This window comes from Roseateles sp. PN1, assembly GCF_038419725.1.
GTDB lineage: Bacteria > Pseudomonadota > Gammaproteobacteria > Burkholderiales > Burkholderiaceae_C > Paucibacter_A.
The window spans coordinates 1-112,139 of record NZ_JBCARA010000003.1; the positions used below are offsets into that span (position 1 = coordinate 1).

The 112,139-nt window shown below is 62.5% G+C and carries 105 protein-coding genes, 1 tRNA gene, 1 other RNA gene and 2 pseudogenes; 59 read left to right on the forward strand and 50 right to left on the reverse strand.

Features of this window, described 5'->3' with window-relative positions:
* Positions 1-102: pseudogene (locus AABB87_RS05070) on the forward strand (ABC transporter ATP-binding protein); the annotation flags it as partial.
* A 97-nt stretch (positions 103-199) separates the two neighbouring features.
* On the opposite strand, the gene AABB87_RS05075 reads toward AABB87_RS05070, so the two are convergent.
* Both AABB87_RS05075 and AABB87_RS05080 read right to left on the reverse strand, forming a co-directional pair.
* Entirely contained in the window at positions 200-769 is a 570-nt protein-coding gene (locus AABB87_RS05075; RefSeq protein WP_341970278.1) for a lipid-binding SYLF domain-containing protein, read from the reverse strand.
* A 31-nt stretch (positions 770-800) separates the two neighbouring features.
* Positions 801-3,164: a mechanosensitive ion channel domain-containing protein gene (locus AABB87_RS05080; protein WP_341970279.1), complete on the reverse strand. Its 2,364-nt coding sequence runs from the start codon at positions 3,162-3,164 to the stop codon at positions 801-803.
* Between the two features lie 252 nt (positions 3,165-3,416).
* Here AABB87_RS05080 and edd point away from each other — a divergent pair, with 252 nt between their 5' ends.
* A complete protein-coding gene (gene edd / locus AABB87_RS05085; protein ID WP_341970280.1) occupies positions 3,417-5,231 on the forward strand; it encodes a phosphogluconate dehydratase in 1,815 nt (604 codons plus the stop codon).
* A gap of 50 nt (positions 5,232-5,281) precedes the next feature.
* Positions 5,282-5,914 carry a bifunctional 4-hydroxy-2-oxoglutarate aldolase/2-dehydro-3-deoxy-phosphogluconate aldolase gene (locus tag AABB87_RS05090; RefSeq protein WP_341970281.1) on the forward strand — a complete coding sequence of 211 codons (633 nt, stop codon included), beginning with the start codon at positions 5,282-5,284 and terminating at the stop codon, positions 5,912-5,914.
* A gap of 33 nt (positions 5,915-5,947) precedes the next feature.
* Here AABB87_RS05090 and AABB87_RS05095 read toward each other — a convergent pair whose 3' ends face one another.
* The 5 genes from AABB87_RS05095 to AABB87_RS05115 all read right to left on the reverse strand — a co-directional run bounded on the left by AABB87_RS05095 (position 5,948) and on the right by AABB87_RS05115 (position 9,644).
* Entirely contained in the window at positions 5,948-6,493 is a 546-nt protein-coding gene (locus AABB87_RS05095; RefSeq protein ID WP_341970282.1) for a PaaI family thioesterase, read from the reverse strand.
* Between the two features lie 58 nt (positions 6,494-6,551).
* On the reverse strand, positions 6,552-6,953 hold the full coding sequence (locus AABB87_RS05100; RefSeq protein ID WP_341970283.1) for a hypothetical protein: 402 nt from the start codon (positions 6,951-6,953) through the stop codon (positions 6,552-6,554).
* A gap of 85 nt (positions 6,954-7,038) precedes the next feature.
* Positions 7,039-7,680, reverse strand: a complete 642-nt coding sequence (locus tag AABB87_RS05105; RefSeq protein ID WP_341970284.1) for a DsbA family oxidoreductase — start codon at positions 7,678-7,680, stop codon at positions 7,039-7,041.
* Complete coding sequence (locus tag AABB87_RS05110) at positions 7,677-8,663, reverse strand: succinylglutamate desuccinylase/aspartoacylase domain-containing protein (protein ID WP_341970285.1); 987 nt, start codon at positions 8,661-8,663, stop codon at positions 7,677-7,679. The genes AABB87_RS05105 and AABB87_RS05110 overlap by 4 nt, the downstream gene beginning before the upstream one ends.
* A gap of 57 nt (positions 8,664-8,720) precedes the next feature.
* The gene (locus tag AABB87_RS05115; RefSeq protein ID WP_341970286.1) at positions 8,721-9,644 is read right to left on the reverse strand and encodes a DMT family transporter; all 924 of its coding nucleotides are present in this window, start codon (positions 9,642-9,644) and stop codon (positions 8,721-8,723) included.
* Positions 9,645-9,820: 176 nt separating this feature from the next.
* On the opposite strand from AABB87_RS05115, the gene AABB87_RS05120 reads away from it, so the two are divergent.
* From AABB87_RS05120 to AABB87_RS05140, 5 genes are all read left to right on the forward strand, one after another.
* Positions 9,821-10,264 carry a YeeE/YedE family protein gene (locus tag AABB87_RS05120; RefSeq protein ID WP_341970287.1) on the forward strand — a complete coding sequence of 148 codons (444 nt, stop codon included), beginning with the start codon at positions 9,821-9,823 and terminating at the stop codon, positions 10,262-10,264.
* 13 nt (positions 10,265-10,277) lie between these two features.
* Positions 10,278-10,697 (forward strand): DUF6691 family protein, encoded by a 420-nt coding sequence (locus AABB87_RS05125; protein WP_341970288.1) that lies wholly within the window; start codon positions 10,278-10,280, stop codon positions 10,695-10,697.
* A gap of 8 nt (positions 10,698-10,705) precedes the next feature.
* Complete coding sequence (locus AABB87_RS05130; RefSeq protein WP_341970610.1) at positions 10,706-11,791, forward strand: MBL fold metallo-hydrolase; 1,086 nt, start codon at positions 10,706-10,708, stop codon at positions 11,789-11,791.
* Between the two features lie 174 nt (positions 11,792-11,965).
* Positions 11,966-13,402, forward strand: coding sequence for a toll/interleukin-1 receptor domain-containing protein (locus AABB87_RS05135; protein WP_341970289.1), 1,437 nt, complete (start codon positions 11,966-11,968; stop codon positions 13,400-13,402).
* Positions 13,399-17,598, forward strand: coding sequence for an NACHT and WD repeat domain-containing protein (locus AABB87_RS05140; protein ID WP_341970290.1), 4,200 nt, complete (start codon positions 13,399-13,401; stop codon positions 17,596-17,598). Before AABB87_RS05135 ends, AABB87_RS05140 begins: the two co-directional genes overlap by 4 nt.
* Before the next feature lie 62 nt (positions 17,599-17,660).
* Here the strand turns inward: AABB87_RS05140 and AABB87_RS05145 are convergent, their stop codons facing one another.
* From AABB87_RS05145 to AABB87_RS05195, 11 genes are all read right to left on the reverse strand, one after another.
* Positions 17,661-19,163 (reverse strand): aldehyde dehydrogenase, encoded by a 1,503-nt coding sequence (locus tag AABB87_RS05145; RefSeq protein ID WP_341970291.1) that lies wholly within the window; start codon positions 19,161-19,163, stop codon positions 17,661-17,663.
* A gap of 28 nt (positions 19,164-19,191) precedes the next feature.
* Positions 19,192-20,607, reverse strand: a complete 1,416-nt coding sequence (locus AABB87_RS05150) for a DUF3138 family protein (RefSeq protein ID WP_341970292.1) — start codon at positions 20,605-20,607, stop codon at positions 19,192-19,194.
* A gap of 80 nt (positions 20,608-20,687) precedes the next feature.
* Positions 20,688-21,581, reverse strand: coding sequence for an ABC transporter permease subunit (locus AABB87_RS05155; RefSeq protein ID WP_341970293.1), 894 nt, complete (start codon positions 21,579-21,581; stop codon positions 20,688-20,690).
* The gene (locus AABB87_RS05160) at positions 21,578-22,525 is read right to left on the reverse strand and encodes an ABC transporter permease subunit (RefSeq protein WP_341970294.1); all 948 of its coding nucleotides are present in this window, start codon (positions 22,523-22,525) and stop codon (positions 21,578-21,580) included. Before AABB87_RS05160 ends, AABB87_RS05155 begins: the two co-directional genes overlap by 4 nt.
* Positions 22,522-23,625, reverse strand: a complete 1,104-nt coding sequence (locus AABB87_RS05165; protein ID WP_341970295.1) for an ABC transporter ATP-binding protein — start codon at positions 23,623-23,625, stop codon at positions 22,522-22,524. Before AABB87_RS05165 ends, AABB87_RS05160 begins: the two co-directional genes overlap by 4 nt.
* Positions 23,626-23,668: 43 nt before the next feature.
* Entirely contained in the window at positions 23,669-24,784 is a 1,116-nt protein-coding gene (locus tag AABB87_RS05170) for a polyamine ABC transporter substrate-binding protein (RefSeq protein WP_341970296.1), read from the reverse strand.
* A 168-nt stretch (positions 24,785-24,952) separates the two neighbouring features.
* A complete protein-coding gene (locus AABB87_RS05175; protein ID WP_341970297.1) occupies positions 24,953-26,359 on the reverse strand; it encodes an aspartate aminotransferase family protein in 1,407 nt (468 codons plus the stop codon).
* A 37-nt stretch (positions 26,360-26,396) separates the two neighbouring features.
* Positions 26,397-27,764 (reverse strand): glutamine synthetase family protein, encoded by a 1,368-nt coding sequence (locus AABB87_RS05180; RefSeq protein ID WP_058719539.1) that lies wholly within the window; start codon positions 27,762-27,764, stop codon positions 26,397-26,399.
* A 71-nt stretch (positions 27,765-27,835) separates the two neighbouring features.
* A complete protein-coding gene (locus tag AABB87_RS05185) occupies positions 27,836-28,624 on the reverse strand; it encodes a gamma-glutamyl-gamma-aminobutyrate hydrolase family protein (RefSeq protein WP_058722155.1) in 789 nt (262 codons plus the stop codon).
* A gap of 11 nt (positions 28,625-28,635) precedes the next feature.
* Positions 28,636-29,949, reverse strand: a complete 1,314-nt coding sequence (locus AABB87_RS05190) for an NAD(P)/FAD-dependent oxidoreductase (RefSeq protein WP_341970298.1) — start codon at positions 29,947-29,949, stop codon at positions 28,636-28,638.
* 40 nt (positions 29,950-29,989) lie between these two features.
* The gene (locus AABB87_RS05195; protein WP_341970299.1) at positions 29,990-31,297 is read right to left on the reverse strand and encodes an aspartate aminotransferase family protein; all 1,308 of its coding nucleotides are present in this window, start codon (positions 31,295-31,297) and stop codon (positions 29,990-29,992) included.
* Between the two features lie 138 nt (positions 31,298-31,435).
* Between AABB87_RS05195 and AABB87_RS05200 the strand changes: the two genes are divergently transcribed.
* Positions 31,436-31,906, forward strand: a complete 471-nt coding sequence (locus AABB87_RS05200) for an Lrp/AsnC family transcriptional regulator (RefSeq protein WP_058719542.1) — start codon at positions 31,436-31,438, stop codon at positions 31,904-31,906.
* 57 nt (positions 31,907-31,963) lie between these two features.
* Here the strand turns inward: AABB87_RS05200 and AABB87_RS05205 are convergent, their stop codons facing one another.
* Positions 31,964-32,875, reverse strand: coding sequence for a DMT family transporter (locus tag AABB87_RS05205; protein WP_341970300.1), 912 nt, complete (start codon positions 32,873-32,875; stop codon positions 31,964-31,966).
* Between the two features lie 62 nt (positions 32,876-32,937).
* Positions 32,938-33,741 carry a ferritin-like domain-containing protein gene (locus AABB87_RS05210; protein ID WP_341970301.1) on the reverse strand — a complete coding sequence of 268 codons (804 nt, stop codon included), beginning with the start codon at positions 33,739-33,741 and terminating at the stop codon, positions 32,938-32,940.
* Positions 33,742-33,851: 110 nt separating this feature from the next.
* Here AABB87_RS05210 and AABB87_RS05215 point away from each other — a divergent pair, with 110 nt between their 5' ends.
* Both AABB87_RS05215 and hslO read left to right on the forward strand, forming a co-directional pair.
* Positions 33,852-34,376: a gamma carbonic anhydrase family protein gene (locus AABB87_RS05215; RefSeq protein ID WP_341970302.1), complete on the forward strand. Its 525-nt coding sequence runs from the start codon at positions 33,852-33,854 to the stop codon at positions 34,374-34,376.
* A 68-nt stretch (positions 34,377-34,444) separates the two neighbouring features.
* Positions 34,445-35,401, forward strand: a complete 957-nt coding sequence (gene hslO / locus AABB87_RS05220; protein ID WP_341970303.1) for an Hsp33 family molecular chaperone HslO — start codon at positions 34,445-34,447, stop codon at positions 35,399-35,401.
* Between the two features lie 51 nt (positions 35,402-35,452).
* Here the strand turns inward: hslO and AABB87_RS05225 are convergent, their stop codons facing one another.
* From AABB87_RS05225 to AABB87_RS05265, 9 genes are all read right to left on the reverse strand, one after another.
* Complete coding sequence (locus tag AABB87_RS05225) at positions 35,453-36,178, reverse strand: ATP-binding protein (RefSeq protein WP_341970304.1); 726 nt, start codon at positions 36,176-36,178, stop codon at positions 35,453-35,455.
* Positions 36,175-36,819: a nicotinamide riboside transporter PnuC gene (gene pnuC / locus AABB87_RS05230; protein WP_341970305.1), complete on the reverse strand. Its 645-nt coding sequence runs from the start codon at positions 36,817-36,819 to the stop codon at positions 36,175-36,177. Before pnuC ends, AABB87_RS05225 begins: the two co-directional genes overlap by 4 nt.
* A 30-nt stretch (positions 36,820-36,849) precedes the next feature.
* The gene (locus AABB87_RS05235) at positions 36,850-37,119 is read right to left on the reverse strand and encodes a septum formation initiator family protein (protein ID WP_341970306.1); all 270 of its coding nucleotides are present in this window, start codon (positions 37,117-37,119) and stop codon (positions 36,850-36,852) included.
* A gap of 117 nt (positions 37,120-37,236) precedes the next feature.
* Positions 37,237-38,523: a phosphopyruvate hydratase gene (gene eno / locus AABB87_RS05240; RefSeq protein ID WP_058719549.1), complete on the reverse strand. Its 1,287-nt coding sequence runs from the start codon at positions 38,521-38,523 to the stop codon at positions 37,237-37,239.
* A 111-nt stretch (positions 38,524-38,634) separates the two neighbouring features.
* On the reverse strand, positions 38,635-38,925 hold the full coding sequence (locus tag AABB87_RS05245; protein WP_341970307.1) for a DUF1330 domain-containing protein: 291 nt from the start codon (positions 38,923-38,925) through the stop codon (positions 38,635-38,637).
* A 15-nt stretch (positions 38,926-38,940) separates the two neighbouring features.
* Positions 38,941-40,587, reverse strand: coding sequence for a CTP synthase (locus tag AABB87_RS05250; protein ID WP_341970308.1), 1,647 nt, complete (start codon positions 40,585-40,587; stop codon positions 38,941-38,943).
* Positions 40,588-40,676: 89 nt separating this feature from the next.
* Positions 40,677-41,516, reverse strand: a complete 840-nt coding sequence (locus tag AABB87_RS05255) for an alpha/beta fold hydrolase (protein ID WP_341970309.1) — start codon at positions 41,514-41,516, stop codon at positions 40,677-40,679.
* Positions 41,513-44,098 (reverse strand): DNA mismatch repair protein MutS, encoded by a 2,586-nt coding sequence (mutS, locus tag AABB87_RS05260; RefSeq protein WP_341970310.1) that lies wholly within the window; start codon positions 44,096-44,098, stop codon positions 41,513-41,515. Before mutS ends, AABB87_RS05255 begins: the two co-directional genes overlap by 4 nt.
* 109 nt (positions 44,099-44,207) lie before the next feature.
* A complete protein-coding gene (locus tag AABB87_RS05265; RefSeq protein ID WP_058719554.1) occupies positions 44,208-45,173 on the reverse strand; it encodes an inositol monophosphatase family protein in 966 nt (321 codons plus the stop codon).
* 174 nt (positions 45,174-45,347) lie between these two features.
* Between AABB87_RS05265 and AABB87_RS05270 the strand changes: the two genes are divergently transcribed.
* Positions 45,348-46,094 (forward strand): RNA methyltransferase, encoded by a 747-nt coding sequence (locus AABB87_RS05270; protein ID WP_341970311.1) that lies wholly within the window; start codon positions 45,348-45,350, stop codon positions 46,092-46,094.
* A 166-nt stretch (positions 46,095-46,260) separates the two neighbouring features.
* Positions 46,261-47,037: a serine O-acetyltransferase gene (cysE, locus tag AABB87_RS05275; protein WP_058719556.1), complete on the forward strand. Its 777-nt coding sequence runs from the start codon at positions 46,261-46,263 to the stop codon at positions 47,035-47,037.
* 73 nt (positions 47,038-47,110) lie between these two features.
* Here cysE and mog read toward each other — a convergent pair whose 3' ends face one another.
* A complete protein-coding gene (mog, locus tag AABB87_RS05280) occupies positions 47,111-47,725 on the reverse strand; it encodes a molybdopterin adenylyltransferase (protein WP_341970312.1) in 615 nt (204 codons plus the stop codon).
* A complete protein-coding gene (gene yjgA / locus AABB87_RS05285) occupies positions 47,718-48,293 on the reverse strand; it encodes a ribosome biogenesis factor YjgA (protein WP_341970313.1) in 576 nt (191 codons plus the stop codon). The genes mog and yjgA overlap by 8 nt, the downstream gene beginning before the upstream one ends.
* Before the next feature lie 167 nt (positions 48,294-48,460).
* On the opposite strand from yjgA, the gene pmbA reads away from it, so the two are divergent.
* Both pmbA and AABB87_RS05295 read left to right on the forward strand, forming a co-directional pair.
* A complete protein-coding gene (gene pmbA, locus AABB87_RS05290; RefSeq protein ID WP_341970314.1) occupies positions 48,461-49,882 on the forward strand; it encodes a metalloprotease PmbA in 1,422 nt (473 codons plus the stop codon).
* A gap of 107 nt (positions 49,883-49,989) precedes the next feature.
* Positions 49,990-51,072, forward strand: coding sequence for a TRAP transporter substrate-binding protein (locus AABB87_RS05295; protein ID WP_341970315.1), 1,083 nt, complete (start codon positions 49,990-49,992; stop codon positions 51,070-51,072).
* 73 nt (positions 51,073-51,145) lie between these two features.
* Here the strand turns inward: AABB87_RS05295 and AABB87_RS05300 are convergent, their stop codons facing one another.
* From AABB87_RS05300 to AABB87_RS05325, 6 genes are all read right to left on the reverse strand, one after another.
* A complete protein-coding gene (locus AABB87_RS05300) occupies positions 51,146-52,681 on the reverse strand; it encodes a TRAP transporter large permease (protein WP_341970611.1) in 1,536 nt (511 codons plus the stop codon).
* Positions 52,682-52,683: 2 nt separating this feature from the next.
* Complete coding sequence (locus AABB87_RS05305) at positions 52,684-53,292, reverse strand: TRAP transporter small permease subunit (protein WP_341970316.1); 609 nt, start codon at positions 53,290-53,292, stop codon at positions 52,684-52,686.
* A 134-nt stretch (positions 53,293-53,426) separates the two neighbouring features.
* Complete coding sequence (locus AABB87_RS05310) at positions 53,427-53,768, reverse strand: TIGR01244 family sulfur transferase (protein ID WP_341970317.1); 342 nt, start codon at positions 53,766-53,768, stop codon at positions 53,427-53,429.
* Between the two features lie 25 nt (positions 53,769-53,793).
* Positions 53,794-54,240, reverse strand: a complete 447-nt coding sequence (locus AABB87_RS05315; RefSeq protein ID WP_058719562.1) for a GatB/YqeY domain-containing protein — start codon at positions 54,238-54,240, stop codon at positions 53,794-53,796.
* A gap of 147 nt (positions 54,241-54,387) precedes the next feature.
* Complete coding sequence (rpsU, locus tag AABB87_RS05320) at positions 54,388-54,600, reverse strand: 30S ribosomal protein S21 (RefSeq protein ID WP_007833691.1); 213 nt, start codon at positions 54,598-54,600, stop codon at positions 54,388-54,390.
* Between the two features lie 194 nt (positions 54,601-54,794).
* A complete protein-coding gene (locus AABB87_RS05325; RefSeq protein WP_341970318.1) occupies positions 54,795-56,006 on the reverse strand; it encodes an NAD(P)/FAD-dependent oxidoreductase in 1,212 nt (403 codons plus the stop codon).
* A 366-nt stretch (positions 56,007-56,372) separates the two neighbouring features.
* Here AABB87_RS05325 and AABB87_RS05330 point away from each other — a divergent pair, with 366 nt between their 5' ends.
* Positions 56,373-57,398, forward strand: coding sequence for a GGDEF domain-containing protein (locus tag AABB87_RS05330; protein ID WP_341970319.1), 1,026 nt, complete (start codon positions 56,373-56,375; stop codon positions 57,396-57,398).
* Positions 57,399-57,405: 7 nt separating this feature from the next.
* On the opposite strand, the gene AABB87_RS05335 is transcribed toward AABB87_RS05330, so the two are convergent.
* The 6 genes from AABB87_RS05335 to nth all read right to left on the reverse strand — a co-directional run bounded on the left by AABB87_RS05335 (position 57,406) and on the right by nth (position 60,119).
* Positions 57,406-58,218: a sulfite exporter TauE/SafE family protein gene (locus AABB87_RS05335; RefSeq protein ID WP_341970320.1), complete on the reverse strand. Its 813-nt coding sequence runs from the start codon at positions 58,216-58,218 to the stop codon at positions 57,406-57,408.
* Complete coding sequence (locus AABB87_RS05340; protein WP_341970612.1) at positions 58,215-58,670, reverse strand: EVE domain-containing protein; 456 nt, start codon at positions 58,668-58,670, stop codon at positions 58,215-58,217. The genes AABB87_RS05335 and AABB87_RS05340 overlap by 4 nt, the downstream gene beginning before the upstream one ends.
* 41 nt (positions 58,671-58,711) lie before the next feature.
* Positions 58,712-58,888: non-coding RNA, 6S RNA (gene ssrS, locus AABB87_RS23040), on the reverse strand.
* A gap of 40 nt (positions 58,889-58,928) precedes the next feature.
* Complete coding sequence (locus AABB87_RS05345; protein WP_341970321.1) at positions 58,929-59,243, reverse strand: cell division protein ZapA; 315 nt, start codon at positions 59,241-59,243, stop codon at positions 58,929-58,931.
* Positions 59,240-59,458: a cell division protein ZapB gene (zapB, locus tag AABB87_RS05350; protein WP_058719566.1), complete on the reverse strand. Its 219-nt coding sequence runs from the start codon at positions 59,456-59,458 to the stop codon at positions 59,240-59,242. Before zapB ends, AABB87_RS05345 begins: the two co-directional genes overlap by 4 nt.
* 16 nt (positions 59,459-59,474) lie before the next feature.
* Positions 59,475-60,119 (reverse strand): endonuclease III, encoded by a 645-nt coding sequence (nth, locus tag AABB87_RS05355; protein WP_341970322.1) that lies wholly within the window; start codon positions 60,117-60,119, stop codon positions 59,475-59,477.
* Between the two features lie 96 nt (positions 60,120-60,215).
* On the opposite strand from nth, the gene AABB87_RS05360 reads away from it, so the two are divergent.
* From AABB87_RS05360 to AABB87_RS05375, 4 genes are read left to right on the forward strand one after another with little or no spacing between them, the layout of a single operon-like run.
* Complete coding sequence (locus tag AABB87_RS05360) at positions 60,216-61,661, forward strand: ArnT family glycosyltransferase (protein WP_341970323.1); 1,446 nt, start codon at positions 60,216-60,218, stop codon at positions 61,659-61,661.
* Complete coding sequence (locus AABB87_RS05365) at positions 61,661-62,695, forward strand: glycosyltransferase family 2 protein (RefSeq protein WP_341970324.1); 1,035 nt, start codon at positions 61,661-61,663, stop codon at positions 62,693-62,695. Before AABB87_RS05360 ends, AABB87_RS05365 begins: the two co-directional genes overlap by 1 nt.
* A complete protein-coding gene (locus AABB87_RS05370; RefSeq protein ID WP_341970325.1) occupies positions 62,692-63,075 on the forward strand; it encodes a GtrA family protein in 384 nt (127 codons plus the stop codon). Before AABB87_RS05365 ends, AABB87_RS05370 begins: the two co-directional genes overlap by 4 nt.
* A complete protein-coding gene (locus AABB87_RS05375) occupies positions 63,072-63,878 on the forward strand; it encodes a ChbG/HpnK family deacetylase (protein WP_341970326.1) in 807 nt (268 codons plus the stop codon). Before AABB87_RS05370 ends, AABB87_RS05375 begins: the two co-directional genes overlap by 4 nt.
* A 30-nt stretch (positions 63,879-63,908) precedes the next feature.
* Here the strand turns inward: AABB87_RS05375 and rsxB are convergent, their stop codons facing one another.
* From rsxB to AABB87_RS05390, 3 genes are all read right to left on the reverse strand, one after another.
* Entirely contained in the window at positions 63,909-64,568 is a 660-nt protein-coding gene (rsxB, locus tag AABB87_RS05380; RefSeq protein WP_341970613.1) for an electron transport complex subunit RsxB, read from the reverse strand.
* Between the two features lie 59 nt (positions 64,569-64,627).
* Complete coding sequence (locus AABB87_RS05385; RefSeq protein ID WP_341970327.1) at positions 64,628-65,941, reverse strand: polyhydroxyalkanoate depolymerase; 1,314 nt, start codon at positions 65,939-65,941, stop codon at positions 64,628-64,630.
* Between the two features lie 245 nt (positions 65,942-66,186).
* A complete protein-coding gene (locus AABB87_RS05390; RefSeq protein ID WP_341970328.1) occupies positions 66,187-67,389 on the reverse strand; it encodes an amino acid aminotransferase in 1,203 nt (400 codons plus the stop codon).
* A gap of 215 nt (positions 67,390-67,604) precedes the next feature.
* Here AABB87_RS05390 and uvrB point away from each other — a divergent pair, with 215 nt between their 5' ends.
* The 9 genes from uvrB to tsaD all read left to right on the forward strand — a co-directional run bounded on the left by uvrB (position 67,605) and on the right by tsaD (position 76,427).
* On the forward strand, positions 67,605-69,680 hold the full coding sequence (gene uvrB, locus AABB87_RS05395; protein WP_058719573.1) for an excinuclease ABC subunit UvrB: 2,076 nt from the start codon (positions 67,605-67,607) through the stop codon (positions 69,678-69,680).
* Positions 69,681-69,913: 233 nt separating this feature from the next.
* Positions 69,914-70,447, forward strand: coding sequence for a Fe-S cluster assembly transcription factor (locus AABB87_RS05400; protein ID WP_058719574.1), 534 nt, complete (start codon positions 69,914-69,916; stop codon positions 70,445-70,447).
* Between the two features lie 29 nt (positions 70,448-70,476).
* On the forward strand, positions 70,477-71,691 hold the full coding sequence (locus AABB87_RS05405; protein ID WP_058719575.1) for an IscS subfamily cysteine desulfurase: 1,215 nt from the start codon (positions 70,477-70,479) through the stop codon (positions 71,689-71,691).
* An 89-nt stretch (positions 71,692-71,780) separates the two neighbouring features.
* Entirely contained in the window at positions 71,781-72,176 is a 396-nt protein-coding gene (gene iscU / locus AABB87_RS05410) for a Fe-S cluster assembly scaffold IscU (protein ID WP_058719576.1), read from the forward strand.
* 42 nt (positions 72,177-72,218) lie between these two features.
* A complete protein-coding gene (iscA, locus tag AABB87_RS05415) occupies positions 72,219-72,542 on the forward strand; it encodes an iron-sulfur cluster assembly protein IscA (protein ID WP_058719577.1) in 324 nt (107 codons plus the stop codon).
* An 81-nt stretch (positions 72,543-72,623) separates the two neighbouring features.
* Positions 72,624-73,142, forward strand: coding sequence for a Fe-S protein assembly co-chaperone HscB (gene hscB / locus AABB87_RS05420; RefSeq protein ID WP_341970329.1), 519 nt, complete (start codon positions 72,624-72,626; stop codon positions 73,140-73,142).
* 4 nt (positions 73,143-73,146) lie between these two features.
* Positions 73,147-75,003, forward strand: a complete 1,857-nt coding sequence (hscA, locus tag AABB87_RS05425; protein WP_341970330.1) for a Fe-S protein assembly chaperone HscA — start codon at positions 73,147-73,149, stop codon at positions 75,001-75,003.
* 17 nt (positions 75,004-75,020) lie between these two features.
* The gene (gene fdx, locus AABB87_RS05430; protein WP_058719580.1) at positions 75,021-75,359 is read left to right on the forward strand and encodes an ISC system 2Fe-2S type ferredoxin; all 339 of its coding nucleotides are present in this window, start codon (positions 75,021-75,023) and stop codon (positions 75,357-75,359) included.
* 12 nt (positions 75,360-75,371) lie between these two features.
* Positions 75,372-76,427 (forward strand): tRNA (adenosine(37)-N6)-threonylcarbamoyltransferase complex transferase subunit TsaD, encoded by a 1,056-nt coding sequence (tsaD, locus tag AABB87_RS05435; RefSeq protein WP_341970331.1) that lies wholly within the window; start codon positions 75,372-75,374, stop codon positions 76,425-76,427.
* On the opposite strand, the gene AABB87_RS05440 is transcribed toward tsaD, so the two are convergent.
* Complete coding sequence (locus tag AABB87_RS05440) at positions 76,420-76,899, reverse strand: Hsp20/alpha crystallin family protein (RefSeq protein ID WP_341970332.1); 480 nt, start codon at positions 76,897-76,899, stop codon at positions 76,420-76,422. The two genes, tsaD and AABB87_RS05440, sit on opposite strands and share 8 nt — an antisense overlap.
* 423 nt (positions 76,900-77,322) lie before the next feature.
* Here AABB87_RS05440 and rpsO point away from each other — a divergent pair, with 423 nt between their 5' ends.
* From rpsO to AABB87_RS05565, 25 genes and pseudogenes are all read left to right on the forward strand, one after another.
* The gene (gene rpsO, locus AABB87_RS05445) at positions 77,323-77,592 is read left to right on the forward strand and encodes a 30S ribosomal protein S15 (RefSeq protein WP_058719583.1); all 270 of its coding nucleotides are present in this window, start codon (positions 77,323-77,325) and stop codon (positions 77,590-77,592) included.
* Positions 77,593-77,875: 283 nt separating this feature from the next.
* On the forward strand, positions 77,876-80,014 hold the full coding sequence (gene pnp / locus AABB87_RS05450) for a polyribonucleotide nucleotidyltransferase (RefSeq protein ID WP_341970333.1): 2,139 nt from the start codon (positions 77,876-77,878) through the stop codon (positions 80,012-80,014).
* A gap of 21 nt (positions 80,015-80,035) precedes the next feature.
* Entirely contained in the window at positions 80,036-81,031 is a 996-nt protein-coding gene (locus AABB87_RS05455; RefSeq protein WP_341970334.1) for an NAD(P)H-quinone oxidoreductase, read from the forward strand.
* A 9-nt stretch (positions 81,032-81,040) separates the two neighbouring features.
* A complete protein-coding gene (gene tpiA / locus AABB87_RS05460) occupies positions 81,041-81,781 on the forward strand; it encodes a triose-phosphate isomerase (protein WP_341970335.1) in 741 nt (246 codons plus the stop codon).
* 45 nt (positions 81,782-81,826) lie between these two features.
* Positions 81,827-82,198 carry a preprotein translocase subunit SecG gene (gene secG / locus AABB87_RS05465; RefSeq protein WP_341970336.1) on the forward strand — a complete coding sequence of 124 codons (372 nt, stop codon included), beginning with the start codon at positions 81,827-81,829 and terminating at the stop codon, positions 82,196-82,198.
* Positions 82,199-82,398: 200 nt separating this feature from the next.
* Positions 82,399-82,483: transfer RNA gene (locus AABB87_RS05470), tRNA-Leu, on the forward strand.
* 216 nt (positions 82,484-82,699) lie between these two features.
* Positions 82,700-83,059 (forward strand): NADH-quinone oxidoreductase subunit A, encoded by a 360-nt coding sequence (locus tag AABB87_RS05475; protein WP_341970337.1) that lies wholly within the window; start codon positions 82,700-82,702, stop codon positions 83,057-83,059.
* 110 nt (positions 83,060-83,169) lie between these two features.
* Positions 83,170-83,646: a NuoB/complex I 20 kDa subunit family protein gene (locus AABB87_RS05480; protein ID WP_058719589.1), complete on the forward strand. Its 477-nt coding sequence runs from the start codon at positions 83,170-83,172 to the stop codon at positions 83,644-83,646.
* Between the two features lie 18 nt (positions 83,647-83,664).
* Complete coding sequence (locus AABB87_RS05485; RefSeq protein WP_341970338.1) at positions 83,665-84,258, forward strand: NADH-quinone oxidoreductase subunit C; 594 nt, start codon at positions 83,665-83,667, stop codon at positions 84,256-84,258.
* Positions 84,259-84,261: 3 nt separating this feature from the next.
* Entirely contained in the window at positions 84,262-85,515 is a 1,254-nt protein-coding gene (locus tag AABB87_RS05490) for an NADH-quinone oxidoreductase subunit D (protein ID WP_341970339.1), read from the forward strand.
* A gap of 21 nt (positions 85,516-85,536) precedes the next feature.
* Complete coding sequence (locus AABB87_RS05495) at positions 85,537-86,046, forward strand: NADH-quinone oxidoreductase subunit NuoE family protein (protein ID WP_058722162.1); 510 nt, start codon at positions 85,537-85,539, stop codon at positions 86,044-86,046.
* Positions 86,047-86,064: 18 nt separating this feature from the next.
* Positions 86,065-87,417 (forward strand): NADH-quinone oxidoreductase subunit NuoF, encoded by a 1,353-nt coding sequence (gene nuoF / locus AABB87_RS05500; RefSeq protein WP_341970340.1) that lies wholly within the window; start codon positions 86,065-86,067, stop codon positions 87,415-87,417.
* A gap of 25 nt (positions 87,418-87,442) precedes the next feature.
* Positions 87,443-89,776 (forward strand): NADH-quinone oxidoreductase subunit NuoG, encoded by a 2,334-nt coding sequence (gene nuoG / locus AABB87_RS05505; RefSeq protein WP_341970341.1) that lies wholly within the window; start codon positions 87,443-87,445, stop codon positions 89,774-89,776.
* A 13-nt stretch (positions 89,777-89,789) separates the two neighbouring features.
* Complete coding sequence (nuoH, locus tag AABB87_RS05510; protein ID WP_058719594.1) at positions 89,790-90,848, forward strand: NADH-quinone oxidoreductase subunit NuoH; 1,059 nt, start codon at positions 89,790-89,792, stop codon at positions 90,846-90,848.
* Between the two features lie 13 nt (positions 90,849-90,861).
* A complete protein-coding gene (nuoI, locus tag AABB87_RS05515) occupies positions 90,862-91,359 on the forward strand; it encodes an NADH-quinone oxidoreductase subunit NuoI (RefSeq protein ID WP_058719595.1) in 498 nt (165 codons plus the stop codon).
* Positions 91,360-91,418: 59 nt separating this feature from the next.
* Positions 91,419-92,075 carry an NADH-quinone oxidoreductase subunit J gene (locus AABB87_RS05520; RefSeq protein WP_341970342.1) on the forward strand — a complete coding sequence of 219 codons (657 nt, stop codon included), beginning with the start codon at positions 91,419-91,421 and terminating at the stop codon, positions 92,073-92,075.
* On the forward strand, positions 92,075-92,389 hold the full coding sequence (nuoK, locus tag AABB87_RS05525) for an NADH-quinone oxidoreductase subunit NuoK (protein WP_156421931.1): 315 nt from the start codon (positions 92,075-92,077) through the stop codon (positions 92,387-92,389). Before AABB87_RS05520 ends, nuoK begins: the two co-directional genes overlap by 1 nt.
* Positions 92,390-92,396: 7 nt before the next feature.
* Positions 92,397-94,454 (forward strand): NADH-quinone oxidoreductase subunit L, encoded by a 2,058-nt coding sequence (gene nuoL / locus AABB87_RS05530; protein WP_341970343.1) that lies wholly within the window; start codon positions 92,397-92,399, stop codon positions 94,452-94,454.
* Between the two features lie 21 nt (positions 94,455-94,475).
* Positions 94,476-95,942: pseudogene (locus AABB87_RS05535) on the forward strand (NADH-quinone oxidoreductase subunit M); the annotation flags it as partial.
* Positions 95,943-96,049: 107 nt separating this feature from the next.
* Positions 96,050-97,531 (forward strand): NADH-quinone oxidoreductase subunit NuoN, encoded by a 1,482-nt coding sequence (gene nuoN, locus AABB87_RS05540; protein WP_058719599.1) that lies wholly within the window; start codon positions 96,050-96,052, stop codon positions 97,529-97,531.
* A gap of 10 nt (positions 97,532-97,541) precedes the next feature.
* Positions 97,542-97,853 (forward strand): DUF2818 family protein, encoded by a 312-nt coding sequence (locus AABB87_RS05545; RefSeq protein WP_058719600.1) that lies wholly within the window; start codon positions 97,542-97,544, stop codon positions 97,851-97,853.
* Positions 97,843-98,463, forward strand: a complete 621-nt coding sequence (locus AABB87_RS05550; RefSeq protein ID WP_341970344.1) for an NUDIX hydrolase — start codon at positions 97,843-97,845, stop codon at positions 98,461-98,463. The genes AABB87_RS05545 and AABB87_RS05550 overlap by 11 nt, the downstream gene beginning before the upstream one ends.
* A 27-nt stretch (positions 98,464-98,490) precedes the next feature.
* A complete protein-coding gene (locus tag AABB87_RS05555; RefSeq protein ID WP_341970345.1) occupies positions 98,491-99,054 on the forward strand; it encodes a DUF1178 family protein in 564 nt (187 codons plus the stop codon).
* 188 nt (positions 99,055-99,242) lie between these two features.
* A complete protein-coding gene (locus tag AABB87_RS05560; protein WP_341970346.1) occupies positions 99,243-100,388 on the forward strand; it encodes an efflux RND transporter periplasmic adaptor subunit in 1,146 nt (381 codons plus the stop codon).
* A 4-nt stretch (positions 100,389-100,392) separates the two neighbouring features.
* On the forward strand, positions 100,393-103,596 hold the full coding sequence (locus AABB87_RS05565) for an efflux RND transporter permease subunit (protein ID WP_341970347.1): 3,204 nt from the start codon (positions 100,393-100,395) through the stop codon (positions 103,594-103,596).
* A 61-nt stretch (positions 103,597-103,657) separates the two neighbouring features.
* Here AABB87_RS05565 and AABB87_RS05570 read toward each other — a convergent pair whose 3' ends face one another.
* The gene (locus AABB87_RS05570) at positions 103,658-105,088 is read right to left on the reverse strand and encodes an FAD-binding oxidoreductase (protein ID WP_341970348.1); all 1,431 of its coding nucleotides are present in this window, start codon (positions 105,086-105,088) and stop codon (positions 103,658-103,660) included.
* On the reverse strand, positions 105,085-105,519 hold the full coding sequence (locus AABB87_RS05575) for a DUF2069 domain-containing protein (protein ID WP_341970349.1): 435 nt from the start codon (positions 105,517-105,519) through the stop codon (positions 105,085-105,087). The genes AABB87_RS05570 and AABB87_RS05575 overlap by 4 nt, the downstream gene beginning before the upstream one ends.
* Positions 105,520-105,537: 18 nt before the next feature.
* Here AABB87_RS05575 and AABB87_RS05580 point away from each other — a divergent pair, with 18 nt between their 5' ends.
* The gene (locus tag AABB87_RS05580; RefSeq protein ID WP_341970350.1) at positions 105,538-106,830 is read left to right on the forward strand and encodes a YihY family inner membrane protein; all 1,293 of its coding nucleotides are present in this window, start codon (positions 105,538-105,540) and stop codon (positions 106,828-106,830) included.
* Here the strand turns inward: AABB87_RS05580 and AABB87_RS05585 are convergent.
* Positions 106,821-107,399: a helix-turn-helix domain-containing protein gene (locus tag AABB87_RS05585; RefSeq protein ID WP_341970351.1), complete on the reverse strand. Its 579-nt coding sequence runs from the start codon at positions 107,397-107,399 to the stop codon at positions 106,821-106,823. The two genes, AABB87_RS05580 and AABB87_RS05585, sit on opposite strands and share 10 nt — an antisense overlap.
* 105 nt (positions 107,400-107,504) lie before the next feature.
* Here AABB87_RS05585 and kbl point away from each other — a divergent pair, with 105 nt between their 5' ends.
* The 4 genes from kbl to AABB87_RS05605 all read left to right on the forward strand — a co-directional run bounded on the left by kbl (position 107,505) and on the right by AABB87_RS05605 (position 112,138).
* Positions 107,505-108,710, forward strand: a complete 1,206-nt coding sequence (gene kbl / locus AABB87_RS05590; protein WP_341970352.1) for a glycine C-acetyltransferase — start codon at positions 107,505-107,507, stop codon at positions 108,708-108,710.
* 44 nt (positions 108,711-108,754) lie between these two features.
* Positions 108,755-109,699, forward strand: coding sequence for an NAD-dependent epimerase/dehydratase family protein (locus AABB87_RS05595; RefSeq protein WP_341970353.1), 945 nt, complete (start codon positions 108,755-108,757; stop codon positions 109,697-109,699).
* A 56-nt stretch (positions 109,700-109,755) separates the two neighbouring features.
* Positions 109,756-110,754, forward strand: coding sequence for a MipA/OmpV family protein (locus AABB87_RS05600; RefSeq protein WP_341970354.1), 999 nt, complete (start codon positions 109,756-109,758; stop codon positions 110,752-110,754).
* An 82-nt stretch (positions 110,755-110,836) separates the two neighbouring features.
* Entirely contained in the window at positions 110,837-112,138 is a 1,302-nt protein-coding gene (locus AABB87_RS05605) for a glycerate kinase type-2 family protein (protein ID WP_341970355.1), read from the forward strand.
* The last annotated feature ends 1 nt before the right edge of the window (position 112,139 follow it).

The following is a 112,139-nucleotide window of genomic DNA, read 5'->3' on the forward strand; positions in this document are numbered from 1 at the left end:
AACCGCGGCTATGTGATGGAGTCCGGCGAAGTCACCATGAGCGGGGAGGGCATGAGCTTGCTCAATGACCCGAAGGTAAGGGCGGCTTATCTGGGTGAGTAAATCGCGTCAGTGAAGCGTGTGAGTGGAACGGGCGAACACGCCCGTTCTAGGCCTTGATCGAACAGCTCGGCTTGTGAGAAGCCGAGCTGTTCCGTCCTCACTTCTTCTTGTAGCTGAACTTCTGCCCACTGACGGTGGCTTCATACATCAGCCCGCCCTGAGGCAGGGTGAAGATGGCCATGCCGTGGTTGTAAGCGCCGACCGATTTGGCGTTCTCGCGGTCGCCGCTGATCTGTGCCGATGAGCCGGTGGTGCTGGTCTTGGCGCCCGCGCCTGCGGTGATGGCCACGGCAGAGGCCTCGGCGCCGAATTCGAACTCACCCTTGGTGAAGGTCTTCAAGGCCGCCTGGTCTTCGAAGTAAATGATCTGGCTGAAGCCTTGGCCGCCGAGTTGGAAGCCCACGCTGAGCTGAGTCATCGAGGTGTTGCCGATGTGCTTGCCCTTTTCGTAGACACGGCCTTGGCCGTAGGCGCCGCCGATGCCAAAGCCAGCCTTGCCGATGGTCGGGAAGACCGCATAGCCATAGGCCGTCTCAGCGATCTTGCCGCTCTGCTCGGCCTTGGCAAAGGCTTTGATGGTGTTCTGGTACTGATCCGCCCAGGCGGGCGTGGCGGCCAGGCTCAGGACGGAGAGCCCAAGCGCAGAGAAGAAAAGTCGTTTGTTCATGAACATTCCTTGCGGTTGAAAGAACGGGAGGTCAGCGTGGTGTCGCTGGCTGGTCGTTGCTGGGTGCTGTTTCGAGCGCCACTTTGATCGGGCCGACCAGGTCCAGATGCACATCGCGCTGCGGGAAGGCGATCGAAATGCCGGCGGCAGCCAAGGCGTCGTTGATGGCAAAGCGCAAATCGCTGTCGACACCTGCGCCGCTGCGCGGGCCGTTGAGGCGGAACCAAAACTGCAGACGCAGGCTCAGCGCATCGGCAGCGAAGTCATCGAAGAAAACCTCGGGCGGTGGGTCTTGTAAAACGCTGGGGTGATTGGCGGCGCAGTCGGTGATCAATTGCGTGGCCCGGCGCACATCGGAGCCATAGGCCACGCCGACCAGAATCACGCGGCGAATGTCCGGGCTGCTGCCGTTCCAGTTGCTGACCTGATTTTCAAGCAGGGTGGAGTTGGGCACGATGGCATCAATGCCGTCAAAGCCGCGCAAGGTGGTGGCGCGCAAATCTACGGTTTGTACCGTGCCCGAGATGCCGCCGACCGAGACAATATCGCCGACCCGGATCTTGCGCTCGAACAAGATGATGATGCCGCTGATCAGGTTCTTGATGACGTTTTGCGCGCCAAAGCCAACGCCAATTGCCAAGGCGCCACCCAGGAAGGCAAAGGCGGTAATCGGGATGCGTGCCAGCTTCAGCACGATCATCAAGACGACCAGCAGCAAGATGGTGTTCAACCAGCGCCGCAGCACGCGCGCCAGGGCCGCCGAGAGGTGCAGGCGCCGCGCCATCTGATTGATCAGCACGCTAGACAACCAGCGCGAGAGGCCGTAGCCCGCGCCCAGCATGATCAGGATGCCCAGGCTCTTTCCCACGGTCACGCCGTAGTCGACGGTGACGATATTGCCGTCGATCTGGGTGTTCTCGGTGGCGCTGAAGAGCTCGTAGTTCCAGAGGGTTGCGGCAAAACTGGCCGACCAACTGGCCAACTGCCTGAGCCAGCTTCTGGCATCGTCGGGCTGCAGGCCCAGGCCCATATCGGCGCGGCTGCGGGTCAACAAGAGATGGGCGCGATTGAGCTCCGCAATCAAGCGCTCCTGCACACTCAGCTGGGTCTGCAAGGCCGTCAAGATGCGCTGCTGTTCCGCCCGGTGAATGTCATCAAGAGGCATGTCCTGCACCCGCGCCTCCTGGCTGCGCAACTCGGCGCGCACGAAGTCGCCTTGCTTGGTCGCACCTTGCAGCCGCCCCAGCACCAATTCCTCGCCCCGCGTGAGGCTTGCGGCTGCAGCTTGCTTCTTTTCGGGACTATCGCCTGCTGCCCAGGCGGCTTGGCGGGTTTGCCAAAGACGGGTCTTCTCCCGGGCCAGGGACTCCAGTTCCCGCAAACCGCTCAGCGCCATGCGCATGGCTTCAAGCTCCAGACGAAGGCTCTCGGCGCCCGAGCTAGGAAGCTCGGCGCTTTGCAGTCGCCCCATCTGGGCTTCGAGCTTGATGCGCTCGGCCGTCGCGCGGTCTTTGTCCTTGGCGAACTCTTTGGTCAAGCGGCGCAATTCGGTGTCAGAGAGTTCCTGATGCGGACTGACGCGGTCCACTTCGGCTTGCAGCCATGCGATGGGCTGCGACAGGTTCTCCAAGGCATCGCGCGCCTTGCTGCGGGTTTGATCGGCCTGCAGCAACTCCAGGTCGGCCACTTCGGCTTGAATCTGACTCAGTTCCAGCTGTGCCGCGGCATTCTTCTGCCCGTCGCCGAGGCGGAGTTGAGCGGCTTGGTCTTTGCGCCGGCGCAAAGTGGCATCGGCGTTGTTGCGCGCTTCCACTGCGGCGGCCACCTCGGCGTCCAGCGCCTTGCCTTGCAGCTTCAGCGCCGATTGGCGAGTCAGCAGGGCATCGAGCTGATCACGCAGCGCATCGACGTCGATCATGCTGTAGGGCGGCAGACCTGGCAGTGGTGTGCGCGAGGCGGCTGCAGGCCCGCTTGCGGCGTTGGCATTGGCGCTCGGCTCCATGCTGGTCTGCAGCTGAGCGGACAGCAGCATCAAGCGGCGTGCGGCGGCCAAGGTGCGCTCAGGCAGCAAGGGTTCGCTGTCGCTGCTTTTCAGCTGCAGTTGTTGGTGCTGGGCTCGCGCGGCGTCCAATCGAGCCGCCCAGTCGGTGCCCGATGGGGCCGCTGAACTGGCAGGCTTGCCGCTGCTCGCAGCCGGCGCCCCAATGCTGTTGATTTGCGTGCGCACCGTTTCCGGCACAAGGCCTTTGGGCAACTCGATGGCCAGCGCCGTGCCGGCGTGCAGACCCAGATGCAAAAGCCCGAGTAGTGCGCCAATCTCAATCAGCCGGCGCAGCCCCGGGGCAAGGGTTGGTGGCTTGAGATTGGCGTTGGCGCTGAGCGGTTTGCTGAACATGGGCGGGGCAGGCGTGGGGGCTTTTGGGTGCAATCCGCAGGGCGGTGGCTAGAAAATGCAAGCCGCGATCCTCGCACGCCTGTGGTCCCCTTCGCCGCAAGCGAGTGGCAAGATTTGAGCTTGCCGGCGTCTTGGGCGGTGCGTGCTGCGCCCGAATTACCCAGGTTCGTACCTCTGATGTAACCCGGAGGTGGGGTGAATCTTGTAATATGGTTACTAATTTTCACTAAGCCGAGTTACACGGCCCTGCGTATGAACAAGACCCTGCTTGCCGTCACCGATCGCATTCGCCAGCGCAGCGCCTCGACGCGTGCAGAGTATTTGCAGCAGATTGACCGCATGGCGGGGCGCAAGCGCGGCGTGGAGCGCATGGGTTGCGCCAATGTGGCCCATGCGGTGGCGGCGATGCCGGCCAATGACAAGTTCCGCATCGTGGCCGAGAAGGGGCCGCATCTGGCCATCGTCACCGCCTACAACGATATGTTGTCGGCCCATCAGCCCTATGAAGCCTACCCGGCGCTGATCCGCGACGAGGCGCACAAGCAAGGCGCCACCGTGCAAGTGGCCGGCGGCGTGCCCGCCATGTGTGACGGCGTCACCCAAGGCCTGCCGGGTATGGAGCTGAGCTTGTTCTCGCGCGACAACATTGCGATGAGCGCGGCCATCGGCCTCAGCCACGATGTCTTCGACGCGGCGCTGCTGCTGGGCATTTGCGACAAGATCGTGCCGGGCCTCTTGATCGGCGCCTTGCACTTCGGCCATTTGCCCTGCGTGTTCGTGCCGGCCGGGCCGATGAGCAGCGGCTTGCCGAACAACGAAAAAGCCAAGGTGCGCGAGCTTTATGCCCAAGGCAAGGTCGGCCGCGAGGAATTGCTCAAGGCCGAATCGGCGGCTTATCACGGCGCGGGCACCTGCACCTTCTACGGCACGGCCAATAGCAATCAGATGCTGCTCGAAGCCATGGGCTTGCATGTGCCGGGTGCCGCTTTTGTTCACCCGCACGACCCGCTGCGCGAAGCGCTGACGCGTGAGGCCGTGCGCAACGCCTTGGCGATCACGGCCAGGGCGCGTTACACCCCCATCGGCCGCCTGGTGGATGAGCGTTGCATCGTGAACGCCATGGTGGCCTTGCTGGCGACCGGCGGCTCCACCAATCACCTGATTCACTGGGTGGCGGTGGCGCGCTCGGCCGGCATCTTGATCGACTGGAGCGATTTCTCTGAGTTGTCCGGTGTGGTGCCCTTGCTGTCCCGCGTCTATCCGAATGGCGCTGCCGATGTGAACCAGTTCCAAGCGGCCGGCGGCCCGGGCTTTGTGATCCGTGAACTGCTGAACAGCGGCCTGATGCATGAGGATGTGCTGAGCGTGGCCGGCGATTCGCTGCGCCCCTTTGCCCGTGTGCCGCATTTGGCCGATGGCCAAGTGGCCTGGCAAGACCTGGCCCCGGCCAGTGGTGACGATTCCGTGGTGCGCCGCGCCGATGCGCCTTTCAGCGCCACCGGTGGCCTCAAGCTGCTGGATGGCAATCTGGGGCGCGCTGTCATCAAGGTCTCGGCCGTGCCGGATGACCGCCACATCATCGAAGCCCCGGCCCGCATCTTCACCACCCAAGAAGCCATGCTGGCGGCGTTCAACGCCGGTGAGCTGGAGCGTGATGTGATCGTGGTTGTGCGCTTCCAAGGCCCGCAGGCCAATGGCATGCCTGAGTTGCACAAGCTGACCCCGCCGCTGGCCGTGCTGCAAGGCCGCGGCTTCAAGGTCGCTTTGGTGACCGATGGCCGCATGAGTGGCGCCTCGGGCAAGGTGCCCGCTGCCATTCATGTCAGCCCCGAGGCCTTGGCCGGTGGGCCGCTGGGCAAGCTGCGTGATGGCGACATCGTGCGCATGGACGCCGTTTCGGGCGACTTGCAGGCCCTGGTGACGGCGCAAGAGTGGGCCGCCCGTGAACACGCGCGGATCACGCCCGAGCAAGTGCTGGAAAACGGCCATGGCCTGGGCCGGGATTTGTTTGCCGGCATGCGCCGCAATGTGCGCACGGCCGAAGAGGGTGCGGTCAGCTGGCTCTAAGCGAGTTCGCATCACCGCGCCTGAAACCCATTCACTAGACAAGAACAAACATGAGCATCAATACCCTCAGCCTGGCCAATTACGGCCCCGTCATTCCCGTCATCGTCATTCAGCGCCTGGAAGACGCGGTGCCGCTGGCCCAAGCCCTGGTGGCCGGTGGCGTGCGTGTGCTGGAAGTGACGCTGCGCACGCCGGTGGCTTTGCAGGCCATGGAAGCGATGGCGCGTGCGGTGCCCGAGGCCATTGTTGGCGCCGGCACCTTGCGTTCGGTTGCGGATGTGAAAGCGGCGCGTGACGCCGGCTGCCAATTCGGCGTCAGCCCCGGTTACACCGACGCCATCGGCGCGGCCTGCCATGAGTTGGACTTGCCTTTGCTGCCCGGCGTGTCCACGGCCAGCGAAGTGATGCAGGCCAATGCTGCGGGCTACAACTTCCTCAAGCTCTTCCCGGCCGTGGCGGTGGGTGGCATCAATCTGCTCAAGGCCTTGGGCGGCCCGTTCCCGGATGTGGCTTTTTGCCCCACCGGCGGCATCACGCTGGAAACGGCGCCGCAGTTTCTGAAGCTGGCCAACGTCAAGGTGTGCGGCGGCTCTTGGTTGACGCCGCAAGACGCGATTGATTCGGGCGATTGGGCCCGCATCACCCGCCTGGCGGCCGAGGCCGCGGCGATTCCGCGCGGCTAAATACCGAGTGCCGGCCGCAAGACCGGCGCCGGCTCAGGTCTGGTCCGGCATCTCGAACACCAGGCAGGTGGTGCTGGCGTGGGCGTACAAGCGCCCGTCATGGCCGACCAAGCTGGCTTCAGCCGTGGCGACCTGGCGGCCTGAATGCACCACCTTGCCGATGGCGCGCACCAGCGGCACCCGCTCGGTCAAAGCGCGCACCAGATTCACCTTGAATTCCAGCGTGGTGTAGGAGCGACCCACCGGCATGGTGGTGTGCACCGCGCATCCCAGAGCCGAGTCCAGCAAGGTGGCAAACCAGCCGCCGTGCACGGTGCCCAGCGGGTTGTAGTGGCGCCGCAGCGGGCGGCCCTGAAAGACGGCCTCGCCAGGTGCGACCGATATCAGCATGAAGTCCAGCGTTTCGGCGATGGGCGGCGGCGGTAGCTCGCCGTCCAGCATGGCTTGCATGGCCTCCAGCCCGCTCAGGTCGCGAACCTGATCCAGGCGGGCAACGCCCACGGCTTGCTGCAGCTTGGCCCGGATGGCGGCCTCTTCTTCCTGCCATTGCTGCAAGATTTGGGCATGGGTGTCGTTCATTTCAGTCGCCTCCCTAGCGGCCCCTTGGCCGGATTGAATTTGTTGGCAAGCCAGCGCATCAGTCGCTGTTGAATCCTTGGGCGCTCAACCAGCGCAAGCCTTCTTCTATGCTGTCGCTGCGCTGATAGAGGGCCAAGCGCTCGGCGCGCTCTTTGAGGGCGCGCACCATCAGTGCGTGAAAACTGGTGGGCAGGATATCGGTCGCGGCCCGCAGGCCGTGGCGCACGCCGTCTTCGAAGAAGCCCCACCACAATTCCAGGGCCTCGGGCGTGCCGCCTTCCCATTGCCTGCCGTCGCTGAGCAGGCCCCAGGGGCGGCCATCACGCATCTGCCAAAGTAGCTTGGCTTTTTTGTGCAGTTGGCGGGCGGCTTCTTCGTTCCACGTGCTGCTGTAATTGGCCATCAAAACATCACCCTGCCAGTGCAAGGTGAACTCGCCATGCTGTGCCCAGTCGCTCATCGCTTTTTCTGTCGTCTCGGGGTTGGGATTTCTTGTTGCCCGAGTGTAGAGCGCCAGACTTGCAGAAGTCTGGCGGCAATGCCGTTCAGGGCATTTGCTGCGCGATTTGACGCAAAGCCTGTTCGAACACCTCGGGCGTCTGTCCGCCCGAGATCAGATGGCGTTCGTTGATGATGATGGCCGGCACCGAGTTGATGCCCTGGCTTTGCCAGAAGGCCTCGGCCTGGCGCACTTCATCGGCGTAGCGGCCCGATGACAGCACCTCGCCGGCCTCGGTCGCGTCGAGCCCGGCGGCCGTGGCGGCCTCCAGCAGCACGGCCGTGTCGCCCGGGTTCTTGCCTTCGGTGAAGTAGGCCTTCAGCAAGGCGTGCTTGAGGGTTTTTTGCGCCTCGCCGCCTGTGATGCCAGCCCAGTGCAGCAGGCGGTGGGCGTCGAAGGTGTTGTAGATGCGGTCGCGTGCGCCCTTGGTGAAGGTAAATCCCAGGGCCGCGCCGCGCTCGCGAATCATCTCGCGGGTTTGCGCCATCTGCTCTGGCGACGCGCCGTATTTACGCGCCAGATGGGCGTTGATCTCTTCGCCTTCCGGCGCCATTTGCGGGTTCAGCTCGAAGGGCTGGAAGTGCAAGTCCACCTGCAGCTCGGGCACGCGAGCCAGGGCCTGTTCGAGGGACTTCAGGCCGATGGCGCACCAGGGGCAAGAAACATCAGAGACAAAATCGATTTTCATAATTTGCGCTCACTGGGCCGCGCCAGGTAGAACCATTCCTGGCCTGGCTGGGCCTTGTTATTGGGGAAAACAATGCGGCCCGCCGCTGGCGCCAGCACCGGGCTGCCGTCGTGGCGGGTGCCGATGCGCTGGCCTTGTTCCACGGCATCAAAGCTGGCCCATTCGCGCTCGAAGCTGTCATCGGCATGTTCCCGGTCGATGACTTCGTAGAGCTGCAGCAACTCGGGCGCGCTGGCCGGCCGGTGGGGTTCAACTGCCGCTGGATCAATCATGCCCAGCAAAACCAAGGTGCGCAGAATCGCCAGGCGGGCCACTTCAGGCGCGCCGGGATCTTGGTGCTGGCCGCATTCCAGGGTGAGGCCATAGCCGCCTTGCGAGCGCATGTACTCGGTCGTGCCAACGCCGTAATGCGGGTCTTGCACCTGGGCCTGGGCGCGCGAGCCGTCGCTGCCTTTGGCGGCACGCCGTTGCAGACCCAGCGCATAGGTGGACAACCAGCCCTCCACAATGCGCGCCGGCCCCAGGCAGGCGGCCATGGCTGCTTCTTGGGCAGCCCAGGCAAAGGGCTCCAACTCGCCTTGGTTGTCGCGCGGGCCCAGCATCACAAAGGGCTGGCCCTGGCCTTGGAAGGAATGCAGGTCCAGCAGCACATCGTGGCTGGCGAGCAAGGGGCATAGGCGCGCGGCGATGCGGTCCTCAAAATCTTGGGCGATCACGGGCGGGCGCAAATTGCGGTTCAGATTGCGCTCACCTTCGCGCCGACCCAGGGCATGCGCCAGCGGGTTGACGATGGGTACCAGGGTGAGTGTGCCGCGCAGCAGCGTCAGGCGGCCACTGTCAAGTTCGGCCATCACGGCCTCAATCGCCTGCACGCCGCAGACTTCATTGCCGTGCACGGCGGCGCTGACCAGCAGGCGAGGGCCGGCTTTGAGGCCCGCAAATTGGTGGCTACGCAGATGGGTGGGCGTTGGAACAGAACTCATGGGTGCGGGTGAATGAGGGTCAGGTCTTGCCTGGAATTGGTTTGAAGTGCAAGTTTCTCATGCACGCCGGGACGGTGCTGTCGCCAGCAGAACACCGGCAAGCGCCATCGCGTAGGCCAGGGCTTGTACGGGGCTCAAGCGCTCACCGAGTGCCAGGCCCACCAAGCCGGTCGCCACCGGCAGGAAGACCATGAACACGCCCGCCTTGGCGGCCGGCACTTGGCGCAAGCCCGTCATCCACAGCCACACCGTCACCATGCTGGCGGCTCCTGCGTAGAACAGTAGCAAGCCCCAGATGGTCAGGCTGGGCAGGCTGAAATCAAAGCTCAGCGCCTGCCACAGGCCCAGCGGTGTCACCAGCACCAGGCCCCACAGGTTGATCAGCGCGCTGATGCGTTTGGGCGAGACCTGGGCGGTGAGCTTTTTGCCGATCACCACATAAGCCGCTTCGCAGAATACCGCGCCGATCAACAGCAGGGCGCCCAGCGCTGATGTTGGCGCGTTGGCTTGCGGAGTGAGCTGTCCGCCGCTCTGGCCGCGCTCCAGCGCCACCAAGGCGATGCCGGCCACGCCCAGGGCAATGCCCCAGCCGACGCGAGCAGCAATGCGCTCACCCAGCAATATTCGGCTCAGCAAGGCCACCGCCGCTGGGATGGCCGCCAAAATCACCCCGGCCACCACGGCTGAGCTGTGCTGCAGCCCGAACAGCAGACAGATCGAAAACAGGAAGTTGCCGATGAAGGACTCCCAGAACAGCAAAACCTTGCTTCGCCGGTCCAGCGCCGCTTCGCCACTGGCTGGCTTGAGCCATGCCGCCATCAACACCGCCGCCATGCCAAAGCGCAGCCAAGCCAGCAAGAACACGGGGAACACGGCTACCAAGAGCTTAGACAAGCCGACATAGCTGCCGACCAAGCTGGTGCTGAGGGCCAGGCAGGCGTAGGCGGCCCAGGGGGTGTGAAGGTTTGGACTACGAGTCATGGCCGGCATCATGCCTTGTGCGGCCAAAGCCCGGGCTAGCGCAGGCTTGTTTTGCGCCATTCGGCGCTGGCCTGAAGGCTAAACTGACAGATCGCCGCCCCGGGCCGCGCCGCTGGCGCAGCGCCACTTCAACTTTTTCGAACTCTTCAACAAGCCTTGAGCTTCCTTTTTCCCTCATGAGCATCGCCTGGACATCTTTCACCCCCTGGACTGCCCTGGCCGGCGGTCTGCTGATCGGCCTTGCCAGCGCCTTGTTTTTGCTCGGCAATGGGCGCATCGCCGGCATTTCCGGCATCGTGGCCAGCCCAATTCGGGCCTTGTTCACCCGCAGCGACTGGCGGCCTGAGCTGACACGCTTGGCCTTTTTGTTGGGGCTGCTGCTGGCCCCCTGGCTGTGGCGCTTGGCTGCGCCATTGCCAAGCGCGCAGGTGGATGTGGGAACCTGGGGCTTGGTCTTCGCTGGACTGGCGGTGGGTGTTGGCGTGCGCCTATCCAATGGCTGCACCAGCGGCCATGGTGTTTGCGGGCTGAGCCGCTTGTCCCTGCGCTCGCTGGTCAATGTGCTGTGCTTCATGGGCGCGGGTTTTGTGACCGTGCTGGTGCTGCGGCATGTTGGGTGAGAGGGCAGGCGTGATGCGATTCGTTTTGGCTTTATTGAGTGGACTTTTGTTTGGCCTTGGCCTGCTGCTCAGCGGCATGACCGATCCGGCCAAGGTCAAGGGCTTTTTGGATTTGTTCGGCGCTTGGGACCCGAGCCTGGCCTTGGTGATGGGCGGGGCGATTGCCATTGGCCTGCTGGCCTTTGCGCGCGCCAAGCGGCGTGAGCGCTCCTGGAGCGGTGATCGCATCGAAATTCCGCAGGACCGGCGCATTGACTGGCGCTTGATCGGCGGCGGCGTTTTGTTTGGTGTTGGCTGGGGTGTTGCCGGCTTTTGCCCGGGCCCGGCCTTGGTGGCCTTGAGCAGCGGTTTGCCTGAGGCTTGGATCTTTGTACCCGCCATGCTGCTGGGCATGGGCTTGGTTGATTTTTTCTCGGCTCGGAATCAGGAGTAGCGCAGATGTTGATCTTTCGCCAATTGTTTGACCCCACATCGTCCACCTACACCTATGTGCTGGGCGATTCGATCTCGGGCGAGGCCTTGATCATTGATCCCGTGTTTGAGAACGAACGCCGAGATATCGCCTTGTTGCGTGAACTGGGCCTGCGCCTGGTGGCCAGCCTGGACACCCATGTGCATGCCGATCATGTGACCGGCGCCTGGCTGCTCAAACAAGCCTGCGGCAGCCAGATCCTGCAGGCCGAGCAAGCGGGTGCTGCCAATGTGGACCGGGCGCTGCGGCATGGGGACCGCGTCACTTTCGGCCAGCGTTTTGTCGAAGTGCGGGCCACACCGGGCCACACCAGCGGCTGCCTGAGCTATGTGCTGGACGATCAAAGCAAGGCCTTCACAGGCGACAGCTTGTTGATCCGCGGCTGCGGCCGCACCGATTTCCAGCAAGGCAGCCCCAGCCAGTTGTACCGCTCGGTGCGCGAGCAATTGCTGAGCCTGCCTGCGAGTTGCTTGCTGTACCCCGGCCATGACTACCGGGGTTTGACGGTGACCAGTGTGGAGGAAGAGCGGCGCTTCAACCCCCGCCTGGGCGGCGACATCAACGAGGCCGACTTCGCCGGTTATATGAACCACCTGGGCCTGCCTCACCCCAAGCTGATGGACATCGCCGTGCCGGCCAATTTGCGCTGCGGTCAACCGCAGGCGCAAGACCTGACCCCGGACGAGATGACCTGGGCGCCGCTCACCTGCAACTTCAGCGGCATCTGGGAGATTCAGGCCAATGCCTTGTATGAACGCCTGGCCGCCAGTGACGGCGCCAGCATCCAGATTGTGGATGTGCGTGAAGCGCCGGAGTTCAGCGATGTGCTGGGCCATTTGCGCGGCGCGCGTTTGCTGCCGCTGTCCGAGTTGGCCCAGCGCGCGACAGAACTCGACGCCAGCCGGCCGGTGGTGGCGGTGTGCCGCTCGGGCGCCCGTTCGGCCCAGGCCACCGTGCTTTTGCGCAAGGCGGGTTTCGGCCTGGTGGCCAATTTGAGCGGCGGCATGTTGCGCTGGCGTGCCGAGGGCCTGCCGGTGGAGGCGGGCGGGCAGTAAACGCGCCGCCGGTGGCGCCAATCCCCAAGCATGTGGAGGGGCGTCGTCGCATCACCGCCACTGTTCACACTTGGGCTTGAAATGCTGGGCCCAAGGGTGATACTCGCGCTCAGCAGGGCCAGCCGCAAGTAGTGTCGCGAGCTTGGGCGTCGCTCCCTGCACGGGGGTGAGCGCATGAGTTTTCTGCCGCAATACCAAAACGATCTCTTCATCAGCTATCGCCGCGCGGCGAATGATTCGCCCGATCGCTGGGTGGACAGCTTTTGCAACCATTTGCGCTCGGAGCTGCGCGACCGCGTGGGCGAGGTGGCGATCTGGCGTGACACGGCCGAGTTGCGCGCCGGCGATTACTGGCGGCCCGAGATTGCGGCGGCGCTGGAGTCGACCGGTATTTTTCTGGCACTGATCTCCCGCACCTATTTCGACAGCGATGAATGTCGCAAGGAACTCGATCGCTTTCTGGGCCGCTTGAAAGCTGCTGGCGGCGCCGAGCGTTGCAAGCTGGTGCCCATCTTCAAGCACCCCAGTCGCAGCCCGGATGAATTGCCGGCCGAATTGCGTGAGATCGGCCATTACGAATTTTTCAAGCAAGACGCGCAAGCCTGGCGCGAACTGGACCCCAACCGCGACAAAGACGACTACTGGGAGCGCATGAGCCGGATGGTGCAAGACCTCAGCGTGGCGCTGGAGGAATTGCTGGGGCGGCAAAAAAAGCAGGCCCTGGGCACGGTGTTCATCGCCCGCGTGGGGCCGGAACTGCTGCAGGAGCGCGAGCGCCTGCGCGCCGATTTGCGCCAGCGCGGCTACTTGGTCGTGCCGGAAACCGAGTATTTGTGGAATGCGGATGACTGCGCCGCGCGCATGGATGCCGATCTGGACAAGGCCTTGCTGAGCATTCATTTGGTCGCCCGCAGCGCGTCCATTGAGCCATTGACCGCCCAGCGCGACCGCCTGCAACTCGAACGCGCCCATGCCCGCATGCGGCAACGCGGCATGCCAGCACCCTTGGTCTGGATTCAGGCTGGTTCGGGAACGGGCAGCGGTACCGGCTCAGACACCGATCCGAGCAAGCAGGACTTGCTCAAGTTCATCGAGCAAGAGCTTGCTAACGAAGGTGTCGACTATTTGCGAGGCAGCCTCGAGGAGCTGAAAACGCAGATGCTGGACATGCTGCCCAAGCCGATTGCCGCGGCGCCAAGCAAACCCTTGGAGTTGGCCTTGTTGGTGGAGGAGGGCGATGTGGCGGCGCTGGGTGAGTTGAAGGGCCGCTTGGTTGATCAAATGGGTGCCGAGCCGCGCCCGATCAAGTTCAGCGGCAGCAAGGCCAAGGACGCCGAGCGCTTGCAACGCACCTTGGCCGGCTGTGAGCAGGCTTTGATCTTCTGGGGCCAGCAAGAGGAGGAATGGGTCTACGACATGCTGGACCTGCCCGATCTTGAGCGCCTGTGCAGCAAGAACCGGCTGGCGGTTTATATCTGCGGCGCGCCCAGCGCGGAGAAAGCAGCCTTCGTTAGCAGCAAGGCCACGGTCTTGCGGGCGCAGGCGGCGGGTGAGGATGGGCTGGCCGCCTTCTTGGCCCAGGCGCAAACACTGGGGCGGACCCGGCAATGACGGCCAACTTGGAGGCGCTGCTGGCGGCCAATCCCTTTCCGGGCCTGCGCTCGTTCGAGCCTAACGAAGCAGATCGATTTTTTGGGCGCGAAAGCCAGATCGAGGCCTTGCTGCTGCGTCTGAGCCAGGTGCCGCTGGTGGCGGTGTCGGGGGCCTCGGGCTGCGGCAAGTCATCCCTGGTGAAGGCCGGCTTGCTGAACGAACTCAAGCGCCGCCACGAGCAGGATGATGAGGCTGAGTGGCGGGCGGTGGTGATGCGGCCTGGCATTCAGCCCTTGCAAAATCTAGCTGCCGTGCTGGCCGAATGTTTGCCAGCGGCTGAAGCGGCGACGCCCGAACCCGCTGCTGCCGCAGCCGCATCGGCTGATAGCGCTGAGCCCGAGGAGCTGAGCCCCGCCGCGCGCCGCGTGGCCTCCATCTGCGGCCAGCTGCGCATGGGCGGCATGGCGCTGGTGGAGCTGGTGCGCCGATCGCATCTGCCTCCGGGCGTGCGTTTGCTGGTGGTGGTGGATCAGTTCGAGGAGCTGTTTCGATTCAAGCGCATGGCCAATACCGAGGAGGCCAGCGCTTTTGTGAAACTGCTTTTGCAGGCGGCGGCTGACCCCGCCTCGCGCATCCGCGTGGTCTTGACCATGCGCTCCGACACCTTGGGCGGCTGCGCCGATTTCCCCGGCTTGCCCGAGGCGGTCAGTGCCGGTGGCTATTTGGTGCCGCGGCTGACGCGGCAGCAGCGCAAAGATGCCATCGTCAAGCCGATCGAATGGCGTGGCGCGCAGATTGCGCCGCGCCTGGTGCAACGCCTGCTCAACGATGTGAGCTCGGACTTTGACGACCTGCCGGTGATGCAGCACGCTTTGTCGCGCACCTGGCGGCATTGGGCCCAAGCTTGCCAGGGCAGCCGTCCCATCGATCTGGACGACTACGAAAAGATCGGAGCAGCGGTGGATGCCCTGTCGCGCCACGCTGATGAAGCGCGGCTGAGCCTGGGGCCGCTGGGCGAGCCCGGCGGTGCGGTCGAGCGGGTGTTTCGTGCCCTGACCGAGCGCATGGCCGAAGGCACCGAAGTGCGCCGCCCCATCGAGCTGGGTCAGCTGTGCGCCATCTGCAAACGCGGGCCGGCCGGTGAGGCCGAGGTGCTGGCGGTGGTGGAACGCTACCGGCAAAGCGATACTGCCTTTCTGGTGCCGGGCGGCAGCCAGGCGCTGGACAGGCACGCCATCATCGACATCTCGCATGAGAGCTTGATTCGGCAGTGGCAGCGCCTGCGGGCCTGGGTGGTGGCAGAAGCCGAGGCCAAGGCCACCTTGCTGCGCCTGGTGGGTGATGCCCGGGCGCATGCGCAGTCCAATGGTGAGCTGTGGCATGGCCGCAGCCTGGAGCGCGCCCGCGACTGGCAGCAGCGCAACCATCCCAATGCAGCTTGGGTCAAGCTGTGCCTGGGTGGCACCGATGAAGAAGCCAGTGCCGCTTTCCATCTTGTGCAGAGCTTTTTGGACAAGAGCGCAGCTGTACAAGAGAAGGCGCGGCGCCAGTCCAAGCACATGCTGTGGGGTTTGCGCGGCTTGGCGGCGCTGGTGACAGGCGTGTCTGTGCTGGCCGCCTTGTATGGCCAGGTCCTGCACGGCCAGGCGCTATCGCGTGAATGGGGTGCCAAAGCTATTTTGCAAATCGTCCAGGATCCAGCCCGCAGCGCCGCGCTGGCCTTGGCGGCCCTGGAGAAGGATGGCAACAACGAGCGCGCCGAGTTCGCATTTCGGCGCGCCATGGCGGCGCTGGAGTTGGCCAGGGCCGAGCAGATTGTCGATTTCGATGCGCCGGTGATTGAGACCCGCTACAGCCCGGATCGCAAGCGCCTGCTGGTTGCCAGCGCGAACACGGTTTGGATTCTTGATGACCAGCGGCTGATGGCCTCGGCAGAGCAAGCCGGCTCCGATGTGCTGCGAGCCGAGCAACTGGGCGCGCTCAAGTTCAAACTGCCCGAACAGTTCGATAAGCTGGCCAAGGCCTGGTTGTTGGATGACGGGCGCGTGCTGGTGCTGAGCAGCAAGGGCCTGTTGCGTTTGCTGGAGGCCGATGGCCGACCGAATGCCCAGCAGTTCTGCGCCAGCGATGCGGTCAGCTGGGTGGTGGCGCTCAACCCCGTCAAAGCGGAGATGGCGGCCAGTTGCGTGGGGGGCGATTGGTCTGCTCAGCTGACACGCTGGACCTTGGGTGCGCCGGGCAGCGTGCCCCAGCAGCAAGGCTTGCTCAGCCCGATTCGCAGCTCCCCCATCACGGCGCTGGCCTATTCGCCCGATGGCGAGTTGCTGGCCGCAGGCGATAGTGTCGGCCAGGTGCAACTGTGGCGGCACGGGCCGGGCAGCGAGCAGGCCTGGATTCATGGTGATGACGCCAGGCCTGGCACGGTCGGTCTGCTGCGCCATGGCGCGGCCATCAATGACCTGAGCTTCAGCAAGTCGCGGCCGGGCTTGTTGGCCTCTGCGGGCGACGATGGCTTTGCGCGCGTCTGGCCCCTGGATTTGCGGGCCGGCAAGCTGATGGGGCCAGGTGCGGCCCACCATATGAAGCATGAGCGCAGCGTCAGCCAGGTGCAGTTCCTGGACCGGGCCGACGACAAGAATCTGCTGCTCACGGTGTCGGACTGGCGGGTCAATTTGTGGAGCAATGAAAAGCAACACGAGGAGCGCCGCCACGATGACTGGGTCACTTTGTTAGACGCGTCGGACCTTGACGGCGAATTGCTGGTTTCTGCCAGTGCAGATGGCACGGCACGGCTTTGGTCCAGCCGATCCATCGTGCCACTGACCACCTTGCGTGGCCACACCAGCTCGATCAGCCATGCCATGCTGCATGAGCAGGGCAAGCCGGATGGGCAGGGCGGGGCGGAAAGGACAGATAGGCATGAAGTGCGCCGCGTCATCACCAGCAGCCTTGACGGCACTTTGCGCATCTGGCGGCTCAAGCCTCCCACCTTGCTCTTGGCCAGCAAGCGGCCGCAGAGTGTGTTTGCGCTGTCGCCCGCGGGTAGTCTGGAAATGGGGGCGGATCGTTTGTTGATGATTTGCGGCGAATCGGGTAGTCGTGCAGATAGCGCAGGTGCCGGGGATCAATACGCCTGCGCGTTCAGGCCTTTGTCCGGCAGCGCAGCCCAAACAGCGATTGCAACTTCAGCGGACAACGCCGTCGCTTCGGAACACTTCCAAGTGCACGCGACCAAGCCCGGTGATGCGGGCGCGCGGACTTCGCTCAATACCAGCCACACCACCTATGCCGCGCGCTTCTCGGCCGATGGCAAATTGGCGATGGTGTACTCCCAGGAATACAACCTCTATGCCGATCGCAAACTGTGGCTGCTTGACCTGGACAAGGATGGCGCGGCGATCGACACCCCTGCCTGGCTGAGCCGCAGCGTCACCGCCTACTTTGACTCGAAAAGGCCTGAGTTCGGCTTGCTGGACCCAAGCGGTGCGATCAGCCTGTGGCCCAACAAGGTGCTGACCGAGAGTGCAGACGAAGCGCCTGTCGAAGCCAAGCTGCAGGAGGTCAGTTGCGGCGCGACAGCTTGCACCAACCTGGCCCTGAGCCCTGACGGCAAGATGATTGCCGCTGCGGCGGGCAATGGGGTCATGCTGTGGTCGCGCGCTGCGGGTAAGGCGCAATTGTTGGCCACCTTGGACAGGCATCAAGGGGATCTGCGGGATCTCAACTTCAGCCCCGACAGCCAGCGCTTGGTCACCGCCAGCGTTGACCGAACCGCGCGTGTTTGGGATTTGAGTGATTTGCAGGCAGACAATTCACCGGCTTCGCGTGAACTGGCCGGCGGGCACAGCAGCTCAGTCAGCTCGGCGGACTTCAGCCCGGACGGTCAATTTGTGGTGACCGCTGGCGCCGATGGCAGCATCCGCGTTTGGGATGCCAACTCCGGCCAGGAGAAAGCCGCCTTGCTGGGGCGCCACCGCGGCAAGATCAATTTGGCCGCCTTCCATCCGGACGGACAGAAAATCATCTCGGTGGGTGACGACGGCAATGCCTTGCTGACGCCCTGCAGTGCTTGCGTACAGTCGTTGCCTGATCTGAAGCAGCGGGCCAAGCAGCAGCTGCATTTGACGACAGATGACCAAGCCTGGCTTAAAGAAAACACCAGCAGCAGACTGCGTGACTCACTGCAGTCTGGCTGGTGGGGTCTGAACAAATAGGGGCGGGGAATAGTTGCGCGGCGGCGGAGTGCGCCGCTCGCCCGCCCGACTGATCGCCAGCCTTACTTGTTGATGCGCAACCAGGTCGTCTTCAGCTCGGTGTACTTGTCGAAAGCATGCAGGGACTTGTCGCGCCCATTGCCGCTTTGCTTGTAGCCACCGAAGGGCACGGTCATATCGTCTTCGTCATACTGGTTGACGTGCACGGTACCAGCGCGCAGGGCGCGGGCCACGCGGTGGGCGCGGTCGATATGGCTGCTCCACACACTGGCTTGCAAGCCGTAGGGGCTGTTGTTGGCTATTGATACGGCCTCGGCTTCGTCTTTGAAGCGCAGCACGCTCATCACCGGGCCGAAGATCTCTTCGCGGGCAATCTTCATCTCCGGCGTCACACCGTCAAAAATGGTGGGTTGCACAAAGTAGCCGCCGGTGTCGATGCGTGCTTGTTCGGCGCCGGCCACCACGCGCGCGCCTTCGTTGCGGCCGCTGTCGATATAGCCCATCACGGTGCGCAGCTGGCCTTCGTCCACCAGGGCGCCCATGACGGTTTTGGCGTTCAGTGGATCGCCGGCTTGGTATTGCGGGGCTTCGGCGGCGAGCAGGGCGACGAACTCGTCCGCAATGCTTTCATGCACCAGCACGCGTGAGGGCGCGTTGCAGCTCTCGCCCTGGTTGAAGAACATGCTGCCGGCCACGGTGGCGGCGGCGCGCTTCAAATCGTCGAAATCGGGGAAGACCAAAAAGGCCGACTTACCGCCCAACTCGTTGTAGACCCGTTTCAGATTGCTGCGGCCCGCGTAGTCCAGCATCTTGCGGCCGACACGAGTCGAGCCGGTGAAGCCAATCGCATCCACGTCCATGTGCAAGGCCAGGGCCTCGCCGGCTTCGTGGCCAAAGCCGGGCACGACGTTGAACACGCCTTCGGGCAGGCCGGCCTCCAGCGCCAGTTCGGCAAGGCGCAGCGCGGTCAGCGGTGACTTTTCGCTCGGCTTCAAGACCACCGAATTGCCTGCGGCCAGGGCCGGGCCCAGCTTCCAGGCCGACATGATCATCGGGTAGTTCCAGGGCACGATGGCGCCGATCACACCCATGGGCTCGCGCTGAATCAGGGCCAGGGCGTTCGGGCCGGTGGGCGCAATTTCGTCGTAGATCTTGTCCACGGCTTCGGCATACCAGGCGATGCAGCGTGCCGTGGATGCCACGTCAACGCCCAGGGAATACTGGATGGGCTTGCCCATGTCCAGCGTCTCCAGCAAGGCCAGCTCCTCCTTGGCGGCCAGAATTTTTTCCGCAAAGTTGAGCAAGACGCGCTTGCGGGCGGCTGGCGCGCGTTGCGACCAGCGCCCGTCCTCAAAGGCTGCGCGGGCAGAACGCACGGCGGCGTCGATGTCGGTTGCTTGGCCGCGCGCGACGCTGCCAATCACCCGGCCATCGATCGGGGAAATGCAGTCAAAGCTCTGACCCTCAACACTGTCGACGCGGCGGCCGCCGATGAAAGGCCGGCCGTCGATCGTCAGCGCACGGGCGCGAGCATGCCAGTCGATGGCAGTGGGGGAGGCGCTCATGGTCTTCCTTCTGTATTCGCTTGTCGTCTTAGAAATTGACCACCATCGAGGTGCCCAGCAGATGGTTGTTCTTGCGCCAGTTGCCACCGTTCTGGTCCATGAAGACGGCGCGGTCGGAGCCGTCAAAGCGGTACTCGAACTTGAAGGTGGTGTTGGCGTTGAACAGGTAGCTCAGGCCAAGGCTCAGCTCGTAGCGGTTGGCGCCCTTGCTGGCCACGTCCGGGTCGGGGTTGGCATCATCCCAGGCAAAGCCATAGCCGCGGCCCAGGCCGTTGCGGCCGTCGTCGCTGCTGTAGCCGAACAAGCCGCCGCCGTTCTTGCTATTGCTGAGGTAGTCGGCCCGCGCCACCATTTCCCAGCGCGGCATGAATTTGTAGGCGGCCAGGGCGGACACGCCGGTCCACGTGGCATCGCGCATCTGTCCGTCTTCGTTGAAGATGGCGCTCTTGCGCTGCTGGCCCCAGCTGAGTTGACCCTGCAGGGTCCAGTCGCCACGGATGAAATAGGCGTCAAGTTCGAGCAGATCAACGCGGGTGTCGCGGCCGTTGTCGCCGGCAAAGCGCAGGTCGCCGTTGGCATCAACGGCATCGGCGGCGTAGTTGTAAGCCTTGCCGTGCAGGCCGCTGAAGCCAAAGCCCTGGAACTCGCCCTTGGCGTAGTCCACCCGGTAGATCAGGGCCGGGGTCTTGTTGCCGCTGGACTTGCGTGCGTTGTTGACGTTAGCAAGGCCGACCTTGACCAACCATTTGTTGATGGTCAGGTCCATCACGGCGCCGGTGTAGGCGGTGGGTGCGGTGAAGTCAAACAGCAGGTTGTGGGTGATCAGCTTGTTGCCGGTCGGCAAGGTGATCTCATAGCCCGTCCAATCGGGAATCTGGCCCAGCCACAGGCGAGTCTGCAGGTCGCCCAGCGGAATATTGACGCTGGCTTCATGGACGATGGAGCCGGTGTTGAAGGATGCACCCGCGCCGCGCTCCGGCGCCAGGGTCAGGCGCCACTTGGTGCCGCCTTCCATTTCTTTGGTGATGTCCAGCGCGGCCATGCCGAAGTAGCTGTTGTCGTAGCTGTAGGCGTCTTTGTTGAAGAGCTGAAAGCCGGCGCTATTGTTGTTGCGGTTGTAGATGAAGGTCGGGTCGAGGAAACCGGAGACCTTGAGGTTCTTGATGCCCATCATTTCTTGGGCGTCTTCGAGCGCTTCGGTCTTGACGGCGATGCGATTGAAGTCTTGCACCTGCTGAGGGGTCATGCCCCATTGCGGCGCGGTAGCTGCAGGCTTGGACTCGGCCGCCTTGAGCTTGTCTTCCAATTGGCCGACACGGTCGCGCAGGGCGCGCAGCTCTTTCAACAACTCTTCATTGCTTTGCGCCAGGGCGGAGCCAGGGTAGGCGGCGGCAAGGGCCAAGCTAAGGGCCAGAGGCAGGGCTGCAAATGCTTTCTTCTTCATCTGGTGGTTCTCCGCATTGAGGGTTGAAACTGGGTGAATGAGTGAACTGGGGTATCGGGTGAGTTGAATTCGCGGACTCGTCAGCCGTGATTGCGCTGGGCGGCCATCATTTCGAGTGTGCGTTGGCGCTCCTTGCGGGCGATCCAGTAGCTGGCAAGCACAACACCGATGGCGACCACCACGATGATCACGGTGGCCACCGCGTTGATGCTGGGGCTGACGCCAAGCCGTGCTCTTGAGAAGATCACCAAGGGCAGGGTGGTGGAGCCGGGGCCGGACAGGAAGGCCGAGAGCACCACGTCATCTAGCGACAAGGTGAAGGTCAGCAGCCAGGCGGAAAGCATGGACTGCGCGATCATTGGTAGCGTCACCAGGGCAAAGACCTGCATGGGTTTGGCGCCCAGGTCCATGGCGGCCTCTTCCAGCTGTGGGTTGAGCTCGGTCAGGCGGGCTTGAATCACCACCGTGGCATAGGCCATGCCCAGCAGCAAATGCCCCAACCAGATGGTCATGGCGCCGCGCTCGGGGAAACCGGTGGCGCGCTGCATGGACACCAGCATCAGCAGCAGGGACAAGCCGATGATGACCTCAGGCATTACCAGCGGTGCATTGACCATGCCGTTGAACAAAGTGCGGCCGGTGAATCGCTTGTACTTGACCAGGGCAAAGGCGGCGAAGGTGCCCAGGATGACTGAGGCGCAAGCCGTCAGGCCGGCAATCTCTAGCGACAAACGCAGGCCGTTCAAAACCTCTCGGTCATCGAGCAAGGCGCCGTACCAGCGCACGGTGAAGCCGCCCCAGACCGATGGAATCTTCGAGTCATTGAAGGAGTAGACGATCAGGGCAAAGATTGGCAGGTACAAGAACAAGAAGCCAAGGCCCAGCCAGCCGCGGCCGAAGCCGCGCGTGAACGCGGGGCCGAAGAGGGCGCGCTTGCCGCTGTTTTTGGCAGTGCCTTTGATGTCGGCGCTCATGATCGGGTCTCCTGGCTTTCGGCCTGGTACTTGTTGAACAGCGCCAGCGGCACCAGGATCAGCAGCACCATCACCACGGCCACGCTCGAAGCCATGGGCCAATCGTTATTGCTGAAGAACTCGTCCCACAAAACGCGGCCGATCATCAAGGTCTCCGGGCCGCCCAGCAGCTCAGGGATGACGAACTCGCCCACGCAAGGTATGAAGACCAGCATGGAGCCGGCAATGATGCCCGCCTTGGACAGCGGCACGGTGACGCGCCAGAAAGCGGTCCAGGGCGTGGCGCCCAGATCACTGGCGGCCTCCAGCAAGCGCAGATCCATCTTGGACAGATTGGCGTAAAGCGGCAGGATCATGAAGGGCAGATAGGTGTAGACCATGCCCACCACCAGCGAGAAGGGCGTATGCATCAGATTGCCGAGTGCCGGAATCAGCCCGGTGGCCAGCAAGACGTGATCAAGGCCCAGGGCTTCGATGGCGTTGGCGACCCAGCCGTTCTCGCCCAGCAAGCCCTTCCAGGCATAGACCCGCAGCAAAAAACTGGTCCAAAAAGGCAGCATCACCAGCATCAGCAATCCGGGCTGCAGATTCGGCTTGGCTCGTGCCATGAAGTAGGAAAAGGGGTAGCCGATGAACAAGCAGCCCAGGGTGGTGGCGGCGGCGTATTTGAGGCTGATCAGATAGGACCGCACATACATATCATCCTGCGTGATGAAGAGGTAGTTGGCGGTCTTGATGGCGATGTGGAAAACACCGTCGACGTAACGGGTCAGGTCCTTGAAGTGAACCGTCTCCATCTCGGAAACGCTGATCTTCAGGATGATCAAAAAAGGCAGGGCAAAGAAAATCAAGAGCCAGGCATAGGGAATGCCGATGACGATGCTGCGCCCGCGCAGCAGCCGTGCGAGCGGCGCAGGTATGAGGGAGCGGGTTGGCGTGCTCATTGGGTCAGCACCACTTGCGAGGTCGGCGACCAACTGGCCCAAACCTGCTGGTCCCAGGTCAGGGGATCGCTGCGGTGGCGTTCCAGATTGCTCTCGCTCACCTTGATGATCTGGCCACTGGGCAGTTGCAGGTGATAGAGCGTGAAGGCGCCGAAGTAGGACAGCTCACGGACCTTGGCCTGTACTTGATTGAACTCACCCAGCGGGTTGGCGGGCTTGTCGGTGCTGAGGCGGATCTTCTCGGGCCGCAAAGCGACGCTGACGTCCATGCCCGCCACACCAGTGATGCCGTGGCCGACGTAGTGCTGGCAGTCGGCGCAGTCAATGATGACGTGGTCCGGGTTGTCGCTCGACAAGCTGCCTTCCATGATGTTGACATTGCCGATGAAGTCCGCCACGAAGCGGGTCGCGGGCGTCTCGTAAATGTCGGCCGGGGCGCCGACCTGCAGAATGCTGCCCTCACTCATCACCGCAATGCGGGTGGCCATGGTCATGGCCTCTTCCTGGTCATGGGTCACCATCACACAGGTCACGCCCACGTCTTCGATGATATTGACCAACTCAATCTGGGTTTCCTCGCGCAGCTTCTTGTCCAGCGCGCCCAGGGGTTCATCCAGCAAGAGCAGTTGCGGCTTCTTGGCCAGGCTGCGCGCCAGGGCCACGCGTTGCTGCTGACCTCCTGATAACTGATGCGGCTTGCGCTTGGCGAATTTGCCCAGTTGCACCAGCTTGAGCATGGCTTCGACACGAGCCCCGATTTCGTCCTTGGGCATGCCGTCGCGCTTGAGGCCGAAAGCGATGTTGTCCCACACCGTCAGGTGCGGGAACAAGGCATAGCTCTGGAACATCATATTGATGGGTCGGGCATAGGGCGGCAAGCCTGCCAAGTCCTGCCCATTCAAGATGATGCGGCCGCTGGTCGGCGTTTCAAAGCCGCCCAGCATGCGCAGCAAGGTGGTCTTGCCACAGCCTGAGCTGCCCAGGAGCGCGAAGATCTCGCCCTTGGCAATGTCGATGGACACATTGTTGACGGCGATGGAGCCGCCCCCAAAGTCCTTCACCACGTTTTGAATTTGCAGATAGGCCGGGCTTGAGCTCATCGATCCTCCTCGAGGGTTTTCTTATGCGCGCCGAAGCAGCTGCTTACAGGCCAGTCTTGAACGAGGTGTACATACGAGTCATCTGGCGGCGGACGTCGTTATTGATCGCGTCGGGCGCGGCCATGCGCTTCATGTCTGCATCGCTCAGGAACACACTGGGGTTGTTGACCACTTCGGGCTTGATGAACTTCTTCGACTCCTTGTTGGGGTTGGCGTAGAAGACCTTGTTGGTCAAGCTGGCGTGGATTTCAGGGCGCAGGATGTAGTTGATGAACTTGTGCGCGTTGCCGGGGTGGCTGGCATCGGCCGGGATCACCATGGTGTCCATGAAGATGATGCCGCCGGTCTTCGGAATCAGCGCTTCGATCTTCTGGCCGGTCTTGCCGTCAATGGCGCGCTGGCGGGCGATGTTGATGTCGCCGGACCAACCCAGGGCCAGGCAGATCGAGCCATTGGCCATGTCATTGATATAGCCCGAGGAGCTGAACAGCGTGACCGAGGGGCGGATCGACTTCAGCAGCGCGGGAACAGCGGCGTAGTCCGACAGGCTCTTGCTGTAAGCGGGTTTGCCCAGATAGTGCAGGGCGGCCGGCACCACTTCGGTGGCGGAGTCCAGGAAGCTCACGCCGCAGCTCTTGAGCTTGGAGATGTACTCTGGCTTGAAGACCAGATCCCAGGCGTTTTCCGGCATGGGCATGCTGCCCAGCGCGGCCTTGACCTTGTCGACGTTGATGCCCACGGTGGTGAAGCCCCAGAGCCAGTTCACCATGTACTCATTGCCAGGATCGAGCTTGGCCAGTTGGGCCTGCATCTCGGGGTCGAGGTTCTTGTAATTCGGGATCAGCGATTTGTCGATCTTGCGCAGCAGGCCGCCGTCGGCCTGCAACTTCGCCCAATAGCTCGAGGGCACGACGATGTCGTAACCGGTCTTGCCGGCCACCAGCTTGGCGTGCACGATCTCGTTATTGTCGAAAATGTCGTAACGCACCTTGATGCCGGTTTCCTTCTCGAAGTTCTTGAGCGTTTCTTCGGCGATGTAGTCCGACCAGTTGTAAACGTTCAAGACCTTTTCTTCTTCTTGCGCATGGGCATTGGCGCCCAGCAGCGCCGCAATGGCAAAACCCAGGCAGCCCAGACGGCGAAGATTTTTAGCGATCATGAAGTGACACTCCTGAAGTGTTGAGCGAGGTTGAGCTAGGGACAAACTGTCAAAAATCAGTCTAGGGCTAGGGTCAGCTTGGCCCCATCCGCCATTACCCGAAGGGGGCGACATTCAGCCCCATTCGCCATGACAAAAGCGAGGCTGTGTCAGCCCCGCCAGGCAAGATCAAAGCAGTTCCTGGCTCTTGAGTTGAGCCAGCGTCTGATCCAGGCAAAGCTTGATCAGCGCCATCATTTCGTCGATCTGAGCGAGGGTCATCACCAGCGGCGGCGCCACGATCATGCGGTCACCCACAGCCCGCATGATCAGGCCGTTAGCAAAGCAATGCGCGCGGCACATCATGCCGACCTCCAGTGCGCTGTCGAAGGTCTGGCGTGTGGCCTTGTCCTTCACCAACTGCACCGCGCCCATCATTCCGCAGGTCTGGGTTTCGCCCACCAGTGGGTGCTCATTGAGCTCGGCAAAGCGCTTGGCCAGATAGGGGCCAAGCTCTTCACGCACCTTGCGCACCGTGTCTTGTTCGCGCAGCAGCTTGAGGTTTGCCAGGGCCACCGCGCAGGCGGTCGGGTGGCCGGAGTAGGTGAAGCCGTGGTTGAACTCGCCGCCTTGCTCGATCAGCACGCGGGCCACACGCTCGCCCACCATCACGCCGCCCAGGGGGATGTAGCCGGAAGTGACGCCCTTGGCGAAGGTCATCAGGTCGGGCTTGGAGCCAACGGTTTCGCAGCCGAACCAGTTGCCGGTGCGGCCAAAGCCGCAGATCACTTCGTCGCTGACCAGCAAGATGCCGTATTTATCGCAAATACGCTGGATCTCGGGCCAGTAGGTGGACGGCGGCACGATCACGCCGCCCGCGCCCTGGATGGGCTCGCCGATGAAGGCGGCCACCCGCTCCGGGCCTACGGCCAGAATCTTTTCTTCCAGCCAGCGCGCGGCGGTGATGCCGAATTCCTCGCGGCTTTGCGTGCCGCCCAGCTCAAACCAATGCGGTTGCTCGATATGGCTGATATTGGGGATAGGCAGGCCGCCTTGCGCATGCATGCCGCTCATGCCGCCCAGCGATGCCCCTGCCATGGTGGAGCCGTGATAGCCGTTGTTGCGGCCGATGATGATTTGGCGCTCGGGCTGGCCCAGCACATCCCAGTAGCGCCGCACCATGCGCACCACGGTGTCATTGCCTTCCGAGCCCGAGCTGGTGAAGAACACATGCTCGAAGCCGGGTGGCGCGATCTCGGCCAACACTTCGGCCAGCTCAATCGCCGGCGTGGTGGAGGTCTGGAAGAAGGCGTTGTAGAAGGGCAGCTGCTTCATCTGCGCGGTGGCGGCGTCCACCAGCGATTGCTGGCCATAGCCCACGTTGACGCACCACAGGCCACTCATGCCGTCGAGAATCTTGTGGCCCTCGCTGTCCCAGAGGTAGATGTTGTCGGCACGCTCGATGATGCGCGCGCCCTTCTGGGCCAGGCCCTTGAAGTCGGTGAAGGGGTGCAGGAAGTGGCGCGAGTCGGCGGCCTGCCATTCGGCGGTGCTGCGTTTGCTGGTCAATGTGTTGGAGTTTGGGTTGTTGCTCATGAGCTTCTCCTGAAATCTTGTGTCGGGCGGCGCGGGTTCAAACATGCAAGAGCAGATGCTCGCGCTCCCAGGGCGAGATGACCTTCATGAACTCGGCGTACTCGATCTCCTTGATCTCGGTGTAGACGGTCACGAATTGCTCGCCCAAGATGGCCGCGAGTTCCTTCTCTTCGCGCAGCAGCGTCAGCGCTTCGCCCAGGCTGCGCGGCAGCTGGAAGTCGCCAAGGTAGGCGTCGCCCTTGCACTCGGGCGAGGGTTCGATCTTGTTCTTGATGCCGAGATAGCCACAGGCCAGCGTGGCGGCCAGGGCCACATAGGGGTTGGCATCGGCGCCGATGACGCGGTTCTCGATGCGGCGCGCTTGTGGCGGCGCCAGCGGTGAGCGGATGCCGACGGTGCGGTTGTCGGTGCCCCATTGAATATTGATGGGAGCCGCGGTGTGGCGGGCCAGGCGGCGATAGCTGTTCACATAGGGGGCGAACAAGGCCATGGCGGCGGGAATGTACTTCTGCAGGCCGCCGATGTACCAGTGGAATTCATCGCTGGCCGAGCCGTCCTCGTTGCTGAACAGATTGCGGCCGGTTTTCTTGTTGATCACGCTTTGGTGGATATGCATGGCGCTGCCCGGCTCGCCGGCAATCGGCTTGGCCATGAAGGTGGCGAACATATCGTGGCGCAGTGCCGCCTCGCGCACCGTGCGTTTGAAGAAGAAGACTTCGTCGGCCAAGCCCATGGGGTGGGCGTGGAAGAAGTTGATTTCCATCTGCCCGGCGCCGACCTCGTGAATCAAGGTGTCGACGTTGAGCTCCATCTTCTCGCAGTATTCGTAGACGTCTTCGAACAGGGGATCGAACTCGTTGACGGCGTCGATGGAGTAGGCCTGGCGCGAGGTCTCGGCGCGGCCGGAGCGGCCGATGGGCGGCTTCAGCGGCATGTCGGGGTCGCTATTGCGGGCCACCAGATAGAACTCCAGCTCAGGCGCTACCACCGGGTCCCAGCCCTCGGCTTCGAACAAGCCGCAAACGCGGCGCAGCACCGAGCGGGGGGCGAAGGGCACCAACTCGCCGTCGCGGTCAAAACAGTCGTGGATGATTTGCGCGGTGGGGTCCACCGCCCAAGGCACCAGGCGGGCCGTGGTGGGGTCGGCGCGCAAATGCATATCGCGGTCGTTGGGGCTGATGACGTCGTAGTAGGGGCCTTCTTCCGGGAACTCGCCCGTCACGCCCATCGCCACCACCGCTTCGGGCAAACGCATGCCGCGGTCTTCGGTGAATTTTTGGCGCGGCAAGATCTTGCCGCGCGCCACGCCGGTCAAGTCCGGCACCAGGCATTCAATTTCTGTCACGCGCTGCTCTTGCAGCCAGGTTTCGAGTTCGCTGAAGGTGAAGTTATTGCGGTTAACCATGAGAGTCCTTTGTTCGTCGATGAACCCGGGGCCCTAGGCACCCGGGGGTGTTAGACCAGCGAACAAAGGCACTACGTCTCAGGGTCGCGCACCGCCTCCACCATGGGTTTATTGCTGCGTGCGCGGTAGTCCTTGCAGGCCTGGCCGAAAGCCTGCAGCAAGGCCATGGACACGGGGTTCTGCGCCGCTTGCCATTCCGGGTGCCATTGCAGGCAAATCGAAAAACCGGGGCTGGCTTCAACGCTGAAGGCTTCCACCAGCCCATCGGGCGCGACCGCCTCGATGCGCAAGCCCGGCGCTAATTGCTTGACGCCTTGGCCGTGCAGGGAATTGACCATCACCGTGCCGTGACCCAGCAGTTGCTCCAGCACGCCGCCGGGCATGATGTTGACCGGATGCTGCGGGGCGTAGGCAATCTCGGGCGGCTGGTTCTCCGGCGCGCGGTGGTCTTGCAAACCGGGCTGCTCTTGCACCGCCTGATGCAGGCTGCCGCCCAGGGCCACATTGGTTTCTTGAAAGCCGCGGCAAATGGCAAAGATTGGCAGGCCCTTGGCCACGGCCGCGCGAATCAGCGGCAGGGTCCAGGCATCGCGTGTCGGGTCCAGCGGCAGCTCGGGGTTGTGCACCTCTTCATCGAAATGGCTGGGGTGCACGTTCGAGGGCGAGCCGGTCAGCAGCAGGCCGTCGGCCAGCGCCATCAATTCGTCCAGCTCATCCTCGGTGGAGGCTGGCACCACCAGGGGCAGGCAGCCGGCCAGACGCACCGCGTCGATGTACTTTTTGCCGACGATGTGGAAGGGGTGATCGCCCACGGGTCGATTGCATCCCGGCACCAACACCAGCGGCTTGCTTCGGTTCATGGATTCGCGCTTCACGCTAACAAGTCCTTCAAACGGTAGTAAGCCATGCCCAAAACCAGCGCGGGCATGCGGAACAGTTTGCCACCCGGGAAGGGGTGATGGCGCAACTGTGCAAAAACATCGAAGCGGGAACTATCGCCTTGCATGGCCTCGGCCACCACGCGCCCGGCCAGGCCGGTCAGCGCTAGGCCATGGCCCGAGAAACCTTGCAGGTAGTAAACGTTGCGGGCGGCGCCGAGGCGGCCAAAATCGGGAGCGCGATTCATAGAAATATCCACAAACCCTCCCCATGCATATTCCATACCAACATCGCTCAGTTGCGGGAAGCTCAGCAGCAGGCGCTGGCGCATGCTGTCCTTCACCGAGCGTGGCGAGGCGGTGCTGTAGCTGACCCGGCCGCCGTAAAGCATGCGCTGGTCAGCCGTGGGTCTGAAATAGTCCAGCACGAAGTTGGTATCGCACACGGCGGAGCGGCTGGGAATCAAGGCTTGCATGCGGTTGGCTTCAATCGGCTCGCTGCACACGATATAGGTGCCGACCGGCATGATGCGCGCACCAAGTGCGGGCGCCAAGCTGGGTGCAACCTCCTGTAGATAGACGTTGCCGGCCAGCAAGGCCTGGCCCGCTCGCACCTGGCCTTGGGCCGTGTGCACAGTCAAGACCTGACCCTCGTCGAGGCGGGTGACGGCGGAATTCTCAAAAATCCGCACGCCCAGTTTGCGTGCTGCGGCCGCCATCCCTAAGCAGTATTTCAGCGGATGCAGATGGCCGGATCGAGGGTCATGCACACCGGCGCAAAAGCGCGGGCTGGCAATCCAGCCTTGGATGTCGTGCGCCGAGATCGGCGTCATCGGGTAGTCGTAGACCTCGGCCATGCGCTGCTGCCATTGCAGCAGTTGGCGGGCTTTGCCCGGCGAGGTAGCCAGGCTGAGGAAGCCGTTTTGCCAGTCGGCCTCAATCTGGTGCTCGCTGCAGCGTTGCTGGACGATGTCCAGCGCTTCCAGCGTCATGGCCCAGATCTTTTTGGCCTCGCTCAGGCCGACTTGGGCCTCGATGGATTCTTGGTCGCAGGCCAGGCCGTGGATGGCCTGCCCGCCGTTGCGGCCGGAGGCGCCGCCGCCGACCAATCCTGCTTCCAGCAGCACCACTTGGCGGCCGGCTTGCGCGAGCTCAATCGCTGCCGATAAGCCCGCCAAGCCCGCTCCGACGATGACGACATCGGCGCTGATGCTCTCCTGCAAGGGGGCGAATGATTCAGTGCGGGTGGCACTGGCCTGGTAGTAGGAGTCGCGGCTCAGCTCGCGGTCGATGCTCAGTAAAGTCATAAACGCTAGGCAAATCCTCGTTGCTTGGCTCGGATGAGTCTTAGGCGGCCCGGCGCAGTGCTGCGCGCAGGGTGGCGATGATGTGATCGATGTGGCTGCGCTCGATGATCAGCGGTGGGCTCAAGGCGATGGTGTCACCGGTGGTGCGGATCAGCAAGCCTTGTTCCCAGCAATCCAGGAACACATTGAAGGCGCGCTTGGCCGGCTCGCCCGGCAAGGCGGCCAATTCCACCCCTCCGACCAGGCCGATATTGCGCACATCAATCACATGCGGCTCACCCTTGAGCGAGTGCAGGCTTTCGGCGAAGTAGCTCTGCATCTCGCTGGCGCGGGTTAGCAGGCCTTCTTCGGCATAGGTGTCCAGGGTGGCGAGGGCCGCGGCGCAGGCCAGTGGGTGGGCCGAGTAGGTGTAGCCGTGGAAGAACTCGATCAAATGATCGGGCCCGGTCATGAAGGTGTCGTAGATGTGCTGCTTGGCCAGCACCGCGCCCATGGGCACGCAGCCGTTGGTGAGGCCCTTGGCCACCGTCATCAAATCGGGCGTGACGCCGAAGGTCTGTGCCGCGAAGGGCTGACCGGTGCGGCCGAAGCCGGTGATGACCTCGTCAAAAATCAGCAAGATGCCGTGCTTGTCGCAAATCTCACGCAAGCGCTGCAAATAGCCTTGCGGCGGAATCAGCACGCCGGTGGAGCCGGCCACGGGCTCGACGATCACGGCCGCAATCGTGGACGCATCATGCAGGGCGACCATGCGCTCCACATCATCGGCCAGCTCAGCGCCATAAGCGGGTTGGCCGACCGAGTAAGCATTGCGCACCGGATCATGGGTATGGCGGATATGGTCCACGCCGCCCAACATGGTGCCGAACATCTTGCGGTTGCCGACCATGCCGCCGACCGAGATGCCGCCGAAGTTGACGCCGTGGTAGCCGCGCTCACGGCCGATCAGGCGGGTGCGGGCGCCTTCGCCGCGAACGCGGTGATAAGCGATGGCCATCTTCAGCGCCGTCTCCACCGATTCGGAGCCGGAGTTGGTGTAGAAAACCTTGTTCAGGCCGGCCGGGCTGATCTCGGCCAAGCGCGTGGCCAGTTCGAAGGCCTTGGGGTGGGCCATCTGGAAAGGTGGGGCGAAGTCCAGCTCGGCGGCTTGCTCCTGAATCGCCTTGACGATGCGCGGGCGGTTGTGGCCGGCATTGACGCACCACAGGCCGGCAATGCCGTCGAGGATTTGACGACCTTTGTCGTCGCGGAAATACATGCCGTCGGCGCCGGTGATCAGGCGCGGAGATTTTTTGAATTGCCGATTCGCGGTGAAGGGCATCCAGTAGGCATCGAGGTTCTGAGACATGGGCAAAGCACTCCTTTAACTGCAGCCCAGTTTAGAGAGAGTGGCGCGCAATGTGCTTGCGCTTGCAGGCTCGGTCAAACCCTCGGTTTTGCACGTTCGTGCGATGATCTTGCGCTCTAGCGGCAGAAAATTCGAAAAATGAGTTCGGAAGTGAATTTGGATGCGATTGATCGCAATATTCTCAATGTCCTGCAAAAGGATGGCCGGCTCTCCAATGTGGAGCTGGCAGGGCAGGTGCACTTATCTCCCTCGGCCTGCTTGAGGCGGGTCAAGGCGCTGGAGGAGGCGGGTGTCATCAGCGGCTATGTGGCGCTGATCAACCCCAAGGCCATCGGCCAGCCTGGCACCAGCTACACCATCGTCAATCTGGAGCGCATGACGCCGCAGGCGCTTGGTGCATTTGAGCAAGCGGTGCGCGATATTCCCGAGATCCTTGATTGCTTTTATGTTGCCGGCACCAATGACTACCTGCTGCGCTTTGCGTACAAGGATGCCGAGGACCTGGAGCGCCTGCACAGCCACGTGCTGATGCATCTGCCCGGCGTGGCGCGCTCCAACTCCATGTTGGTGCTGCGCACGGTCAAGAAGACCACGGCTTTCGAGTTGTAGGCCAGCTCATCCCTCCGCAGCGGCTCGCCCCATCTGGAGCGGCCGCTGCTGAGTGCTTCACGCCTCGCGCGAGTTCCAGCTGCTGCGCAAGCTGCTCAGAGTGGGCAACAACTGCACCGTCACCATGCTGACGAAGATCAGGCCGCAGCCCAGCCAGCCGGCGGGGCTGAGCCGGTCGCCCATCAGCAAAAAGCCGAAGGCGGCGGCGAACAAAGTCTCGGAGGACAAGATGATGGCCGCGTCCGCCGCATGCGCATAACGCTGCGCCACCACCTGCGCGGTGAAAGCCACGCCGACCGACAGCACGCCGGTGTAGAGCAAGGGGCTCAGCGCGGCTTGCAAATCGGCCCATTGATGGGTCTCAAACAGCAGGCCCCAGGCCAGAGCCAGCGAACCGCAGACCACAAACTGCCCGAAGGCAACGGCAAAGGGCGCCGCCATGTGATCGGCCACCCGGCCCACCATCAAGACATGCACCGCCCAGGGCAGGGCCGAGCAGATCACCCAGAGGTCGCCGGTGCCGATCTCCAGTCGCTGCGCGCCCGACAACAAAAAGGCGCCCACCAAGCAGGCCAGCGCGCCCGGCCACACCGACCAATGCGGCAACTGCCGCAAGATCAGCCAGCCCAGCACCGGCACCAAGGGCACGTAGAGCGCGGTCAAAAAGCCGGCATTGGTGACCGTGGTGCTGACGATGCCGATTTGCTGCATGGCCGCTCCCAGCACCAGCAAGCTGCCCAGCGCACCGATCTTGCCGAAGTCGCGCGGCTTCAGGGCCTTGCCGCGGGCCGACTGCTTGCGCCACTCCATCCACACGAAGGGCGTGATTACCAGCGCACCAATCAAAAACCGCACGCCGGTGAACAACATCGGCCCCAAATGAGCCATGGCTTGCGCCTGCGCCACAAAGGCCGAACCCCAGATCAGAGCGATGAAAACGAGCAGGAAGTTGGCTTGAACGCGGGTCATGGATGAAGCTGAGGCAGGGAGAGCCGGGAAGGGCGGGCTAAGGGCGGCAAAGCCCTCAATTATCAGCTGCGCAAGTAAGCCAGCTCTTCGGCGCTGAAGCCGGCCGCTTCGCGGGCATCGAAATTGAAGGGCGGCCGCAGGCGCGGCGCCTCGTAACGCGCCACCAACTCGGGGTAGAGCGCGATCGGGTCCAGGCCGCGCTCGCGGCAGCAGTGGCGGTACCAGTGGTTGCCGATCTGCACATGGCCGATCTCATCACGCAAGATGATGTCGAGAATTTCCACCGCGCGCTGATCCCCAGCCCGGGCGAGCTTGGCCTGCAGGGGCGGCGTGGCATCCAGGCCGCGCGCTTCCAAGGTGCGCGGCACCAGGGCCATGCGGGCCAGCACATCGGCTGCGGTTTTTTCGGCCATGGTCCACAGGCCGTCGTGGGCATCAAAGTCGCCGTAGGTATGGCCGAGGGTCTGCTGTAGATGCTCGTGCAGCAGGTTGAAATGCAGTGCCTCTTCGGCGGCCACCTGCAGCCAGTCCAGATAGAACTGCAGCGGCATGCCGGCGAAGCGCCAGGCGGCGTCCAGGCCTAGATTGATGGCGTTGAACTCGATATGGGCAATGGCGTGGATCAGCGCCGCACGGCCTTCGCGGGTGAAGGGCGAGCGATGCGGTACTTGCAAGGCCGATAGCAGCCGCGGCCGGGCCGGGCGGCCGGGCAGGTCGGCAGGGGTGGGGAAGACGGTGTCGGTATCCAGCGCAAGCCCTTGCTGCACTTGCGCCAAGGCGGCTTGATAAAGCTCGCGGGCGGCTGCGGCTTTCAGGGCGGGGTCGGGGATACGGAGGACTTCCAGGGCGCGGCGACGAATTTCCATGGCCACATTGTCCCGCCTGCACGCGGAATTGGGCTGGCCGGTAAAATCATTCGTTTTTGCTGTAAGCAGGGCAATAGCTCTGCAGTGCCTGCCCTGGAGTTTGAAACGCAATGGCCATTTATCAACTGGATGAGGATGTCCCCACCGTCGCCGAGTCGGCTTGGGTGGCCGACAGCGCCGAGGTGATCGGACGGGTCACGCTGGGTGAAGATGTCACCGTGTGGTTCAACTCGGTGCTGCGTGGCGATACCGAATCGCTGACCATCGGCGCGCGCAGCAATATCCAGGATGCCTCGGTGCTGCACGCCGACCATGGCTTTCCGCTGGTGCTGGGCGAGGGCGTGACCGTGGGGCACAAAGTGATGCTGCATGGCTGCACGGTGGGTGACTATTCGCTGATCGGCATCGGTGCCATCGTGCTCAACGGCGCCAAGATCGGCAAGCATTGCCTGGTGGGCGCGGGCGCGCTGGTGACCGAGGGCAAAGAGTTCCCGGACGGCTCGCTGATCGTCGGCAGCCCGGCGCGGGTGATTCGCCCCTTGAGCCCCGAGCAGATCGAAGGCCTGAAGCTCAGCGCCGCCCATTACATCGAGAACGGCCGGGCCTACGCGCGTGGCCTGAAGAAGCTGGCTTGAACCGGCGTGGCAGACCTCGCGCCAACAGCGACTCACTCTGTCACCCACTGAATTAGAGAAATTGACTGATGAGTGAACTGCATAAATTCTTGTTCGAAGGCCTGCCCGTGCGTGGCATCTTGGTGCGCCTGACCGAAGGCTGGCGTGAGGTGCTCAAGCGCCGTGAGACTGTCGGTGCCCATCCGCCGGAGCTGCGCGCCCTGCTCGGCGAAATGGCCGCAGCAGCCGTGCTGATGCAGAGCAATATCAAGTTCAACGGCGCCTTGGTTTTGCAGGTGTTTGGTGACGGGCCGGTCAAGCTGGCCGTGGCCGAGGCGCAGCATGATTTGAGCTTCCGAGCCACCGCCAAGCTGGTGGGCGAGGTGCCCGAGGGCGCGCAGCTGGAAGCCATGCTGAATGTGCACGGCCAAGGTCGCTGCGCCATCACCCTGGACCCCAAGGACAAGTTCCCGGGCCAGCAGCCTTACCAGGGCGTGGTGCCCTTGCATGGCGACCAGCGCGAGCCGCTGCAAAAACTTTCCGAGGTGCTGGAGCATTACATGCTGCAGTCCGAGCAGCTCGACACCAAGCTGGTCTTGGCCGCCAACGACGAGATGGCCGCCGGCCTCTTGATTCAGCGCCTGCCTTTGGAGGGCGTGGGCAATCTGGGCGGCAGCAAGCATGAGGACGACATCGGCTTGTCGGATGCCTTCAATCGCATCAGCATGCTGGCTGCGACCCTGACGTCCGAGGAATTGCTGACCCTGGATGCCGACACCGTGCTGCGCCGCTTGTTCTGGGAAGAAACCGTGCGCCGCTTCGAGCCTTTGACGCCTCGCTTCGCCTGCAGCTGCTCGCGTGAGCGGGTAGGCCAGATGCTCAAGGGCTTGGGCGTGGAGGAAGTTAATAGCGTGCTGGCCGAGCGTGGCAATGTGGAAATCGGCTGCGAGTTCTGCGGCCTGCAATATCACTTTGATGCCGTGGACATGGGTGCGCTCTTTGCGGCGGACTTGGCCCAGCCGGGTGGCAGCGAGACGGTTCAGTAAACGCGTTGAGGGCGCAGGGCGAACTGCTTGCAGCGGCCCCGGCTTTTATCCCTAGGCCAGTTTCTGCGCCAGCCGCAGGCTCTGGTGCTCGCACTCCGGCACATCGCATTTCTCGCACAGCCATTGCCAGGCCGGCAGATTCGCCTGGCGCTCATCCAAACGGGTGAACAAGCCGCGTGCCGGCATGGCGGGCACGCCGTGGCGTTTCATTAGCAAGGGGCTGACGGCGTTGAGTGCTGATTCCAGCCGCGCCGCCCCACTGCCCGAGACCACCGACCAGCTCAGGCCCGCCTGAATCAAACCTTGGCGCAGGGCGGCATCGACAGGGGCGCGCACCTGAGGACCATCGCGCTGCAAACCGTCGGCCACCCAGGGCAGGTCCAGTGCGGTGACGAGGGTGAGGCTGCAGCGTCGCTGAAAGGCCAGGGCCTCGGGCCACAAGCTGCTGTCTTGAAACAGCAGCTGGCTGTAGACGGCCGTCATCACCGGCGTGGTGTCGCAGACCACCAGCTGATGGGTCTGGGCGGCGGCATCGATGTGTGCCGCTTGCATGCGGGCGATCTCCAGCTGTTCGCTGGCGAGTGGGGTGCGGCCATGCTGGTCGCACCACGCGCGCAAATACTCAGGCACGGTGGTGCAGCGCAGGCCGGTGGCCTGCTCAAGCGCTTGGCTCAAGCCCTGGGCCAGCACCGATTTTCCGGTGCTCTCCGCGCCCAGCAAGGCGATCAACAAGCCCGACTGCGGCTTAGTCGGGGAAGGTGGGCTCGAGAGGCTCATGCGGCGTGGCTAGTGGCTGGCAGCTGCTTTTGCCAGGCGCGCCAACCGGCCACAGACATCGGAATGAATACGGCGTAGAGCACGACGGTGAGCCAATAGCCCTTGTAGGCAAACAAGGTCACGCTGACGATATTGACCAACACCCACACCGACCAGTTTTCTTGGTACTTGCGTCCCAGCAACCACTGGCCCAGCAGGCTGGCCACCGTCGGCAGGGCATCCCAGTAAGGCAGGGTGGAGTCGGTTTGGTGATGCAGGAAGAGGCCGAGCACGGGCCAAGCCAGCAGCGTGAGTAGCACGGCCGCACCTAAACCACGAGGACTCAAGCGCCGCACGCGCAGTTGCTGACCTTGATCATCCTTGCCGCGCAGCCATTGCCACCAGCCCCAAACGGCCAGGCCAGCAAACATCAATTGAAGAGAGGCTTCGCCATACAGCTTGCCATTCCAGAACAGCAAGAAGTAAAGCAAGGAGCTGAGGATGGCCAGCGGCCAAGCCAGCACATGCACCCGCATATTGCAGATCACCATCCACACCGCCATCACAAAGGCCAGCACTTCGGTCCAGGTAATCGGGCTGCCCAGCAGGGTGAAGGCGGGCGTCAGAAGGGGTTGCAGCAGCTGCAGCAGGTCGTCCATCATGAGGTTCTGGGCTAAAGCGATTCGGGAAGCTCAGCGCCGAACTTGGACGTAGATTTCGTCGGGTTTGATCATGCCCAACTCGTTGCGGGCTTTTTCTTCCACCATCTCCAGGCCCTCGCGCAAGTCGCGCAGTTCGGCCTCGATTTGGGCATTGCGGCCGCGCGCTTGTTCATTGGCGCTTTGGGCCTTGGCCAGCTCCTCGCGCAGCTGGGCGCCGCGCGGCAGGCTGCCTTTACCCAGCCAGAGCTGAGTCTGGATGATGAGCAAAAACGCAGCGAGGATGAAGCTGATGGATTTCACGTTGGCAGTGTAACCAAAGCTTGTGGCCAATTCCTGTGGCCGAATGATGTGAGCAATTAGCAATACGGCCCGGGTGCAATTCGCACCAGGGCCGCATCTCAATGCACCAAACCTGCTTTAACGCAGGTTGTAGAAAGCCTTACGGCCGGGGTAGAAGGCGACATCGCCCAGATCCTCTTCGATGCGCAGGAGCTGGTTGTACTTGGCCATGCGGTCAGAGCGGCTCATGGAGCCGGTCTTGATCTGGCCGGCATTGGTGCCGACGGCGATGTCTGCAATGGTCGAGTCTTCGGTTTCGCCCGAGCGGTGCGAGATCACGGCGGTGTAGCCGGCGCGCTTGGCCATCTCGATGGCGGCGAAGGTCTCGGTCAGGGTGCCGATCTGGTTGATCTTGATCAGGATCGAGTTGGCGATACCTTTGTCGATGCCTTCTTGCAAGATCTTGGTGTTGGTGACGAACAAGTCATCGCCCACGATCTGCACGTTCTTGCCCAGACGCTCGGTCAGCAGCTTCCAGCCATCCCAGTCGCCTTCGGCCATGCCGTCTTCGATCGAGATGATGGGGTACTTGTCGCACCAGGTGGCCAGCATATCGGTCCATTCCTGGGCCGTCAGTTGCAGGCCGCCTTCGCCTTCCAGCACGTACTTGCCGTCCTTGTAGAACTCGCTGGCAGCGCAGTCCAGGCCGATGGCGATTTGCTCGCCAGCGGTGTAACCGGCCAGGGCAATGGCGTCCAGAATCATCTGGATCGCGGCTTCGTGGTTCTCGACGCTAGGCGCGAAACCGCCTTCGTCGCCCACGGCGGTGCTGATGCCCTTGTCGTGCAGGATCTTCTTCAGCGCGTGGAACACTTCAGCGCCCCAGCGCACGGCTTCGCGGAAGCTCGGTGCGCCGACGGGGATGATCATCAGCTCTTGCAGGTCCAGGCTGTTGTTGGCGTGTGCGCCGCCGTTGATGACGTTCATCATCGGTACTGGCAGTTGCACCGCGCCCATGCCGCCGAAGTAACGGTACAGGGGCAGGCCAGATTCTTCGGCCGCAGCGCGGGCCACGGCCATGGAGACGGCCAGCATCGCGTTGGCGCCCAAGCGGCCCTTGTTGTCGGTGCCGTCCAGCTCGATCAGGGTGCGATCCAGGAAGGCTTGCTCGGAGGCGTCCAGGCCCAGCACGGCTTCGGAGATTTCGCTGTTGATGTGCTCAACTGCCTTCAACACGCCCTTGCCCAGGTAGCGGCTCTTGTCGCCGTCACGCAGTTCGATGGCTTCACGCGAGCCGGTGGAGGCGCCCGAGGGCACAGCGGCACGGCCCATCACGCCGGATTCCAGCAACACATCGCACTCAACGGTGGGGTTGCCGCGGCTGTCGAGGATTTCGCGGCCGACGATGTCAACAATGGCACTCATTCTTCAGTCTCCAAAAGGTCAAAATCTCAATTCAAGCCGTGCATGGTGCCAGTTTTGCGTTACCAGCGCAGAACAAGAGGGCGGCTGCCGCCGCGTCTTGTGTTGCGGGTCTCAAACGCCTTCGATCAACACCATGCGCATCACAGCGGCGCCGGCGCGGGCCTGCCGAGCTTGGCTGTATTCGGGGGATTCGTAAAACGCTTTGGCCGCAGCCAGGGAAGGGAATTTGAGCAGCACCACGCGCTCGGGCGCCCAGTCCCCTTCCAGCACCTCCACCTTGCCGCCACGCACGCAAACCTCCGCGCCGTGGGCCTGCATGGCCTGGCTGGAGAATTTGATGTACTCCCCATACTGGACGGGGTTGCTCACCTGGACGTTAGCAAGGATGTAGGCGCTGCTCATGCGGTCAGTTCAGGCTCACGCTGCGGCTTTGTGATCCAGGGCGGCCTTGATGAAGGCCGTGAACAGCGGGTGGCCGTCCCAAGGGGTGGACTTGAATTCCGGGTGGAATTGCACGCCCACATACCAAGGGTGCACCGCGCGCGGCAGCTCGACCATTTCGGTCAGCTTTTCGCGCTGGGTGATGGCAGAGATCACCAGGCCGGCATTTTGCAGGCGCTCCAGGTATTGCTCGTTGGCTTCAAAGCGGTGGCGGTGACGCTCGGTCACGACCGGGCCGTAAATGTCATAGGCCAGGGTGCCGGGAGCCACGTCCGAGCTTTGCGCGCCCAGGCGCATGGTGCCGCCGAGGTCGCTCTTCTCGTCGCGCTTTTGGATGCTGCCGTCAGCGTCTTGCCACTCGTCGATCAGGGCGATCACCGGATGCGGCGACTCAGGATCGAACTCGGTCGAGTTAGCGCCAGCCAAGCCCGCCATATGGCGTGCGTATTCGATCGTGGCGACCTGCATGCCCAGGCAGATGCCCAGGTAAGGCACTTTGTGCTCGCGGGCATATTGGGCGGCCAGAATCTTGCCTTCCACGCCCCGCTTGCCGAAACCGCCGGGCACCAGCACCGCATCGAATTGCTTGAGCTGATCGATGTTGTCGGCCGTCAGCATCTCGCTGTCCACATACTCGATGTTGACGCGGGAGTGGTTGTGGATGCCGGCGTGACGCAGGGCTTCGTTGAGCGACTTGTAGCTGTCCGACAGATCGGTGTACTTGCCGCACATGGCGATGGTGACGTCCTTGGCGGGGTTCTCAACCTCATTGACCAGGGTGTCCCAACGCTTCAAATCGGCCGAGCGGGTGTTCAGTTGCAGCTTGGTGCAGATCAACTGATCCAGACCTTGCTCGTGCAGCATGCGCGGCACCTTGTAGATGGTGTTGACGTCCCACATGGAAATCACACCGTACTCGGGCACATTGGTGAAGAGCGAAATCTTTTCGCGCTCGTCGTCGGGGATGCGGCGGTCAGCGCGGCACAGCAAGGCGTCGGGCTGAATACCGATTTCGCGCAGCTTTTGCACCGTGTGCTGGGTCGGCTTGGTCTTCAGCTCGCCGGCTGCAGCGATCCAGGGCACATAGGTCAGGTGCACGAAGGCGACGTTATTCGGGCCGGCCTTCAGGCTCATCTGGCGCGCGGCTTCGAGGAAGGGCAGGGACTCGATGTCGCCCACCGTGCCGCCGATTTCCACGATCGCCACATCCACGGCGTCAGGCGTGCCCGCACCGGCGCCACGACGCACGAAATCCTGGATCTCGTTGGTGATGTGGGGGATGACCTGCACGGTCTTGCCCAGGTAGTCGCCGCGGCGTTCCTTCTCCAGCACGGACATATAAATCTGGCCGGTGGTGAAGTTATTGGCCTTCTTCATCCGTGTGGTAATGAAGCGCTCGTAGTGGCCCAAATCGAGGTCGGTTTCCGCGCCGTCTTCGGTCACGAAGACCTCGCCGTGCTGGAAGGGCGACATCGTGCCCGGATCCACATTGATGTAGGGATCGAGCTTGATGAGGGTGACTTTAAGGCCGCGCGATTCGAGGATGGCAGCCAAAGAAGCTGATGCGATGCCCTTGCCGAGTGAGGACACCACACCGCCTGTGACGTAGACGTATTTGGTCATGTCTTGCAGCGTCTCAAAAACGCTGTGGTGGTAAAAAGTGATTATAGCGAGGTGGCGGCCCGAATTCGGGCGAAGCCGTGTCGACGAGGTCAGAGCGCGCGCTGCGCACGCATCACATCGAGCAATTGCAGGGCCAAAGCGGCCGTGTCATCGGGGCGCTCGAAGGGGAAAAGATGGCTGCCCTCCATCCAGTGAAAATTGCTGCCGGCCAGGGCTTTGGAGGCACCCACCCCGGTCTGGCGCAGCTCTTCGGATTGGGTGCCGGCCACGAAGGCCACCGGGCATTGCGGCGGGTGGCGCTTGAGCAAGGGGCCCAGGTGATGCGGCAGGGTGTCGTAGATGCGGGTTTCCACTTCGCGGTGAAACTTCATATGCGTCTTGCCATGGCGTTCTTCGAAGCCGCTGTCCACATAGTCTTGCAAGACCCGCGGGTCCCAGCGGGCGAACTTGTGCTTGGCGGCAAAGTGGGCCAGCACCGCGGCCCGATCGGGCCATTCGTGGCGGCGTTGCTGGGCAATGCGGCCCGGTGACACCCGCGGCATCAAGCGCGTGGCCTTCATCACCCGCACGCTGTGGGCGCGCCAGCCGGTGAAAACGGGGGAGTCCAGCAGCAGCAGGCCTTGGGCCAGATCGGGGCGCCGGCAGGCAGCCAGCAAGCTCAGCATGCCGCCCAGCGAGTGGCCCAGCAGCATCACTGGCCCCGGCGTGGCCATTTGTGGCTGAACTTCGCGCTCGATGAATTGGATCAGCTGATCGCGCAAATGCGGCCAGTTGCTGGTGACAGGGAACTTGGGGTCGTGGCCGAATTGGGGCAGGGCGTGGACCTGCCAGCCAGCGGCGCGCCAGCTTTCGAACAGCACGCGATAGCAGCCCGAGGCAAAGCCATTGGCGTGCGAGAAAACAAGGGTCTTGCTGGCGGCGGCGCTCATGCGGGAAGGCTCAGTTGTTTGAGTTGGTAGATCAGGTCCAGGGCCTCGCGGGGGCTGAGGGTGTCTGGGTTCACATCATTCATCGCCAGCTGCAGCGCACTTGTCACCTCGGCGGCAGGGCTGCTGGGTTCCGGTGGCGCGGCAAACAAATCGATCTGCACGTCACCTGCGCTGGCTTTGGCTTCGAGTGCCTCCAGCGTCGCGCGCGCCTGGCGCACCAGGCTGGCAGGCATGCCGGCCAAGCGGGCCACTTGCACGCCATAGCTGCGACTGGCGGGGCCGGGCTGAATCTCGTGCAGGAAGACGATGTTCTCGCCGCTCTCCACCGCGCCAACATGGCAGTTGATGGCTTGCGGATGCTTGGTGGGGAATTCGGTCAGCTCGAAATAGTGCGTCGCGAACAGCGTGAAGGCGCGGGTCTTGTCGTGCAGATGGCTGGCGATGGCGCCGGCCAGAGCCAGTCCGTCAAAGGTGGAGGTGCCGCGACCGATCTCATCCATCAGCACCAGCGACTGCTCGGTGGCGCTGTGCAAAATCGCCGCACCCTCGGTCATCTCCAGCATGAAGGTGGACTGGGCATTGGCCAGATCATCCGCCGCGCCGATGCGGGTGTGGATGGCGTCCAGCGGCCCCAGGCGGCAGGCGCTTGCGGGTACATAGCTACCCATGGCCGCCAGCAAGGCGATCAGCGCGACCTGGCGCATAAAGGTGCTCTTACCACCCATATTCGGGCCGGTGATGACGGCGAAGCGGGTGCGGGCGTCGAACTGGCAGTCATTGGCCATGAACTCACCCGCGCCGGTCTCGCGCAGGCGCGCTTCCACCACCGGGTGCCGCCCCGCGGTGATGGCGATGCAGGGCTGGCTGACAAACTCGGGCCTGCACCAGCCCAGGCTGCTGGCGCGCTCGGCCAAGGCGGCCAACGCATCCAGGCTGGCCAGGGCGCGGCCCAGCAGGGTCAGCGGTGCCAATTCTTCGATCAACTGGTCGAGGATCTGCTCGAACAGCAGCTTCTCGCGTGACAAGGAGCGCTCTTGCGCCGACAAGGCCTTGTCTTCAAAGGCTTTGAGCTCGGGCGTGATGTAGCGCTCGGCATTCTTTAGCGTCTGGCGGCGCTGATAGTCCAGCGGTACTTTGTCCACCTGGCCTTGCGTGACCTCGATGTAAAAGCCATGCACGCGGTTGTACTGCACCCGCAGATTGGCGATGCCGGTGCGGCTGCGTTCGCGGGTTTCGAGGTCGAGCAAAAAGGCGTCGCAGTTCTGGCTGATGGCGCGCAACTCGTCCAGCTCGGCATCAAAGCCGCTGGCGATGACGCCGCCGTCACGCACCAGCACTGCCGGTTCCTCGGCAATCGCACGGCGCAGCAACTCTTCGATATGAGGAGAAGCGCGCAGGCCGGCGGCCAACTCGTCGATCAAGGCGCTGCCTGCCGGCAAGGTGTTCTGCAGCGCGGGCAAGGCCTGCAGGGTGGCGCGCAAGCCCGCCAGCTCGCGCGGGCGCACTTGGCGCAGGGCAATGCGGGCGGCGATGCGCTCCACATCTGAAACCTGGCGTAGGCTTTCGCGCAGGGGCTCGGGGCTGCTGCGCAAAAAAGCGTCGATCGCATCGTGGCGGCCCACCGCTTCGTTGCGCAGGCGTTTGGGGTTCAAGAGCCAATGGCGCAGGGCGCGGCTGCCCATGCCAGTGCGGCAGCTGTCCAGCAAGGACAAAAGCGTGGGCGAGGTTTCGCCGCGCAAGGTTTGCACCAGTTCCAAATTGCGCTGGGTGGCGGGCGGCATGTCCAGCAGCTCACCGCTGCGCTGCACCGTCAAGGCCTTCACATGCGCCAGGGCGCGGCCCTGGGTGTGTTCGGCATAGCTCAACAGGGCGGCAGCGGCGGCGTGGGCGGCCTTCAATTCTTGTGCATTGAAGCCGGCCAGGCTGGCCACGGCCAGTTGTTCACACAGCTTGCGAGCGCCCAGGGCGCTGTCGAACTGCCAGCTGGGGCGGTTGGTGATGGGCGCGCGTGCGGCCAGCACCGCGGCGGGCTGGCGTTCGCGATCCACCAGCACCTCGGCCGGGCTCAAACGAGCCAGCCAGGAGGGCAGCTCTTTGTCGCTGCATTCGGCCAGGCCGATATGGCCTTGGGTGAGCGACAGCCAAGCCAGGCCATAGGTCTTGCCCTGGGTGACCACAGCCATCAGCACCGAGTCTTGCTTGTCCGCCAGCAATTCCGTGTCGGTCACGGTGCCGGGGGTGACCACGCGCACCACCTTGCGTTCCACCGGGCCTTTGCTGGTGGCCACATCGCCCACCTGCTCGGCAATCGCCACCGGCACGCCCAGCTTGATCAGCTTGGCCAGATAGGACTCCAGCGCGCTGACCGGCACACCGGCCATCACCACCGGCTCGCCCGCACTTTGGCCGCGCGTGGTCAGGGTGATGTCCAGCAAGGCATTGGCTTGGCGGGCGTCGTCAAAAAAGACTTCGTAGAAATCCCCCATGCGGAAAAACACCAGATCATCCGGATGCTCATGCTTGATGCGCAGGTATTGCGCCATCACCGGGGTGTGGGCGGAGAAGTCTGGGGTTTGACTCATGAGTGAGGAAATGGGCGGAAAAATGAACAAAGCCCTCGGAAGAGGGCTTTGTTTGGTGTGACACGAAGCTTGGGACGGAGTTTAGTTCCCTTCGTGTGGGTTGCTTTGCTTAAGCTTGTTCGTCGCCTTCTTCGCCCTTGCGGATACGCACGGCGGCGCGCTTCTTCGGCGCGGCGGCTGCGGCCACGGCATCAGCGGCGTTTGCGGCGGCGGCACTGTCCTTGCCCACGCCGGCGGCGTCGGCAGCGGCTTCTTCTTCCTTGATCACGCGGGTGTAGGGTGCCAGGATGGGCACCAGTTGGCCGTAGATCTTGGGGCTGCCGGCCAGCACTTCGCGCTGATGCATGAAGTCGGACTCACCGGTGAAGTTGCCGATCAGGCCACCGGCTTCGGTGATGATCAGCGAGCCAGCCGCCACATCCCAGGGCTGCAGGCCGGTTTCAAAGAAGGCGTCGTAGTAACCGGCGGCCACATAGCAGAGGTCCAGCGCGGCGGCGCCCGGGCGGCGCAGGCCGGCGCATTCCACCATCACGGCTTCAAACATCTTCATATAACGCTTGAAGTTGTCGCCACGGCGGAAGGGGAAGCCGGTGCCGATCAGCGCGTCGCTCAGGCGGGTGCGCTTGGACACGCGCAGGCGGCGGTCATTCATGAAAGCGCCGCGACCCTTGGTGGCATAGAACAAATCGTTGCGGGTGGGGTCGTAAACGACGGCTTGCTGCACCACGCCGCGATGCGCCAACGCGATGGACACGCAGTACATAGGCAGGCCGTGGATGAAGTTGGTGGTGCCGTCTAGCGGATCGATGATCCAGACGAACTCAGAGGTCTTGTTGCCATGCTCGCGGCCCGACTCTTCGGCGAGGATGCCGTGGTCGGGGTAGGCTTGCAACAGGGTTTCGATGATGATTTGCTCAGCGGCTTGGTCCACCTCGGTCACGAAGTCATTGGGTGACTTGGTGTTGATGCGCAGAATATCGAGGTCCATGGAGGCCCGATTGATGATGGCACCAGCTGCACGCGCCGCCTTGATGGCGACATTGAGCATGGGATGGAGAGCGGCTTGCTGCGTCATTCGAAGAACCTTGATATTTGACCGCTGACGCTTTTGCGAAGAAAAGGCAGCGGGTGAGGTGGACTGGCAAAAATAAAGAGCATCTCGCAGAGTCGAGCTAGCGACCCCGGATAATCCCTGATTTTAACCGCTTAAACCTGTGCGCGTCGAGCTTTGCTGTGCGGCGGCCAACTTATGACACGTTTTGTTCTGATTCAAACCAGCCATCCGGGCAATGTGGGCAGCACGGCCCGGGCCATGAAGGTGATGGGTTTTTCCGAGTTGGTGCTGGTGGCGCCGCGCTTCGCTGATGTGCTGTGCCAGGAAGAAACCGTGGCCATGGCCAGCGGCGCGGCCGACATTCTGGCGCGCGCGCGCATCGTCGCCACGCTCGATGAAGCCCTGGACGGCTGCACCTTTGCCTGCGCCACGGCCATGACGCCGCGCGACTTCGGCCCGCCGCTGCGCGCGCCGCGCGATTTGTTTACCGAGCTGGCCGCCAGCGATCACAAACTGGCGCTGGTGTTCGGCTCCGAGCGCTACGGCATGAGCAATGAGGATGTGTATCGCTGCCACGCTGTCTTGTCGATTCCCACTCACCCCGACTACGGCTCGCTCAATCTGGCCCAAGCCGTGCAGCTCTTGGCCTATGACTGGCGCCAAGCTCTGGGCGGCTTTGCGGTGCAGGCGCGCACGCCCGACCCGCAGCTGGCTGATATGCCTGCGGTGCAAGGCCTGCTGACGCATCTGCAGCAAGGGCTGGAGGCGATTGACTATCTAGACCCCAAACTCCCCGGCAAGCTGATGCCGCGCCTGAATCAGCTGTTCAATCGCGCGCAGCTGACCAAGGAAGAAGTGCATATCTGGCGCGGCGTGGCGCGCGCCATGCTCAAGACTGCGGCGGCTGCGGGCGCCAAGACGGGGTCGAATAGCGAAGACTGATGCTGGCTGGTTGGATTCGCTGACTGGCGAACTGTGTGGCAGTTCGGCCGGCTGCTTAAAGCCCTGGCTAGGCAGCCGTTTCAAGGGTGCGCCAAACGTGATGCGGCGCGGCCCGCTAAACTGGCCGGCCCCTGTTCCGATCCGGCTTCCCGCCCACGCCCCCATCATGTTCAATCGCCTGCGCGAAGACATTGCCTGCATTCTTGAGCGCGACCCTGCTGCGCGATCCGCCTGGGAGGTGCTGACCTGCTACCCCGGCCTGCATGCCCTGATGTTCCATCGCGTGGCGCACTGGTGCTGGACTCATGGGCTGAAATGGGCGGGCCGCTTCATTTCGCACCTGGGGCGCTTTTTCACCGGCATCGAAATTCATCCCGGCGCCACCATCGCGCGCCGCGTCTTCATCGACCACGGCATGGGCATCGTCATCGGTGAGATGGCCGAAATCGGCGAAGGCTGCACCATTTACCAAGGCGTGACGCTGGGCGGCACCGCGCTGGTCAAGGGCGCCAAGCGCCACCCGACGCTGGAGGCCGGAGTCATCATCGGCGCCAATGCCTGTGTGTTGGGCGGCTTCACGGTGGGCGCAGGTGCCCGCGTGGGCTCGGGCGCGGTGGTCACCAAGCCGGTGCCGGCCGGCGCCACCGCGGTGGGCAACCCGGCCCGCATCATCGAGGCCAAGGCCGATGCCAAGCGCGAGGAAGTGGCCGCGCGCATGGGTTTTTCGGCCTACGGTGTGTCGCAAGGCGATGACCCGATGGCGCAGGCCATGCGCGGCCTGATCGACAGCGCAGCTCTGCAGGACCACCAAATTGCCTTGCTGTGGCAGGCCGTGTGCAAGCTCTCGGCCGCCTCGGGCGAGAAGATGGGCAATTGCGTGCCGGATGATGCGCAGCAGGATGAAACCTTTGATGCAGCTTCGCTGAGTCGCTTGGTCAAGTAAGCAACTGCGCTGCTCGCGAAACTGCTTGGCTCGCGCATCTGGGGCAGGGCATGGCTCCCGCCATGCTCTGCACTCAGCCGGCTACTGGACGTTGCGCGGACTTCGGCCGAAATGCCTTGATCACTTCTTCGCGGCATTCCAGATAAGGGCCGCCGATCAGATCGATGCAATAAGGCACGGCCGCAAAAATACCGGCCACCAGGGTTTCGCCGTCTGAACTCTTGAGGCCTTCCAGCGTTTCGGCGATTGCCTTGGGCTGACCTGGCAGATTGATGATCAAGGCTTGGCCGCGAATCACCGCCACCTGCCGCGACAGAATGGCCGTAGGCACAAAGCGCAGCGAGATCTGCCGCATTTGCTCGCCGAAGCCGGGCATCTCTTTATCTGCCACATCCAGTGTGGCCTCGGGCGTCACATCGCGCAGCGCCGGGCCGGTGCCACCGGTGGTCAGCACCAGGTCGCACTTGGCCTCGTCCACCAGTTCGCGCAAGGTCTGGGCGATCAGCGCGCGCTCGTCGGGAATCAGGCGTGGCTCGAAGCTGACCGGGTTACGCAGTGCGCGGCTCAGCCAGTCTTGCAAGGCCGGGAGGCCTTTGTCTTCGTAGACGCCACTGCTGGCGCGGTCACTGATGGAGACGATGCCAATGCGCACCGGCTCCGAGCTCGGCACGGGCTTCGCCTCACTCATCGGCGGCTTCCTCATCCGGGTCGGAAGCTGCCTCCTTGGGGTTGACGCGCAATTGCTCGGTTTTGATGAACTGGAACAGATCGCGGTAGGCGCGGCCGCTGCGCTTTTCGGGCTCCAGCGCGGCGTCCTTACGAGCGGCGCGCACGAGGCTGCGCAGCTGCTGCACATCGATGCCTTCGTGCTCCTGGATGAAGCTCTGCAGGGCGGCGTCATCCTTCAGCAGCCGTTCGCGCCAAGCTTCGCTCTGGTGCAGGGCTAAGCTGTCCTTGGCATGGCCGAGCTTGAAGGCCGCGACGGCCTCGCGCAGTGGCTCGGGGTCGACACGGCGCATCAGCTTGCCGATGTATTGCATCTGGCGGCGGCGGCCTTCATGGGCGGTGATCTTCTTGGCCGCCTTGATGGCGTCGGCCAGAATTTCGGGCAGATTCAAGGGATCGATGCGGCTGGCCGGCAAGGTCAGCAGATCTTCGCCGAGATCTTGCAACTCAAGCATGTCGCGCTTGAGCTGGCTTTTACTGGGACGATCAAAGTCGTCGTCCTCTGAGGGGAATTCTTCTTGTGTTCTCATATTGCTGCGGTGCTGCTGGTTTTGGCGCGCTTTGAGTAAAGCGGCTGCGGATGCGCTGGCATGGCTCCGCGACCTTATGATTGTCCCCCAGTTCTGCGCTTTGCCGCCCAGCCGGGCCTTACGGCTTTGCTGATTTGTCGGCCGCTTCACTCCCAAAGCTCATATTCATGCCCAAGCTCGACCTGCCTTCCTCACCTATTTCCCCCACACAATCCGCCCAATCGTCCGCCGCGGGCAGCGGTTTTGCCTACCGGGTGGAGCAATTTCAGGAATTGATCGAGGATGTGTTGGCCGAGGCCAAGCGCATCGGTGCCAGTGACGCCGGGGCCGAGGTGTCGGAAGGCTGTGGCCTGTCGGTGTCCACCCGGATGGGTGAGCTGGAGAATGTGGAGCGCAATCGCGACAAGTCCCTGGGCATTTCGGTCTACGTGGGCCAGCGCCGCGGCAATGCCAGCACCTCTGATTTTTCGCCCAAGGCCCTGCGCGACACGGTGCGCGCTGCGTTCGACATCGCCCGCTTCACGGCCGAAGACCCTGTTGCCGGCCTGCCTGACCAGGAAGATTTGTCGCTGGACGCCAGCGCCCGGCCGGAGCTGGACTTGTTCCACCCCTGGGCCATTGACGCGCACGAGGCTGCGCAGCTCGCCCTGCGCTGCGAGGCCGCGACCTTTGCTACCGACAAGCGCATCAGCAATAGCGAAGGCGCTGCTGTCTCGGCCCAGACCTCGCATTTCTATTCGGGCAATAGCCGCGGCTTCCGTGGTGGCTATGCCAGCTCGCGCCATTCCATCTCGGTGGCGCCCATTGCCGGGCGCGGCGCCAATATGCAGCGCGACGCCTGGTACAGCTCCATGCGCGACGCCAATGATCTGGCTTCGCCCGAGGCTATCGGCCGCTATGCCGCCGAGCGCGCCTTGTCGCGCCTGAAATCGCGCCGTGTGGCCACGGCCGAGGTGCCGGTGCTGTTCGAGAACTCCGCTGCCGCCGGCATCTTGGGTGCTTTGGTGCAGGCTACCAGCGGCGGGGCGTTGTATCGCCGCGCCAGCTTTTTGCTCGACAGCCTGGGCAAGCCGGTGCTGGCCTCGCACATCGATATCGCTGAGGACCCGCATGAGCGCAAGGGCAAGGGCAGCTCGCCCTTTGACGACGAAGGCGTCACCACGCGTGCCCGCAAGGTGGTCGACGCCGGCGTTTTGCAAGGCTATTTCTTGTCCACATACACGGCCCGCAAGCTAGGCATGAAGACGACGGGCAATGCAGGTGGTTCGCACAATCTGCGCATGACCAGCCGCTTCACTGCGCCGGGCGACGACCTGCCCACCATGCTGCGCCGTCTGGGCACGGGCTTGTTTGTGACCGAGCTGATGGGCCAGGGCGTCAACTACGTTACCGGCGACTACTCGCGTGGTGCTAGCGGCTATTGGGTCGAGAACGGCGAAATCGCCTTCCCCGTGCATGAGGTGACGATTGCCGGCAGCCTGCCCGAGATGTTCCAAAACATCATCGGCATCGGCCGTGACACCTACACCATGGGTGGCAAGACGGTCGGCTCGCTGCTGATCAGCAAAATGAAGCTCGCCGGCAGCTGAAGCTGAAGGGCTGAGGGGGCAGGCCGGGTTTGCCCCTGCGGAAGGGTGGAGAGGCTTCCCTAGAATCGTTGTGATAGAAAAACTCACAACCGATCAGGAGACCTTTCATGCAACGTCGATCCTTCGTTAGCCACGCCGGCCTGGCGGGCGTTCTGGCCGCCGGCGCCGCACCCGCTGTGGTGCATGCGCAGACGGCCATCCGCTGGCGCCTGGCCTCGAGCTTCCCAAAGTCGCTGGACACGCTGTACGGCGCGGCCGAACTATTCGCCAAGAAGGTCGGCGAGATGAGTGGCGGCAAGTTCCAAATCTCCACCCATGCAGGCGGCGAGCTGATGCCGCCGGGCCAGGTGGTGGACGGCGTTCAAAGCGGCGCGGTCGAGATGGCGCATACGGCGCCCTATTATTTTTTCGGCAAGGACGAAACCTTCGCCCTGGGCTGCGCTATTCCCTTCGGGCTCAATAGCCGGCAAATGACGGCCTGGATGGTGGAGGGCAATGGCCTCAAGCTGATGCGCGAGTTCTACCGCGGCTACAACATCATCAATTTCCCCGGCGGCAATACCGGTGCGCAGATGGGCGGCTGGTTCCGCAAGGAAATCAAGTCGGTGGCGGATATGAAGGGCCTCAAATTCCGCGTCGGCGGTTTCGCCGGGCGCATTTTGGAGCGCATGGGCACGGTGCCGCTGAATCTGCCCGGTGGCGAAATCTACTCGGCCCTGGAAAAGGGCACGGTGGACGCGGCCGAATGGGTGGGCCCTTACGACGACCAGAAGCTGGGTTTCAACAAGGTGGCGCCTTTCTACGCCTACCCGGCCTGGTGGGAAGGGGGCCCGCAGGTGGACTTCTTCATCAACACCAAGTCCTTTGACAGCTTGCCCGCCGAGTACAAGGCCATCGTGGAGTGCGCCTCCGCCATGGTCCATGTGGATATGCAGGCCAAGTACGACGCCCGAAATCCTCAGGCGCTCAAGCAATTGGTGGGCTCGGGCACCAAGCTCTTCCCCTTCCCCAAGGACGTGATGGACATCGCGTTCAAGGAGTCGCAGGCGATCTACGCCGAGCTATCGGCCAAGAACCCGCGCTGGAAGAAAGTCTACGAAGACTTCGCCACCTTCCGCCGCGACCAGAACATCTGGTTCCGCTTCACCGAGTCGAAGTTCGACGACTTCATGCAGTCGCAAAAGCTCTAAGCAAGAATGACCCAGGGCAGGCCGCGACCACGCTAGCGTGGCTCGGCCTGATGGGTGAGTTGTTTCCTCCGCCTTACTTCTTGGCGGCATCCTGCTCCATGGCACGACGCACGGCCGCCATGGGGTCTTCTTCAGCCCCGTCTGCCGGGGCGCTGGAGCCTGAAGCCGGCTCCAGTGCTGGCGCGGCCTTGCCCATGTTCTGCAGCAACTCGGTCGCCTGATTCATGTCCACGGCTTTTTCCTTGTCCAGGAAGAAGGTCACCGACTGCGGCACAAAAATCACCACCGCCACCAGGATCAGTTGCATCAGCACCCAAGGAATGGCACCCATATAAATGTCGGCCGATTCGACCTTGCGCGGGATAGCGCCGCTTTTGAACAAGGTGTCGGAAATGCCGCGCAGATAGAACAGCGCAAAGCCAAAGGGCGGGTGCATGAAGCTGGTTTGCATATTCACGCACAGCATCACGCCGAACCAGACCAGGTCGATGCCCATCTTGTCGGCCACCGGCCCCAGCAGGGGCAGGATGATGAAGGCGATCTCGAAGAAGTCGAGGAAGAAGGCCAGGAAGAAGATGAAGATGTTTACGGCGATCAAAAAGCCGATCTGCCCCCCCGGCAATTGGCTCAGCAATTCTTCGATCCAGATGCCGCCCTCGACACCCTGAAACACCAGCGAAAACGTGCGCGAGCCGATCAGGATGAACACCACCATCGCGGTGATGCGCATGGTGCCCGCCATGGCTCCTTGCACCAAGGGCCAATTCAGACGGCCATGCAGGGCTGCCAGAATAAAGGCGCCGACCGCGCCCATGGCGCCTGCCTCGGTGGGAGTGCAGATGGCGGTGTTGATGCCAGGCAAGCCGCCCATGCTGCCCAGCACGGCGAAGATCAGGATGGCCGAGGGGATGATGCCGCGCAGGCATTTCTTCCACAGCGCCCAGCCCTGCAGGGTGCGGGCCGACTTCGGCACGCCCGGCAAATAGTCCGGTTTGATGCGGCTCAGTGCAAAGGTGTAGATCGCAAAGATCAGCACTTGCAGAATCGAGGGGCCCCAGGCGGCCTTGTACATATCGCCCACCGAGCGGCCCAGCTGATCGGCCAGTACCACCAGCACCAGCGAGGGCGGCACCAACTGCGTGATGGTGCCCGAGGCCGCCAGCACGCCGGTGGCATAGCGCATGTTGTAGCCGTAACGCATCATCACCGGCAGCGAAATCATCGCCATCGCAATCACCTGGCCAGCCACCGTGCCGGTGATGGCGCCGAGAATGAAGCCCACGATGATGACCGAATAGCCGAGGCCACCGCGCACCGGGCCGAAGAGCTGGCCCATGGAGTCGAGCATGTCCTCGGCGAGGCCGCAGCGCTCTAGCAGGGCGCCCATCAAGGTGAAAAAGGGGATGGCCAGCAGCAAGTCGTTGGACAAGATGCCAAAGACGTTCTGCGGCAGATTGCTCATGAACTCGGCCGGGAACCAGCCTTGCGAGACCGCAAAAAAACCACAAGCCAGGCCCAGGGCCGCCAGCGAGAAGGCGACTGGGAAGCCAATCAGCAGAACGGCGATCAGGCCCGCAAACATCAGCGGCGGGAAGCTCTCCATCGCCATCATCATTGCAGCGGCCTTTCGTAGTGAATGTCCATCTCCAGGCGATGGTTCAGCCAGGCCGCGCGCTTGATCAACTCGGCCAGGCCTTGCAGGCAAACGAGGCCAAAGCCCAGGGGCAGCAGCAGCGCGGCCGGCCAGCGGATCAGTCCGCCGGCATTGGCTGACACTTCGCCGCTGCTGAGTAGCTTCCACAGATAGGGGCCAAGTCCTAAGCTGGCTACGCTATCGCCCGGCTGCATGCCGGTGCTGAGCTTGAGCCAGAACATATCGGCAGACAGCCAGGCCAGATAGGCCATCACGGGCAGCAGGAAGAACACAAGGCCCAGGAGATCCAGCCAGACCTTGCCGCGCCCGGAGAGGCGGCTGTAGAGCAGGTCCACCCGCACATGCTCATTGAGCTTGAGTACCTCGGCCGCGCCCAGCATCACGCAGGCGGCAAAGAGGTACCACTGGATTTCGGTGAAGGCGTTGGCGCTGTAGTCAAAGCCATAGCGCACCAGCGCATTGGCGGCGCTGATCAGGCAAGACAGCAGCACCGCCCAGCTGGCCAGTCGGCCAAAGCGGGCGCTGAGTCGATCGATCGCCCGGGCGAGGGCAAGAAGGGCATTCATGACACATCCTCTGCTGGCGGCTTGGCGCAAACCAACAAAAAGTGAAGGGCGCAAAGCGCCCGATGTGTCACTGTAGCGAGGCACGTTGCCCTTGCCGGGCAAAACGCCGCTGATCCAGGGAAACTACCGAGGAATCAGAGTGCCGAAGCTGCGGCAAACAGGCGCGACGAGCGCGCACCAGAGCGGCAGAAGGCCAGAATCGGCTTGGGCAGGCTGTCCAGCAGCGCGCGGAAGGCTTCAATTTCTTCCGGCGACTGGTAGCCGCCCTGCACGGGCAGATGCTGGTAGACCAAGCCAGCCGCTGCTGCGGCTTGGGCCATGTCTGCGCTGGTGGGCTGATCGGGGCCGCCTTCGAAATCGGGGCGGTTGTTGATCACGCTCTTGAAGCCGGCGTCTGCGGCTTCCTGCATCGCTTGCGGCGCCAATTGCGGGGCCACGCACAGCTCAGGCGTCAGGGCTTGGATAGGTAGGCTCATGATGCTGACCTCGCTTAGGCAGAACTCAGTTGCTGAGAGCTTGCTTGACGGCGCCCGACACCAGGCCCATATCGGCCTTGCCTGCCAACTGCGCCTTGACGGCGGCCATCACGCGACCCATATCGGCGGCGCCCTTGGCCCCCAGCTCGCTCACGATGGCGCCCACGGCAGCCGTGATTTCTTCGGCCGACATGCGCTGCGGCAGATAGGCTTCGAGGATGCTCAGCTCGGCGGCTTCCTTGTCGGCCAGATCCTGGCGACCGCCGGCGATGAATTGGGTGATGGAGTCTTTGCGCTGCTTGACCAGCTTGTCGACGATGGCGATCAAAGCCACATCGTCCACCACCACGCGCTCATCCACTTCCTTTTGCTTCACGGCTGCCAGCAGGCCACGGATGGTGGTCAGCTTGTCGGCTTCCTTGGCGCGCATGGCGTTCTTCATGTCGTCGGTGATGCGGTCTTTCAAGCTCATGGCTAGTCCTTGGCAGAGAGGGAAGGTAATTCGTGGAAATGGTGGGGTAGTAAAAGAAAAAGCCCGCGACAGCGTCCTGTGCGGGCTCTTTCTAGCAGATCTCTGAACTTCGCAAGACGCCGGGGCGACTTGCGAGTATCGAAGGGATCAGTACAGCTTCTTGGGCAGCTGCATGCTGCGCACGCGCTTGTAGTGACGCTTGACGGCAGCAGCCTTCTTGCGCTTACGCTCAGCCGTGGGCTTCTCGTAAAACTCGCGGGCGCGCAGATCGGTCAGCAAGCCCAGTTTTTCGATAGTGCGCTTGAAGCGGCGCAGGGCCACATCAAATGGCTCGTTCTCTTTGACGCGAATAGTGGTCATGAAAAGGTAATTCCTTCAAGTAGCGCTCGGTGTTCGCCAGTCACTTTTTAGAACATTGAACTACGTTCTGAAAAGCGTCTGAAACGGCTTATCCGGAAATCCGCCTCAGCACCAAACCAGTTTTTATATTGGATCAGTGGCGAATCGACGCGCATGGTTTGCCAGCAAAGACGAAGATTGTAGCCTGAAATTTATCAATTTGACAAATTTGAGTCCAGGGAACGTGCACAAGCTGCTGCACTGGCCCAAGCCCATTGAAAGTTATAGCCGCCCAGCCAGCCAGTGACATCCATGACCTCGCCAATGAAGTAAAGGCCAGGCACCCGTTTGCTCTCCATATTTTGCGAATTCAGCTCGCGGGTGTCGACGCCGCCGCGCATCACTTCGGCCTTGCGCCAGCCCTCGCTGCCATTGGGCGTGAGCTGCCAGGCTTGCAGCTGGGTGGCCAGGGTTTGCAGGTCTTTGTCCTTGCATTCGGGCATGGGTCGCTGGCTCTGCAGCCCTAAGCGTTCCAGCCAGGCCTGCGCCAGGCGCTGCGGGAACAGGCTGGCCAGCACATTGCCGAGCTGTCGTTTGGAATCGCTTTTTGCAGCCTGTAGCTGCTCGCCCAAATCCGTTTCTGGCGCCAGATCAATCTGCAGGGCCTGGCCTTCTTGCCAGAAGCTGGAGATTTGCAAAATGGCCGGGCCGCTCAAACCGCGGTGAGTGAACAGCAAATCTTCTAGAAAACGCCCCTGGGTTTTGCCCTTGCCGGTGCTGACCGCGACCGGCAGCGACAAGCCCGACAAGCTGGCGAAGGGCGCCCAGGCCTCGGCATCAAAAGTCAGCGGCACCAGGGCCGGGCGGGGCTCGACAATCTTGTGGCCGAAGCGTTGCGCCAAGCGCATGCCCCAGTCGCTGGCGCCGATCTTTGGCACCGGCAGGCCGCCCGTGGCAACTACCAGGCGCGGTGCCTGCACCGGGCCGCGCGAAGTCTCCAGTTCGAAGCCGCGCTCAGCACTGTGCTGGACGCTGGCCACGGTGCAGGGCTGCCAGCGCTGCACACCGCCCAACTCGCATTCGCGCAGCAGCATGGCGATGATTTGCTCGGCCGAGTCGTCGCAAAAGAGCTGGCCCTTGTGCTTTTCGTGAAAAGCGATGCCGTACTTTTGCACCAGGCTGATGAAGTCTTGTGAGCTGTAGCGAGCCAGAGCCGAGCGGCAGAAATTCGGGTTGTCGGACAGAAAGTTGGCTGGGGCGACATCGCGGTTGGTGAAGTTGCAGCGCCCGCCGCCGGAGATGCGGATCTTCTCGGCCACCTTTTCGGCGTGGTCGATCAGCAAAACGCGCTGGCCACGTTGCCCCGCCATGCCGGCGCAAAACAAGCCAGCTGCGCCAGCACCCACCACGATCAAGTCAAATTGCATGTTCAAAATTTTTCCGGCAGTTCGCGCAAACCCGTGTTGCGCGGCTCGCTATTGTCCCGCCGAAAGGCAAAACGGCAGTTGGTGCCGGCCGGCCTTGGCCAAGAATGCGCGAATACCCCTTGATTGAGTGGCGGCAAGCCAATCAAACGCGCAAAAAGCTATGCTTTTCGGCCTGCTAACGCCGCATGTTGTGGGTACCATCGACCGCACTGCCAACCTAGGGGGAAAGTGTGCGCTACAGCGCCCTGACTCTTGCTCAGGCAAGTAGAGCGCGTCTACATTCGCTCTGTTGTGATCTGCGATGGCTGCTGATGTGTAGTGCTGCCGCAGGGCTACTTGTTTGTCATGGCTAATTTTCGAGGATTCATGGACATTTCAGCCCTTTCGCGCGATGACACTTCGCCCCCGCCGGGCAGCTTGCAGCAATGGCTTGGCGCGCATGCCGAGCTGGCTCAAGGCGTCGCCGCCGCTTGGGTTGGCTTGATCGAGCCCCTGAATAACTTTGCGGCTGTCAAGTCACTGGTATCCGGGCGTTATGTTTTTGCAAGTGCTGGCCTGGCGCAACTGTTTGCACAGGCCACCTTGGTGGGCAGCAATGACAGCGAGCTGATGCGCGCCGAAGAGGCGGTCAGCATCCGCCGGGTCGAACAGGCGGTGATGGCGCAGCAGTCGGTGGTGGTCAGCGAGCACCGGCTGGAGCTGGGTGGCCGCCGGCGTGAGTTCACCGTCACGCGCATCGCTCTGAACAAAGACTTTTTGTTGGCGGTGTGGCATGAGCGCACCGAAGAGCGCCACCGCGAGTCCCATTTGCAGCGCGCTTTGCTGCAGATCGAGCAGCAGCAAAAAAGTCTCGAACAGGTGCGGCGCGAGCTGCAGCAGGGCAGTGGCCGCGACGATTTGTCGGGCCTCTATTTGCGCGCGCAGTTTGATGACCAGCTGCTGCGTGAAATTGATTTATCCACCCGCGAGCACCGGGAGTTCGCCCTGGTCATCATTGCGCTGGATCCCTTGCCGGCCAATGTGGAGCAAATCGGCGCTGAGGCCAATGAGCGCCTGCTCGAAGGCATGGGTCGCATGCTGCGAGCCAACACCCGTGCCATGGACGCGGCTTGCCGCATCGGTGAGACGCACTTTGCCGTCTTGCTATCTGGCGTGGGCTTGGCCACTGCGCATGCGCGCATGGAGCAGCTGCGGCGCCAATGCGCCACCCAGATCATCGTGACAAACGGGCTCGATATGGGCTTGTCGCTGTCCATGGGGGTGTCCAGCTTCCCGCATACCGCGTCCAAGAAGGACGAATTGCAGGCGGCCAGCGAGGCCGCCGTGGCCGAGGCCCAGCAGCGGCGCGGCGGCAATCAAGTGGTCTTGGCCTCGATTTCCTTCGAGGCTTGAGCACTTTTTAGGCCTGCAGGCCTTTGTAAAGCATATAGCTCGCCAGCAGGATGAGCAGGCCGGCAAAAGCGCGTTTGAGTTGCTGCACATTCATGGCGTGGGCAGCGCGTGCACCCAGAGGCGCCATGCTGACGCTGGCCGAGGCGATTACCAGCAAGGCCGGCAGGTAAAGGTAGCCAAAGGCGCCGGGCAGGGCGCTTGGCAGGCGCCAGCCGCTCACCACATAGCCCACCGTATTGGCCAGTGCGATCGGAAAACCGAGGGCTGCGCTGGTGGCAACGGCTTGATGCATGGCGACATTGCACCAAGTCATGAAGGGCACCGATACAAAGCCGCCGCCCGCACCCACCAGCCCAGACAAAGTGCCTATGCCGGTGCCGACGCCGATTTGAGCCAAGGTGCCCGGCATCTCACGACTGGGCTTTGGCTTCTTGTTGCGCAGCATCTGGAAGGCCGAAAAGCCAACGAAGGCAGCAAATACCAGGGCCAGCGAGCGGCCTTTGAGCAGCGCGAAAATGCCAGCCCCGCCGATCAAGCCGCCCAGCAAGATGCCGGGGGCCAGGCCGCGCACCAAGTCCCAGCGCACGGCGCCGCGCTTGTGGTGCGCACGCACACTCGACAGCGAGGTGAACATGATGGTGGCCATGGAGGTGGCGATGGCCATCTTCACAGCCATGCCGGCGTCCACGCCGCGCTGCGACAAAATCCAAGTCAGCCAGGGCACCATCAGCATGCCGCCGCCTATGCCCAGCAAGCCGGCCAGAAAACCCGCGACCAGGCCCAGGGCCAAAAGCTCGACCAGCAGCAGGGGATCGATCATGCGGGGCAGTCTTTCAACAGGGTTTGCAGCAGGGCCCAGTCTTGGGGCTCAACTGGCGTGATGGACAGGCGACTACCCGGCTGCAGGATGCGCAGGCCTTGCAGGCGTGGCTCGGCGCGCAAATCGGCTAGGCTCAGTAACTGGGTCTTGTGCACATAACGCACATCCACATGCAGCCAGCGCGGCGCGTCAGGGGAGGACTTGGGGTCGAAGTAGGGGCTGTCGGGCTCGAACTGCGTGGCGTCAACATAGGCCGCGGAGGCCACTTCCGCGAGGCCGGCTATGCCGGGCTTTGGGCACGACGAGTGGTAGAACAGCACGCCATTACCGACGCGCATAGCGTCGCGCATGAAGTTGCGGGCTTGGTAGTTGCGCACGCCCACCCAGGGCAGCGTCTGTGCCGGCGCTCGTGCCAGATCGTCAATCGAGCACTCGGCGGGCTCGGACTTCATCAACCAGTAGTTCAAGGCCCGGGCTTTGAGAGTTCAGATAGGTGTCCACCGCGAGCCGTGAGCCGCATTCCTGAACCGGAGGTTCAGGTGGGCGAGGTCAGCCAAGCTTCGGGTTCATCTGACGCGAGATGATCACACCTGCAGAGGATATGTTCCAAGCCCGGGCGCAATGCGCATTGGTTCAAGGAAATATAGGACTCACGCAAACGCAGTGGACGGAAGTGATTCTAAGGCCTGCCGGTGAGGCGGCCGCTGCACTCAGATCAAATGCCCGTCATGCCCAAGGGCTTCATCCAGGCGACGCATCAAGCCGGCCAGATCGGGCAAGTTGTTGTCGATGGGGTTCGTGCTGACGGGCTTGGTCGCCGTGTTGCCGCCTTCGGCCAATTGGTAAGCCAGGTTCAATGCGGCCAGCACGGCAATGCGCTCGCGCGCCTTGACGCGGCCGGAGTCGCGGATGGCGCACATCTCTTTGTCCACCTGGCTAACGGCTTGTCCCAGCGCAGCCTCGCCGCCCTCGGGGCAGCCGAGCAAATAGCTTTGTCCCATGATGGTGACTTCCATCTGCTTCATGGTGCAGGGTTCTTTCCGGAATCGTTGTCGACGGGCAGGCGCTCAAGCAGCGCATCGATGCGGGCGCGTGCCGCGTTTAAGCGCGAGCGCAGGCTGTCGCGCTCCTGGCTCAATTGCTGCACTTGCTCTTGCAGCAAGGCATTGGTGCGTTTCAGTTCATCGTGTCGCAGCAGCAAACGCTCAACGCGTTCCAGCAGGTCGGTCAGGCTTGGCATGGCTTCCCGTGGCTATCTAATCAATTGTTGATTGTAGGCGGCGGCCATGGTCGCACTGGGCAGCGACAGCACAGGCAGCGCACAAAGGCTGCCTGGCCTTGCAGACATAGCGCCCATGCAGGATCAGCCAATGATGGGCGTCGACCATGAATTCCGCCGGAATGCGCTTGAGCAGGCCAAGCTCCACCGCCAAGGGCGTCTTGCCGGGCGCCAGGCCGGTGCGATTGCTGACGCGGAATAAATGGGTGTCTACGGCCATGGTGGGCTCGCCGAAGGCGACGTTCAGCACCACATTGGCGGTTTTGCGGCCCACGCCCGGCAGGCTTTCCAGGGCTTCGCGGGTGCGCGGCACCTGGCCGCCATACTGCTCCAGCAGAATTTGGCAGGTGGCAAACAGGTGCTTGGCCTTGCTGCGGTAGAGGCCGATGGTGCGGATGTAGTCGCTCAAGGCCTCTAGGCCTAAGTCGACAATCTTCTGCGGCGTGTTGGCCACCGGGAACAAGCGCCGCGTTGCCTTGTTGACCCCGACATCGGTGGCCTGGGCGGATAGCAGCACCGCCGCGAGCAACTCAAACACGCTGGCATATTCGAGCTCGGTCTGCGGCGACGGGTTGGCGGCGCGCAGGGTGTGGAAGAAGGTTTGGATTTGCGCGCTGTTCATGGGGCGGCATTGTCCACTGCCCATCGCTGCCAAAGCTCAGGCATGATGGCGCCCGTTGTCTTGTTGCCTCATCACCGCCCGCATTTTTTGCCTCCCATGAACCTGCCTTCCGAGAAACGCTCCGCCGCACGCCCCTGGATTATTTTGTTGGGGCTGTTGCTGCTGCTGCGCTTGTTCAGCCTGGCCACCATGCCGCTGACCGATCACACCGAAGCGCGCTATGCGGAGATTGCCCGCCTGATGGTCAGCCTGGGCGACTGGATCAGCCCGCACATCACGCCCAGCGAGGTGTTCTGGGCCAAGCCGCCGCTGTCCACCTGGGGCCAGGCCTTGTCGATTGAGGTGTTTGGCGTCAGCGAATGGGCGGCGCGCCTGCCGGCCGTGGGCTGGAGCGTGCTGAGCCTGGCGGCACTGGCGTGGATGCTGAGTGCTAGTCTGAGCCGGGTGCAGGTTTGGGCTAGTTTGGCAATTTTGAGCTTGAGCCCCTTGTTTTTCATCAGCGCCGGCGCGGTGATGACGGACGCGACCTTGGGCGCCTGCGTGATGTTGGTCCAGGCCGCTTGGTGGCGGGTCTTGCAAAGTGAGGGTCAGGCGCGGCTGCAGGCCGCCCGCATATTGGGATTTGGCATGGCGCTGGCCTTGCTGACCAAGGGCCCGGCGGCTGCCGTGTTGGCCTTGCTGCCCATCTTGATGCACGCGGGCTGGCGCGGCCATTGGGCGCTGGTGTGGACGGTCTTGCGCATGCCCTCGGTGTGGCTGATCTGCTTGGGGCTCTCGCTGCCCTGGTACATCGTGGCGGAGCTCAAGACGCCCGGCTTTTTGCAGTATTTCGTGCTCGGCGAGCATGTGATGCGCTTCTTGCAGCCCGGCTGGAAGGGTGACCGTTACGGCTTCGCCCACGCGCAGCCCCTGGGCATCATCTGGGCCTTCACGGCAGTGGCTGCATTGCCGGCCGTGCTATTGCTGTTGACGCGTCTGCCGTTGCTGCGCTTGCGCCAAGGCAAGGGCGCGGTGTTGGCGCAGTTGCGTAGCTCGGGCGGCGTGGAGCTGGCCTGCTATGCCTTGTGTATCGCCCTGGCGCCGCTGCTTTTGTTCAGCATGGCACGCAATCTGATCTTCACTTATGCGATGACGGCCTTGCCGGGCCTGGCCATTTTGGCCGTGATGGTTCTGCCGGCGAAGTCGTGGGCGCGCGCCCCGGCCTGGGGCTTGGCCGGGGTTTTGGGCTTGGTCTACACCTGGGCCTTCTTCATCAAGTTGCCCGAAGTGGGTCGCCAACACTCGGATTTGCCCTTGATTCAGGCTTACCAAGCGGCTTGCCCTGCCCAGGATTGCCGCCTGACCTATCAGGCCAAACCGCCGTACTCTGCCTTTTTCTATACTGCCGGCCGGCTCTATGAAGGCATGCCTGGCCAGCCCGGCGCGGCGGCCTATCTCGTCGTGCAGGTGCCGAAAAAATCTTCCCGCCCCAGTGCAGCATTGGCCTGCAACAAGGAACAATGCTTGCTGCGCGACGACGGCGTCGCAGGATCCACACGCTGATGCAACAGACCTACCTTTCGACCTCCAACTTGAACACTTCACTTGCCATGTCACAGGGTGTGGCGGCGCCGGAGCGCGCCCAGCCGGGTCTGCTGTCCGTTGTCTTGCCGGCCTTCAACGAGGCCGCCAATCTGGCCTGGTTTTTGCCTGAGTTGACGTCCAAATTGGCTGGTGAGGCGCGGCGGCTGGAATTGTTGGTGGTGGATGACGGCAGCAAGGACGACACCGCGCTGGTGGTGCACAGCTTGATACAGCAAGGCTTACCGGTGCGGCTGCTGCGCCTGTCGCGCAATTTCGGCAAGGAGGCCGCACTGTCGGCTGGCCTGGATGCGGCAGAAGGTGATGTGGTGCTGAGCATGGATGCAGACGGTCAGCATCCGATTGCTACCGTCTTGGCCATGCTGCCGCTGTGGCGCTCTGGTTACGACGTGGTTTACGGCGTGCAGACCGGCCGGCGTGAGTCGCAGTCGGTGGCGCGGCGCAGCTACACCAAATTCTTCTACTGGTTGATGCAGCGCGATTCGCGTTTTGAGCTGCCCTCAGATGCCGGCGACTTCCGCCTGCTGGACCGCAGGGTGGTGCTGGCCTTGCGCAGCTTGCCCGAGCGGGCCCGCTATATGAAGGGCCTGTTCGCCTGGGTGGGCTTCAAGTCCAAGGCGATTGAGTTCGTGCCGGATGCGCGTGCGCATGGAGAGACCAGCTTCAACTTCATGCGCTTGTTGTCGCTGGCGGTGGTGGGCCTGACTGCCTTCAGCAAAGTGCCGCTGCGCATGGTGTCGCTGCTGGGCATGGTGGTTTCGGTGTTCTCGGTCTTCTTTGCCTTCTGGATCATTCTGGAGAAGGTGTTTCTGGGCAATCCGGTCTCGGGCTTTGCCACATTGGCGGCGTCGATCACCTTTCTGGCCGGCGTGCAGCTGATTTGCTTGGGCATCATTGCGGAATACCTCGGCCGCGTGTTCGACGAGGTCAAACAGCGCCCGCTCTACCTGGTGCAGGAGCTGACGCCGCCCTTGAGCGGGCCGGAGGAGTTGTGAATTCACTGCTCTGGTTCGGCCTGGTCGGGGCCAGCGCCGCGGCGGTGCATTTCTCGGTCGTCTGGCTTCTGGTCTCGCAATGGCAAGTGCCGGCCCTGGCGGCCAATGTGGCTGGTTTCCTGATCGCGTTTGGCGTCAGCTTCCTGGGCCATCACCGGCTCAGCTTTGCGGCGCAGCAGGCCACGGTGAAATCTGCCTTGCCGCGCTTTGCCCTGGTGGCCGTGCTGGGTTTTGTCTGCAATGAGCTGCTTTACGCGGTGTTGCTGGGCATGGGCCTGGAGTACCGCCTGGCGCTGCTGATCGTCTTGGTGGCGGTGGCCGTGATGACCTGGGTCTTGAGCCGTTTCTGGGCCTTTCGCAACAAGCTGGCGGCAGGATGAGCGCCAAGCGAATCCAGATCTGCGCAGATGACTTTGGCTTTGATGATGCCGTCAGCCAAGGCATTTTGGAATGCATAGACGCCGGCCGGCTGAGCGCCACCAGTTGCATGGTCTTGTCGTCCGCCTGGCCGACCTGGGCCGGTGCGCTGCGTGAGCGCCAAGGCGCCGCCGACTACGGCCTGCATCTCGATGTGAACGAGTTTGCACCCTATGCCCCGGGTCGTGGCTTGTCGGATTGGATCCGACTGAGCTATTTGCGCCAGTTGCCGCGAGGGGCGGTGCGGGGTTGGATTGGCAGCCAACTTGATGCCTTTGAGGCGCAGATGAAACAGGCGCCGAGCTATGTGGACGGGCACCAGCATGTGCACCAATTGCCGGTGATTCGCGAGGAACTGCTGTCAGCCTTGACGGCGCGTTATGGCCAGGCTTGCGCTCTGCGCTCGACCCGCAACCAGACTTGGCGCGGGACTAAGGCCGCCGTGATTGCCGGCCTGGGCGCCGCAGCGCTGCGGCGCGGGGCGCGTCGGGCAGGGCTGCGCTGCAATGCCGACTTCGCGGGCGTTTACGGCTTTGACGAAAAGATCAGCTTCGCCGAGTTGGTGGCGGGCTGGCTGGCTTCACTGCCTGATGGGGGTTTGATGATGACGCACCCCGGACGCGCTGGCGGCACCCAAACCCGGCCCGACCCGATCCGCGCCGCGCGGATGCGCGAGCGCCAGTTCTGGCTCAGCAGCGAGGCCGGCGAATTGCTGGCCAGCCTGGGCGTGCAACTGGGCATGAGCGAGGATTGGCCGCAAGCCTGATTGCGCCCGCCTTGCCGCGCTGAATTGCCGTCAGCCGCCCTGGCGCAGTGCCCTGGCCCGGGCCAATGCAGCTTCGATGACGGCGCGCTTGCGCTCCAGATCGCTGGGTGCGGTGAGTTTGGAGGCGGCGGCCAGATCGGCCAGCTTGGCCTCGGCCTTGGCTTGCAGGCGCAGGCTGTTCTCAACTGGCTCGCGGGCCATGCGCTTGAGGTGAAAGTCGTGACGTTGCCGTGCTTGCTCGGCCTGAGGCGCACTCCAGGCGTTCCAGGCGGTTTGCTCGCCGCTGACATTGACCATGCTGATGCAGTCCACCGGGCATGCCGGAATGCAAAGCTCGCAGCCCGTGCACTGGGCATCGACGACCAGATGCATGGCCTTGGGCGCGCCGACGATGCAGTCCACCGGGCAGGCCTTGATGCACAAGGTGCAGCCAATGCACCAAGCCTCGTCAATGACGGCCAGCAGGCGTGGGCCTTCGCTGCCAAAGTCCGGGTTGAGGGGCAGGGTAGGGCGACCGGTCAGCGCGGCCAGGCGCGCCACACCTTCGGCGCCGCCCGGCGGGCATTGGTTGATCTCGGCGCTGCCCGCGGCCACGGCCTGGGCATAGCTGCGGCAGTCGGGGTAGCCGCAGCGGGTGCACTGGGTCTGCGGCAGGGCCGCGTCAATACGTTCCGTCAGCGTGAGGGTGATGCTGTGGGTAGCGCCTTCTGGCTTGACGGAACGGCTGGGGCTGGTGGAGCTGGGAGGGGTCAAGCGCTCTTCTTGCTGCGGCTGTTGCGGGGGGCGGGGGTGCTGGAGCTGCTGCTCTGGCTCAGTGCATCCGGCCGGTCGTATTTCAGGATGAAGCTCTTCACTTCGGGGTATACATTGTCGCGCCAGCGGCGGCCCGCAAAGATGCCGTAGTGGCCGGCACCAATGGCGTCGTAGTGGAACTGATGTTCCGCTGCGATGCCCGAGCACAAGCCGTGGGCGGCGCGTGTCTGGCCGGCGCCGGAGATGTCGTCCAGTTCGCCTTCAATGGTCAGCAAGGCGGTGCCGGTGATGTCTTGCGGGCGCACGCGCTGGCCGTTCACATCCCAGGTGCCGTTGACCAGCGAGAAGTCTTGGAAGACGACGCGGATGGTGTCGAGGTAGTACTCGGCCGGCATGTCCAGCACGGCGTTGTACTCGTCGTAGAACTGGCGGTGCGAGTCGGCGCTGTCATCGTCGCCGCGCATCAGGTCGAGGAAGTAGTCGTAATGCGAGGTCAGGTGGCGGTCCGGGTTCATGGCCACGAAACCGGTGTGCTGCAAGAAGCCGGGGTAGACCGCACGGCCAGCCGCCGGGAAGTTCGTCGGCACACGGTAAATCACGTTGTTTTCGAACCAGCTGTAGCTGCGGTTCATTGCCAAGTTGTTGACGGCGGTCGGGCTCTTGCGGGCGTCGATGGGGCCGCCCATCATGGTCATGCTGCGCGGGGTTTGTTCGCCTGCGGAGGCCATTAGCGAGATGGCGGCCAGCACCGGCACGGTGGGCTGGCAGACGGAGATCACATGGCAGTCCGGGCCGACGTGGCGGATGAAGTCCTGCACATAGCTAATGTAGTCATCCAGATGGAAGGCGCCCACTTCGAGCGGCACCATGCGGGCATCGGTCCAGTCGGTGATGAAGACCTTGTGGTCCTTCAGCAATTGGCGCACGGTGTCGCGCAGCAAGGTGCTGTGGTGGCCGGACAGGGGCGCAACCACCAACACGGTGGGCTGGTCCTTCATCTTCAGCAGCACTGCCGGGTCATCGGTGTAACGCTTAAAGCGCAACAGGCGGCAGAAAGGCTTCGTGATGGGGATCAGCTCCTGCACCGCCACTTCAACGCCGTCCACTTCAACGCCGCGAATGCCGAATTCGGGCTTTTCATAGTCCTTGGCCAGGCGGTGCATCAAATCCAAACCAGCCGAAACGCGCTGCGACATCGGTGAATGCGCAAAGGGCGACAGTGGGTGGCTGTAGAGCTTGGCCGAAGCACTGGCGAACTCCGAGAAGGGGCTCATCAGGGCGCGCTGGGTTTCAAAAAGTTGATACAGCATGGGATTGACTCGCGTTTTCGGATGGGGGAAGTGGGGCCATCATGCCAGAAATTGTGCAGTGCAGCAATTTTGACAATGGGCCAAACACCGCCTGTCTTTGACTTGAAGCGGAGGGCGGATCACTTGACGTAAGCCTAAGGCTAACCGGCAAATCTGATCCCGTCACTCCGCAAAAACCGCAACGGAATCAAATCTGCCGATTTCTTACGCCAAACTTGCGGGTTTGGCGAGCGCTGCTTTGACAATCAGCCTTGCATCACCGCGGCCATGGCCTTAGCGACGGCGGGCAGGTTCTGCTCATTCAAGGCGGCCACGCAGATGCGGCCCGAGTCCACGCCGTAGATGCCGAACTCGGCGCGCAAGCGCTGCATTTGCGCAGCGTTCAGGCCGGAGTAGCTGAACATGCCTTTCTGGCGCGTCACAAAGCTCAGGTCTTGGGTCACGCCAGCGGCTTGCAAGGCGGCCACCAGGGCCGTGCGCATGGCGCGGATGCGCAGGCGCATGCCGGCTAGCTCTTCTTCCCACAGTGCGCGCAGGCTGGGGTTGCTCAGCACATTGGCCACCACTTGAGCGCCATGGGTTGGTGGGTTGGAGTAGTTGGTGCGGATGACGATCTTGAGCTGGCTCAGCACGCGGCTGCATTCCTCGGCCGAGGCGCAAACCACGCTCAGCGCGCCAACGCGCTCGCCGTAGAGCGAGAAGCTCTTGGAGAAGCTGGTGGACACGAAGAAGTCCAGGCCAGCGGCCAGGAATTGCTGAATCACCGCGCCGTCTTCGGCAATGCCTTCACCAAAGCCTTGGTAGGCCATGTCCAGGAAGGGCACCAGGCCGCGCGCCTTGACGGTGGCGACCACTTGGTCCCACTGGGCGGGGCTGAGGTCGTAACCGGTCGGGTTGTGGCAGCAAGCGTGCAGCACGACCACGGTGCCGGCAGCGGCGGCGTTCAGGCCGGCCAGCATGGCATCGAAGTTGATGCCCAGCTTGTCGGCGTCGTAATAGGGGTAGGTGCCAACGGTGAAGCCGGCATTGGTGAACAGCGCGCGGTGGTTCTCCCAGCTTGGGTCAGAGATCAAAACGGTGGCCGATGGGCTCAGGCGCTTGATGAAATCCGCGCCGATCTTCAGGCCGCCGGTGCCGCCAATGGCTTGCACGGTGGCCACGCGCTTGGCTTGCACCACGGCGCTGTCGGCGCCAAACACCAGGCCTTGCACGGCCTTGTCGTAGGCGGCGATGCCGTCGATCGGTAGGTAGCCGCGGGCCTTGGGGTCGGCTTGCATGGCGGCTTCCGCCTCGGCCACGCAGCGCAGCAAGGGCAGCTTGCCATTGGCGTCGAAATACACGCCCACGCCCAGATTGACCTTGGCGGGGTTGGTGTCGGCATTGAACTGCTCGTTGAGACCCAAGATGGGGTCGCGGGGGGCCATTTCGACGGCGGCAAACAAAGACATGGAAGTTCCTGACGGGACGTTGGCGTGAACGGAAGGAGGGGTAGCAGATCTTGGGGCTGGACGACTCGCTCAAGCGGGCCGGGCCAGTCTGCGCTAATCTGTCGGGTTGCGCAGCGCCACGATTTTACGGGCTGCGGCGACGCCAGCCCGGTCACTTGCCGGACTGGCCGTGATTCCCGGGACCCAGCATGCAAGATTCCTCATCCGTCAAGCTCATGGACGAAGCCAATGAATTGGCCGAACGTCCCAAGGGCGAATTTGTGTCCTTCGAGGGTTCGCCCTTTCAGCTTTTTCAGCCTTTTCCGCCCGCCGGCGATCAACCCACGGCGATTGCGCAACTGTGCGAGGGCATCAACGACGGCCTGAGTTTTCAAACCCTGCTCGGCGTGACGGGTTCGGGCAAGACTTTCACCATGGCCAATGTGATCGCGCGTCTGGGGCGCCCGGCCATCATCTTTGCGCCCAACAAGACTTTGGCGGCCCAGCTCTACAGCGAGTTCCGGGATTTCTTTCCGAACAATGCGGTGGAGTATTTCGTTAGCTACTACGACTACTACCAGCCCGAGGCCTATGTGCCGCAGCGCGATCTCTTCATTGAGAAAGATAGCGCCATCAACGAGCACATTGAGCAGCTGCGCCTCTCCGCCACCAAGAGTTTGATGGAACGGCGCGATGTGGTGATCGTGGCCTCCGTCTCGGCCATCTACGGTATCGGCAATCCGGCTGACTATCACCAGATGGTGATGACCTTGCGCCATGGCGACAAGATGGGCCAGCGCGATGTGATCGCGCAGCTGATTCGCATGCAGTACACCCGCAACGAGGTCGAGTTCAGCCGCGGCGCCTTCCGTGTGCGCGGGGACACGATCGATGTCTTCCCGGCCGAGCATTCGGAATTGGCGCTGCGCATCGAGTTGTTCGATGACGAAGTCGAGAGCCTGCAGCTCTTCGACCCGCTGACCGGCAAGATCCGCCAGAAGATCCCGCGCTTCACCGTCTACCCCAGCAGCCATTACGTCACCCCGCGTGAGCGGGTGCTGGCGGCGATGGATGGCATCAAGGAAGAACTGCGCACGCGGCTGGGTGAGTTTGTGCGCGATGGCAAGCTGGTGGAGGCCCAGCGCATTGAGCAGCGCACCCGCTTTGACCTTGAGATGTTGCAAGAAGTTGGCCACTGCAAGGGCATTGAGAACTACACCCGTCACCTCAGCGGTGCCCAGCCGGGCGAAGCGCCGCCCACGCTGATCGACTACTTGCCCGCCGATGCGCTAATGTTCCTGGATGAAAGCCATGTGCTCATCGGCCAATTCGGCGGCATGTACAACGGCGACCGGGCGCGCAAATCCACGCTGGTGGAATACGGCTTCCGGCTGCCCTCGGCCCTGGATAACCGGCCGCTCAAGTTCGCTGAGTTCGAGCGCAAGATGCGCCAGGCCGTGTTCGTGACGGCCACGCCGGCAGCCTACGAGCAAGAGAACTCGGGTCAGGTGGTAGAGCAGGTGGTGCGGCCCACCGGCTTGGTGGACCCCATTGTTGAAGTGCGCCCCGCGACCCATCAGGTCGACGATGTGCTGCAAGAAATCCGCGAGCGCGTCGAGCTCAACGAGCGCGTGCTGATCACCACGCTGACCAAGCGCATGGCCGAGCAGCTCACCGACTACCTCAGCGACAACGGCGTCAAGGTGCGCTATTTGCACTCGGACGTGGACACGGTTGAGCGGGTGGAAATCTTGCGCGACCTGCGCCTGGGTGCCTTCGATGTGTTGGTCGGCATCAACTTGCTGCGCGAGGGCTTGGATATCCCGGAGGTGTCATTGGTGGCGATTCTGGACGCCGATAAGGAGGGCTTCTTGCGCAGCGAGCGCAGCCTGATCCAAACCATCGGCCGCTCGGCCCGAAATCTGCGCGGCAAGGCGATTTTGTATGCCGACCGCATCACCGAGTCCATGCGCAAGGCCATGGGCGAGACCGAACGTCGGCGCGCCAAACAGCTGGCCTTCAATGAGGCCAATGGCATCACGCCGCGCTCCATCGTCAAGCGCATCAAGGACATGATCGACGGCGTCTACTCCGAGAAGTCGGGGCGCGATGACCAAAAGCTGCTGCAAGTGGCGGCGGTGGAGGAGATGTCGGAGAAAGACCTCAGCAAACGCATGGCCTTGCTGGAAAAGCAGATGCTCGAACATGCGCGCAATCTGGAATTTGAGAAGGCAGCGCGCGTGCGTGACCAATTGGCGCAGCTGCGCGAGCAGGCCTTTGGCGCCGTGGTGCATGACCATATTCAAAGCTGAACGACCCCGGGTGTCTTGAGCTAGAACTCTGTTTTACGGGCGTGCATCGCTGCGGGCGAAAAGCCCTAGTTCCGGTGCGGTGGAATCGGGGTGGCAGCAAGCGCAGCAGTAATTGAGTAAAATAGTCGGAAATAACCCAGGGTTAACGCGCGACTATCGTGCCGCGAGTGACTCCCAAGGCGCGCCGTACCTAAATCCTCGCGCCCGGGTTTTGTTGAGCGAAGGAGAGTTCGATGCGCCTTACCACCAAAGGTCGTTTTGCCGTCACCGCGATGATTGATTTGGCCCTGCGTGAAAACGGCGGCCCGGTTGCCCTGGCGGCCATCAGTCAACGTCAGCAGATCTCTTTGTCTTACCTCGAGCAATTGTTCGGCAAGCTGCGTCGTCACGAACTGGTGGAAAGCACGCGTGGCCCGGGCGGCGGTTATTCGCTGGGCCGCAAATCCAGCGAGATCACGGTGGCCGACATCATCGTCGCTGTCGATGAGCCGCTGGACGCCACAGGCTGTGGCGGCCACGAGAACTGCATGGGCGAGAACACAGGCAAGTGCATCACGCATGAGCTTTGGACCAGCCTGAACGCAAAAATGATTGAGTACCTCGACTCTGTGTCCCTGCGCAAGCTGGTTGAAGACCAGTTGGCCAAGGGCGTGACCATCGAGGAGGCGTCGATCAAGCGCGCCATCTCCTCGCAGCCGGTGCTCAAACCCATCCGCATCACGGCGCCGAATTCGGTCTTCGCCTTGGGCAATGCTTTCACCAAATAAAATCTGACCCCCTTTTCTGGCATAAAAAGATGACACCGCATTTCCCCATCTATATGGACTACGGCGCAACGACGCCGGTTGACCCGCGCGTTGTGAGCGCCATGGTGCCTTGGTTGAGCGAGCATTTCGGTAACCCCGCGTCGCGCAGCCATGCCTGGGGCTGGGAAGCCGAGGCGATTGTTGAGAAGTCACGCGAGCAAGTCGCTGCCCTGATCGGCGCTGACCCGCGTGAGATCGTCTGGACATCCGGCGCCACCGAGTCCATCAATCTCGCCATCAAGGGTGCTGCGCATTTCTACAAGACCCGCGGCAAGCACATCATCACCTTGCGCACCGAGCACAAGGCGGTGCTGGACACCTGCCGTGAGCTGGAGCGCCAGGGCTTTGAGGTGACTTATCTCGACGTCGAAGAAAACGGTCTGCTGGATCTGGAGAAGTTCAAGGCCGCGATCCGCCCAGACACCATCTTGGTCTCGGTGCTTTTCGTTAACAACGAAATCGGCGTCATTCAAGACGTGGTGAGCATCGGCAATCTGTGCCGTGAGCGCGGCATCATCTTCCACGTCGATGCGGCCCAAGCCACCGGCAAGATCGAGATCGATGTGGCCCAGCTACCCATCGACTTGATGAGCCTGGCTTCGCACAAGACCTATGGCCCAAAAGGCATCGGCGCGCTGTTCGTGCGCCGCAAGCCGCGCATCCGTCTGGAAGCGCAGATGCACGGTGGCGGCCATGAGCGCGGCATGCGTTCGGGCACCCTGGCCACGCACCAAATCGTCGGCATGGGCGAGGCTTTCCGCATCGCCAAGGAAGATATGGCGGTGGACAACGCCCGTATCCTGGCCCTGCACAAGCGCCTGCTGAGCGGCTTGCAAGACATCGAGCAGGTTTTCGTCAACGGTGACCTTGAGCGCCGCGTGCCGCACAACCTGAATATCTCCTTCAACTATGTGGAAGGCGAGTCGCTGATCATGGGCGTGAAGGGATTGGCCGTGTCTTCCGGCTCGGCCTGCACCTCGGCGAGCCTGGAGCCCAGCTATGTCTTGCGCGCACTGGGTCGCAGCGATGAGTTGGCGCACAGCAGCCTGCGCATGACGATTGGCCGCTTCACCACCGAAGAAGAAATCGATTACGCCATTGCCACGCTTAAGGATCGTGTGGCCAAGCTGCGTGAACTGTCGCCCCTGTGGGATATGTACAAGGACGGCATCGATATCAGCACCATCCAGTGGGCTGCCCACTGATCGACAAGATTCCACGGTGGGCTGTTGTCCGCCGTGGGCAGGCTGGGTGGCTAGCGAGCCGCGCAGCTGCCAACTACTAGGAGAACATCATGGCTTACAGCGACAAGGTTGTTGACCACTACGAAAACCCCCGCAATGTCGGCGCTTTTGAAAAGGGTGACGACACGGTTGGCACCGGCATGGTCGGCGCGCCGGCCTGCGGCGATGTGATGAAGTTGCAGATCAAGGTCAACCCGGTCACCGGTTTGATCGAAGACGCTAAGTTCAAGACCTATGGCTGCGGTTCGGCGATTGCGTCGAGCTCGCTGGTCACGGAATGGGTCAAGGGCAAGTCCCTGGACCAGGCCTTGGACATCAAGAACACGCAAATCGCCGAAGAGCTGGCTCTGCCGCCGGTGAAGATCCATTGCTCCATCTTGGCTGAAGACGCCATCAAGGCGGCCGTGGATGACTATCGCGCCAAGCACGGCGCGGCGGCACAGTAAGCCTTAGCGCTACTGAGTAAAAAACAAGAAGAAGGAGTCTGCATGTCAGTGACCTTGACCGAAGCGGCGGCCCGCCACGTGACGCGTTACATCGCCAAGCGCGGCAGCGGTGTCGGTGTGCGCCTGGGCGTGAAGACCACCGGTTGCTCCGGCCTGGCCTACAAACTCGAGTACGCCGACGCAGTGGCGGACGAGGATGTGGTTTTTGAAGGTCACGGCGTGAAGATTCTGATCGACCCGAAAAGCCTGCCCTATCTGGAAGGCACCGAACTCGATTTCGTTCGCGAAGGCCTCAACGAAGGATTCAAGTTCCGCAATCCGCGCGAGAAAGATCGTTGCGGCTGCGGTGAGTCCTTCCGCGTGTAAAGTGCCGCTCCTTGTGTTGAGGCGCGGCCTGGTGTCCGCGCCTTTTTCATGACTTCTGAACTTCAACGCAGCCCCTTACTCATGCAACTCAGCGACGACGATTTCAGCTTGTTCGGCCTGCCGCAGCAGCAGGCCCAGGACCGCGCCGATATCGACGCCCGCTGGAAAGCGCTGCAGGCCAAGGTGCATCCCGACAAGTTCGTGGCCGAGGGCGCGGCCGCGCAGCGTCTGGCCATGCAATGGGCGATGCGGGTCAATGAAGCGCAGCAGCGCCTGCGCGATCCGCTCAAGCGCGCCGCCTATCTGTGTGAGTTGCGCGGCGTGCCGCTGCAGGCTGAAAGCAATACCCGCATGCCGGCTGCCTTTTTGATGGAGCAGATGGCCTGGCGCGAGGGCTTGGACGAAGCCAGCGGCGAGGCCGAGGTGCAAGCCATTGATGCCGAGGTGGCCCAGCGCGAGGCCGCCATTTTGAACACCGTCCAGCAGTTGTTGGACGAAAAAAATGATGCGGCCGCGGCCGCCGAGCAGGTGCGTGCGTTGATGTTCATCCATCGCTTCCGCGCCGATATCGACCGCCGGCTAGACGCCCTAGGACAATAAAAACATGGCACTTTTGCAAATTTCCGAACCCGGACAATCGCCCAACCCGCATGAGCGGCGCATTGCCGTGGGCATTGACCTGGGCACCACGCATTCCTTGGTGGCTGCGGTGCGCCACGGCGTGGCCGAGTGTCTGCCGGACGAGCAGGGCGCGGTGATTCTGCCCTCGGCGGTACGCTATCTGGCCGAAGGCCGCCGGCAAATCGGCGCCCAAGCCCTGGCGGCGCAGGCCGAAGATCCCGAAAACACGGTGGTTTCGGTCAAGCGTTTCATGGGCCGGCGCCTGGCAGATATTGCCGAAGCAGGCAAGCTGCCTTACCGCTTTGAAGACACGCCCGGCATGGTGTCGCTGAACACGCGCCACGGCGCCAAATCGCCGGTGGAGATTTCGGCCGAGATTCTGGCCACGCTGCGATTCCGCGCCGAAGATACTTTTGCGGACGATGTGTTCGGTGCGGTCATCACCGTGCCCGCCTATTTCGACGATGCCCAGCGTCAAGCTACTAAGGATGCGGCTCAGATGGCAGGCCTGAACGTTCTGCGCCTGATCAATGAACCGACGGCCGCTGCCATCGCCTATGGCCTGGACAACGCCAGCGAAGGGCTTTATGCCGTTTACGACCTGGGTGGCGGCACCTTCGACATCTCGCTTCTGCGCCTGAGCCGAGGCGTGTTTGAGGTGGTGGCCACCGGCGGCGATGCAGCGCTGGGTGGCGATGATTTCGACCGCCTGCTGGCCGACTGGGCCTTGGCTCAAGCCGGCTTGGCGCCCGAGACGGCGCATGACAAGCGTGCCGTGCTGGTGGCGGCGCGCGCCGCCAAGGAATTGCTGTCCAGCCAGGATCAGGCGCAAGTCCAAGCCAGCTTGAACATCGGTGCCTTGGACGTTGCCATCAGCCGTACGCAGTTTGATGAACTCGCTCAGCCACTGATCGCCAAGACCCTGGCGTCCGTGCGGCGTGTGCTGCGCGACGCCAAGGTCAAGGCCGACGACGTGCAGGGCACGGTGATGGTGGGCGGCTCCACCCGCATGCCTTGCGTGCGCGCCGCGGTGAGTGGCTTGTTCGGCCGCGAGGTCTTGATCAATCTGAATCCCGACGAGGTGGTGGCGCAGGGCGCTGCCATTCAGGCCAATCAGCTGGCCGGCAATGCGGCCGATGGCGAAATTCTGCTGCTGGATGTGATTCCGCTCTCGCTGGGTCTGGAAACCATGGGCGGCCTGGTGGAGCGCATCATCGAGCGCAATGCCACCATCCCCGTGGCCCAGGCGCAAGACTTCACCACTTTCAAAGATGGCCAAACCGCCTTGGCTCTGCATGTGCTGCAGGGTGAGCGCGAATTGGTCAGCGAATGCCGCTCTCTTGCGCGCTTCGAGCTGCGCGGTATTCCACCGATGGTGGCGGGTGCGGCGCGTATCCGGGTGACCTTCCAGGTCGACGCGGATGGTTTGCTGAGTGTCTCGGCCAGGGAAATGGTCTCAGGCGTGGAGGCGGCCATCACGGTCAAGCCCAGCTATGGCTTGTCGGATGATGCCATCGCCCAAATGCTCAAAGACGGCTTCGCCAGTGCTGAGACCGATATGGCTGCGCGCAAGCTACGTGAGGCGCGGGTTGAGGCCGAGCGCATGATTCTGGCGACCCAATCGGCCCTGGCGGCCGATGGTGACTTGCTCAGCGCCGCCGAGCGCGCCGACTTGGCGGCCTTGCAGCAGACCCTGGCTGATACCGCACAAGGCGAGGATGCCGATGCCATCGACGCGGCCGTCAAGGCCCTGGCCGATGGCACCGAAGCCTTCGCCGCCGCGCGTATGAATCGCGGCATCCACAAGGCCTTGACCGGCCGCAGCATCGAACAAATTTAGTCGGACGGCCACGCACCATGCCCATCATTAAAATCCTGCCTCACGCCGAATACTGCCCCGAGGGCACCACGGTCAGCGCACCCGCAGGCACCTCGATCTGCGAGGCCTTGCTGGACAACAAGATCGCCATCGAGCACGCCTGCGATATGGTTAGCGCTTGCACGACCTGCCACGTCATCGTGCGGGCGGGCATGCGTTCGCTGTCTGAGATGGAAGAGTCTGAGGAAGACATGCTGGACCGCGCCTGGGGCTTGGAGCCCGACTCGCGCCTGAGTTGCCAGGCGATTCTGGGCCAGCAGGATGTGACGATCGAGATCCCCAAGTACTCGATCAATCACGCCAAAGAGAACCACTGAGTTCGCGTCGCCATGCTGGTTCTCGGATTCGAATCCTCGTGCGATGAAACAGGCGTGGCCTTGGTGCGGGTGCCTGCGCCGGGTTCGGCTGAAGCGCCGCAGTTGCTGGCCCAGGCCTTGCACAGTCAGATCAGCATGCACCAGGCTTACGGCGGTGTGGTGCCCGAGTTGGCCTCGCGCGATCACATTCGCCGGGTCATCCCGCTGACGCGTGAGGTCTTGGCCGGGGCGGGCATCGCCTTGACGGATGTGGATCTGATCGCCTACACCCAGGGGCCAGGTCTTGCTGGCGCCTTGCTGGTGGGCGCGGGTGTGGCGGTGTCGCTGGCGGCGGCGCTGGAAAAGCCGACCCTGGGCATCCATCATCTGGAGGGGCATTTGCTGTCGCCCTTCTTGTCGGCCGACGCGCCCGAATTCCCTTTTGTGGCCTTGCTGGTCTCGGGTGGGCACACCCAACTGATGCGGGTCACCGAGGTGGGGCAGTACGAGATCCTCGGTGAAACGATTGATGATGCGGCCGGTGAGGCCTTCGACAAGAGTGCCAAGCTTTTGGGCCTGCCTTATCCCGGCGGCCCGCATCTCGCCAAGTTGGCGCTGAATGGCGACTCCACGGCCTTTGAATTGCCGCGCCCGCTGCTGCACAGCGGCAAGCCCGATTTCAGCTTCGCGGGCTTGAAAACCGCCGTGCTCACTCAAGTGAAACGCTTGGGCGAGGCGCCGACTGATCAGCAAAAAGCCGATTTGGCCGCCGCGACGCAGGCCGCCATCGTCGAAGTGCTGGTCAAAAAATCCATGCTGGCTCTGAAGATGACGGGGCTCAAGCGCTTGGTCGTGGCGGGTGGCGTGGGCGCCAACAGCGTCCTGCGCGAGCAGCTCAATGCGGCTTGTGCCAAACGCGGCGTGCGGGTGCATTACCCCGAGTTGAGCCTGTGCACCGACAACGGCGCCATGATTGCGATGGCCGCCGCCATGCGCTTGCAGCGCGGCATGGCCATCTTGCCGCCGACGGGGCAGGGCGCCGGCGGTTTCGAGATCAAGCCGCGCTGGCCCTTGGGGGCGATCAGCTGACTGTCAGATGGCTGGCGCCAGCGGCCTGGCGCTTCACCAGGGTCAGCGTCAGCACGCCGTTTTCCAGTTTGGCATTCGAGTCGGCCTGATTGACTTCCTGCGGCAGGCTGACGCTGCGCGAGTAGCGGGTCAGGGCCCGCTCGCGGTAGAGCAGCTGGGCGGCGGGTGCATGCGGTTGGCTCGCGTCTGCGTTGGTCGGGGCTGGGGCGGGCTTGGCCTGCTCGGCATCAATGCTGACGCGGCGGCCCTCGATGCTGATCTTGATCGCCTCCTTGTTGACGCCGGGCATGTCCAGCTGCAAGGTGTAAGCAGTCGCGGTTTCACTCACATCCAGGGCCGGGCTGCGCAAGGTCATGGCCTGATCGGCATCGGCGTGAAACATGCTCTCCAAGCGGCGCGAGAACTCGCTGGCCTGGTGCTGCGAATGGCGTTGCGAGTGGCGGGACAGGGTGTTGATGGGCAGAACAAACATGCGGGGCTCCTGAGGGTGTCAAGGTGGAAGGACGCTGGCTGCCGGGGTTTGCGTGTGGCTGCGTTGCCGTCCCATGCTTTGCCAAATTGGCCTGCCTGCTGTTGATTCAAGCCCGAAAAAATTTCTTCAAACCCTAGCTTGGAAGTGCGGCAAGCGTCTCCAACTGCGTGGGCTGCCCGGCACGACCTTGGGGCGCGGATGAATCTGGTCTATAATCAGCGGGTTTTGTTGCGTCAGGTTCGCCTGGTGTGGCAATGCAAATGGTGACGACGAGTGCTGGCAAGCAATTGCCAAGTAGTTGAAGTCGCTGAAAGAGCACGGCAAGGGTCGGTTTCACCCTTGGCCGCAAGTCAAAAACCTGGAAACCGTTTGTGTGCTGCGATTCGCGCAGCCCGGCGGCTTCCGATATCTAGGAACGCAAACATGTCAGTCGCCGATATCAACAAAGCAGACATCGTCAAGTCGAACGCCCGTAGCGCCAACGACACCGGCTCGCCGGAAGTCCAAGTGGCTCTGCTGACCGCTCGCATCAACGCGCTGATGCCTCACTTCAAAGCAAACATGAAGGATCACCACAGCCGTCGTGGTTTGCTGAAGATGGTCAACACTCGTAAGAGCCTGCTGGCCTACCTGAAGTCCAAGGACGCAGTGCGTTACACCGACCTGATTCAGAAGCTGGGTCTGCGTAAGTAATGAACGCGTGAACAACGCGTGAAACAACAGAGCCTGTCTGGGTATTGCACCTGCACAGGCTCTTTGTTTTTTATCCGTTGAGAGTTTGATTGTTTGGAGTTGAGCTGACGTGGCGCTGCTGTGTCATTCCAACGCTTCTGCAACTGCTGAGTTGCTCAGACGCACTGGAATGGCATCCCGCCAAACCCAGACTCACTCCCGGTTTTGAGGCGGGCCGACAAGCCGCCTTGGCAAATAGCCTGTAGCGCCGCATGTGCGGGCTATAGGCATAAAGGAGAGATACATGGGTTTGTTCAATAAAGTCACCAAGAGCTTCCAGTGGGGCAACCACGCCGTCACCATGGAAACCGGCGAAATCGCCCGTCAGTCCAGCGGCGCCGTCGTCGTTGACATCGAAGGCACCGTCGTTCTGGCCACTGTGGTCGCCAAGACCGAAGCCAAGGCCGGCCAGGATTTCTTCCCGCTGACCGTTGATTACCTGGAAAAGACCTATGCCGCCGGCAAGATCCCCGGCAGCTTCTTCAAGCGTGAAGGCCGCCCCAGCGAGTTGGAAACCCTGACCAGCCGCCTGATCGACCGCCCGATCCGCCCGCTGTTCCCGGAAGGCTTCTACAACGAAGTCCAGGTCGTCGTGCACGTTCTGTCCTTGAATCCTGAAGTGCAAGCCGACATCGCCGCTTTGATCGCGTCGAGCGCCGCGCTGGCTGTTTCTGGCATTCCTTTCAATGGCCCCATCGGCGCTGCGCGCGTGGGCTATGTGAATGGCGAGTACATCCTGAATCCCGGCAAGACCGAGCTGATCAACAGCAAGATGGATCTGGTGGTGGCTGGTACGCAAGCTGCCGTGCTGATGGTGGAATCCGAGGCCGATGGCCTGTCGGAAGAAATCATGCTGGGCGCTGTGGTCTTCGGTCATGAGCAAGGCAATGTGGCCATCGCCGCCATCAACGACTTGGTGCGTGATGCTGGCAAGCCGAGCTGGAACTGGACTGCTCCGGCCAAGAACGAGCCGCTGATCGCCAAGGTGGGCGCTCTGGCCGATGAGGCTTTGGTTGCTGCCTACCAAATCCGCAACAAGCAAGCTCGCACACAAGCTTGCCGCGCCGTCACGGCCAATGTGTTCGCCGGCCTGAAGGCTGACGGCATTGAGTTCGACAAGGTCGAAGTGGAAAGCCTGCTGTTCGAGATCGAAGCCCGCATCGTGCGCGGTCAGATCTTGGCCGGCGAGCCCCGCATCGACGGCCGCGACACCCGCACCGTGCGCCCGATCGAAATCCGCAACAGCCTGCTGCCGCGCACGCACGGCTCGGCCCTGTTCACCCGTGGCGAAACGCAAGCTCTGGTCGTCGCAACCCTGGGCACCGACCGTGACGCACAGCGCATCGACGCGCTGGCTGGCGAGTTCGAAGACCGCTTCATGCTGCACTACAACATGCCTCCTTTCGCCACCGGCGAAACCGGCCGCGTGGGCAGCCCGAAGCGCCGCGAAATCGGTCATGGCCGTCTGGCCAAGCGCGCGCTGATCGCCGCGCTGCCGAACAAGGAAGACTTCCCCTACACCATGCGTGTGGTGTCGGAGATCACCGAGTCCAATGGCTCCTCGTCGATGGCTTCGGTCTGCGGCGGCTGCCTGGCTTTGATGGACGCTGGCGTGCCGATGAAGGCTCACGTGGCCGGTATCGCCATGGGCTTGATCAAGGACGGCAACCGTTTCGCCGTGCTGACCGACATCCTGGGTGACGAAGATCACCTTGGCGACATGGACTTCAAGGTGGCGGGTACCACCGGTGGTATCACTGCTCTGCAGATGGACATCAAGATCCAGGGCATCACCAAGGAAATCATGCAGGTCGCTTTGGCGCAAGCCAAGGAAGCCCGTCTGCACATCCTGGGCAAGATGGTTGAAGCCATGGGCACGGCCAATACCGAGGTGTCGCAATTCGCGCCGCGTCTGTACACCATGAAGATCAACCCCGAGAAGATCCGTGACGTGATCGGCAAGGGCGGCGCCACCATCCGTGCGCTGACCGAAGAAACCGGCACCACCATCGACATCGGCGAAGACGGCACCATCACCATCGCTTCGACCGACGCCGACAAGGCTGAGCACGCCAAGAAGCGTATCGAAGAGATCACGGCTGAAGTCGAAATCGGCAAGGTCTACGAAGGCCCGATCACCAAGATCTTGGACTTCGGTGCACTCGTGAACTTGCTGCCTGGCAAGGACGGTCTGTTGCACATCAGCCAGATCGCTCACCAGCGCGTTGAGAAGGTGACCGACTTCCTGAAGGAAGGCCAGATCGTCAAGGTCAAGGTCATGGAAACCGACGAAAAGGGTCGTATCAAGCTGTCGATGAAGGCCTTGATCGACCGTGACGCGGCGCCTGTCGCGCCTGCGGCTGACGCAGAAGCTCAGCAGTAAGTTCTAGGGACAGGATCAGGCATGAAAGCCATTGCTATTGGCCAACCCGGCGGCCCCGAGGTTCTGCAGCTCGTCGAGCGGCCGGATCCCGTGGCTGGCGTGGGTGAGTGCCTGATCGCTGTCGAGGCTTACGGCATCAACCGTCCTGACGTGTTGCAGCGCAAGGGCGCTTATCCACCACCTCCTGGTGCCAGCGATTTGCCGGGCCTGGAAGTGGCGGGGCGCATTGTGTCGGGCGACGCGGCAGGGTTGGCTGCGGCTGGCTTGAAGCTTGGGGACGCTGTCTGCGCCCTGGTGGCGGGTGGCGGCTACGCCGAGCTTTGCACGGCGCCCTTGGCGCAATGCCTGCCGGTGCCTACGGGCTGGACCATGGCTGAGGCGGCGAGCCTGCCAGAGACCTTTTTCACTGTTTGGTCGAATGTGTTCGAGCGGGCGGGCCTAAAGGCTGGCGAGACGCTGCTGGTGCATGGTGGCAGCAGCGGTATTGGCGTGACGGCGATTCAGTTGGCCAAGGCTTTTGGGGCCAAGGTCATCGTCACTGTCGGTAGCGAAGACAAGGCTGCGGCCTGCCTGCAATTGGGGGCGGACGTGGCCATCAATTACAAGTCCCAGGACTTTGTGCTCGAGGTCAAGGTCGCCACGGCGGGGCGCGGCGTCGATGTGATTTTGGATATGGTGGCTGGGTCTTACGTCGAGCGTGGCGTGCAGTGCCTGGCCGACGATGGCCGCATGGTCATCATTGCAGTGCAAGGTGGTTTGGATGCTCGCTTTGATGCCGGTGCGGTGTTGCGGCGGCGTTTGACCATCAGCGGATCAACCCTGAGGCCGCGTTCGCTCGCCTTCAAGGCGGGCATTGGGGCGCAGTTGCGCGAGCGCGTTTGGCCCAAGTTGGCGGCGCGCCAGATCAAGCCGGTGATTTACCGTGAGTTGTCGGGTGATCAAGCGGCGGCTGCGCATGCCTTGATGGAGTCTGGCGAGCATGTGGGCAAGATTGTCCTGAGCTGGGGTAGGGAGTGAGATTTGAGTATGCGTAAGAAACTGGTGGTCGGAAATTGGAAGATGCACGGCAATCGCGCCAGCAATGCCGCCTTGTTGGCCGGCTTGCGCGAGGCGGGTCCGTGGAGTGCCGATGTGGCGGTCTGCGTGCCGTTTCCCTACATCACTGAAACGGCCTTGGCCTTGACGGGTCAGGCCATTGCCTTTGGTGCGCAAGATTGCTCGGCACATGAGCAGGGCGCTTTCACGGGTGAGGTGTCATCGGCCATGTTGGCTGATTTGGGCTGCCGTTATGTCATCGTCGGCCATTCAGAGCGCCGCGCCTTCCATGCTGAAAGCGATCAGCTGGTGGCCGATAAGGCCAAGGCCGCGTTGGCGCATGGCGTGACGCCCATTGTGTGTGTTGGCGAGACTTTGGCTGAGCGCGAAGCGGGTCAAACCGAGGTCGTGGTCAAGCGCCAACTGGCTGCGGTGATTCACACCTTGACGCATTGCATCGGTGAAATCGTGCTGGCTTATGAGCCGGTGTGGGCCATCGGCACGGGCCTGACGGCCAGTCCGGAACAGGCGCAGTCTGTGCATGCCGTGTTGCGCACGCAATTGCAGGCGGCCACGCAGAAGGCTGATGCGATGCGCATTCTGTATGGCGGTAGCGTCAAGCCGGATAACGCGGCCCAGCTGTTCGCCATGCCTGACATTGATGGTGGTTTGATTGGTGGCGCCGCCTTGAAGGCTGGCGACTTCAGCGTGATCTGCCGCGCGGCAGCTTGATCGCAATCGATTTGTTTTTTGCCTGAGATTTTTGGAGCTTTTGAGATGCAATTCTGGATGAATTTGGTGTTGGTGGTGCAGTTGCTGAGTGCCCTGGTGATGATTGGCCTAGTGCTGGTTCAGCATGGCAAGGGCGCCGATATGGGTGCCTCCTTCGGCAGCGGCGCGTCCGGCAGCTTGTTTGGTGCCACGGGCAGCGCCAATTTCTTGTCGCGCAGCACAGCTGTTTGCGCCACGGTGTTTTTTGTCTGCACTCTGGGCCTGGCCTATATGTCCAATAGCCGTAGCGGCGCTTCGACGACCGAGACGATTCTTGACAAGGCAGCGCCCGCAGCGCCTGCCGCTTCTGGTGCTGCCGCCATCCCTGGCGCCGCACCTGTTGCGGTGGACGCGCCTGCTCCCGCCGCCTCGAAGTAATTCGGTGAAGGTGTCGCTCGCAAGCTGTGTCTTGTGAGCGACGCAGGATCCCGAACATTGCGCGTCAAAAAAGCAGAATTTGTCTTGAGTTCGCTAAAGGCGTGAAATTTTCGGTATAGAATTCGAGGCTGACTAGATAGCAACTCCTCACGCAACTCTAGTTAGTCTTTACTTGGTTCAGGCCAAGAAATTTGAATATAGCCGTCGTGGTGAAATTGGTAGACACGCTATCTTGAGGGGGTAGTGGCGAAAGCTGTGCGAGTTCGAGTCTCGCCGACGGCACCAGATACATCGGTTAGTATCCAAGGGTTGGAGCCCGTGGAATATTGGCCAAAGCGCCCCGAAGCGGAGTTGTTCGAAATATCTTTCGGGCAAATTAGCAGGGGATCAGGCGGGCGCAGTCCGTAGGCGAAAGAATTCGCTGGCGGCGCGCCCGTTGCTTTTGTGGAAATCGCTGTGGAGGGCTTGGAGGCCTGAAGCAGTTCTGAGAGAGCGTCACCCATGAACTTGGATCAGTACCTACCCGTCATCCTCTTCATCCTGGTCGGCGCGGGCGTCGGCGTGGCGCCTCAGGTGCTCGGCTTTCTGCTCGGCCCCAATCGCCCTGATGCGGCGAAAAACTCCCCCTACGAATGTGGCTTTGAGGCCTTTGAAGACGCGCGAATGAAGTTCGACGTGCGCTACTACCTCGTGGCCATTTTGTTCATTTTGTTTGACCTGGAAATTGCTTTCCTGTTTCCTTGGGCGGTGACGCTGAAGGAAATTGGCTCGGCAGGTTTCTGGGCGATGATGATTTTCCTGGGCATTTTGGTCGTAGGCTTTATCTACGAGTGGAAAAAAGGCGCCCTGGATTGGGAATGAAATAATGCCCCTCGCCCGACCCCAGTGTCGGGTGACTCCTTGAGGGACTGCCAGCCTGGCGGCTGGCCGATGGGTTGGCCCGGCGCGGCCCGAACGATTGGAAGCTTGCAATGGGTATTGAAGGCGTATTGAAAGAAGGCTTTGTCACCACTTCGGTCGACAAGCTCATCAACTGGTCCAAGACCGGTTCTCTGTGGCCCATGACCTTTGGTCTGGCCTGCTGTGCGGTGGAGATGATGCACGCAGGTGCGGCGCGTTATGACATCGACCGCTTCGGCATGTTGTTCCGTCCCAGCCCGCGGCAGAGCGATTTGATGATCGTGGCCGGCACGCTGTGCAACAAGATGGCGCCGGCCCTGCGCCGTGTTTACGACCAGATGGCTGAGCCGCGCTGGGTGCTCTCGATGGGCTCCTGCGCCAATGGCGGTGGCTACTATCACTACAGCTATTCGGTCGTGCGTGGTTGCGATCGCATCGTGCCGGTCGACGTCTATGTGCCTGGCTGCCCGCCCACCGCGGAAGCCCTGCTGTACGGCATCTTGCAGCTACAAGCCAAGATTCGCCGCGAAAACACCATCGCACGTTGACGCCAAGGGTCTGAACTGATGAGCAAACTTGACACCCTGAAGCTGGCCCTGGAGTCAGCGCTTGGCGGGAAGATTCAAAACCTCAAGACCGAGTTCGATGAGGTCACCTTGCAGGTCGCGGCCGCAGATTATCTGGCGGTGGCGAAGATCCTGCGCGACCACTCGGAACTGCGCTTCGAGCAATTGATCGACCTCTGCGGCCTGGACTTCAGCGCATATAACGATGGCGCTTACGAGGGTCCGCGCTATGCGGTGGTGAGCCACCTGATGTCGATCAATAAGAATTGGCGTCTGCGTTTGAAGGTGTTCTGCCCCGATGACAGCTTCCCCTGCGTGGCTGCGCTGACGCCCATCTGGAATGCGGCGAACTGGTTTGAACGCGAAGCCTTTGATCTGTTCGGCATCATCTTTGACGGCCACGAAGATCTGCGCCGCATCCTGACCGATTACGGTTTCATCGGACACCCGATGCGCAAAGACTTCCCGACCTCGGGCCATGTCGAAATGCGTTACGACGCTGAGACCAAGCGCGTGGTCTATCAACCCGTGTCGATTGAGCCGCGTGAGATCACGCCGCGCATCATCCGCGAAGAAAACTACGGCGGTATTTGAGCTATGGCCGAAATCAAAAACTACACGCTGAACTTCGGTCCCCAGCACCCGGCTGCGCACGGCGTGCTGCGTCTTGTGCTTGAGCTGGACGGTGAAGTCATCCAACGCGCTGACCCGCACATCGGCCTGTTGCACCGCGCCACCGAGAAGTTGGCCGAAAGCAAGACCTATATCCAGTCGCTGCCTTATATGGACCGACTGGATTACGTTTCCATGATGGCCAATGAGCAGGCTTACTGTCTGGCCATCGAGAAGATGATGGGCCTGGAAGTGCCCATGCGCGCGCAGTACATCCGCGTGATGTTTGCCGAAATCACCCGCTTGCTCAACCACCTGCTGTGGTTGGGCGCGCATGGCATCGACTGCGGCGCGATGAACATCCTTATCTACTGCTTCCGCGAGCGGGAAGATCTGTTCGACATGTACGAAGCGGTGTCGGGTGCGCGCATGCACGCCGCCTACTTCCGTCCGGGTGGCGTTTACCGCGACCTGCCTGACAGCATGCCGCAATACAAGGTCAGCAAGATCAAGAACGCCAAGGCGATTGCGCGTTTGAACGAAAACCGTTCGGGCTCGCTGCTGGACTTCATCGAAGACTTCTGCAAGCGCTTCCCGAAGAACGTTGACGACTACGAAACCCTGCTGACCGATAACCGCATCTGGAAGCAGCGTACCGTGGGCATCGGCGTCGTGACGCCTGAGCGCGCCCTGAATCTGGGCTTCTCGGGCCCGATGCTGCGCGGCTCGGGCATCGCCTGGGACTTGCGCAAAAAGCAGCCCTACGACGCTTACGCGCAGATGGACTTCGATGTGCCGGTCGGTACGAACGGCGACACCTACGACCGCTATCTGGTGCGCGTCGAAGAAATGCGCCAGAGCAATCGCATCATTCAGCAATGCGTGGCTTGGCTGCGTGCCAATCCCGGCCCGGTGATCACCGACAACCACAAGGTCGCGCCGCCATCGCGCGTGGACATGAAGTCGAATATGGAGGAGTTGATCCACCATTTCAAGCTCTTCACTGAAGGTTTCCATGTGCCCGAGGGCGAGGCCTATGCTGCGGTGGAACACCCCAAGGGTGAGTTCGGCATCTATATGGTCAGCGACGGCGCCAACAAGCCTTACCGCCTGAAGATCCGCGCGCCTGGCTTCTCGCATCTGGCTGCGCTGGACGAGATGGGGCGTGGCCACATGATTGCGGACGCGGTGGCCATCATCGGCACCATGGACATCGTGTTCGGCGAGATTGATCGTTGAGGCAACCAGCGAAAAACGATGATGAGTACTGAAACCTATCAATTGAGCGAGGCCACGGCCGCGCGCTTTGCCCGCGAAGTCGCCAAATATCCGGCCGAGCAAAAGTCTTCGGCCGTGATGGCCTGCTTGGCCATCGTCCAGCAGGAAATCGGCTTTGTCTCGCGCGCGAGCGAAGACGCCATTGCCGAGTATCTGGGCATGCCGCCTATCGCCGTCTACGAAGTCACGACCTTCTACAACATGTACAACCAGCGCAAGCTGGGTCAGTTCAAGTTGAACGTCTGCACCAATCTGCCTTGCCAGTTGCGCGACGGCCAAAAGGCGCTCAACCATCTGTGCGAAAAGCTCGGTGTGGAAGAGGGCGGCACGACCGCCGACGGCCTGTTCACCGTGCAAAAGAGCGAGTGCCTGGGTGCTTGTGCCGACTCGCCGGTGATGTTGGTTAATGACCGCCAGATGTGCAGCTTCATGAGCCATGAGCGGCTGGACGAGTTGGTGGACGTGCTTAAAGCTCACGCTGCCAAGAACTGACCGGTGGAAAGAACAAGCATGCTGGATCTCTCCAAATTTCAGTCCACGGGTCAAGAGACCTGTTTCCATGATCGCCACATCGGCGCGCAGATTTACGCCGGCTTGGACGGCAAGAACTGGCGTTTGCAGGATTACGTCGCCCGTGGCGGCTATGCCGCGCTGCGCAAGATTCTGAAAGGCGAGGGCGCGCCCGAAGGTACGCCGCTGACGCAAGACCAGGTGATTGCCGAGGTCAAGGGTTCCGGCCTGCGCGGCCGTGGCGGCGCGGGTTTCCCCACCGGCCTGAAGTGGAGCTTCATGCCGCGTCAGTTCCCTGGCGACAAGTACCTGGTTTGCAACTCGGACGAGGGCGAGCCGGGCACATGCAAGGACCGCGACATCTTGATGTTCAACCCGCACATCGTTATCGAAGGCATGATCATTGCCGCCTTCGCGATGGGCATCAAGACCGGCTACAACTATATCCACGGCGAAATCTTCGAGGTCTATGACCGTTTCGAAGAAGCGCTCGAGGAGGCTCGTGCTGCCGGTTTCCTGGGTGACAACATCCTCGGCTCGGGCTTCAGCTTTCAGCTGCACGCCTTCCACGGTTTCGGCGCCTACATCTGCGGCGAGGAAACTGCGCTGTTGGAGTCGCTTGAAGGCAAGAAGGGCCAGCCGCGCTTCAAGCCGCCGTTCCCGGCCAGCTTCGGTTTGTATGGCCGCCCGACGACCATCAACAACACCGAAACCTTTGCCGCGGTGCCTTGGATCATCCGCAACAGCGGCCAGGCCTATCTGGAAATCGGCAAGCCCAATAACGGTGGCACCAAGTTGTTCTCGGTGTCGGGCGACGTTGAGCGCCCCGGCAATTATGAGATTCCGCTGGGCACGCCTTTCTCCAAGCTGCTGGAACTGGCTGGCGGCGTGCGCAAAGGTCGCACGCTGAAGGCCGTGATTCCTGGTGGTTCTTCCTCACCGGTCTTGACCGCCGAGGTGATGATGAACTGCACCATGGACTACGACTCGATCGCCAAGGCCGGCTCGATGCTGGGTTCTGGCGCCGTGATCGTGATGGACGACTCGCGTTGCATGGTCAATAGCCTGCTGCGCCTGAGCTACTTCTACGCCCACGAAAGCTGTGGCCAGTGCACGCCTTGCCGCGAAGGCACGGGTTGGATGCACCGCGTCGTAGAGCGTATCGCCAACGGCCATGGCAAGCCCGAAGACATCGACCTGCTCAATTCTGTGGCCGACAACATTCAAGGCCGCACGATTTGCGCCTTGGGTGATGCCGCCGCGATGCCGGTGCGGGCGATGATCAAGAACTTCAAACACGAGTTCGTTCACTTGATCGAACACAAGACGCCTCTCGTGCCGGCCGCGGTCTGAAGCAGCAGGACAGGACGAACAAGCAATGATTGAAATCGAACTCGACGGCCAGAAGGTAGAGGTCCAGGAAGGCAGCATGGTCATGCATGCTGCTGAAAAGGCCGGTACCTACATCCCGCATTTCTGCTATCACAAGAAGCTCTCCATCGCCGCCAACTGCCGTATGTGCTTGGTGGACGTGGAGAAGGCGCCCAAGCCCATGCCTGCCTGCGCTACGCCAGTCACGCAAGGCATGATCGTGCGCACCAAGAGCGACAAGGCTCTGAAGGCCCAGCAGGGCGTGATGGAGTTTTTGCTCATCAACCACCCACTGGATTGCCCGATTTGCGACCAAGGCGGTGAGTGCCAGTTGCAAGACTTGGCCGTGGGCTACGGTGCCAGCAAGTCGCGCTACACCGAAGAAAAGCGTGTGGTGTTCCAGAAGAATGTCGGCCCGCTGATTTCCATGCAGGAAATGAGCCGCTGCATTCATTGCACCCGCTGCGTGCGCTTCGGCCAAGAAATCGCCGGCGTGATGGAGTTGGGCATGGCCCACCGCGGTGAGCATGCCGAGATCCAGACCTTTGTCGGCCGCACGGTCGACTCGGAGTTGTCGGGCAATATGATCGACATCTGCCCGGTCGGCGCGCTGACCAGCAAGCCTTTCCGCTACAGCGCCCGCACTTGGGAACTGGCGCGTCGCAAGAGCGTCAGCCCGCACGATTCGACAGGTGCCAACTTGATCGTTCAGGTCAAGAACAACCAGGTCATGCGCGTGGTGCCGCTGGAAAACGACGCGGTGAACGAATGCTGGATCGCGGACCGCGATCGCTTCTCCTACGAAGCGCTGAACAGCGACCAACGCCTGACCCAGCCCATGATCAAGCAGGGCGGGGCTTGGAAGACGGTCGACTGGACCGCTGCGCTGGAATACATCGCCAACGGCATCAAGGTCATCAAGGCCGAGCATGGTGCCAATGGCGTCGGTGCCCTGGCTTCCGCGCACAGCACGGTTGAAGAACTGCATCTGCTGGCCGCCCTGGTGCGTGGCCTGGGTAGCGAGAACATTGACCACCGCCTGCGCCAAGCCGATTTCACCAATGCCGCGCCTGCCGGTCAAGCCCATTGGTTGGGCCGTTCCGTCGCTTCGCTGTCCGAATTGGACCGCGCTCTGGTGATCGGCTCTTCGCTGCGCAAGGACCATCCGCTGTTTGCTCAGCGCCTGCGTCAAGCCGCTCGCCGCGGCGCGCAGATCAGCAGCATTCACGCCAATGCGGACGACTGGTTGATGCCGGTGCGCGCCCGCGCCACCGTGGCGCCGAGCGCCTGGGTGCAAACCTTAGCCGATGTGGCCGCTGCTGTGGCGGCTGCCAACGGCGTGCCTGCGCCAGCAGCAGGTTCTGCCAGCGCCGAAGCGCAAGCCATTGCCGCCGCGCTGTTGTCCGGTCAACGCAAAGCCATTCTGCTGGGCAATGCCGCTGCGCAACACCCGCAGGCCGCCAGCCTGCTGAGCTTGGCCAACTGGATCGGCGCACAAACCGGCGCCACGGTGGGCTATCTCACTGCCGCTGCGAATACGGTGGGTGCACAGCTGGTTGGCGCACAAGCTGTCAACGGTGGTTTGAACGCCGCTCAGATGCTGTCAGTCGGCTCGCCGCTGAAGGGCTTGCTGCTGCTGAACACCGATCCGGTGCTCGATGCTGCCAACTCGGCTGCTGCGGCAAAGGCATTGGCCGCCATCGACATGGTCGTTGTGATGGGCCCGTTCAAGACGGGTTTGGACTACGCCGACGTTTTGCTGCCTACCGCGCCGTTCACCGAAACTTCGGGCACCTTCGTCAATGCCGAGGGCCGTGCCCAGAGCTTTGTCGGCGTGGCCAAGCCCTTGGGTGAAACCCGTCCGGGCTGGAAGATTCTGCGCGTGCTGGGTAATTTGTTGGGCCTGAATGGCTTCCAGCAAGAAAGCTCGGAGCAGGTGCGTGCCGAGGCACTCGGTGTTGATCTGGACCTGTCGGCCCGCCTGAACAATAGCGGCAGCGCTGCGGTTCAAACTGGTGCAGCCCAATCCGCTGCACTGGAGCGTCTGGCCGATCTGCCGATCTATGCGACCGACGCGCTTGTTCGCAACGCCAGCTCGTTGCAGTTGAGCAGTGACGCTCGCGAAGCCGCTGTCGCCACCTTGCCGCAAGCATTGTGGACGCAGCTTGGCCTGAGCGTGGGCGACCAAGTGCGTGTCAGCCAGGACGATGCCGGCACCGTGCAACTGCCCGCCAAGCTGGACGCCAAGCTGCCCGCCAATGTGGTGCGCGTGCCTGCCGGCCTGCCCGAAACAGCGGCCCTGGGTGCTGCCTTCGGCAGCCTGAATGTGACCAAGGCCTGAGGTAATAACAGCAATGATTGAAACCCTCTACCAATCTGGCGCTGGCTTGCTCGGCGGCGCTTGGCCCGTCGTTTGGGCGCTGATCAAGATCATCGCGGTGGTGGCACCGTTGATGGTCTGTGTGGCCTACCTGACCTTGTGGGAACGCAAGGCCATTGGCTGGACGCAGATTCGTCCCGGCCCCAACCGCGTCGGTCCCTACGGTTTGCTGACCCCCATCGCCGATGCGGTCAAGCTGATCTTCAAGGAAATCATCCGGCCCACGGCGGCCAATAAGGGCCTGTTCTTCCTGGGCCCGATCATGACCATCATGCCGGCTTTGGCCGCTTGGGCCGTGATCCCCTTTGGCCCCGATGTGGTGCTGGCCAATGTCAATGCCGGCTTGCTGCTCTTGATGGCGATCACCTCGATCGAGGTCTACGGCGTCATCATCGCCGGCTGGGCATCGAACTCGAAGTACGCCTTCCTCGGCGCGCTGCGTGCTTCCGCACAGATGATCAGTTACGAAATCGCCATGGGCTTCTGCCTGGTGGTGGTGCTGATGATCAGCGGCACGATGAATATGAGCGCCATCGTGGTCCAGCAAGGGCAGGGCACTTTCGCCAATATGGGCCTGGGTTTCCTGTCCTGGAACTGGCTGCCGCTGCTGCCAATATTCGTGGTCTTCTTCATCTCGGGTCTGGCAGAAACCAACCGTCACCCCTTTGACGTGGTGGAAGGCGAATCGGAAATCGTGGCCGGCCACATGGTCGAGTACTCGGGCATGTCCTTCGCCATGTTCTTCTTGGCTGAGTACGCCAATATGATTTTGGTGTCCATCCTGACCGTCACGCTCTTCTTGGGCGGCTGGCTGTCACCGTTCGCGGCGCTGGATTTCATTCCAGGCTGGATCTGGCTTGGCATCAAGACCTTCTTGGTCGTTACTGTCTTCCTGTGGGTGCGCGCCTCATTCCCGCGCTACCGCTATGACCAGATCATGCGTCTGGGCTGGAAGATCTTCATCCCTGTGACTCTGGTCTGGCTGGTCGTGATCGGCCTGTGGATTCAGTCTCCTATGAATATTTGGAAGTGAGCTGAGGCCAAACATGTCTGCAGTGAGTTCCTCCATTAATTTCTTCAAGAGCTTTTTGCTCATCGAGCTGTTCAAGGGCCTGGCCCTGACAGGTCGACATTTCTTCAGCCGCAATATCACGGTGCAATTCCCGGAAGAGAAGACGCCACTGTCGCCGCGTTTCCGCGGTTTGCATGCGCTCCGCCGTTATGAAAACGGTGAAGAGCGTTGCATCGCTTGCAAGCTCTGCGAAGCGGTTTGCCCGGCAATGGCGATCACGATTGAGTCCGATGTACGCGAAGACGGTTCACGCCGCACCACGCGCTACGACATCGATCTGACCAAGTGCATCTTCTGCGGTTTCTGCGAAGAGAGCTGCCCGGTTGATTCGATCGTTGAAACCAGCATCTTCGAATACCACGGCGAAAAGCGTGGCGACCTGTACTTCACCAAGGACATGCTCCTGGCTGTGGGTGACAAGTTCGAACCCGAGATCGCAGCCCAAAAGGAGGCCGACGCCAAGTACCGCTGAAGCTTTGTCCTGATCCTCGGGGTCAGGTTTTGCCTTAGTGGTTTGCTTGCAGGAATCGCATGGATATCACAACCGTTTTGTTCTACATCTTCTCGGCCGTGCTGCTGGGTTCGGCCTTCCGTGTGATCACGGCGCCGAGCACCGTACACGCTGCCTTGTTCCTGATTCTGGGCTTCTTCAATGCAGCCTGTATCTGGATGCTGTTGAAGGCCGAGTTCCTGGCCATCACCCTGGTGCTGGTCTACATCGGCGCTGTCATGGTGCTGTTCTTGTTCGTGGTGATGATGCTGGACATCAACAGCGACAAGGTCCGCCAAGGCTTCTGGAAACATCTGCCCCTGGGTGGTTTGGTCGGCGCCTTCGCAGCGCTGGAAATGGCCGCTGTGCTGATGGGCGGCTTCCGCTTGAACGCTGCGCCCGAACCGAGCGCGCTGGCTTTGCAGCTGGGTAACACCAAGCTGCTGGGCATCGCGATCTACACGCAATACCTCTACCCGCTGGAAATTGCGGCGGTCTTGCTGCTGGTGGCCATCATTGCCGCCATCGCCCTGACGCTGCGTGGCCGCAAGGATTCGCGTAGCCAGAACCCTGGCGACCAGGTCAAGGTGAAGAAGGGTGATCGTCTGCGCATCGTCAAGATGGCGCCGACAGTGGAAGTGCCTGCCGTTGAGGCAACGGCAGCGGCAGCCGCCGAGAACAGCAAGGGAGCTGCATGATGGGTGCCGCAATTACATTGGGCCATTTCCTGACGCTGGGCGCGGTTTTGTTCGCCCTGTCGGTGGTGGGCATCTTCATGAACCGCAAGAACTTGATCGTGCTCTTGATGGCGATCGAATTGATGCTGCTGGCGGTGAATCTGAATTTCGTGGCCTTCTCGCACTATTTGGGCGATATGCAGGGTCAGGTTTTCGTGTTCTTCATCCTGACCGTGGCGGCGGCCGAGTCGGCGATCGGACTGGCCATTCTGGTCGTGCTGTTCCGTAATCGCGCCACCATCAATGTCGATGAACTCGACTCGCTGAAGGGCTGATCGCTGTATGTCTGCACAACTTTCTCAAAACATGTTGCTGGCGGTGCCGCTGGCACCGCTGGTCGGCGCCGTGGTCGCTGGCTTCTTCGGCAAGCAAGTGGGCCGCCGTGGCGCCCACAGCGTGACGATTCTCGGCGTGCTGATCTCCTTCATCTTGTCGGCGATGACGCTCAATGCGGTTGTCAATGACGGCGCGCATTTCAACCAGACCATTTACGAGTGGATGGTGGTGGGCGGCCTGAAGATGGAAGTCGGCTTCTTGGTCGATAGCCTGACGGCGATGATGATGTGCGTGGTGACCTTTGTGTCGCTGATGGTGCACATCTACACCATCGGCTATATGGAAGAGGATCCGGGCTACCAGCGCTTCTTCAGCTATATCTCGCTGTTCACCTTCAGCATGTTGATGCTGGTGATGAGCAACAATATGCTGCAGCTCTTCTTCGGCTGGGAAGCCGTGGGCCTAGTGAGTTATCTCCTGATCGGTTTCTGGTACACCAAGCCGACCGCGATCTTCGCCAATATGAAGGCCTTCTTGGTCAATCGCGTGGGTGACTTTGGCTTCATCCTGGGCATTGGCCTGCTGGTCGCGTACAGCGGCTCGCTGAACTACGGCGAAGTGTTCGCCAAGAAGGACGAGCTGGCTCAAATCGCCTTCACCGCGCCGTTGTGGGGCAGTGATTGGATGATGTTGTCGGTGGCTTGCATCTGCTTGTTCATCGGCGCCATGGGCAAGAGCGCGCAGTTCCCGCTGCACGTCTGGCTGCCTGACTCGATGGAAGGCCCGACGCCTATTTCCGCGCTGATCCACGCCGCCACCATGGTGACGGCCGGCATCTTCATGGTCTCGCGCATGAGCCCCTTGTTCGAGTTGTCGGACACGGCCTTGAACTTCGTACTGGTGATCGGTTCCATCACAGCGCTGTTCATGGGCTTCATGGGCATCATCCAGAACGACATCAAGCGCGTGGTGGCTTATTCGACCTTGTCGCAGTTGGGCTATATGACGGTCGCGCTGGGCGTGTCGGCCTACTCGGTCGCCGTGTTCCACCTGATGACGCACGCCTTCTTCAAGGCCTTGCTGTTCCTCGGCGCTGGCTCGGTGATCATCGGCATGCACCACGATCAGGACATCCGCAATATGGGCGGCCTGCGCAAGTACATGCCCATCACTTGGATCACGTCTTTGCTGGGTTCCCTGGCACTCATCGGCACGCCACTGTTCTCGGGTTTCTATTCCAAGGACAGCATCATCGAAGCCGTGCACGCCAGCCATCTGCCGGGCGCACAGTTCGCGATCTTCGCGGTGACTGCAGGTGTCTTCGTCACAGCTTTCTATTCCTTCCGGATGTACTTCCTGGTCTTCCACGGCAAGGAGAATTTCCGTCACAAGCCTTTCCCGGGCGAGCACGATCACCATGACGATCATGGTCATCACGAGCCGCACGTGCCGCACGAGTCGCCTTGGGTGGTGACGGCACCGTTGATCTTGTTGGCGATCCCCTCGGTGGTGATCGGCTACCTGACCATCGGCCCGATGCTGCATGGTGATTTCTTCAACGGTGCCATCGTGGTGAACCACGAACTGCATCACGCGATGGAAGAGCTGAAGTCTGAGTTCCACGGTGCTGCCGCAATGGCCAGCCATGGCTTGATGACACTGCCGTTCTGGTTGGCTTTGGGTGGGGTGGTCACGGCTTATGTGTTCTACATGGTCGCTCCCAGCATCCCTGCGACGCTGGCCCGCGTGCTGCGTCCGCTGGTCAACATCCTGGAGAACAAGTACTACATGGACTGGTTCAACGAGAACGTGCTGGCCAAAGCCGCGCGCGGCTTAGGCCTGGCCTTCTGGAAGGGCGGCGATGTGGGCTTGATCGACGGTGTCATCATCAATGGCTCGGCCCGCACCGTTGGTGGCGTGGCAGGTCTGGTGCGACGCGTGCAAACCGGCCATCTGTACTGGTATGCCTTGGTGATGATGTTGGGTGTCATTGGCTTGATGACCTGGCAGCTGTGGCCCTATATCGGTCCTCAATTCAAGACCCTGATGGGTCTGGGTCTGTGACCTGGGGCGGAGAACAAAAATATGTTGCTTAGTCTTTCAATCTTCCTGCCCATCGCCTTCGGCCTGATTTTGCTGGCCCTGGGCCGTGATGATCAGGTCAAGGCCGTGCGCTGGCTTGCGCTGCTGGCTGCACTGATCAGCTTTGCTGTGACCTTGCCTCTGATCGGCGGTTTCGACAATGCCAGCGCTGCGATGCAGTTCGTCGAGAACCAGCCCTGGATCGAACGCTTTAATATCCGCTACCACCTGGGCGTGGACGGCATCTCGATGTGGTTCGTGCCACTGACGGCCTTCATCACCGTGATCGTGGTGGTGGCCGCTTGGGAAGTGATCGAGAAGCGGGTCAATCAGTACATGGGTGCCTTCCTGGTGCTGTCGGGTCTGATGATCGGCGTGTTCTCGGCCCTGGACGGCATGCTGTTCTATGTCTTCTTCGAAGCCACCCTGATCCCGATGTACATCATCATCGGCGTCTGGGGCGGCCCGAACCGGGTCTACGCAGCGTTCAAGTTCTTCCTTTACACGCTGGCCGGCTCGCTCTTGATGCTGATCGCCTTGCTGTATCTGTACTTCGCAGCTGCCGGCAGCTTCGACATCCAGACCTGGCACAAGCTGCCGCTGCCGATGCACACGCAGACGCTGCTGTTCTTCGCCTTCCTGGCCGCATTCTCGGTCAAGGTGCCGATGTGGCCCGTGCACACCTGGCTGCCAGACGCCCACGTTGAAGCGCCCACAGGCGGTTCGGTGGTGCTGGCTGCCATCATGTTGAAGCTGGGTGCTTATGGCTTCCTGCGCTTCTCGCTGCCGATCGCTCCGGACGCTGCACATCACTGGTCGTGGCTGATCATCGCCATGTCCCTGATCGCTGTGGTCTATATCGGCCTGGTTGCGCTGGTGCAGCAAGACATGAAGAAGCTGGTGGCCTATTCGTCCATCGCGCACATGGGTTTTGTGACCCTGGGCTTCTTCATCTTCAACGACCTGGGTGTTTCCGGCGGCTTGGTGCAAATGATCTCGCACGGCTTTGTGTCGGGCGCCATGTTCCTGAGCATCGGCGTGCTGTACGACCGCGTTCACTCGCGTGAAATCGCAGCCTACGGCGGCGTGGTGAACACCATGCCTAAGTTCGCGGCCTTCGCGCTGTTCTTCACCATGGCCAATTGCGGCTTGCCTGCCACCGCTGGTTTCGTCGGTGAGTGGATGGTGATTCTGGGTACTGTGAAGTACAGCTTCTGGCTGGGCGCGATTGCCTCGACTGCGCTGATCTTCGGCGCGGCCTACTCGCTGTGGATGTACAAGCGCGTCTACTTCGGCCCGGTCACGAATGACAACGTCAAGAACCTGACCGACATCAATGCCCGTGAGTTCGGCATGATGGCTGTGCTGGCGATTGCGGTGCTGTACATGGGTATCTATCCCAAGCCTTTCACCGATGTGATGGACAAGTCGGTCAGCCAGTTGCTTAAGCATGTGGGCACCTCCAAGCTGCCTACGCTGATTGCTGTGCCGGCGGCTGAAGCGCCCACAGCGGCTGAAGTCGTTGCAGAGCCAGCCGCTTCGGCGGCCAGCGCTAACTGATCAAGGGCCGAGAACAAATGAACAATATGAACTGGCTCGCGGTTTATCCCGAAATCATCCTCCTGGTCATGACCTGCGTCATCGCCATCGTGGATCTGTTTGTGACCGACTCCCAGCGCCGCCCAACCTACTGGCTGACACAGCTGACGGTGGCCGTGGTCGGCACCATGCACCTGTCTTACTTCAGCGCCGGCGACACGGTCTATGCCATGCAAGGCATGGTGGTGTCCGATCCGATGGGGCATTTGCTGGCGTTCTTTGCCTGCGTGGCCACCATTGTCACGCTGGTTTACGCCCGGCCTTATGCCGCTTCGCGCGAACTGCTCAAGGGTGAGTTGTTCACCCTGACGCTGTTCTCCTTGCTGGGCATTTTCGTGATGCTGTCGGCCAACAACTTCCTTGTCATCTATCTGGGCCTGGAGTTGATGAGCTTGTCGCTGTATGCCCTGGTGGCCCTGCGTCGCGACAATGCCAACGCCACCGAAGCTGCGATGAAGTACTTTGTGCTCGGCGCTTTGGCCAGCGGCTTCTTGCTCTACGGTCTGTCCATGATGTACGGCGCCACCGGCTCGCTGTCTATCCCTGAGGTCTTCAAGGTCATCAGCACGGGTGCAGCGAACAAGTCGGTGCTGATCTTCGGTCTGGTCTTCGTCACTGCCGGCTTGGCCTTCAAGCTCGGTGCTGCGCCTTTCCATATGTGGGTGCCTGACATCTACCAAGGTTCGCCCACGGCTGTGACCTTGCTCTTGGGTGCCGCGCCTAAGCTGGCAGCCTTCGCCATCACCGTCCGCCTGCTGGTGGAAGGCATGATCGGCCTGGCCGTCGACTGGCAACAGATGCTGGTGGTCTTGTCCATCATGTCCCTGCTGGTCGGTAACTTGGCCGCGATTGCGCAGACCAATCTGAAGCGCATGTTGGCCTACTCGACCATCGCTCAAATGGGCTTCATGCTGCTGGGCCTGGCTTCGGGCGTGGTCAATGACAACACCTTGTCGGCCGCCAATGCCTACAGCTCGGCGATGTTCTACGCCATCGTCTATGTGATGACCACGCTGGGCAGCTTCGGCATGATTTTGCTGATGTCGCGCCAAGGTCATGAGGCCGAGGAAATCCGCGATCTGGCCGGCCTGGCCAAGCGCAGCCCCTGGTATGCCGCTGTGATGAGCATCTTTATGTTCTCGCTCGCAGGCATTCCGCCTACCGCTGGCTTCTACGCCAAGCTGTCGGTGCTGCAGGCTCTGGTGTCCAGCAATGTGACCGCCTATCTTTACCTGGCCGTGTTCGCGGTGGTGGTGTCCCTGATCGGTGCTTTCTATTACCTGCGTGTGGTGAAGGTCATGTTCTTCGACGAACCCACCGACCGCGCACCGCTGACGGCTCCTGGCGACGTTCGCCTGGTGATGTCGCTCAATGGCGCCGCCGTGCTGGTCTTCGGTTTGCTGCCTGGTGGCCTGATGGCCTGGTGCGCGCAAGCCATCGTGAAGACGCTGGCGACCTGAACTTCCGCTGATGGATCAGACCACAGCCGTCTGGCTGGTGTTGGCGGCTGCAGTGCTGGCCGCCAACCTGCCTTACTTCTCCGAGCGCATCTTTTTCTTCTTTGGCCCGGACCACGCGCGCAAGCCCGTGGGCTGGCGCCTGCTGGAATTGGCGCTGATGGCGGGCTTGAGCTTGGCCCTGGGCTTTGCTCTCGAAGCACGCCTGGGCCAGCGTCAGCCGCAGGGCTGGGAGTTTTACGCCGCCGCCTTCTGCCTCTTCATCACCCTGGGCTTCCCGGGTTTTGTGTGGTGTTATCTGCGCCGCCGTCGTCATGGCGATTGAGTTGCCAGGTGAAGGGCAGGGCGCAGGCTCTGACGTTCAGGACTCGCATCTGCGCGAGGTCTTAGTCCAAGGCGAGAAAGTTTTCGACGGCCATTTCCTCAAGGTGCAGCGCGACCACGTGCGCTTGCCCGATGGCCGAGTCGCCACCCGCGAATACATCCGCCACCCTGGCGCTGTGATGATCGTGCCTCTGCTGGACGACGGCCGCTTGCTGTTGGAGCGCCAATTCCGTTACCCCATGGGCCGGGTGATGTTGGAGTTCCCCGCTGGCAAGCTCGATGCCGGCGAAGCGCCCTTGCTTTGCGCGCAGCGCGAGTTGCTGGAAGAAACCGGCTACCGGGCGCGGGAATGGGCCCATGCTGGTGTTTTGCACAACGCCATTGCCTATTCCGACGAAGGCATTGAGATCTTCTTTGCACGCGGCTTGGTGGCCGGGCAGCAAGATCTGGATGAGGGCGAGTTCCTGGATTTGGTCAGCCACAGCGTGGCCGAATTGGAAGCCTGGGCCGCGGACGGCAGCTTGACCGATGCCAAGACCCTGATCGGCCTGCTTTGGCTGCAGCGCTGGCAATCGGGCGCCTGGGCGCTGGACTGGCAGCCGGCGGCCTGAGCGCCGGCCGGTCGATTTCCCTTTCACATGCTCGTTCTCAATCTGGCTTGTAGCCACGGTCATCGCTTTGAAGGCTGGTTCGGCTCAGCCACCGACTTCGAGTCGCAGACCGCCAGTGGCTTGCTCACATGCCCCATGTGCAGCGATCAGCGCATTAGCCGCATGCCAACGGCTCCGCATCTCAACGTCTCCCATTTGCGCGCCTCTAAGGCTGGCCATCAAGCGGGACCTCAAACGGCGGTGCCGGCGGCGGCGTCAACGCCCGCGGGCGCGCCTAGCCGCTCTGTTGATGCCAGTTCGGTGGTGCCAGTGGCTGCACCATCGCAGGCTGCCCAAGCGCGGGATCAGTCAGCTGACGCTATTCAGGGCTTGCAAGCCCAATTGCTGCAAGCGGTTCAACAGGTGCTGGCCAATACCGAGGATGTGGGCTCGCAGTTTGCCGAAGAAGCCCGGCGCATCCATTACGGAGAGTCGCAGCAGCGCGGCATCCGCGGCCAAGCCAGTGCCGACGAAACGGCGGCCTTGCTGGATGAAGGCATTGACGTTGTCGCCTTGCCGCTGCCGCAAGGGCTCAAGGGTCCTCTGCAATAGGGTCAAAGCTGTGCATGACCAACGGCAGGGACGTTGATTCAGGATAAGCTCGCGAGCCAAAACAATAGTTCGGAGTTCGCCCGATGTCCCCCGCCAGTTTCCAGCCTTCTTTCTCGACTGCCCGCACGAGCGCGTCGCCGACACCATCCCTTGGCCTTCTCCGCGTTCGCGTCCTGCCTGCGGCTTTGATGTTGCTAGGTGTGTTGGCGCTCAGCGCATGTGGCAAGCCGGCGGACGGCAAGGTAGCTGCAACGGCCTCGGCCGCCAGTGGGGCGAGCGCAGCAGAAGGCTCGGCTGCAACGCTGTTGATTGCACCTGAGGACTTGCTCAGCCTGCGCGTGGGCGCCTATGCCGTCGGGCCGGTGATCACCGGCTCGGTGCAGCCCGAAAGAAAAGCGGATCTTCGCGCCGAGGTTTCGGCCGTGGTGCAACAGGTGCTCAAGGAGAACGGCCAGGCGGTTCGGCGCGGTGAATTGCTGGTGCATCTGGATGACACCGCCATTCGCGATGGCCTCACTTCTGCCACCGAAGCCGCGCGCGCCGCCGGTCAATCGTTCGAACAGGCCGAGCGCCAATACCAACGCCAGAAGACCTTGCAGGCGCAGGGCATGAGCTCCATGCAGTCACTGGAGGATGCCGAAATGCGCCGCAATAACGCGCAAAGCGATCTGGTGGCGGCCAAAGCCCGTGTGGTCACGGCTCGCCAACTGCTCACGCGCACCGAGGTGCGGGCACCGTTTGATGGCGTCGTGAGCGAACGCAAGGTGTCCATCGGCGACACGGCCCAGATCGGCAAGGAATTGGTCAAGGTGATCGATCCGCGCAGCATGCGTTTCGAAGGCCTGGTGTCCGCCGATCGCATGCAAGAACTGCAAGTCGGCCAAGTGGTGAACTTCCGCGTCAACGGCTACGCCAAGAGCGATTTTCAGGGCAAGATCCGCCGCGTCGATGCCGCCGCCAATGCCACTACCCGTCAGGTCGAGGTGCTGGTGGATTTCGATGGTGGCAAGGGCCCCGAGGTGTCGGGCCTGTATGCCGAAGGGCGCGTGGAGTCCAGCTCGGTCAAGAGCCTGATGCTGCCCGAAGCTGCTTTGCTGCGCGTGGGTGACGCCAGCTACGCCTGGCGTGTCAAGGACGGAAAGCTCGCCAAGGTCAAGCTGGAATTGGGCGAACGCGATAGCCGCCGCGGTGACTATGCGCTGCGCTCCGGCCTGGCCGAGGGCGACATGATTCTGCGCAACCCCGGCTCCAATCTGCGTGATGGCCAAGCCGTCACCTTGGTGGGCAAGTCGGCGCCGGTGGGCGCTGCGTCGGCCGCCAGCGCGGGGAGGTAAGCCCATGTTTCTCTCAGACTTCAGTATCAAAAAGCCCATCGCGGCCCTGGTCATCATCATCTCGCTGATGTGCTTGGGGCTGTTGGCCCTGAAGAACTTGCGCGTCAACCAGATCCCGGATGTGCAAGAGCCGATGTTGGTGATCAACATCAACTACCCCGGCGCATCACCTGAGACGGTGGAGCGCGAGGTGCTCAACCGCATCGAGAAGTCGCTGCAAAGCATTTCAGGCATCAGCCGGGTGCGGGCCACCGCGCGTGAAGGCAATGCCAGCTTCTTTCTGATCTTCAACTTCAAGAAGAACATGATCGAGGCGGCCGAGGAGGTGCGCAACGCCATCTCCACGGTGCGCTACAAGCTGCCGACCGAGATCCGCGAGCCGGTGATCGAGCGCATCGACCCCAGCGCCGAGCCCATCATGCAGCTGGCCTTGTCCAGCACGACCCAAACCCACGCCGAGATTTCTCGCTTGGCGGAGGATCAGCTGGCCGACAAGTTCCGCGGGATCCCCGGCGTCTCGGTGGTCTATGTGAACGGTGCGCTCAAACGCGAGTTGAGCGTGCTGCTGCGGGCCGAGAAATTGCGGGAGTACCGCGTCTCGGTGTCCGAGGTGGTGAACGCCTTGCGCAGCCAGAACGTCAGCGCCCCGGTGGGCAAGGTACGTGGCACGCTGGAGGATCAAAGCATCCGCTTAGCCGGCCGCATTGAAAGCCCCGAGGAGTTCCAGCAAATCGTCATCCGCCGCAGCGGCAATGAGCTGATCCGACTCGGCCAAGTGGCCTTGATCAGCGACGGCTTTGCCGAGCTCAATGGCTTCAGTGTGCGGAACGGCCACCCCAATGTCGGCCTGTCCATCAACCGCGCGCGTGATGCCTCCACCGTGACGGTGGCCAATCAAGTGCGCAAGCTGATCGATGAGCTCAATGCCAACCTGCCCAAGGGCAGCAAGCTGGAAATCACCCGCGACGGTGGCAAGGAAGCGGAAGACAACCTCAACAACGTCATCCACGCACTCGTCTTCGGCGCCGGCTTGACGATTTTTGTCGTCTACATCTTCCTCAACTCCTGGCGCTCCACCTTGATCACGGCGCTGAGCTTGCCGACCTCGGTGATTGCCGCTTTCATCGCCGTTTGGCTGTGCGGCTTCACGCTCAATTTCATGAGCTTGCTGGGCTTGTCTCTGGCCATCGGCGTGTTGATTGATGACGCCATCGTGGTGCGCGAGAACATCGTGCGCCATATGGAGCGTGGCGCCGACCGGCGCAGCGCGGCCTTGAACGGCACCGCCGAAATCGGCTTGGCCGTTGCCGCCACCACCTTCTCCATCGTGGCGGTGTTTGTGCCGGTGGCATTCATGCCCGGCGGCGCGGGTGAATGGTTCCGGCCTTTTGCGGTCACCGTGGTGGCCTCGGTGTTGGTGAGCTTGTTCATCTCCTTCACCCTAGATCCAATGTTGTCGGCCTACTGGGGCGACCCACCGGGCCATCACCATGCGCCCAAGACCGGCATCTCCAAGCAGCTCGCCCGTTTCAACGACTGGTTTGACCACCAAAGCGACCGCTACGGCAACGTCATCGCCTGGGCCTTGCATCACCGGCGCTGGATGGCGGCCTTTGCGGTGCTGAGCCTGATCGCGGCCATTGTTTTGCAAGCCAAGTTTGGCGGCTCCAGCTTCTTGCCTGCGTCCGACAACGGCATGCTGGCCATTGATGTGCGCAGCCCGGCCAGCAGCAATTTGGAATACTCCCGCCGCAAGCTCGAAGGTGCCGCCATGTTGGCGCGCAGCATCCCGGAAGTGGTTGCCACGAACAGCAATGTCAACTCGGGTGGTGGGCGCATCTATGTGGACATCGGCAAGAGCACCGAGCGCAAGCGCTCGGCCGCCGAGATCGCCGTTGACCTGCGCGGCAAAGTAGCCCGCCTGGTGGGCGCCGAGTATGTGGTGCTGGACGACTTCAACAACGGCGCGCAAAAGCCGGTGCAGATCCGCTTCTCGGGGCCTGATTCACGCAAGCTGCAGGAGATCACCACTGAATTCATGGCCAAGCTGCGCCAGGTCAAGGGCGCGGTGGACGTGGGCCTGTCCGAGCAAGATCCGCAGAACGAGTTGCAGATCGAGTTGAACCGCGGCCTGGCCAATTCCCTTGGCATCTCGGTGGGCGACGCTGCACAAGCCTTGCGCGTGGCCTTTGCCGGCGTCGAGGTGGGCGACTGGGTTGACCCGACCGGTGAAGCCCGCGATGTCGCCGTGCGCCTGCATCCCGATGACCGGGTGGACCTGAGCAATATCGAGCGCCTACCCATCGCCGTGACCGGCACCAACCAGATGGTGCCGCTGGAGCAGATCGCCACGGTCAGCATGGGCCGCGGGCCGTCCAAGATCGAGCATGCCGACGGCAAACGCACCATCACCGTGGCCGCCAACGCACAAGACCGTTCGGCCGGCGAAGTGACCGCAGATGCGATGAAGATCGCCAAGGCCATGAGCTACCCGCCCGGCTACGGCATCGACCTGGAAGGCTCCTCGCGCGAGCAAGAAGAAGTGTTTGGCGCCATGGGCATCGCCCTGATCAGCGGCATCGGCCTGATGTATCTGATTTTGGTGATGCAGTTCAGCTCCTTCACCGCGCCGCTGGCGGTGATGCTGTCCTTGCCGCTCTCGCTGATCGGCGTGGTCTTGGCCTTGTTGATGACCAAGGGTACGCTCAATCTGATGAGCTTCATCGGCGTGATCATGTTGATGGGCTTGGTGGCCAAGAACGCCATCCTTCTGCTGGACGCCGCGCGCCAGTTGGAGGCCGAGGGCGTGGACCGTGAGGAAGCGCTGATGCAAGCCGGCCGCAAGCGCCTGCGTCCCATCTTGATGACCACGTTCGCCCTGATCGCCGGCATGCTGCCGGTGGCCATCGGCATCGGCGAAGGCGGTGAGTTCTACCGCCCCATGGCCGTGGCCATCATCGGTGGCACCATCACCTCGACCTTGCTGACCCTGCTGGTGGTGCCCAGCTTCTACGACAGCATCGAGCAAGCGCGCGACCGGGCTATCGCCAAATTCCACCGGCGTGAACCGCGCTGGGGCAGTTTTGGCGCTTTTTGCCTGACCGTGGGCGAAGCGCTGATGGCCTTGCTGATGCTGCGCCTGGTGTGGCGCTTAGCTACTCGTTTGCTTGGCCGTTTGATGGGCCAGCGCGCGGTGTTGGGTCGCTAAGCGATCCTAGCGCTAGGCTCTGACGGGCCACTCTCAGTTGCCGCGCTGCGGCAGCTGAGACCTACAACAAGCGCCCCGGGTTGAAGACACCCTGTGGGTCCAGCGCGCTCTTGATGGACCGCATCAGCGCCAGGGCGACCGGGTCTTTGCGCAGCGCCAATTCTTCGCGTTTGAGCTGGCCGATGCCGTGCTCGGCCGAGATCGAACCACCAAACTGCTGTACCGCGTCGTAGACAAGACGGTTGATGGCAGGCTCTTGCGTGGCCAGAAATTCCGCCGCGCTGACACCTTCGGGTGCTTGCACGTTGTAGTGCAGATTGCCGTCCCCCAGATGGCCGAAGGTGATCAGGCGCACGCCGGGAAAGCCTGCCCGCAAAGCCGCATCCGTGGCCGCCACGAAGGCAGGAATACGCGAGACGGGTAGGGCGATGTCGTGCTTGATATTGAGCCCTTCTTTGCTCTGCGCCATGGAGATGGACTCCCGCAGCTGCCACATGGTATGGCTCTGCGCCAGGCTTTGGGCCACGGCGGCGTCTTGCACCAGGCCTCGGTTCACGGCCTCACTCAGCAGTTGCTCCAGCTGCGCTTGTGCATGGGTTTCGTTTTCGCAGTCTGAGAGTTCCAGCAAAACCGTCCAGGGGCTGGGCGACAGGGGCTGTACCAGCTGCGGCAGATGGCGGCGCAGCAAAGTCATGGCCGCATCGTTCATCAACTCAAACGCCGTCAGCGCCGCACCCGTTTGCGCTTGCGCCAGTGCCAGCAAGGCCACCGTGGCATTCAGATCGGCGCAAGTGGCCAGGGCAGTCAGCTGCGCCTGTGGTGCCGGATAGAGTTTGAGCGTGGCCGCCGTGATGATGCCCAGCGTGCCCTCGCTGCCAATGAACAAGTGGCGCAAGTCGTAGCCGGTGTTGTCCTTGCGCAGGCCACTCAGGCCGGACCAGATGTCGCCGCTGGCCGTCACCACTTCCAGGCCCAGACACAGCTCGCGGGCATTGCCATAACGCAGCACTTGCGTGCCACCAGCATTGCTGGCGAGATTGCCGCCAATGGTGCAGCTGCCTTCCGAGGCCAGGCTCAACGGGAACAGCAGGCCCTGCTCAGCGGCGGCTTCCTGCACCGCTTGCAAGCTGCAGCCGGCCTCCACCGTCAGGGTCAGGTTAGCGGCATCGAGTTCGCGCACGGCCTGCAGTCGTCGCAAACTCAGCAGGATTTGGCTGCCGCTGGCATCCGGCACGCCGCCGCCCACGAGTCCCGTATTGCCGCCTTGCGGCACGATGCTCACGCCATGCGCCGCGCACAGGCGCACCACAGCGGCAACTTGCTCGGTGCTGCTGGGGCTGGCCACCGCCAACGCCCGGCCTTGGTAGCGGCCGCGCCAGTCTTTTTCAAAGGCTGACAAATCCTCCTCTGCGCCACCGCTCGCCAAGCCAACACGCAAGCCAGCCTCGCCGAGCAAGTCCCGCAGCGCCGTTAGCAAGGGCGTTTGACTCATGCGTTTGCGGGCTCAGTGCTGTTGGCCTTGTCGGCGTTAGCGGCTTTGGCCGCAGCAATGCGCAAGCGTACATGCATGGCGCAGGCCACAAAAATCAGCACACTCAGCAGCACTTCCAGCGATCCCAGCCAGACAGCAGGGCCGGCTTCACTGGTGGCGCGCACGGCGCCTTCGGCAAAGTAGAGCCAAATCATCAGGCTCAGCCAGCGGAAGGTGTAGAGCCGGTAGCGCCACAAGCCCAGCATGGGCAGCAGCAGGGGCAGGGCCTTAATGGCCAGGGTGCCGCGGCCGGTGGGCGCCAGCCATAACTCCCAAGCTAAGCAGAGCAGGAAGAGGGCGATCAGCGAGCCCAGGGCCAGCAGGCGAGTCATCGCCTCACGCTGGCTGGCTTGCGTGCGGGAGGTGGGTGTGAGGGGCGTGGTGGACGACATGCTGGCATCATAGCCAGCATGAGCATTTCTTCTCCGTCCAAGGGCCACAGCTTGCGCCCTGTTATCAGCAATTCCGCATCCGCGCCCAGCCGCCATTTCGACCGCATTCGCAGCAGCCGCCTGTGGCTAGTTTTGGTCAATTTGCGCACTCGCTTTCTCGAAGAACACTTGGGCCTGACCGCTGGCAGCCTGACCTTCACCACGCTGATTTCGCTGGTGCCATTGATCACCGTGATGCTGGCTTTGTTCACTGCCTTCCCCATGTTTTCCTCTTTTCAGGGGGCCTTGGAGAAGTACTTTTTGCAAAACCTGATTCCCATCAATATCGCCCGGCCGGTGATGACGGGCCTGACCCAATTCGCCATGAAGGCCAAGGGCCTGGGTGCCATGGGCCTGGCTTTTCTGGGCATCACCGCGCTGGCCTTGATGCTGACCATCGACCGCACCCTGAACCTGATCTGGCGGGTCAAACGGCCACGCCCCTTGGCGCAACGCGTCCTTGTCTACTGGGCGGCTTTGACACTGGGCCCGCTGATTCTGGGCGGCAGCATCGCGCTGACCAGCTATGCCGTCACCACGGGACGTGATTTGCTGGGGGACCTAGCCGGCAACTGGTCCATCGGCTTTAATGTGATGCAGATTTTGATTCTTGCGGGCGGCGTGGCGGGCTTGTTCCACTATGTCCCCAATACCCATGTGCGCTGGCGCCATGCGGCCGTGGGTGGCTTGTTCGTGGCCCTGGCCTTCACGGCGGCCAAGTCTGGCTTGGCCTGGTACTTGAAAGCAGTGCCTACCTATTCAACGCTGTACGGTGCCTTTGCCATCGTGCCCATCTTCCTGATTTGGCTCTACCTGGGCTGGGTGATCATGCTGATCGGCGCTGTGCTGGCAGCTAATGCGCCCAGCCTGGGCGGCGGCATGCCGCGCCGGCCGGATACGCCGGGCGTGAGTTTTGCCTTGGCGCTGGATGTATTGCGGGAGCTGTGGCGCGTGCAGGGCACGGGCCGGGGCGGCCTGGCCAGCTCGCAGCTGGCCCATGCGATCCGGGTGGACCCGCTGCAGCTGGAGGGCGTGCTCGATAGCCTCGTAGGCCTGGACTGGATCGGGCGCCTGGAAGAGGGCGGGGCGCAGCGCCTGGTGCTGCTCTGCCAGCCTAGCCTGACGCCGGCGCACCGGCTGCTCAATGCCATGTTGGCCGAACGCGGCGCCGCGCTGGCGCCCCTGTGGCAGCGCAGTGACTGGGATCGCCTAACGCTGGCTGATTTGCTGGGTGATTTGCTCGCTGAGCCGCAGGGCGCCCCTCAGGCGTGAAGCACCACCAGCAAGGCCACGGCAGGGTGCTTGCTGCTATTGCGAATGGCGTGCGGCCCGTCCACCGCATAACGCGCGGTTTCACCGGCGCCTAGGGTCTGTGACGCCCCGCCTGCGCTGACCACCAAATGCCCTTTGAGCACACTCAAATGCTCGCGTGAGCCGGGCTGATGGGCGGCTGATTCAAGCGCGCCGCCGGGCTGCACCGTCAGCTCGTACCACTCGAATTGCCCGGCCAGATCGATGGGGCCGAGGATGCGCAACTGGCACAGCCCGTCCGGGCTGCTCATGCCCGGTGTGGCGTGGGCTGGCACGGTTTCGATGGCCGGCGGCGCGCTGCGCTCGCCGCCCAGCAACTCTGTCAGCTCCACGCGCAGGGCATTGGCCAGGCGCCAAACCACTGCGACGGTCGGGTTTGCCTGATTGCGCTCAATCTGCGACAACATGGACTTGGACACCCCCGCGCGGCGTGAGAGTTCGTCCAGCGACAAGCCCTGTGCTTGCCGCAGCGCTTGCAAAGTGGCGCCCACCTTGGGGGGCTCGAGACTCTCTGGATTCGTGAGCGACATGCTTGACCTTGGTTTTGAAATCCTGGATACTGCACACGAATTCGATATATCGAACTGTGTTCAATTTAGTGAATTGTGCATCAAGCGCACAGCGGGAGACAAGCGATGGCCAGCACGCAAGACTTTTATGCCCATATCCAGGCCGAATTGGCCGGCATCCGCGAGGCGGGGCTCTACAAGAGCGAACGCATCATCACCGGCGCGCAAGGCGCGGTGGTGCACACGAATGACGGCCGTGAGGTCATCAATCTCTGCGCCAACAACTACCTGGGCTTGTCCTCGCACCCGCAAGTGATTGAAGCGGCGCATGAGGCCTTGCGCACGCATGGTTACGGCCTGTCTTCGGTGCGCTTCATCTGCGGCACCCAGGATCTGCACAAGACGCTGGAGCAGCGTCTGTCCAAGTTCCTGGGCACCGAGGACACCATCCTCTACGCCGCAGCCTTTGACGCCAACGGCGGCCTGTTCGAACCCTTGCTGGGCGAGCAAGACGCCATCATCAGCGATGAGCTGAACCACGCCTCCATCATCGACGGCATTCGCCTGTGCAAGGCCAAGCGCTTCCGCTACAAGCACAACGATCTGGCCGATCTGCAGGTCCAGCTGGAAGCCGCCAAGGCGGCAGGCGCCCGTCACACCATGGTCTTCACTGACGGTGTGTTCTCGATGGACGGCACCATCGCCCAGCTGGACAAGATCCGCGCCCTGTGCGACCAATACGGCGCGTTGTTGGGCATTGATGAATGCCACGCCAGCGGTTTTCTGGGCAAAACCGGCCGCGGCACGCATGAATACCGTGGTGTGTTTGGCAAGATCGACATCATCACCGGCACCCTGGGCAAGGCCTTGGGCGGCGCCTCGGGCGGCTTCACCTCCGGCCGCAAGGAAGTGATTGAGTTGCTGCGCCAGCGCTCGCGTCCCTATCTGTTCAGCAACACGGTGGCGCCTAGCATTGTGGGCGCGTCGATCGCGGTGCTGGACTTGCTGGAAGCCTCCACCGCGCTGCGTGACAAGCTCGAAGCCAATACCGCCTATTTCCGCGCCGCCATCCAGGCCGCCGGCTTTGAGATCAAGCCCGGCACCCACCCCATCGTGCCCATCATGGTCTACGACGCGGTGATGGCACAGCGCTTGAGCGCCCGAATTCTGGAGCTGGGCATTTATGCCGTGGGCTTCTTCTTCCCCGTGGTGCCCAAGGGCCAGGCGCGCATCCGCGTGCAAGTGTCCGCCGGGCATGAGCGTGAGCATCTCGAAAAAGCCGTGGCCGCCTTTACCCAGGCCGGCCGCGAACTGGGCCTGATCAAGGCCTGAGCCTATTTTTCAGCAGTAGCAAGTCAGCAAGCAGTTTTGAAGACATGACCAAGATCCTCATCATCGGTGCCAACGGCCAGATCGGCTCTGAACTGGCCCAAGAACTGGCCCTGCGCCACGGCGACGCCAACATCATCACCAGCGACCTGGCCCCGCAAGGCCGGGTGCCGCAACTGGTGCATGAGATGCTGGACGTCACCGATGCCGCCGCGCTGGCCACCGTGGTCAAGCGCCACGGCATTACGCAGATCTATCACCTAGCGGCCGCCTTATCGGCCACCGGCGAGAAGCATCCGATGTGGGCCTGGGACTTGAACATGAAGGGCTTGCTCAATGTGCTGGAACTGGCTCGGGTGCAAAAGCTGGAGCGCATTTTCTGGCCCAGTTCCATCGCTGCCTTCGGCCCCTCGACGCCCACCCATGACACACCGCAAACCTGCGTGATGGACCCGACCACGGTCTACGGCATCTCCAAGCTGGCGGGTGAGCGCTGGTGCGCTTGGTACCACGCCAACCACGGTGTGGATGTGCGCAGCCTGCGCTACCCCGGCCTGATCAGCTACAAGACCCCGCCCGGCGGCGGCACCACCGACTACGCGGTGGACATCTTCCACCATGCCCTCAAGACCGGCAGCTACAGCTGCTTCCTGGAGCAGGGTCAGGGCTTGCCGATGATGTATATGCCCGACGCTCTGCGCGCCACCATCGAGCTGATGGAAGCGCCGGCGGAGGCGATCAAGCAGCGCGGCTCGTACAACCTGGCCGGCGTGAGTTTCACGCCAGCGCAGATGGCCGCCGCGATCCGCGAGCACCTGCCCACCTTCGAGATCAGCTACGCGCCCGATTTCCGCCAAGCCATTGCCGCCAGCTGGCCGCAGCGCATCGACGACAGCGAGGCCAGCAAGGATTGGGGCTGGCAGCTCAAGTACGACTTGCGCGCCATCGTGGCCGATATGCTCAAGGAACTGGCCGCACTGTCCCGGGGCTGATCCGCTTTTATTGGGCGGAATGGTTTCTGGCGCCAAAGCCAGCTAAGCTGGGGCGCATGGCTCACCTCAATCTGCCGCTGGTTTGGCTTCTTGGCTTGGCTGCGATTCAGCCCAGCCTGGCGCTGGGGCAAGCCCTGACCCCGGCTGATGCAGCGGCCAGCGCCGCCTGGCCCGCGGCGGGTGGGGCAAATGCCGACGCTGCGGCCAGTGCGGCGACCACGCCCGACCAGACAAAGGCCCAAGCGCCTGGCTCTGCTCCTTCCGCTGCGTCTGTGGAAGCCTCTGCAGATGAGCCTTCTTGGTTCACCATGCCGGGTGATGACTTTCATTACCTGATCGGTGCCAGTGCCAGCTACAACCCCGAGTACGCGGGCGCCCGGCACATGTCGGCAGGCTTGAAGCCCATGTGGGCCGCAAGTTGGGGCAAGTGGCGTTTGTCCAGCTCCGGCGGCGCGGGCTTGATGGGCTTCGGGCTTGAATCCATCGGCCCAGGCTCGGGCGCCAGCCGAGATTTGCTGCGCAGCGAGAAGCTGCGTCTGGGCCTGAGCTTGCGCTTGGACAATGGCCGCGACAGCCAGGCGGCCGCTTACACCGAGGGCCTGCCCGATGTGCCGCGCACCGTGCGCCTGCGCTTTTACGCGAGCTATGTGCTGACACCCGAGTGGCAGCTGGCCGCCGCCTGGAGCCAGGATGCCCTGGGTCGCCAGGGCGGCGCCAACTTCGATGTGAATCTGGCCCGCCGCTTGTTCCGCTCCAGCAGCAGCGAGCTGATGGCCGGACTGAGCCTAAGTGCCAGCGATAGCCGCTATATGCGCAGCTACTTCGGCGTGCCGCCCGATAGCCCCGCCGCGAAACGCCTGGGTCAAAGCTTTGAGCCCGGAGCGGGGCTCAATGAGCTGGGGCTGAGCCTGTCATACATTCGCGCGCTGACGCCGCGTTGGATGTTCAATGCCAACGCCGGTGCGATGAGTTTGTTGGGTCCCGCGGCGGCAAGCCCGCTGACCGAGCGGCGCTACGGCTATAGCCTCAATATGGGGATAGGCTATCGGAACTGAGTCTTCTTGCATGGGCTGGGTTGCCGTCCCTTTGTGAGTACGCTCGCTTTCATCGTCCCGATTGAACTCATTGATTGCCACCATGACCCAGCACGCCCCCAGCCAAGCGCTCGACGAGCGCGAACTTCTGCTCCAGTTGTTTCAAGCCGCTGTCACTGCCGTCGATCCCTTGCATGTGGTCGGCCCAGCTTTGCCAGCGCGCCCGCAGCAGGGGCGGGTAATTGTGCTGGGCGCCGGCAAGGCGGCGGCGCGCATGGCGCTGGCGGTGGAGCAAGCTTGGCCTGCGCAGGCTCCCGGCGCGGAAGTGTCTGGCCTGGTGGTGACGCGCTACGGCCATGGCGAGGTGACCGAGCGCATCCAGGTCTTGCAGGCAGGTCATCCGCACAGCGACTCTGCCAGCGCCGATGCGGCCCTGCAGATGCTGGCCCTGGCGGGCAGTGCGCAGGCCGAGGACCTGGTCATCGCATTGATTTCCGGCGGCGGTTCAGCTTTGTTGAGCTTGCCGGCGGAGGGTGTGAGTGCTGCGGACAAACGCCAGGTCTGTGCCGAGCTGCTGAAAAGCGGCGCGCCCATCAGCGAGATCAACTGCGTGCGCAGCCAGCTTTCGGCCATCAAGGGCGGCAAGTTGGCCGAGGCCTGCTGCCCGGCGCGGCTGCTGACCCTGGTGATCTCTGATGTGCCGGGCGATGACCCGGCCGTCGTGGCCTCCGGCCCCACCTTGCCCAGCCACAGCACACCGGCCCTGGCGCTGGAGGTTTTGCAGCGGCATCGTATCGAGATGCCCGACTCGGTTCGGCTGCACCTGCTGCGCAGCCAGGACCTGAGCCCTGCGCAGGCCAAGCCCGTGGCGGGCCCGCGCGAGGTCAAGGTGCTGGCCACGGCGCAGATGAGTTTGGATTCCGCCGCTGCCGTGGCGCGTCAGCATGGCTTGCTGCCGCTGATTCTGGGCGGCAGCCTGGAGGGCGAGTCGCGCGATGTGGCGGCTGTCCACGCCGGCATTGCCCGCCAGATCCGCCAGTTCCAGCAGCCAGTGGCGGCGCCTTGCGTGATTCTCAGCGGCGGTGAAACGACGGTGACGGTGCGCGGCAACGGCCGCGGTGGGCGCAATGCCGAGTTCTTGCTGGCTTTGGCGCTGAGCGGCGCCGATGTGCCCGAGCTGCATGCGCTGGCTTGCGACACCGACGGCATCGACGGCGTGGAAGACAATGCCGGCGCGCTGCTGAACCCCGCCAGCTTGGCGCGCGCGGCGGACTTGGGCCTATCCGCCGCCGACCATTTGCAGCGCAACGACGCTTATCACTTCTTCAAGGCCTTGGACGATCTGGTCGTGACCGGCCCGACGCGCACCAACGTCAACGACTTCCGCGCCATCCTCTTGCGCTGAA

Coding starts and splice junctions, on each gene's coding strand:
- AABB87_RS05155 (WP_341970293.1), bottom strand. CDS start 21,581: ATGAGCGCCGACATCAAAGGCACTGCCAAAAACAGCGGCAAGCGCGCC.
- nuoK (WP_156421931.1), top strand. CDS start 92,075: ATGGGTGCCGCAATTACATTGGGCCATTTCCTGACGCTGGGCGCGGTT.
- AABB87_RS05185 (WP_058722155.1), bottom strand. CDS start 28,624: ATGAACCGAAGCAAGCCGCTGGTGTTGGTGCCGGGATGCAATCGACCC.
- iscA (WP_058719577.1), top strand. CDS start 72,219: ATGTCAGTGACCTTGACCGAAGCGGCGGCCCGCCACGTGACGCGTTAC.
- AABB87_RS05585 (WP_341970351.1), bottom strand. CDS start 107,399: ATGTCGCTCACGAATCCAGAGAGTCTCGAGCCCCCCAAGGTGGGCGCC.
- nuoI (WP_058719595.1), top strand. CDS start 90,862: ATGTCTGCAGTGAGTTCCTCCATTAATTTCTTCAAGAGCTTTTTGCTC.
- AABB87_RS05345 (WP_341970321.1), bottom strand. CDS start 59,243: ATGAAGCAGATGGAAGTCACCATCATGGGACAAAGCTATTTGCTCGGC.
- AABB87_RS05110 (WP_341970285.1), bottom strand. CDS start 8,663: ATGAGTTCTGTTCCAACGCCCACCCATCTGCGTAGCCACCAATTTGCG.
- AABB87_RS05385 (WP_341970327.1), bottom strand. CDS start 65,941: ATGCTGTATCAACTTTTTGAAACCCAGCGCGCCCTGATGAGCCCCTTC.
- AABB87_RS05125 (WP_341970288.1), top strand. CDS start 10,278: ATGCGATTCGTTTTGGCTTTATTGAGTGGACTTTTGTTTGGCCTTGGC.
- hslO (WP_341970303.1), top strand. CDS start 34,445: ATGAGTGAACTGCATAAATTCTTGTTCGAAGGCCTGCCCGTGCGTGGC.
- nuoH (WP_058719594.1), top strand. CDS start 89,790: ATGATTGAAACCCTCTACCAATCTGGCGCTGGCTTGCTCGGCGGCGCT.
- AABB87_RS05295 (WP_341970315.1), top strand. CDS start 49,990: ATGCAACGTCGATCCTTCGTTAGCCACGCCGGCCTGGCGGGCGTTCTG.
- yjgA (WP_341970313.1), bottom strand. CDS start 48,293: ATGAGAACACAAGAAGAATTCCCCTCAGAGGACGACGACTTTGATCGT.
- hscA (WP_341970330.1), top strand. CDS start 73,147: ATGGCACTTTTGCAAATTTCCGAACCCGGACAATCGCCCAACCCGCAT.
- AABB87_RS05300 (WP_341970611.1), bottom strand. CDS start 52,681: ATGGCGATGGAGAGCTTCCCGCCGCTGATGTTTGCGGGCCTGATCGCC.
- mutS (WP_341970310.1), bottom strand. CDS start 44,098: ATGAGTCAAACCCCAGACTTCTCCGCCCACACCCCGGTGATGGCGCAA.
- AABB87_RS05485 (WP_341970338.1), top strand. CDS start 83,665: ATGAGCAAACTTGACACCCTGAAGCTGGCCCTGGAGTCAGCGCTTGGC.
- pnuC (WP_341970305.1), bottom strand. CDS start 36,819: ATGATGGACGACCTGCTGCAGCTGCTGCAACCCCTTCTGACGCCCGCC.
- AABB87_RS05560 (WP_341970346.1), top strand. CDS start 99,243: ATGTTGCTAGGTGTGTTGGCGCTCAGCGCATGTGGCAAGCCGGCGGAC.
- AABB87_RS05375 (WP_341970326.1), top strand. CDS start 63,072: ATGAGCGCCAAGCGAATCCAGATCTGCGCAGATGACTTTGGCTTTGAT.
- pmbA (WP_341970314.1), top strand. CDS start 48,461: ATGCCCAAGCTCGACCTGCCTTCCTCACCTATTTCCCCCACACAATCC.
- nuoL (WP_341970343.1), top strand. CDS start 92,397: ATGTCTGCACAACTTTCTCAAAACATGTTGCTGGCGGTGCCGCTGGCA.
- AABB87_RS05245 (WP_341970307.1), bottom strand. CDS start 38,925: ATGAGCAGCGCCTACATCCTTGCTAACGTCCAGGTGAGCAACCCCGTC.
- uvrB (WP_058719573.1), top strand. CDS start 67,605: ATGGACGAAGCCAATGAATTGGCCGAACGTCCCAAGGGCGAATTTGTG.
- pnp (WP_341970333.1), top strand. CDS start 77,876: ATGGGTTTGTTCAATAAAGTCACCAAGAGCTTCCAGTGGGGCAACCAC.
- AABB87_RS05165 (WP_341970295.1), bottom strand. CDS start 23,625: ATGAGCTCAAGCCCGGCCTATCTGCAAATTCAAAACGTGGTGAAGGAC.
- AABB87_RS05310 (WP_341970317.1), bottom strand. CDS start 53,768: ATGAGCCTACCTATCCAAGCCCTGACGCCTGAGCTGTGCGTGGCCCCG.
- cysE (WP_058719556.1), top strand. CDS start 46,261: ATGTTCAATCGCCTGCGCGAAGACATTGCCTGCATTCTTGAGCGCGAC.
- AABB87_RS05210 (WP_341970301.1), bottom strand. CDS start 33,741: ATGGAAATTCGTCGCCGCGCCCTGGAAGTCCTCCGTATCCCCGACCCC.
- mog (WP_341970312.1), bottom strand. CDS start 47,725: ATGAGTGAGGCGAAGCCCGTGCCGAGCTCGGAGCCGGTGCGCATTGGC.
- AABB87_RS05075 (WP_341970278.1), bottom strand. CDS start 769: ATGAACAAACGACTTTTCTTCTCTGCGCTTGGGCTCTCCGTCCTGAGC.
- AABB87_RS05195 (WP_341970299.1), bottom strand. CDS start 31,297: ATGTCTCAGAACCTCGATGCCTACTGGATGCCCTTCACCGCGAATCGG.
- AABB87_RS05520 (WP_341970342.1), top strand. CDS start 91,419: ATGGATATCACAACCGTTTTGTTCTACATCTTCTCGGCCGTGCTGCTG.
- AABB87_RS05545 (WP_058719600.1), top strand. CDS start 97,542: ATGGATCAGACCACAGCCGTCTGGCTGGTGTTGGCGGCTGCAGTGCTG.
- rpsU (WP_007833691.1), bottom strand. CDS start 54,600: ATGACCACTATTCGCGTCAAAGAGAACGAGCCATTTGATGTGGCCCTG.
- AABB87_RS05570 (WP_341970348.1), bottom strand. CDS start 105,088: ATGAGTCAAACGCCCTTGCTAACGGCGCTGCGGGACTTGCTCGGCGAG.
- nuoF (WP_341970340.1), top strand. CDS start 86,065: ATGCTGGATCTCTCCAAATTTCAGTCCACGGGTCAAGAGACCTGTTTC.
- AABB87_RS05335 (WP_341970320.1), bottom strand. CDS start 58,218: ATGATCGATCCCCTGCTGCTGGTCGAGCTTTTGGCCCTGGGCCTGGTC.
- AABB87_RS05595 (WP_341970353.1), top strand. CDS start 108,755: ATGACCAAGATCCTCATCATCGGTGCCAACGGCCAGATCGGCTCTGAA.
- AABB87_RS05490 (WP_341970339.1), top strand. CDS start 84,262: ATGGCCGAAATCAAAAACTACACGCTGAACTTCGGTCCCCAGCACCCG.
- AABB87_RS05565 (WP_341970347.1), top strand. CDS start 100,393: ATGTTTCTCTCAGACTTCAGTATCAAAAAGCCCATCGCGGCCCTGGTC.
- zapB (WP_058719566.1), bottom strand. CDS start 59,458: ATGCCAAGCCTGACCGACCTGCTGGAACGCGTTGAGCGTTTGCTGCTG.
- AABB87_RS05150 (WP_341970292.1), bottom strand. CDS start 20,607: ATGAAGAAGAAAGCATTTGCAGCCCTGCCTCTGGCCCTTAGCTTGGCC.
- AABB87_RS05480 (WP_058719589.1), top strand. CDS start 83,170: ATGGGTATTGAAGGCGTATTGAAAGAAGGCTTTGTCACCACTTCGGTC.
- AABB87_RS05330 (WP_341970319.1), top strand. CDS start 56,373: ATGGACATTTCAGCCCTTTCGCGCGATGACACTTCGCCCCCGCCGGGC.
- AABB87_RS05580 (WP_341970350.1), top strand. CDS start 105,538: ATGAGCATTTCTTCTCCGTCCAAGGGCCACAGCTTGCGCCCTGTTATC.
- fdx (WP_058719580.1), top strand. CDS start 75,021: ATGCCCATCATTAAAATCCTGCCTCACGCCGAATACTGCCCCGAGGGC.
- edd (WP_341970280.1), top strand. CDS start 3,417: ATGAACAAGACCCTGCTTGCCGTCACCGATCGCATTCGCCAGCGCAGC.
- AABB87_RS05315 (WP_058719562.1), bottom strand. CDS start 54,240: ATGAGCTTGAAAGACCGCATCACCGACGACATGAAGAACGCCATGCGC.
- AABB87_RS05250 (WP_341970308.1), bottom strand. CDS start 40,587: ATGACCAAATACGTCTACGTCACAGGCGGTGTGGTGTCCTCACTCGGC.
- AABB87_RS05455 (WP_341970334.1), top strand. CDS start 80,036: ATGAAAGCCATTGCTATTGGCCAACCCGGCGGCCCCGAGGTTCTGCAG.
- AABB87_RS05340 (WP_341970612.1), bottom strand. CDS start 58,670: ATGAAGTCCGAGCCCGCCGAGTGCTCGATTGACGATCTGGCACGAGCG.
- AABB87_RS05090 (WP_341970281.1), top strand. CDS start 5,282: ATGAGCATCAATACCCTCAGCCTGGCCAATTACGGCCCCGTCATTCCC.
- AABB87_RS05555 (WP_341970345.1), top strand. CDS start 98,491: ATGCTCGTTCTCAATCTGGCTTGTAGCCACGGTCATCGCTTTGAAGGC.
- AABB87_RS05190 (WP_341970298.1), bottom strand. CDS start 29,949: ATGACTTTACTGAGCATCGACCGCGAGCTGAGCCGCGACTCCTACTAC.
- AABB87_RS05100 (WP_341970283.1), bottom strand. CDS start 6,953: ATGAGCGACTGGGCACAGCATGGCGAGTTCACCTTGCACTGGCAGGGT.
- AABB87_RS05255 (WP_341970309.1), bottom strand. CDS start 41,516: ATGAGCGCCGCCGCCAGCAAGACCCTTGTTTTCTCGCACGCCAATGGC.
- AABB87_RS05440 (WP_341970332.1), bottom strand. CDS start 76,899: ATGTTTGTTCTGCCCATCAACACCCTGTCCCGCCACTCGCAACGCCAT.
- AABB87_RS05405 (WP_058719575.1), top strand. CDS start 70,477: ATGACACCGCATTTCCCCATCTATATGGACTACGGCGCAACGACGCCG.
- tsaD (WP_341970331.1), top strand. CDS start 75,372: ATGCTGGTTCTCGGATTCGAATCCTCGTGCGATGAAACAGGCGTGGCC.
- AABB87_RS05115 (WP_341970286.1), bottom strand. CDS start 9,644: ATGACTCGTAGTCCAAACCTTCACACCCCCTGGGCCGCCTACGCCTGC.
- AABB87_RS05145 (WP_341970291.1), bottom strand. CDS start 19,163: ATGAGCGCCTCCCCCACTGCCATCGACTGGCATGCTCGCGCCCGTGCG.
- AABB87_RS05135 (WP_341970289.1), top strand. CDS start 11,966: ATGAGTTTTCTGCCGCAATACCAAAACGATCTCTTCATCAGCTATCGC.
- AABB87_RS05360 (WP_341970323.1), top strand. CDS start 60,216: ATGAACCTGCCTTCCGAGAAACGCTCCGCCGCACGCCCCTGGATTATT.
- eno (WP_058719549.1), bottom strand. CDS start 38,523: ATGAGTGCCATTGTTGACATCGTCGGCCGCGAAATCCTCGACAGCCGC.
- AABB87_RS05605 (WP_341970355.1), top strand. CDS start 110,837: ATGACCCAGCACGCCCCCAGCCAAGCGCTCGACGAGCGCGAACTTCTG.
- AABB87_RS05265 (WP_058719554.1), bottom strand. CDS start 45,173: ATGACGCAGCAAGCCGCTCTCCATCCCATGCTCAATGTCGCCATCAAG.
- AABB87_RS05120 (WP_341970287.1), top strand. CDS start 9,821: ATGAGCATCGCCTGGACATCTTTCACCCCCTGGACTGCCCTGGCCGGC.
- AABB87_RS05180 (WP_058719539.1), bottom strand. CDS start 27,764: ATGGTTAACCGCAATAACTTCACCTTCAGCGAACTCGAAACCTGGCTG.
- AABB87_RS05325 (WP_341970318.1), bottom strand. CDS start 56,006: ATGCAATTTGACTTGATCGTGGTGGGTGCTGGCGCAGCTGGCTTGTTT.
- AABB87_RS05080 (WP_341970279.1), bottom strand. CDS start 3,164: ATGTTCAGCAAACCGCTCAGCGCCAACGCCAATCTCAAGCCACCAACC.
- AABB87_RS05095 (WP_341970282.1), bottom strand. CDS start 6,493: ATGAACGACACCCATGCCCAAATCTTGCAGCAATGGCAGGAAGAAGAG.
- tpiA (WP_341970335.1), top strand. CDS start 81,041: ATGCGTAAGAAACTGGTGGTCGGAAATTGGAAGATGCACGGCAATCGC.
- AABB87_RS05550 (WP_341970344.1), top strand. CDS start 97,843: ATGGCGATTGAGTTGCCAGGTGAAGGGCAGGGCGCAGGCTCTGACGTT.
- AABB87_RS05225 (WP_341970304.1), bottom strand. CDS start 36,178: ATGAGCCTCTCGAGCCCACCTTCCCCGACTAAGCCGCAGTCGGGCTTG.
- AABB87_RS05205 (WP_341970300.1), bottom strand. CDS start 32,875: ATGACCCGCGTTCAAGCCAACTTCCTGCTCGTTTTCATCGCTCTGATC.
- AABB87_RS05170 (WP_341970296.1), bottom strand. CDS start 24,784: ATGATCGCTAAAAATCTTCGCCGTCTGGGCTGCCTGGGTTTTGCCATT.
- AABB87_RS05495 (WP_058722162.1), top strand. CDS start 85,537: ATGAGTACTGAAACCTATCAATTGAGCGAGGCCACGGCCGCGCGCTTT.
- kbl (WP_341970352.1), top strand. CDS start 107,505: ATGGCCAGCACGCAAGACTTTTATGCCCATATCCAGGCCGAATTGGCC.
- AABB87_RS05400 (WP_058719574.1), top strand. CDS start 69,914: ATGCGCCTTACCACCAAAGGTCGTTTTGCCGTCACCGCGATGATTGAT.
- AABB87_RS05475 (WP_341970337.1), top strand. CDS start 82,700: ATGAACTTGGATCAGTACCTACCCGTCATCCTCTTCATCCTGGTCGGC.
- iscU (WP_058719576.1), top strand. CDS start 71,781: ATGGCTTACAGCGACAAGGTTGTTGACCACTACGAAAACCCCCGCAAT.
- AABB87_RS05575 (WP_341970349.1), bottom strand. CDS start 105,519: ATGTCGTCCACCACGCCCCTCACACCCACCTCCCGCACGCAAGCCAGC.
- AABB87_RS05215 (WP_341970302.1), top strand. CDS start 33,852: ATGGCCATTTATCAACTGGATGAGGATGTCCCCACCGTCGCCGAGTCG.
- AABB87_RS05365 (WP_341970324.1), top strand. CDS start 61,661: ATGCAACAGACCTACCTTTCGACCTCCAACTTGAACACTTCACTTGCC.
- AABB87_RS05140 (WP_341970290.1), top strand. CDS start 13,399: ATGACGGCCAACTTGGAGGCGCTGCTGGCGGCCAATCCCTTTCCGGGC.
- AABB87_RS05305 (WP_341970316.1), bottom strand. CDS start 53,292: ATGAATGCCCTTCTTGCCCTCGCCCGGGCGATCGATCGACTCAGCGCC.
- nuoN (WP_058719599.1), top strand. CDS start 96,050: ATGAACAATATGAACTGGCTCGCGGTTTATCCCGAAATCATCCTCCTG.
- AABB87_RS05105 (WP_341970284.1), bottom strand. CDS start 7,680: ATGAAAATCGATTTTGTCTCTGATGTTTCTTGCCCCTGGTGCGCCATC.
- AABB87_RS05160 (WP_341970294.1), bottom strand. CDS start 22,525: ATGAGCACGCCAACCCGCTCCCTCATACCTGCGCCGCTCGCACGGCTG.
- AABB87_RS05200 (WP_058719542.1), top strand. CDS start 31,436: ATGAGTTCGGAAGTGAATTTGGATGCGATTGATCGCAATATTCTCAAT.
- AABB87_RS05270 (WP_341970311.1), top strand. CDS start 45,348: ATGACACGTTTTGTTCTGATTCAAACCAGCCATCCGGGCAATGTGGGC.
- secG (WP_341970336.1), top strand. CDS start 81,827: ATGCAATTCTGGATGAATTTGGTGTTGGTGGTGCAGTTGCTGAGTGCC.
- AABB87_RS05175 (WP_341970297.1), bottom strand. CDS start 26,359: ATGAGCAACAACCCAAACTCCAACACATTGACCAGCAAACGCAGCACC.
- rpsO (WP_058719583.1), top strand. CDS start 77,323: ATGTCAGTCGCCGATATCAACAAAGCAGACATCGTCAAGTCGAACGCC.
- nuoG (WP_341970341.1), top strand. CDS start 87,443: ATGATTGAAATCGAACTCGACGGCCAGAAGGTAGAGGTCCAGGAAGGC.
- AABB87_RS05390 (WP_341970328.1), bottom strand. CDS start 67,389: ATGTCTTTGTTTGCCGCCGTCGAAATGGCCCCCCGCGACCCCATCTTG.
- hscB (WP_341970329.1), top strand. CDS start 72,624: ATGCAACTCAGCGACGACGATTTCAGCTTGTTCGGCCTGCCGCAGCAG.
- AABB87_RS05600 (WP_341970354.1), top strand. CDS start 109,756: ATGGCTCACCTCAATCTGCCGCTGGTTTGGCTTCTTGGCTTGGCTGCG.
- nth (WP_341970322.1), bottom strand. CDS start 60,119: ATGAACAGCGCGCAAATCCAAACCTTCTTCCACACCCTGCGCGCCGCC.